Annotated in this window: 115 protein-coding genes, 1 tRNA gene and 1 pseudogene (1 of these 117 only partly in view); 64 read left to right on the top strand and 53 right to left on the bottom strand. The window is 67.7% G+C overall.

The window, feature by feature from the left end:
• The 5 genes from AC5Y7V_RS16695 to AC5Y7V_RS16675 form a co-directional block, all read right to left on the bottom strand.
• Window positions 1–702, bottom strand: the 5' portion of a protein-coding gene (locus AC5Y7V_RS16695) for an epoxide hydrolase family protein (protein ID WP_499881149.1). The gene continues 417 nt to the left of window position 1, outside the view; 702 of the gene's 1,119 nt are visible here — the first part of the coding sequence; it begins with the start codon at window positions 700–702; its stop codon lies beyond the left edge, outside the window.
• A gap of 48 nt (window positions 703–750) precedes the next feature.
• Entirely contained in the window at window positions 751–2,514 is a 1,764-nt protein-coding gene (locus AC5Y7V_RS16690) for an MOSC domain-containing protein (protein ID WP_499881148.1), read from the bottom strand.
• 133 nt (window positions 2,515–2,647) lie between these two features.
• Entirely contained in the window at window positions 2,648–3,211 is a 564-nt protein-coding gene (locus tag AC5Y7V_RS16685) for a hypothetical protein (RefSeq protein WP_499881147.1), read from the bottom strand.
• A gap of 13 nt (window positions 3,212–3,224) precedes the next feature.
• Entirely contained in the window at window positions 3,225–4,037 is an 813-nt protein-coding gene (locus tag AC5Y7V_RS16680) for a hypothetical protein (RefSeq protein ID WP_499881146.1), read from the bottom strand.
• Between the two features lie 192 nt (window positions 4,038–4,229).
• Entirely contained in the window at window positions 4,230–4,559 is a 330-nt protein-coding gene (locus AC5Y7V_RS16675) for a hypothetical protein (RefSeq protein WP_499881145.1), read from the bottom strand.
• 272 nt (window positions 4,560–4,831) lie between these two features.
• Between AC5Y7V_RS16675 and AC5Y7V_RS16670 the strand changes: the two genes are divergently transcribed.
• Window positions 4,832–7,633: an ATP-binding protein gene (locus AC5Y7V_RS16670; protein WP_499881144.1), complete on the top strand. Its 2,802-nt coding sequence runs from the start codon at window positions 4,832–4,834 to the stop codon at window positions 7,631–7,633.
• Window positions 7,634–7,645: 12 nt separating this feature from the next.
• Here the strand turns inward: AC5Y7V_RS16670 and AC5Y7V_RS16665 are convergent.
• The 4 genes from AC5Y7V_RS16665 to AC5Y7V_RS16650 all read right to left on the bottom strand — a co-directional run bounded on the left by AC5Y7V_RS16665 (window position 7,646) and on the right by AC5Y7V_RS16650 (window position 9,334).
• Window positions 7,646–7,720: transfer RNA gene (locus AC5Y7V_RS16665), tRNA-Val, on the bottom strand.
• 46 nt (window positions 7,721–7,766) lie between these two features.
• Window positions 7,767–8,228 (bottom strand): peroxiredoxin, encoded by a 462-nt coding sequence (locus AC5Y7V_RS16660; RefSeq protein ID WP_499881143.1) that lies wholly within the window; start codon window positions 8,226–8,228, stop codon window positions 7,767–7,769.
• Window positions 8,228–8,650, bottom strand: coding sequence for a DUF3052 domain-containing protein (locus AC5Y7V_RS16655; RefSeq protein ID WP_066932751.1), 423 nt, complete (start codon window positions 8,648–8,650; stop codon window positions 8,228–8,230). Before AC5Y7V_RS16655 ends, AC5Y7V_RS16660 begins: the two co-directional genes overlap by 1 nt.
• Window positions 8,651–8,743: 93 nt before the next feature.
• Window positions 8,744–9,334: an Rv2240c family protein gene (locus tag AC5Y7V_RS16650; protein ID WP_499881142.1), complete on the bottom strand. Its 591-nt coding sequence runs from the start codon at window positions 9,332–9,334 to the stop codon at window positions 8,744–8,746.
• A 116-nt stretch (window positions 9,335–9,450) separates the two neighbouring features.
• Here AC5Y7V_RS16650 and aceE point away from each other — a divergent pair, with 116 nt between their 5' ends.
• The 8 genes from aceE (at window position 9,451) to AC5Y7V_RS16610 (ending at window position 20,186) form a co-directional block, all read left to right on the top strand.
• Window positions 9,451–12,240: a pyruvate dehydrogenase (acetyl-transferring), homodimeric type gene (gene aceE / locus AC5Y7V_RS16645; protein ID WP_499881141.1), complete on the top strand. Its 2,790-nt coding sequence runs from the start codon at window positions 9,451–9,453 to the stop codon at window positions 12,238–12,240.
• A 130-nt stretch (window positions 12,241–12,370) separates the two neighbouring features.
• On the top strand, window positions 12,371–13,696 hold the full coding sequence (locus AC5Y7V_RS16640; protein ID WP_499881140.1) for a PucR family transcriptional regulator: 1,326 nt from the start codon (window positions 12,371–12,373) through the stop codon (window positions 13,694–13,696).
• A 140-nt stretch (window positions 13,697–13,836) separates the two neighbouring features.
• A complete protein-coding gene (locus AC5Y7V_RS16635; protein ID WP_499881139.1) occupies window positions 13,837–14,745 on the top strand; it encodes an ACP S-malonyltransferase in 909 nt (302 codons plus the stop codon).
• Between the two features lie 80 nt (window positions 14,746–14,825).
• On the top strand, window positions 14,826–15,173 hold the full coding sequence (gene acpM, locus AC5Y7V_RS16630; RefSeq protein WP_499881138.1) for a meromycolate extension acyl carrier protein AcpM: 348 nt from the start codon (window positions 14,826–14,828) through the stop codon (window positions 15,171–15,173).
• Entirely contained in the window at window positions 15,170–16,420 is a 1,251-nt protein-coding gene (kasA, locus tag AC5Y7V_RS16625; RefSeq protein WP_499881137.1) for a 3-oxoacyl-ACP synthase KasA, read from the top strand. Before acpM ends, kasA begins: the two co-directional genes overlap by 4 nt.
• 30 nt (window positions 16,421–16,450) lie before the next feature.
• On the top strand, window positions 16,451–17,704 hold the full coding sequence (gene kasB / locus AC5Y7V_RS16620; protein WP_499881136.1) for a 3-oxoacyl-ACP synthase KasB: 1,254 nt from the start codon (window positions 16,451–16,453) through the stop codon (window positions 17,702–17,704).
• Window positions 17,705–17,747: 43 nt separating this feature from the next.
• Window positions 17,748–19,169, top strand: coding sequence for an acyl-CoA carboxylase subunit beta (locus tag AC5Y7V_RS16615; RefSeq protein WP_499881135.1), 1,422 nt, complete (start codon window positions 17,748–17,750; stop codon window positions 19,167–19,169).
• Window positions 19,170–19,298: 129 nt separating this feature from the next.
• On the top strand, window positions 19,299–20,186 hold the full coding sequence (locus AC5Y7V_RS16610; RefSeq protein ID WP_499881134.1) for a type IV toxin-antitoxin system AbiEi family antitoxin: 888 nt from the start codon (window positions 19,299–19,301) through the stop codon (window positions 20,184–20,186).
• A gap of 74 nt (window positions 20,187–20,260) precedes the next feature.
• Here AC5Y7V_RS16610 and AC5Y7V_RS16605 read toward each other — a convergent pair whose 3' ends face one another.
• From AC5Y7V_RS16605 to AC5Y7V_RS16585, 5 genes are all read right to left on the bottom strand, one after another.
• A complete protein-coding gene (locus tag AC5Y7V_RS16605) occupies window positions 20,261–20,404 on the bottom strand; it encodes a hypothetical protein (protein ID WP_499881133.1) in 144 nt (47 codons plus the stop codon).
• Window positions 20,401–22,002 carry an FAD-dependent monooxygenase gene (locus tag AC5Y7V_RS16600; RefSeq protein WP_499881132.1) on the bottom strand — a complete coding sequence of 534 codons (1,602 nt, stop codon included), beginning with the start codon at window positions 22,000–22,002 and terminating at the stop codon, window positions 20,401–20,403. The genes AC5Y7V_RS16605 and AC5Y7V_RS16600 overlap by 4 nt, the downstream gene beginning before the upstream one ends.
• A 79-nt stretch (window positions 22,003–22,081) precedes the next feature.
• Window positions 22,082–22,702 carry a TetR/AcrR family transcriptional regulator gene (locus tag AC5Y7V_RS16595; RefSeq protein WP_499881131.1) on the bottom strand — a complete coding sequence of 207 codons (621 nt, stop codon included), beginning with the start codon at window positions 22,700–22,702 and terminating at the stop codon, window positions 22,082–22,084.
• A gap of 42 nt (window positions 22,703–22,744) precedes the next feature.
• A complete protein-coding gene (locus AC5Y7V_RS16590) occupies window positions 22,745–24,283 on the bottom strand; it encodes a glycerol-3-phosphate dehydrogenase/oxidase (RefSeq protein WP_499881393.1) in 1,539 nt (512 codons plus the stop codon).
• A complete protein-coding gene (locus AC5Y7V_RS16585; RefSeq protein WP_499881130.1) occupies window positions 24,271–24,840 on the bottom strand; it encodes a TetR/AcrR family transcriptional regulator in 570 nt (189 codons plus the stop codon). Before AC5Y7V_RS16585 ends, AC5Y7V_RS16590 begins: the two co-directional genes overlap by 13 nt.
• 47 nt (window positions 24,841–24,887) lie before the next feature.
• On the opposite strand from AC5Y7V_RS16585, the gene AC5Y7V_RS16580 reads away from it, so the two are divergent.
• Window positions 24,888–26,468, top strand: coding sequence for an FAD-binding oxidoreductase (locus AC5Y7V_RS16580; protein WP_499881392.1), 1,581 nt, complete (start codon window positions 24,888–24,890; stop codon window positions 26,466–26,468).
• On the top strand, window positions 26,465–27,376 hold the full coding sequence (locus AC5Y7V_RS16575) for a diacylglycerol kinase (protein ID WP_499881129.1): 912 nt from the start codon (window positions 26,465–26,467) through the stop codon (window positions 27,374–27,376). Before AC5Y7V_RS16580 ends, AC5Y7V_RS16575 begins: the two co-directional genes overlap by 4 nt.
• Window positions 27,377–27,397: 21 nt before the next feature.
• On the opposite strand, the gene AC5Y7V_RS16570 is transcribed toward AC5Y7V_RS16575, so the two are convergent.
• Both AC5Y7V_RS16570 and AC5Y7V_RS16565 read right to left on the bottom strand, forming a co-directional pair.
• Entirely contained in the window at window positions 27,398–27,688 is a 291-nt protein-coding gene (locus tag AC5Y7V_RS16570; protein ID WP_499881128.1) for a hypothetical protein, read from the bottom strand.
• A 21-nt stretch (window positions 27,689–27,709) separates the two neighbouring features.
• Window positions 27,710–29,506: a molybdopterin-dependent oxidoreductase gene (locus AC5Y7V_RS16565; protein ID WP_499881127.1), complete on the bottom strand. Its 1,797-nt coding sequence runs from the start codon at window positions 29,504–29,506 to the stop codon at window positions 27,710–27,712.
• A 211-nt stretch (window positions 29,507–29,717) separates the two neighbouring features.
• Here AC5Y7V_RS16565 and AC5Y7V_RS16560 point away from each other — a divergent pair, with 211 nt between their 5' ends.
• Window positions 29,718–30,236 carry an Rv2253 family sensor-like surface protein gene (locus tag AC5Y7V_RS16560; protein WP_499881126.1) on the top strand — a complete coding sequence of 173 codons (519 nt, stop codon included), beginning with the start codon at window positions 29,718–29,720 and terminating at the stop codon, window positions 30,234–30,236.
• Here AC5Y7V_RS16560 and AC5Y7V_RS16555 read toward each other — a convergent pair.
• From AC5Y7V_RS16555 to AC5Y7V_RS16545, 3 genes are all read right to left on the bottom strand, one after another.
• A complete protein-coding gene (locus AC5Y7V_RS16555) occupies window positions 30,233–30,745 on the bottom strand; it encodes a DUF3145 domain-containing protein (protein ID WP_499881125.1) in 513 nt (170 codons plus the stop codon). The two genes, AC5Y7V_RS16560 and AC5Y7V_RS16555, sit on opposite strands and share 4 nt — an antisense overlap.
• Before the next feature lie 123 nt (window positions 30,746–30,868).
• Window positions 30,869–31,693: a serine hydrolase domain-containing protein gene (locus tag AC5Y7V_RS16550; RefSeq protein WP_499881124.1), complete on the bottom strand. Its 825-nt coding sequence runs from the start codon at window positions 31,691–31,693 to the stop codon at window positions 30,869–30,871.
• Complete coding sequence (locus AC5Y7V_RS16545; protein WP_499881391.1) at window positions 31,693–32,712, bottom strand: class I SAM-dependent methyltransferase; 1,020 nt, start codon at window positions 32,710–32,712, stop codon at window positions 31,693–31,695. The genes AC5Y7V_RS16550 and AC5Y7V_RS16545 overlap by 1 nt, the downstream gene beginning before the upstream one ends.
• Window positions 32,713–32,880: 168 nt before the next feature.
• On the opposite strand from AC5Y7V_RS16545, the gene AC5Y7V_RS16540 reads away from it, so the two are divergent.
• The 8 genes from AC5Y7V_RS16540 (at window position 32,881) to AC5Y7V_RS16505 (ending at window position 38,553) form a co-directional block, all read left to right on the top strand.
• A complete protein-coding gene (locus tag AC5Y7V_RS16540) occupies window positions 32,881–33,966 on the top strand; it encodes an S-(hydroxymethyl)mycothiol dehydrogenase (protein WP_499881123.1) in 1,086 nt (361 codons plus the stop codon).
• On the top strand, window positions 33,966–34,589 hold the full coding sequence (locus tag AC5Y7V_RS16535; RefSeq protein WP_499881122.1) for an MBL fold metallo-hydrolase: 624 nt from the start codon (window positions 33,966–33,968) through the stop codon (window positions 34,587–34,589). Before AC5Y7V_RS16540 ends, AC5Y7V_RS16535 begins: the two co-directional genes overlap by 1 nt.
• Before the next feature lie 76 nt (window positions 34,590–34,665).
• The gene (locus AC5Y7V_RS16530) at window positions 34,666–35,304 is read left to right on the top strand and encodes an NAD(P)-dependent oxidoreductase (protein ID WP_499881121.1); all 639 of its coding nucleotides are present in this window, start codon (window positions 34,666–34,668) and stop codon (window positions 35,302–35,304) included.
• Between the two features lie 44 nt (window positions 35,305–35,348).
• The gene (locus AC5Y7V_RS16525) at window positions 35,349–35,822 is read left to right on the top strand and encodes a MarR family winged helix-turn-helix transcriptional regulator (protein WP_499881120.1); all 474 of its coding nucleotides are present in this window, start codon (window positions 35,349–35,351) and stop codon (window positions 35,820–35,822) included.
• Window positions 35,823–35,930: 108 nt separating this feature from the next.
• Window positions 35,931–36,299, top strand: coding sequence for a DoxX family protein (locus AC5Y7V_RS16520; protein ID WP_499881119.1), 369 nt, complete (start codon window positions 35,931–35,933; stop codon window positions 36,297–36,299).
• Between the two features lies 1 nt (window position 36,300).
• Window positions 36,301–36,705 carry a hypothetical protein gene (locus tag AC5Y7V_RS16515; RefSeq protein ID WP_499881118.1) on the top strand — a complete coding sequence of 135 codons (405 nt, stop codon included), beginning with the start codon at window positions 36,301–36,303 and terminating at the stop codon, window positions 36,703–36,705.
• Complete coding sequence (locus AC5Y7V_RS16510) at window positions 36,702–38,243, top strand: multicopper oxidase family protein (RefSeq protein ID WP_499881117.1); 1,542 nt, start codon at window positions 36,702–36,704, stop codon at window positions 38,241–38,243. The genes AC5Y7V_RS16515 and AC5Y7V_RS16510 overlap by 4 nt, the downstream gene beginning before the upstream one ends.
• A gap of 37 nt (window positions 38,244–38,280) precedes the next feature.
• Window positions 38,281–38,553: a hypothetical protein gene (locus AC5Y7V_RS16505; RefSeq protein WP_499881116.1), complete on the top strand. Its 273-nt coding sequence runs from the start codon at window positions 38,281–38,283 to the stop codon at window positions 38,551–38,553.
• 102 nt (window positions 38,554–38,655) lie between these two features.
• On the opposite strand, the gene AC5Y7V_RS16500 is transcribed toward AC5Y7V_RS16505, so the two are convergent.
• From AC5Y7V_RS16500 to lnt, 3 genes are all read right to left on the bottom strand, one after another.
• Window positions 38,656–39,813 (bottom strand): PE family protein, encoded by a 1,158-nt coding sequence (locus AC5Y7V_RS16500; protein WP_499881115.1) that lies wholly within the window; start codon window positions 39,811–39,813, stop codon window positions 38,656–38,658.
• A 69-nt stretch (window positions 39,814–39,882) separates the two neighbouring features.
• Complete coding sequence (locus tag AC5Y7V_RS16495) at window positions 39,883–40,602, bottom strand: SHOCT domain-containing protein (protein WP_499881114.1); 720 nt, start codon at window positions 40,600–40,602, stop codon at window positions 39,883–39,885.
• The gene (gene lnt / locus AC5Y7V_RS16490) at window positions 40,599–42,044 is read right to left on the bottom strand and encodes an apolipoprotein N-acyltransferase (protein WP_499881390.1); all 1,446 of its coding nucleotides are present in this window, start codon (window positions 42,042–42,044) and stop codon (window positions 40,599–40,601) included. The genes AC5Y7V_RS16495 and lnt overlap by 4 nt, the downstream gene beginning before the upstream one ends.
• A gap of 89 nt (window positions 42,045–42,133) precedes the next feature.
• Here lnt and AC5Y7V_RS16485 point away from each other — a divergent pair, with 89 nt between their 5' ends.
• From AC5Y7V_RS16485 to AC5Y7V_RS16475, 3 genes are all read left to right on the top strand, one after another.
• On the top strand, window positions 42,134–43,078 hold the full coding sequence (locus tag AC5Y7V_RS16485; protein ID WP_499881113.1) for an SDR family oxidoreductase: 945 nt from the start codon (window positions 42,134–42,136) through the stop codon (window positions 43,076–43,078).
• A gap of 25 nt (window positions 43,079–43,103) precedes the next feature.
• Window positions 43,104–44,210 (top strand): class I SAM-dependent methyltransferase, encoded by a 1,107-nt coding sequence (locus AC5Y7V_RS16480; RefSeq protein ID WP_499881112.1) that lies wholly within the window; start codon window positions 43,104–43,106, stop codon window positions 44,208–44,210.
• A 72-nt stretch (window positions 44,211–44,282) separates the two neighbouring features.
• Window positions 44,283–44,705 carry a hypothetical protein gene (locus AC5Y7V_RS16475; protein WP_499881111.1) on the top strand — a complete coding sequence of 141 codons (423 nt, stop codon included), beginning with the start codon at window positions 44,283–44,285 and terminating at the stop codon, window positions 44,703–44,705.
• Between the two features lies 1 nt (window position 44,706).
• Here AC5Y7V_RS16475 and AC5Y7V_RS16470 read toward each other — a convergent pair whose 3' ends face one another.
• Together AC5Y7V_RS16470 and AC5Y7V_RS16465 are read right to left on the bottom strand one after the other, a co-directional pair.
• On the bottom strand, window positions 44,707–46,395 hold the full coding sequence (locus AC5Y7V_RS16470; RefSeq protein WP_499881110.1) for an Hsp70 family protein: 1,689 nt from the start codon (window positions 46,393–46,395) through the stop codon (window positions 44,707–44,709).
• A gap of 115 nt (window positions 46,396–46,510) precedes the next feature.
• On the bottom strand, window positions 46,511–47,596 hold the full coding sequence (locus tag AC5Y7V_RS16465; protein ID WP_499881109.1) for an NAD(P)H-dependent amine dehydrogenase family protein: 1,086 nt from the start codon (window positions 47,594–47,596) through the stop codon (window positions 46,511–46,513).
• A 76-nt stretch (window positions 47,597–47,672) separates the two neighbouring features.
• On the opposite strand from AC5Y7V_RS16465, the gene AC5Y7V_RS16460 reads away from it, so the two are divergent.
• From AC5Y7V_RS16460 to AC5Y7V_RS16450, 3 genes are read left to right on the top strand one after another with little or no spacing between them, the layout of a single operon-like run.
• The gene (locus tag AC5Y7V_RS16460; RefSeq protein WP_499881108.1) at window positions 47,673–48,020 is read left to right on the top strand and encodes an MmpS family transport accessory protein; all 348 of its coding nucleotides are present in this window, start codon (window positions 47,673–47,675) and stop codon (window positions 48,018–48,020) included.
• Window positions 48,021–48,032: 12 nt separating this feature from the next.
• Window positions 48,033–49,328: a cytochrome P450 gene (locus AC5Y7V_RS16455; protein WP_499881107.1), complete on the top strand. Its 1,296-nt coding sequence runs from the start codon at window positions 48,033–48,035 to the stop codon at window positions 49,326–49,328.
• 36 nt (window positions 49,329–49,364) lie between these two features.
• Window positions 49,365–49,760, top strand: coding sequence for a hypothetical protein (locus AC5Y7V_RS16450; RefSeq protein ID WP_499881389.1), 396 nt, complete (start codon window positions 49,365–49,367; stop codon window positions 49,758–49,760).
• Window positions 49,761–49,889: 129 nt separating this feature from the next.
• Here AC5Y7V_RS16450 and AC5Y7V_RS16445 read toward each other — a convergent pair whose 3' ends face one another.
• Window positions 49,890–51,662: a PE family protein gene (locus tag AC5Y7V_RS16445; RefSeq protein ID WP_499881388.1), complete on the bottom strand. Its 1,773-nt coding sequence runs from the start codon at window positions 51,660–51,662 to the stop codon at window positions 49,890–49,892.
• 180 nt (window positions 51,663–51,842) lie between these two features.
• On the opposite strand from AC5Y7V_RS16445, the gene AC5Y7V_RS16440 reads away from it, so the two are divergent.
• A complete protein-coding gene (locus AC5Y7V_RS16440) occupies window positions 51,843–52,496 on the top strand; it encodes a TetR/AcrR family transcriptional regulator (protein ID WP_499881106.1) in 654 nt (217 codons plus the stop codon).
• Window positions 52,497–52,581: 85 nt separating this feature from the next.
• The gene (locus AC5Y7V_RS16435; RefSeq protein ID WP_499881105.1) at window positions 52,582–53,121 is read left to right on the top strand and encodes an ester cyclase; all 540 of its coding nucleotides are present in this window, start codon (window positions 52,582–52,584) and stop codon (window positions 53,119–53,121) included.
• Here the strand turns inward: AC5Y7V_RS16435 and AC5Y7V_RS16430 are convergent.
• The gene (locus AC5Y7V_RS16430) at window positions 53,118–53,825 is read right to left on the bottom strand and encodes a haloacid dehalogenase type II (RefSeq protein ID WP_499881104.1); all 708 of its coding nucleotides are present in this window, start codon (window positions 53,823–53,825) and stop codon (window positions 53,118–53,120) included. The two genes, AC5Y7V_RS16435 and AC5Y7V_RS16430, sit on opposite strands and share 4 nt — an antisense overlap.
• Window positions 53,826–53,884: 59 nt before the next feature.
• Here AC5Y7V_RS16430 and AC5Y7V_RS16425 point away from each other — a divergent pair, with 59 nt between their 5' ends.
• From AC5Y7V_RS16425 to AC5Y7V_RS16405, 5 genes are all read left to right on the top strand, one after another.
• Window positions 53,885–54,238 (top strand): YidH family protein, encoded by a 354-nt coding sequence (locus AC5Y7V_RS16425; RefSeq protein WP_499881103.1) that lies wholly within the window; start codon window positions 53,885–53,887, stop codon window positions 54,236–54,238.
• Window positions 54,235–54,564, top strand: coding sequence for a DUF202 domain-containing protein (locus AC5Y7V_RS16420; RefSeq protein WP_499881102.1), 330 nt, complete (start codon window positions 54,235–54,237; stop codon window positions 54,562–54,564). Before AC5Y7V_RS16425 ends, AC5Y7V_RS16420 begins: the two co-directional genes overlap by 4 nt.
• Window positions 54,565–54,575: 11 nt before the next feature.
• Window positions 54,576–55,070 carry a nitroreductase family deazaflavin-dependent oxidoreductase gene (locus tag AC5Y7V_RS16415; protein WP_499881101.1) on the top strand — a complete coding sequence of 165 codons (495 nt, stop codon included), beginning with the start codon at window positions 54,576–54,578 and terminating at the stop codon, window positions 55,068–55,070.
• Window positions 55,067–55,951: an alpha/beta fold hydrolase gene (locus tag AC5Y7V_RS16410; RefSeq protein ID WP_499881100.1), complete on the top strand. Its 885-nt coding sequence runs from the start codon at window positions 55,067–55,069 to the stop codon at window positions 55,949–55,951. Before AC5Y7V_RS16415 ends, AC5Y7V_RS16410 begins: the two co-directional genes overlap by 4 nt.
• 84 nt (window positions 55,952–56,035) lie before the next feature.
• A complete protein-coding gene (locus AC5Y7V_RS16405; protein WP_499881099.1) occupies window positions 56,036–56,752 on the top strand; it encodes a cutinase family protein in 717 nt (238 codons plus the stop codon).
• Window position 56,753: 1 nt separating this feature from the next.
• Here the strand turns inward: AC5Y7V_RS16405 and AC5Y7V_RS16400 are convergent, their stop codons facing one another.
• Together AC5Y7V_RS16400 and AC5Y7V_RS16395 are read right to left on the bottom strand one after the other, a co-directional pair.
• A complete protein-coding gene (locus AC5Y7V_RS16400) occupies window positions 56,754–57,512 on the bottom strand; it encodes an Rv3717 family N-acetylmuramoyl-L-alanine amidase (RefSeq protein ID WP_499881098.1) in 759 nt (252 codons plus the stop codon).
• A gap of 20 nt (window positions 57,513–57,532) precedes the next feature.
• Window positions 57,533–58,795, bottom strand: coding sequence for a condensation domain-containing protein (locus AC5Y7V_RS16395; protein ID WP_499881097.1), 1,263 nt, complete (start codon window positions 58,793–58,795; stop codon window positions 57,533–57,535).
• Between the two features lie 220 nt (window positions 58,796–59,015).
• Here AC5Y7V_RS16395 and AC5Y7V_RS16390 point away from each other — a divergent pair, with 220 nt between their 5' ends.
• Entirely contained in the window at window positions 59,016–59,384 is a 369-nt protein-coding gene (locus AC5Y7V_RS16390; RefSeq protein ID WP_499881096.1) for a ClpX C4-type zinc finger protein, read from the top strand.
• A 3-nt stretch (window positions 59,385–59,387) separates the two neighbouring features.
• Here the strand turns inward: AC5Y7V_RS16390 and AC5Y7V_RS16385 are convergent, their stop codons facing one another.
• The 4 genes from AC5Y7V_RS16385 to AC5Y7V_RS16370 form a co-directional block, all read right to left on the bottom strand.
• Window positions 59,388–60,044, bottom strand: a complete 657-nt coding sequence (locus AC5Y7V_RS16385) for an enoyl-CoA hydratase-related protein (protein ID WP_499881095.1) — start codon at window positions 60,042–60,044, stop codon at window positions 59,388–59,390.
• Complete coding sequence (locus AC5Y7V_RS16380) at window positions 60,041–60,673, bottom strand: TetR/AcrR family transcriptional regulator (protein ID WP_499881094.1); 633 nt, start codon at window positions 60,671–60,673, stop codon at window positions 60,041–60,043. The genes AC5Y7V_RS16385 and AC5Y7V_RS16380 overlap by 4 nt, the downstream gene beginning before the upstream one ends.
• Window positions 60,674–60,722: 49 nt before the next feature.
• Window positions 60,723–61,175 (bottom strand): DUF5994 family protein, encoded by a 453-nt coding sequence (locus tag AC5Y7V_RS16375; protein WP_499881387.1) that lies wholly within the window; start codon window positions 61,173–61,175, stop codon window positions 60,723–60,725.
• 206 nt (window positions 61,176–61,381) lie between these two features.
• Window positions 61,382–62,212, bottom strand: coding sequence for a DUF3060 domain-containing protein (locus AC5Y7V_RS16370; RefSeq protein WP_499881093.1), 831 nt, complete (start codon window positions 62,210–62,212; stop codon window positions 61,382–61,384).
• Window positions 62,213–62,527: 315 nt separating this feature from the next.
• Here AC5Y7V_RS16370 and AC5Y7V_RS16365 point away from each other — a divergent pair, with 315 nt between their 5' ends.
• The 3 genes from AC5Y7V_RS16365 to AC5Y7V_RS16355 are packed head-to-tail and all read left to right on the top strand — an operon-like array spanning window position 62,528 to window position 66,800.
• The gene (locus tag AC5Y7V_RS16365; protein WP_499881092.1) at window positions 62,528–64,741 is read left to right on the top strand and encodes an McrB family protein; all 2,214 of its coding nucleotides are present in this window, start codon (window positions 62,528–62,530) and stop codon (window positions 64,739–64,741) included.
• On the top strand, window positions 64,738–65,958 hold the full coding sequence (locus AC5Y7V_RS16360; protein ID WP_499881091.1) for an McrC family protein: 1,221 nt from the start codon (window positions 64,738–64,740) through the stop codon (window positions 65,956–65,958). Before AC5Y7V_RS16365 ends, AC5Y7V_RS16360 begins: the two co-directional genes overlap by 4 nt.
• Window positions 65,955–66,800 (top strand): SDR family NAD(P)-dependent oxidoreductase, encoded by an 846-nt coding sequence (locus tag AC5Y7V_RS16355; RefSeq protein WP_499881090.1) that lies wholly within the window; start codon window positions 65,955–65,957, stop codon window positions 66,798–66,800. The genes AC5Y7V_RS16360 and AC5Y7V_RS16355 overlap by 4 nt, the downstream gene beginning before the upstream one ends.
• On the opposite strand, the gene AC5Y7V_RS16350 is transcribed toward AC5Y7V_RS16355, so the two are convergent.
• From AC5Y7V_RS16350 to AC5Y7V_RS16340, 3 genes are all read right to left on the bottom strand, one after another.
• Window positions 66,797–67,627 carry an SMP-30/gluconolactonase/LRE family protein gene (locus tag AC5Y7V_RS16350; RefSeq protein WP_499881089.1) on the bottom strand — a complete coding sequence of 277 codons (831 nt, stop codon included), beginning with the start codon at window positions 67,625–67,627 and terminating at the stop codon, window positions 66,797–66,799. The genes AC5Y7V_RS16355 and AC5Y7V_RS16350 overlap by 4 nt on opposite strands.
• A 465-nt stretch (window positions 67,628–68,092) precedes the next feature.
• Window positions 68,093–71,377, bottom strand: coding sequence for a type ISP restriction/modification enzyme (locus tag AC5Y7V_RS16345; RefSeq protein ID WP_499881088.1), 3,285 nt, complete (start codon window positions 71,375–71,377; stop codon window positions 68,093–68,095).
• Window positions 71,378–71,810: 433 nt separating this feature from the next.
• Complete coding sequence (locus AC5Y7V_RS16340) at window positions 71,811–72,263, bottom strand: VOC family protein (RefSeq protein WP_499881087.1); 453 nt, start codon at window positions 72,261–72,263, stop codon at window positions 71,811–71,813.
• 85 nt (window positions 72,264–72,348) lie between these two features.
• On the opposite strand from AC5Y7V_RS16340, the gene AC5Y7V_RS16335 reads away from it, so the two are divergent.
• Both AC5Y7V_RS16335 and AC5Y7V_RS16330 read left to right on the top strand, forming a co-directional pair.
• On the top strand, window positions 72,349–73,617 hold the full coding sequence (locus tag AC5Y7V_RS16335) for a cytochrome P450 (protein ID WP_499881086.1): 1,269 nt from the start codon (window positions 72,349–72,351) through the stop codon (window positions 73,615–73,617).
• Between the two features lie 31 nt (window positions 73,618–73,648).
• On the top strand, window positions 73,649–74,182 hold the full coding sequence (locus AC5Y7V_RS16330) for an IS1096 element passenger TnpR family protein (protein ID WP_499881085.1): 534 nt from the start codon (window positions 73,649–73,651) through the stop codon (window positions 74,180–74,182).
• Here the strand turns inward: AC5Y7V_RS16330 and AC5Y7V_RS16325 are convergent.
• Both AC5Y7V_RS16325 and AC5Y7V_RS16320 read right to left on the bottom strand, forming a co-directional pair.
• A pseudogene (locus AC5Y7V_RS16325) lies at window positions 74,179–74,463 on the bottom strand (HipA domain-containing protein); the annotation flags it as partial. The gene AC5Y7V_RS16330 and the pseudogene AC5Y7V_RS16325 overlap by 4 nt on opposite strands.
• A gap of 153 nt (window positions 74,464–74,616) precedes the next feature.
• Entirely contained in the window at window positions 74,617–76,026 is a 1,410-nt protein-coding gene (locus AC5Y7V_RS16320) for a CehA/McbA family metallohydrolase (protein WP_499881083.1), read from the bottom strand.
• A 211-nt stretch (window positions 76,027–76,237) separates the two neighbouring features.
• On the opposite strand from AC5Y7V_RS16320, the gene AC5Y7V_RS16315 reads away from it, so the two are divergent.
• The 5 genes from AC5Y7V_RS16315 to AC5Y7V_RS16295 all read left to right on the top strand — a co-directional run bounded on the left by AC5Y7V_RS16315 (window position 76,238) and on the right by AC5Y7V_RS16295 (window position 80,296).
• Window positions 76,238–76,507: a type II toxin-antitoxin system TacA family antitoxin gene (locus AC5Y7V_RS16315; RefSeq protein WP_499881082.1), complete on the top strand. Its 270-nt coding sequence runs from the start codon at window positions 76,238–76,240 to the stop codon at window positions 76,505–76,507.
• 3 nt (window positions 76,508–76,510) lie between these two features.
• Window positions 76,511–77,023, top strand: a complete 513-nt coding sequence (locus AC5Y7V_RS16310; protein ID WP_499881081.1) for a GNAT family N-acetyltransferase — start codon at window positions 76,511–76,513, stop codon at window positions 77,021–77,023.
• 21 nt (window positions 77,024–77,044) lie between these two features.
• Complete coding sequence (locus tag AC5Y7V_RS16305; protein WP_499881080.1) at window positions 77,045–77,899, top strand: phytanoyl-CoA dioxygenase family protein; 855 nt, start codon at window positions 77,045–77,047, stop codon at window positions 77,897–77,899.
• Between the two features lie 569 nt (window positions 77,900–78,468).
• A complete protein-coding gene (locus tag AC5Y7V_RS16300; RefSeq protein WP_499881079.1) occupies window positions 78,469–78,705 on the top strand; it encodes a DUF6400 family protein in 237 nt (78 codons plus the stop codon).
• 211 nt (window positions 78,706–78,916) lie between these two features.
• A complete protein-coding gene (locus AC5Y7V_RS16295; protein WP_499881078.1) occupies window positions 78,917–80,296 on the top strand; it encodes an FAD-binding oxidoreductase in 1,380 nt (459 codons plus the stop codon).
• On the opposite strand, the gene AC5Y7V_RS16290 is transcribed toward AC5Y7V_RS16295, so the two are convergent.
• The 3 genes from AC5Y7V_RS16290 to AC5Y7V_RS16280 form a co-directional block, all read right to left on the bottom strand.
• Entirely contained in the window at window positions 80,293–81,729 is a 1,437-nt protein-coding gene (locus AC5Y7V_RS16290) for a serine/threonine-protein kinase (protein WP_499881077.1), read from the bottom strand. The two genes, AC5Y7V_RS16295 and AC5Y7V_RS16290, sit on opposite strands and share 4 nt — an antisense overlap.
• 128 nt (window positions 81,730–81,857) lie before the next feature.
• On the bottom strand, window positions 81,858–82,085 hold the full coding sequence (locus AC5Y7V_RS16285; RefSeq protein ID WP_499881076.1) for a FitA-like ribbon-helix-helix domain-containing protein: 228 nt from the start codon (window positions 82,083–82,085) through the stop codon (window positions 81,858–81,860).
• A 202-nt stretch (window positions 82,086–82,287) separates the two neighbouring features.
• Entirely contained in the window at window positions 82,288–82,932 is a 645-nt protein-coding gene (locus AC5Y7V_RS16280; RefSeq protein WP_499881075.1) for a TIGR03085 family metal-binding protein, read from the bottom strand.
• 34 nt (window positions 82,933–82,966) lie between these two features.
• On the opposite strand from AC5Y7V_RS16280, the gene AC5Y7V_RS16275 reads away from it, so the two are divergent.
• Window positions 82,967–84,262 (top strand): alpha/beta hydrolase fold domain-containing protein, encoded by a 1,296-nt coding sequence (locus AC5Y7V_RS16275; RefSeq protein WP_499881074.1) that lies wholly within the window; start codon window positions 82,967–82,969, stop codon window positions 84,260–84,262.
• Here AC5Y7V_RS16275 and AC5Y7V_RS16270 read toward each other — a convergent pair.
• On the bottom strand, window positions 84,208–84,795 hold the full coding sequence (locus AC5Y7V_RS16270; protein WP_499881073.1) for a TetR/AcrR family transcriptional regulator: 588 nt from the start codon (window positions 84,793–84,795) through the stop codon (window positions 84,208–84,210). The two genes, AC5Y7V_RS16275 and AC5Y7V_RS16270, sit on opposite strands and share 55 nt — an antisense overlap.
• A 64-nt stretch (window positions 84,796–84,859) precedes the next feature.
• On the opposite strand from AC5Y7V_RS16270, the gene AC5Y7V_RS16265 reads away from it, so the two are divergent.
• Complete coding sequence (locus AC5Y7V_RS16265) at window positions 84,860–85,270, top strand: DUF1707 domain-containing protein (protein WP_499881072.1); 411 nt, start codon at window positions 84,860–84,862, stop codon at window positions 85,268–85,270.
• Window positions 85,271–85,272: 2 nt separating this feature from the next.
• Window positions 85,273–86,037, top strand: coding sequence for an SDR family NAD(P)-dependent oxidoreductase (locus AC5Y7V_RS16260; protein ID WP_499881071.1), 765 nt, complete (start codon window positions 85,273–85,275; stop codon window positions 86,035–86,037).
• Here AC5Y7V_RS16260 and AC5Y7V_RS16255 read toward each other — a convergent pair.
• On the bottom strand, window positions 86,034–86,852 hold the full coding sequence (locus AC5Y7V_RS16255) for a lysophospholipid acyltransferase family protein (protein WP_499881070.1): 819 nt from the start codon (window positions 86,850–86,852) through the stop codon (window positions 86,034–86,036). The two genes, AC5Y7V_RS16260 and AC5Y7V_RS16255, sit on opposite strands and share 4 nt — an antisense overlap.
• 153 nt (window positions 86,853–87,005) lie before the next feature.
• Between AC5Y7V_RS16255 and AC5Y7V_RS16250 the strand changes: the two genes are divergently transcribed.
• Window positions 87,006–87,326, top strand: coding sequence for a hypothetical protein (locus tag AC5Y7V_RS16250; RefSeq protein ID WP_499881069.1), 321 nt, complete (start codon window positions 87,006–87,008; stop codon window positions 87,324–87,326).
• Between the two features lie 49 nt (window positions 87,327–87,375).
• Here the strand turns inward: AC5Y7V_RS16250 and AC5Y7V_RS16245 are convergent, their stop codons facing one another.
• Genes AC5Y7V_RS16245 through AC5Y7V_RS16230 form a run of 4 tightly spaced genes read right to left on the bottom strand, consistent with a single transcriptional unit; the run spans window position 87,376 to window position 90,095 of the window.
• Entirely contained in the window at window positions 87,376–87,855 is a 480-nt protein-coding gene (locus AC5Y7V_RS16245; protein ID WP_499881068.1) for a hypothetical protein, read from the bottom strand.
• Between the two features lie 43 nt (window positions 87,856–87,898).
• On the bottom strand, window positions 87,899–88,333 hold the full coding sequence (locus AC5Y7V_RS16240) for a protease inhibitor I42 family protein (protein WP_499881386.1): 435 nt from the start codon (window positions 88,331–88,333) through the stop codon (window positions 87,899–87,901).
• 45 nt (window positions 88,334–88,378) lie between these two features.
• Window positions 88,379–89,182: an SDR family oxidoreductase gene (locus tag AC5Y7V_RS16235; protein ID WP_499881067.1), complete on the bottom strand. Its 804-nt coding sequence runs from the start codon at window positions 89,180–89,182 to the stop codon at window positions 88,379–88,381.
• 4 nt (window positions 89,183–89,186) lie between these two features.
• Window positions 89,187–90,095 carry an RNA polymerase sigma-70 factor gene (locus AC5Y7V_RS16230; protein WP_499881066.1) on the bottom strand — a complete coding sequence of 303 codons (909 nt, stop codon included), beginning with the start codon at window positions 90,093–90,095 and terminating at the stop codon, window positions 89,187–89,189.
• An 84-nt stretch (window positions 90,096–90,179) separates the two neighbouring features.
• Between AC5Y7V_RS16230 and AC5Y7V_RS16225 the strand changes: the two genes are divergently transcribed.
• The 3 genes from AC5Y7V_RS16225 (at window position 90,180) to AC5Y7V_RS16215 (ending at window position 94,088) form a co-directional block, all read left to right on the top strand.
• Window positions 90,180–91,232: a DUF5685 family protein gene (locus AC5Y7V_RS16225; protein WP_499881065.1), complete on the top strand. Its 1,053-nt coding sequence runs from the start codon at window positions 90,180–90,182 to the stop codon at window positions 91,230–91,232.
• Window positions 91,233–91,334: 102 nt separating this feature from the next.
• A complete protein-coding gene (locus AC5Y7V_RS16220; RefSeq protein ID WP_499881064.1) occupies window positions 91,335–92,927 on the top strand; it encodes a Na+/H+ antiporter in 1,593 nt (530 codons plus the stop codon).
• 9 nt (window positions 92,928–92,936) lie between these two features.
• The gene (locus AC5Y7V_RS16215) at window positions 92,937–94,088 is read left to right on the top strand and encodes an AAA family ATPase (RefSeq protein WP_499881063.1); all 1,152 of its coding nucleotides are present in this window, start codon (window positions 92,937–92,939) and stop codon (window positions 94,086–94,088) included.
• A 36-nt stretch (window positions 94,089–94,124) separates the two neighbouring features.
• On the opposite strand, the gene AC5Y7V_RS16210 is transcribed toward AC5Y7V_RS16215, so the two are convergent.
• Window positions 94,125–94,538 carry a VOC family protein gene (locus tag AC5Y7V_RS16210; protein WP_499881062.1) on the bottom strand — a complete coding sequence of 138 codons (414 nt, stop codon included), beginning with the start codon at window positions 94,536–94,538 and terminating at the stop codon, window positions 94,125–94,127.
• A 272-nt stretch (window positions 94,539–94,810) separates the two neighbouring features.
• On the opposite strand from AC5Y7V_RS16210, the gene AC5Y7V_RS16205 reads away from it, so the two are divergent.
• Window positions 94,811–95,458 carry a TetR/AcrR family transcriptional regulator gene (locus AC5Y7V_RS16205; RefSeq protein WP_499881061.1) on the top strand — a complete coding sequence of 216 codons (648 nt, stop codon included), beginning with the start codon at window positions 94,811–94,813 and terminating at the stop codon, window positions 95,456–95,458.
• Complete coding sequence (locus tag AC5Y7V_RS16200; RefSeq protein WP_499881060.1) at window positions 95,451–96,989, top strand: FAD-dependent monooxygenase; 1,539 nt, start codon at window positions 95,451–95,453, stop codon at window positions 96,987–96,989. The genes AC5Y7V_RS16205 and AC5Y7V_RS16200 overlap by 8 nt, the downstream gene beginning before the upstream one ends.
• On the opposite strand, the gene AC5Y7V_RS16195 is transcribed toward AC5Y7V_RS16200, so the two are convergent.
• Window positions 96,960–97,625, bottom strand: a complete 666-nt coding sequence (locus AC5Y7V_RS16195; protein ID WP_499881059.1) for a maleylpyruvate isomerase family mycothiol-dependent enzyme — start codon at window positions 97,623–97,625, stop codon at window positions 96,960–96,962. The two genes, AC5Y7V_RS16200 and AC5Y7V_RS16195, sit on opposite strands and share 30 nt — an antisense overlap.
• Window positions 97,622–98,572 (bottom strand): LLM class flavin-dependent oxidoreductase, encoded by a 951-nt coding sequence (locus AC5Y7V_RS16190; protein WP_499881058.1) that lies wholly within the window; start codon window positions 98,570–98,572, stop codon window positions 97,622–97,624. Before AC5Y7V_RS16190 ends, AC5Y7V_RS16195 begins: the two co-directional genes overlap by 4 nt.
• 84 nt (window positions 98,573–98,656) lie before the next feature.
• On the opposite strand from AC5Y7V_RS16190, the gene AC5Y7V_RS16185 reads away from it, so the two are divergent.
• Together AC5Y7V_RS16185 and AC5Y7V_RS16180 are read left to right on the top strand one after the other, a co-directional pair.
• Window positions 98,657–99,439: a helix-turn-helix domain-containing protein gene (locus AC5Y7V_RS16185; RefSeq protein ID WP_499881057.1), complete on the top strand. Its 783-nt coding sequence runs from the start codon at window positions 98,657–98,659 to the stop codon at window positions 99,437–99,439.
• Window positions 99,440–99,519: 80 nt separating this feature from the next.
• The gene (locus AC5Y7V_RS16180) at window positions 99,520–100,644 is read left to right on the top strand and encodes a glycosyltransferase (protein ID WP_499881056.1); all 1,125 of its coding nucleotides are present in this window, start codon (window positions 99,520–99,522) and stop codon (window positions 100,642–100,644) included.
• 33 nt (window positions 100,645–100,677) lie between these two features.
• On the opposite strand, the gene AC5Y7V_RS16175 is transcribed toward AC5Y7V_RS16180, so the two are convergent.
• Entirely contained in the window at window positions 100,678–101,007 is a 330-nt protein-coding gene (locus tag AC5Y7V_RS16175) for a DUF732 domain-containing protein (RefSeq protein ID WP_499881055.1), read from the bottom strand.
• Window positions 101,008–101,255: 248 nt separating this feature from the next.
• Between AC5Y7V_RS16175 and AC5Y7V_RS16170 the strand changes: the two genes are divergently transcribed.
• Window positions 101,256–102,107, top strand: coding sequence for a sulfurtransferase (locus tag AC5Y7V_RS16170; protein WP_499881054.1), 852 nt, complete (start codon window positions 101,256–101,258; stop codon window positions 102,105–102,107).
• 1 nt (window position 102,108) lies between these two features.
• On the opposite strand, the gene AC5Y7V_RS16165 is transcribed toward AC5Y7V_RS16170, so the two are convergent.
• Complete coding sequence (locus tag AC5Y7V_RS16165; RefSeq protein ID WP_499881053.1) at window positions 102,109–103,119, bottom strand: 5'-methylthioadenosine/S-adenosylhomocysteine nucleosidase; 1,011 nt, start codon at window positions 103,117–103,119, stop codon at window positions 102,109–102,111.
• A gap of 164 nt (window positions 103,120–103,283) precedes the next feature.
• Between AC5Y7V_RS16165 and AC5Y7V_RS16160 the strand changes: the two genes are divergently transcribed.
• The 7 genes from AC5Y7V_RS16160 to AC5Y7V_RS16130 all read left to right on the top strand — a co-directional run bounded on the left by AC5Y7V_RS16160 (window position 103,284) and on the right by AC5Y7V_RS16130 (window position 108,560).
• Entirely contained in the window at window positions 103,284–104,090 is an 807-nt protein-coding gene (locus AC5Y7V_RS16160) for an alpha/beta hydrolase (protein WP_499881052.1), read from the top strand.
• Window positions 104,087–104,869, top strand: coding sequence for an SDR family NAD(P)-dependent oxidoreductase (locus AC5Y7V_RS16155; protein ID WP_499881051.1), 783 nt, complete (start codon window positions 104,087–104,089; stop codon window positions 104,867–104,869). The genes AC5Y7V_RS16160 and AC5Y7V_RS16155 overlap by 4 nt, the downstream gene beginning before the upstream one ends.
• The gene (locus AC5Y7V_RS16150) at window positions 104,866–105,729 is read left to right on the top strand and encodes an LLM class F420-dependent oxidoreductase (protein ID WP_499881050.1); all 864 of its coding nucleotides are present in this window, start codon (window positions 104,866–104,868) and stop codon (window positions 105,727–105,729) included. The genes AC5Y7V_RS16155 and AC5Y7V_RS16150 overlap by 4 nt, the downstream gene beginning before the upstream one ends.
• A 15-nt stretch (window positions 105,730–105,744) precedes the next feature.
• Complete coding sequence (locus tag AC5Y7V_RS16145) at window positions 105,745–106,158, top strand: hypothetical protein (protein ID WP_499881049.1); 414 nt, start codon at window positions 105,745–105,747, stop codon at window positions 106,156–106,158.
• A complete protein-coding gene (locus AC5Y7V_RS16140) occupies window positions 106,155–106,928 on the top strand; it encodes a hypothetical protein (protein WP_499881048.1) in 774 nt (257 codons plus the stop codon). Before AC5Y7V_RS16145 ends, AC5Y7V_RS16140 begins: the two co-directional genes overlap by 4 nt.
• A 57-nt stretch (window positions 106,929–106,985) precedes the next feature.
• A complete protein-coding gene (locus AC5Y7V_RS16135; RefSeq protein WP_499881047.1) occupies window positions 106,986–107,489 on the top strand; it encodes a lipoprotein LpqH in 504 nt (167 codons plus the stop codon).
• Window positions 107,490–107,576: 87 nt separating this feature from the next.
• Window positions 107,577–108,560 carry an alpha/beta fold hydrolase gene (locus AC5Y7V_RS16130; RefSeq protein WP_499881046.1) on the top strand — a complete coding sequence of 328 codons (984 nt, stop codon included), beginning with the start codon at window positions 107,577–107,579 and terminating at the stop codon, window positions 108,558–108,560.
• Between the two features lie 76 nt (window positions 108,561–108,636).
• Here AC5Y7V_RS16130 and AC5Y7V_RS16125 read toward each other — a convergent pair whose 3' ends face one another.
• Both AC5Y7V_RS16125 and AC5Y7V_RS16120 read right to left on the bottom strand, forming a co-directional pair.
• Complete coding sequence (locus AC5Y7V_RS16125) at window positions 108,637–109,833, bottom strand: cytochrome P450 (RefSeq protein ID WP_499881045.1); 1,197 nt, start codon at window positions 109,831–109,833, stop codon at window positions 108,637–108,639.
• 8 nt (window positions 109,834–109,841) lie between these two features.
• Window positions 109,842–110,480, bottom strand: a complete 639-nt coding sequence (locus AC5Y7V_RS16120) for a TetR/AcrR family transcriptional regulator (RefSeq protein ID WP_499881044.1) — start codon at window positions 110,478–110,480, stop codon at window positions 109,842–109,844.
• Between the two features lie 171 nt (window positions 110,481–110,651).
• On the opposite strand from AC5Y7V_RS16120, the gene AC5Y7V_RS16115 reads away from it, so the two are divergent.
• On the top strand, window positions 110,652–111,437 hold the full coding sequence (locus AC5Y7V_RS16115) for a spirocyclase AveC family protein (RefSeq protein WP_499881043.1): 786 nt from the start codon (window positions 110,652–110,654) through the stop codon (window positions 111,435–111,437).
• Window positions 111,438–111,477: the final 40 nt, after the last annotated feature.

Raw genomic sequence — 111,477 nt, 5'->3', positions numbered from 1 at the left:
CTGCTGCTTGGAGTAGCCGGTGCCCCACTGGCGGTGCTCGGCCATCGACGTCAGCGCGCGTTGCTCCTCCGGGGTCGGGTTGGCCAGCGATTCCTTGGTGGGCCGCCCGATCGGCATGTTCAGGTGAATGGCCGCGCAATGGCCTCGATTTCGGCCGATCTGCGTGGTGACGGCGGCGCCCCAGTCGCCGCCCTGGGCGCCGTAGCGGTCGTAGCCGAGGCGCAGCATGAGCGTCTCCCACGCCTCGGCGATCCTCTCGACGCCCCATCCGGTGCGGGTGGGCTTGCCCGAAAAGCCGTATCCCGGCAGCGACGGGCACACCACGTGAAAGGCGTCCGCGGCGCGCCCCGACGCCGGATTGGTCAGCGGTTCGATCACCTTGTGGAACTCCACGATTGAGCCCGGCCAGCCGTGGGTGATGAGCAGCGGGAAGGCGTCGTCGTGCGGCGAGCGTTGGTGGATGAAATGAATGTCCAGCCCGTCGATTTCGGTGACGAACTGGTCGAAGCGGTTGAGCGCTGCCTCGCGGGACCGCCAGTCATACTCGGTGGCCCAGTAGTCGGCGAGCTCGCGGGTGTAGGCCAGCGGAATGCCCTGGCTCCAGTCGTCGACGCATTCGGCCTCCGGCCACCGGGTGCGCGCCAGGCGCGAGCGCAGATCGTCGAGAACATCGTCGGCAACGTCGATCCGAAACGGCTTCACCCGTTCATAGTGTCGTGCGGGCAACCGGGAGTAAACCGGGGGTCGAAGTTATAGGTCGACGGTGACGGCCTCGGTGGGTTGCGCACAGCAAATGAGAATGTTTCCGGGCGCAGGGGGTTCAAGCGGCATCGGGTCGTACTGGACCTGCCCGGACAGAAGTGCCGTCTCGCAGTTGTGACAGACACCGGTACGGCATGACCATCGGGTGGGGACATCGCAGGCCTCGGCGAACTCGAGCAGGCTCCCGTAACCCGGTCCCCACGGCGCCGAGATGTCACTGCGCGCAAACTCGATCCTGGGGCCGGGCCCCGGCGGACCCGACGGGAGGTGGGGCGGCACCAGGGTCTGCGTAATTCCCGGGGTGAGCGCGGCCACCGCCCCGAATGTTTCCATGTGGATGCGCCCGGCGCCGAGACCGCACGCCACCAGCGCGGCGCTCAGTTCGGTCATGAAATCGGCCGGGCCGCAGAGATATGCGCTGGCGTCGGTTGGAAGGCCGAGCGAGCTGAGCGCCTCGACCGACAGCCTTCCGCGGACACCGTAGTCGATGCCCGCCCGGTCACCGGAGTTCGGCCGTGAGTAGAACACGTGGGTTCGGCTGTGCGGCAATTGGTTAAGCAGCGCAGCGCTTTCCTGCGCGAAGGGGTGTTCGTCGCCGTTGCGCGCGCCGTGCAACCACCAGATCTCACGATCCGAATTCGTCGACGCGAGCAGATGCAGCATCGAGAGCACCGGGGTTACGCCGACGCCGGCGGAAAGCAGGATGACCGGGGCGTCCTGATCCGTGAGGAAGAAGGTTCCCCGCGGCGCGGCGACGTCGATCACGTCGCCCGCCCGAACCGAGGCATGAATGTATTGGCTTGCCAGGCCGTGTGGTTCGCGCTTCACGCTGATCCGGTATCGATCGGAGCCGGGCCAGTTCGACAGCGAGTAGTTGCGGATCAGCGCCCCCCGGTCGGCCGTGGCCGGTAGCCGCAGCGTTATCGATTGACCCGGCAGCCACGTCGGCAAACTCGACCCGGCGGGATCGGCCAGGAAAACCGAGCGCACGTGCGCGCTCTCGTCGTGAGTCGCGGTCACCTCCAGCGGACGAAACCCCTGCCATGCCGGCGGTGGACTGCTCGCGGCCGCCGTCAGGCCGACGTTGCCCGCTGGTGTCGACGTGTCGTCGGCCTGCCGAACCAGGCTCTGCAGGGACGCCTTCCACCCGTCGCTGAGCGCGGGTATCCGAAGGGCCCGTTCCAGCGCGGCACGCGGATGTCCGGGCAGGTATAGCAGGGCGTCGATTTCGGCGACGGTGACCTGTTCGGGACCGGACGCGACCTTGACGATCTCCTGCCCGGCCTCCACTTCTCCCTCGGCGATCACCCTGAAGTAAAACCCCGGCCGTCGATGCGACACCAGCAGCGCCGCCATGCGCGGCTCGCCGATACGCAGCCCGGCGCGATAGCACGTCACGCGCGGCTGGGTGACCTCGAAGGTCGCCCGGCCGATCTGGTAACGGTCACCGATGCACACCTCGTCGTCGGCCAACCCTTCGACGGTGAAATTCTCACCGAAGCAGCCCGGGGAGAGGTCGTCCCGGCCAAATTCCTTCGCCCAGTGCCGATAAGAGTCGAGTTGGTACACCATGACAGCCCGGTTTTCGCCGCCATGGCCCTCGAGGTCGCCTTGCGCGTCCCCGTCGACGTTGAGCCGTCGGACCATCCGCGGGCCGGCGACCGGATCCTTGAAGGCGCCGGTGTAGACGGTGCGGTTGTTCCACGGAATATCCCGCGGTGGGCCGACATTTACCGAAACCAGCGTCGCCATGCGTTGCCTCCTGCCGAAGCCCGCTCAGTCAACCCGCACAACCGTCCGAATGCAACGGCGATAAGCCCTAAGGGCGGCACGCGCGTAACGCCATGGCGGGAAAATCGACAAACGGCACGTGACCCACTGAGGGTCACGGTTGGCGGGTGGGCGCCGTGGGTTTGGGACCGGCGGACGGGGCAGGTGGTGTGGTGGTGGGCGCGAGGATCGGGCCGTTGCTGGGGCCGGGTCGAGGCCCTGTCGGTGCGGGTGTCGCGCATCCAAGCGGCACCGTGGCGCCCCAGTTGGTGATCGGTCCGTGATTCGCCTCGTCCACGGTCGTACCGCGGGCAAAACCGTCGCCATTGATCTGGCCGGTGTAGTGACCGCGGGGTCCGCTGTCCCAGCGGATGGTGAAGTCGATGGTTGTGCGGTCGATGCCGCCGCTGACCGTGCCCTTCATTGCGGTTTTGCCCGACGAGTCCAACGCACTCGCGCCGCCGCTGGCGCTGGGGCCGGTCGACCTGAATTGCACGATAAAGCCGTTGGCTTGGCGCAAAGAGTAATCACCGATGAACTGATACCGGTCACACACCGGGTCGAGCGGCAGCGGCGGCCGCGCTCCTGCCAGCGACGGGACGGACAGGAGCCCTGCCGCGACGAGGGCCGTTGCAGCACAGAGCAATCCAGATTTATCGCCGATGCTGAGACGCGACATCGCAACTCCTTGCCTAGAACGCCACATTCGTCTCTTGGTGACCGATTTCCTGAGTCTGCTTTCCGCTGGCGTCGTGGCACGAGACCACCACGTGGTAGTTGGTATTCGTGTTCACACCGTTGAAGGTCAGATCCTTACTCCCGTTCGGATTGACCGTGAAGTCGCGGTGGGTATTGAACGGGGTCGAGTCGTAGGTGCACTTCGCGGTCAGGGCCGACGAGTTCGTAACCGTGGCCGTGATGCTGCCCAAATGCGGAGGACCGAACGACAACTGGATCGCGTTGGTCACCGGCGCGGCGGCGGGCGGAGCGGCCGGAACCGGCGCCGGGGCGGCGGGCGGGGGGGCAGCCGGGGGCGGTGCCGCAGTCACCGCACAGGTGAATTTGACATCGGTGTGCCAATCGGCCCGGTGGTTTTGGCTGTCCGTTGTGACACCTAACACCACCGCGCCGTCGTTATTGATGCTGGCTGTGTAATGCCCTAGCCCACGCGTCCAGTTGACAGTGAAATCAATGTTGTTTCCGTTCACTCCTCCTTCGGGGTCACCGCCCACGTCAAATTTCTGGTTGCCCTGAAACACGTTGGCTATGGCGCCGCCTACCCGAGTTCCTTGCCACGGGATGTCGGCTCGCTGACCGTTGCCCTGGCTGATCGGCATGTTCCCGCTGTATTGCCACTGCGAGCACGCGGGGCTCAGTGGCATCGGCGGGGCCGCCTGGGTGAGCGGGCTCGACGCCAACCCCCCCACTACGCTCAGCGTGGCCGCGCCGAGGAAGGCCGCGGCTAGGCTGCGGCTGCTCAATGTGGTCGACGATTGCTTGGTCATGCGATGTCTCCAATGCTGCCGAAACGGATGCGGCCTACTCATCTCCCCAAAACCGCAGCTCAGTGGCGGATTCGACGCTATGCCGTTTCGAGCGACGGAGAAATAAGGGATTTCCCTACTCTTTTCGACGTTGCCCCGCCCCTACCGGTGCGGCCGAGTGCGCCGGCGGTGGATAGCAGTCGAGCAGCGCGCTTAGTCGTTCACCGACGGGGCGCCGTCGTCCCGGTACCAGCTACCGCGAACGCGGTCTTCGACTGCGGGATTGAGCTGTTGCGGCTCCATGCCCGCGCGCCGGCAGACCTGCTCCACGGTGTCCGCGGAGTCGGCCTCGAAAATCCCGAACATCCATTCGCCGGCGGGAACCGCCATCGTCAGCACGCGTCGCACCGATGCGCCGCCGGCCGACACCGACTGCGACGATTCGTCGAGCGTGGCGGCGATCCGGTCGATCTCGTCTTGGTCGAGCTCGCCGCGGTACCACTCCGCGAGGAAGTACCGCGTGCCCTGCCCACGACCGCTCATCGCCGAGACGCTACGTGTCGATAACCGCGGCGACATCAGGGATTTCCCCTATTTCCATGACCATGCGACGGCTGGGTTGCTGGGCAGTCGCGTTGCAAAGTTCGTTGGATTGGCGTAGCCGACTACTCGTGTCAGCGGCCGGCCACGCCTGTCAGAGTCGGACAGCGAAAGGTGGTTCAGCGCATGGAGTCTTCAGGAACCTGGCCATTCGGCGCGTCGGCGCTTAGGCTGGGCATTTGCTGGAGCCCGCACGAGGAATTCGCGAATCCCCGATGTCATCGACAAGTCGCACCGACGGTGACGACACCGGCCCGCTCGTGATGGGCGGGCCGGGCCGCTCGGCTGAGGCTCGGGTCGTCGAGGACTTCCTCACCTCGGCGGCAACTGCACCGTCTGGGTTGGTGATCGAGGGTGATCCCGGCATCGGCAAGACGACGTTGTGGTTGTCGGCACTCGACCAGGCCCGCGAACGCGGTTTTGCGGTGCTGGCGGCGCGGGCTTCGGCCACCGATTCAGTCCTGGCTTACACCTCGTTGGCCGACCTTCTTGCCGACGCCGGGCTCGATGAGACGCCATTGCCCGATCCGCAACGTCTCGCCATCGATCGGATCCTGCTGCGCGCCAGTACCGAAGGGCAGCCTACCGATCAGCGCACGGTGGCCGCGGCGTTCGTCTCGGCGATCGAGATTCTTGCCGAGGCGTCGCCATTGCTGGTGGCCGTCGACGATCTACAGTGGCTGGATACCTCGAGCGCCCACGCGATCGGTTTCGCCGCACGGCGAGCCACTGGACACGTCGGCTTGCTGGCCACCTTCCGCACCAACAGGCACCGCGACCATCCTCCATCGTGGTTCGCGCCACCCCCACCCGCAGAATTGGCACGGATCCGACTGGGCCCCTTGAGCATTGGCGCCATTCACGGCGCGGTGTCGCGGCGTCTCGGCCGCTCGTTATCACGGCCCCAAATATCGCGCATCCACGAGGTTTCGGCCGGAAACCCTTTCTATGCCATCGAACTCGCCCGCACACTGCTCGACCAGCCTCCGGGCTCGCCGATGTCGATGCCGGCCACCCTGATGGATCTGGTGCACCACCGCGTCGGCACGCTCGACCCGGGGGTACGGGAAGCGCTGCTGGCCATGGCATGTGCGGGTGCGCCGACTATCGGTGACATCGCCTACGCAATCGACGACGACGCCCACCACGTCGTCGGATTGCTCGAAGTCGCCGAAACACAGGACATCGTCGAGATTGCAGGCAACCGTGTCCACTTCACCCATCCCCTGCTGGCCCGAGGCTGCTACGACGACGCCACCCCCGCCCAGCGCCGCGCGATGCACCGCCGCCTGGCCGAACTCGTGACCGAGCCCGAACTGCGCGCCCGCCACCTCGCCCTGTCCGATCCCACCGGCGAACCGCAAACTCTGGATGCCCTCGACACCGCCGCCCGCAGGGCCCGCCGGCGCGGCGCACCGCTGGCCGCCGCCGAGTTCCTCGACATGGCGATCCGACTTGGTGGCGACACTGCCAAACGGCGGATCCGTTCGGCGCGTAACCATTTGGATGCCGGGGATTCGGCACGCGCCCGGACGTTGCTGACGGAGACCTTCTCTGCCCTGCCGCCTGGCGGGTTGCGCGCCGAAGTGTTGCACATGCAAGCGGTCGTCAGTCTGTATGACGATAGCTTCGTAGAGGCCGCCGACCTGCTCCAGCGTGCCCTGGATGAGGTGGGCGATCATCTCCCACTGCGTGTGCAAGCGTTGGTCACGCTGGCATTCACGCTCCTCAATGTCGGCGACATGACCGCCGCACTCGCCGCCGTCGACCAGGCCGTCACCGCCGCAGAGCTACTGGGTCATCCACAGCTGTTGAGCCAGGCGCTCAGCATGAGCGTCCACCTGCACTTCCGCCGCGGTGACGGCCTCGACAAACACTGCCTGCAACGCGCACTCGAACTTGAAGACCGCGAGGCATTTATGCCGGCGGCGTTGCGGCCGGGTGTGCAGAACGCCTTGCTCCTGGGTTGGAGCGGAGACCTCGGCCACGCCTACGAGCAGATGACCTCCTGGTGGCGGCGCTGTCACGAGCGCGGCGAAGAGGGCGAGCTCATCCACGTGGCGTTCAACACCTTTCAGATCGAAGTGTGGCGGGGCAATTTCACCCAAGCGAACCACCTCGCCGACGATGCCGTGGAATCGGCCCGTCAGCTCGGCGGCGATCTCGCACTCGGAACGGCCCTGACGATGCGCGCCACCCTCGCCGCCTACGCCGGCGATGAGCAGCGGGCCCGCGAGGACGCCGCCGCGGCGCTGGCTGCCAGCCAACGCTGCGGCGCACACGTGCTGGCGGAGTGGCCGATCGTCAGTCTCGGCTTCCTCGAGGTATCACTGGGCAACCATGCCGACGCGCTGAAAACGCTTGCGCCCCTGCTATCCGGGTTCAACACCGGACCCGGCGGGACGGAGATTTCGGTCGCCAGTTTCCTGCCGGATGCCGTTGAGGCCTTGATCGCCCTGGGCCGCTTCGACGAGGCTGACCCGTTGGTCGCCGCGCTGGAACGAAACGGCCGTCGGCTGGACCGCGCCTGGATGCTGGCAGTCGGCGCCCGTTGCCGCGCGACGCTGTTGGCCGCACGGGGTGACCTGACCGCGGCGACCGCGGCCGCCCAGACCGCGATGACCGAACATGACCGGCTGCCAATGCCGTTCGAGCGGGCCCGCACTCAGCTCCTGCTCGGCCAGCTGCAGCGCCGCCAACGCCAGCGCGACGCCGCCCGCGCCAACGTCGTTGCCGCACTGTCGGTGTTCGACGAACTGGACACTCCATTGTGGTCGGCAAAAGCTCGTGCGTCGTTGGCCCGTTTCGAGGTCAGCGCGGGCCCGGCCAAGCTACTGACCTCTGGCGAGCGGCGGGTGGCCGAGCTCGCCGCGTCGGGCATGACCAACCGGGAGGTGGCCGCCGCGTTGTTCATCAGCCCCAAGACCGTCGAAGTGCACCTCACCCGCGCCTATCGCAAGCTCGACGTGCACACCCGCGCGGAACTGGTCCGGCGCATCGACCGACTCGACGTCTGAAGCCACTAACCCTGGTGGGCGCGGACGGTATCGAACCGCCGACCGCTGGTGTGTAAAACCAGAGCTCTACCACTGAGCTACGCGCCCTTATGCCCGCAGCAGGCTACACGCCGACGGGCCGAGCACCCAAAATTCAGGCCTGCAAAGCCGCCAGCGCGTCGAGCCAGAGCCGCTGGTCGCGGGACTCGCCCGGCTGCTTCATCTCGGCGTATCGGATTATCCCCGACCGGTCGACCACGAAGGTGCCGCGGTTGGGGTAGCCGGCGTCGGCATTGAACACGCCGTAGGCCTGGCTGACCGCGCCGTGCGGCCAGAAATCGGACAACACGGGGAACGTGAACCCGCTCTCCAGCGCCCAGATCTTGTGCGTCGGCGGCGGACCCACCGAGATCGCCAGCGCCACGCTGTCGTCGTTCTCGAATTCCGGCAGGTGATCGCGCAGCAGATCGAGCTCACCCTGGCAGATCCCGGTGAATGCCAGCGGGAAGAAGATCAGCAGCACGTTCTTGGCGTCGCGGTAGGAGCTCAGGGTGACGGGCTGCTGGTTCTGGTCGCGCAATGTGAAGTCGGGGGCGGCGGTGCCGACGGGCAGCATCAACGCTTCCCGGTCCGCGACTTCGGCTGCACCAGCTGGCTGGCGCTCCAGTCGCCCAGGTTCACCGACGAGGTCGGCATCAGGCCGGCCGTGGGGGCCGCCTCGGCGATCTCGGCGGGCAGCACGTGACCGGGCTTGCCGGTTTTGGGCGTCAGCACCCAGATCACGCCGTCCTCGGCCAGCGGGCTGATCGCGTCCATCAGGGTGTCCACCAGGTCACCGTCGCCGTCGCGCCACCACAGCAGCACGACGTCGATCACCTCGTCGCTGTCCTCGTCGAGCAGCTCGCTGCCGCAGGCCTCCTCGACCGCGGCGCGGATGTCGTCGTCGGTGTCTTCGTCCCAGCCCCACTCCTGGACGACTTGGTCTCGATGGATGCCGAGTTTGCGAGCGTAGCTCGGGGCGTCATCCGCCGCGACCACCGTGGAGCCTCCTTAAGCTATCTGCGCGCCGTGTGATGGGGATTATCGTCGCATAGCCGCGACGCGGTCCATACCCGTGCCTCACCAGGCGTCTCAGTAGGATGCCAGGCAGAGTTTCAGCGCCTTCGTCTTGGTGTCATTGAGCTGGTCGACCCGCCTGTTGAACTCGGCAATCGACGCGTGCGTGCCGATCGCATTGGCCACCCCGCGCGCCGCGTCGACGTAGGCGTTGAAGGCGTCCTTCAGCTGCTGCGACAGGGCATCGCTGAAGCTGTTGGACACCGTGGTGGCGCTGTCGTTGAGCGCCCCGATCGCCGGGCCCTCGTTCGGGCCGGTGTTGCGGCCCGCGTTGAACGACGCGACGTAGTCGTTCACCCGGTCGATCGCGTCCTTGGCGGAGGTGGCCAGCGTGTCGCAGGAGGTGCGCACCGCCCGGGTCGTCAGCGACGCCTGGCGCTGCGACTCGCGGACCCGCGAGGTGGCCGACGAGGCCGACACCGACGCGGACACCGATTGCCGGTAGGCCGGGGCGACATTCGTATCGGGCGTGGCGGTCCCCTTGGTGACGCTGGTACACCCCACGATCCCGAGGATCACCGCCGCGACACAGCCAAGTGCCAGCGCGCCTCGCTTGGGGATCTCCCCCAGGTGCATGCGAGGGACGGCACGCCATCCGATGAGCACGGTTGGAGACGTTACCGGGTCCGGATCCTCACCGCGGGTACCCGCCCGGAACGTCGGTGCGGCACGATAGGGGGATACGACGAAAGCCGTTGCCCCGCCGACTACAGGAGCGGAAGTTGACCACCGAGTTCGCGCGCCACGATCTGGCGAAAACCCCAAGTAGCGCAAGCGAACCCGACCGCGTTCGGGTGATCCGCGAGGGTGTGGCGTCCTATCTGCCCGACATCGACCCCGACGAGACGTCGGAATGGCTCGAGTCCTTCGACGAAATGCTGGAGCGCTCGGGGCCGGCGCGGGCGCGCTACCTGATGCTGCGGCTGCTCGAGCGCGCGGGCGACCAGCGGGTGGCCATCCCGTCGCTGACGTCGACCGACTACGTCAACACCATCCCGACCGAGCTGGAGCCGTGGTTCCCCGGCGACGAGGACGTCGAACGTCGCTACCGGGCGTGGATCCGGTGGAACGCCGCGATCATGGTGCACCGCGCCCAGCGCCCGGGAATCGGCGTGGGCGGCCACATTTCGACCTATGCCTCGTCGGCGGCACTGTATGAGGTTGGCTTCAACCACTTCTTCCGCGGCAAGTCACACCCCGGCGGCGGGGACCAGGTCTTCATCCAGGGCCACGCCTCCCCCGGCATCTATGCCCGCGCCTTCCTCGAGGGCCGGCTCAGCGAGGAGCGGCTGGACGGCTTCCGCCAGGAGCACAGCCACGCCGGCGGCGGACTGCCCTCCTACCCGCACCCGCGGCTGATGCCGGACTTCTGGGAGTTCCCGACCGTGTCGATGGGCCTGGGCCCGCTCAACGCCATCTATCAGGCGCGGTTCAACCACTACCTGCACGACCGCGGCATCAAGGACACCTCCGACCAGCACGTGTGGTGCTTTTTGGGCGACGGCGAGATGGACGAGCCCGAGAGCCGCGGCCTGGCGCACGTCGGGGCGCTCGAGGGCCTGGACAACCTGACCTTCGTGATCAACTGCAACCTGCAGCGCCTCGACGGCCCGGTGCGCGGCAACGGCAAGATCATCCAGGAGCTGGAGTCGTTCTTCCGCGGCGCCGGCTGGAACGTCATCAAGGTGGTCTGGGGCCGCGAGTGGGACGCCCTGCTGCACGCCGACAAGGACGGCGCGCTGGTCAACCTGATGAACACCACGCCCGACGGCGACTATCAGACCTACAAGGCCAACGACGGCGCCTACGTGCGTGATCACTTCTTCGGTCGCGACCCGCGCACCAAGGCGCTCGTCGAGCAGATGACCGATTCGGAGATCTGGAACCTCAAGCGCGGCGGCCACGACTACCGCAAGGTCTATGCCGCCTACCGCGCCGCCGTCGACCACAAGGGGCAGCCGACGGTGATCCTGGCCAAGACCATCAAGGGCTACTCGCTGGGCGCGCACTTCCAGGGCCGCAACGCCACCCACCAGATGAAAAAGCTTGCGCTGCAAGACCTCAAGGACTTTCGCGACGCCATTCGGATCCCGATCAGCGATGCCCAGCTCGAAGAGGATCCCTACCTGCCGCCGTACTACCACCCCGGCCCGGACGCCCCGGAGATTCGCTACCTGCTCGACCGGCGCCGCGCGCTGGGCGGCTTCCTCCCCGAGCGCCGGACGAAGGCCAAGGCGCTTTCGCTGCCCGGCCGCGACACCTACGCCGCGCTGAAAAAGGGGTCGGGCCACCAGGAGGTCGCCACCACCATGGCGACGGTGCGGACGTTCAAGGAAGTGTTGCGGCACAAGGAGGTTGGGCCGCGCATCGTGCCGATCATTCCCGACGAGGCGCGCACGTTCGGCATGGACTCGTGGTTCCCGTCGCTGAAGATCTACAACCGCCTCGGCCAGCTGTACACCGCCGTCGACGCCGATTTGATGCTGGCCTACAAGGAAAGCGAAGTCGGCCAGATCCTGCACGAGGGCATCAACGAGGCGGGCTCGGTGGGCTCGTTCATCGCGGCCGGCACGTCGTACGCGACGCACAACGAGCCGATGATCCCGATCTACATCTTCTATTCCATGTTCGGGTTCCAGCGCACCGGCGACGGGCTGTGGGCCGCGGCGGACCAGATGGCGCGCGGCTTCCTGCTGGGCGCCACGGCGGGGCGCACCACGCTGACCGGCGAGGGCCTGCAGCACGCCGACGGCCACTCGTTGCTGCTGGCCGCCACCAATCCGGCGGCGGTGTCCTACGACCCGGCGTTCGCGTTCGAGATCGCCTACATCGTGGAAAGCGGGCTGGCCCGCATGTTCGGGGAGAACCCGGAGAACGTGTTCTTCTACATCACCATCTACAACGAGCCGTATCCGCAGCCGCCGGAGCCGGACAACTTCGATCCCGAGGGCGTGCTGCGCGGCATCTACCGCTATCGCGTCGCCACCGAACAGCGGGCGAACAAGGCGCAGATCCTGGCCTCCGGGGTGGCCATGCCGTCGGCCCTGCAGGCGGCCGAAATGCTGGCCGCCGAGTGGGACGTCGCGGCCGACGTGTGGTCGGTGACCAGCTGGGGCGAGCTGAACCGCGACGGCGTGGCCGTCGAGCGGGCCCGGCTGCGCCACCCGGACCAGCCGGCCGGCACCCCCTACGTGACCCGCGCCCTCGCCGATGCCAGCGGGCCCGTGATCGCGGTGTCGGACTGGATGCGCGCCGTGCCCGAGCAGATCCGCCAATGGGTGCCGGGCACCTTCGTCACGCTGGGCACCGACGGGTTCGGCTTCTCCGACACCCGGCCCGCCGCGCGGCGCTTCTTCAACACCGACGCCGAGTCGCAGGTCGTCGCGGTGCTCGAGGCGCTGGCGCGCGACGGCGAGATCGACCCGTCCGTGCCGGTCGCGGCCGCTCGCCAGTACCGGATCGACGACGTCATGGCCGCGCCCGAGCAGACGTCGGACCCGGGCGTGGCCTGAGTCCGGCCGCCTCCCTGCCGAGCGTGCGGCCAGCCGCACCCTCGGCGTCGACGGTGCGGCCAGCCGCACGTTCGGCCGACGCGGGCACACCTTTGGCGAATACTTCCAAAAAATGGCGTAGGTTTTAGGCGTGAATGACAACCCCTTCGCCGGGCCGTTCGCCAAGCACCCGCGTTCCCCGCTGGAGCTGCTGGACACGGTGCCGGAATCCCTGCTGCGCCGGCTGAAGCAGTACTCCGGCCGGCTGGCCACCGAGGCGGTGTCGATCATGGGCGATCGGTTGCCGTTCTTCGCCGGCCTGGAGGCGTCGCAGCGGGCCAGCGTGGCGCTGGTGGTGCAGACGGCCATCAACAACTTCGTCGAGTGGATGAAGGACCCGCACAGCGATGTCAGCTACACCGCGCAGGCCTTCGAATTGGTGCCCCAGGACCTGGCCCGCCGCATCGCGTTGCGCGACACCGTGGATCTGGCCCGCGTCACCATGGAGTTCTTCGAAGAGGTCGTGCCTCTGGTGGCTCGCTCCGAGGAGCAGCTGACCGCGCTGACGGTGGGCATCCTGAAGTACAGCCGCGACCTGGCGTTCACGGCCGCCTCGTCCTATGCGAACGCGGCCGAGGCGCGCGGCACCTGGGACAGCCGGATGGAGGCCAGCGTCGTCGACGCGGTCGTTCGCGGCGACACCGGACCGGAACTGCTGTCCCGCGCCGCGGCGCTGAACTGGGACACCACGGCCCCGGCGACGGTCGTCGTCGGGATCCCGGCGCCCGTCCGGGACGGCGCGAACGGCGACGGCGGCAGCCAGCGGGCCAGCCAGGACGTCCGCGACGTCGCCGCGCAGCACGGTCGGGCGGCGCTCACCGACGTGCACGGCACGTGGCTGGTGGCGATCGTGTCCGGTCAACTATCACTAACCGACAAATTCCTGGGCGACCTGTTGAACGCCTTGTCGGACGGCCCGGTGGTCATCGGGCCGACGGCGCCCATGCTGACCGCGGCCTACCACAGCGCCAGCGAGGCGATCTCCGGGATGAACGCCGTGGCCGGCTGGCGGGGGGCGCCGCGGCCGGTGCTGGCCCGGGAACTGCTGCCCGAACGCGCCCTGATGGGCGACGCGTCGGCGATCGTGGCGCTGCACACCGACGTGATGGGGCCGCTGGCCGACGCCGGGCCGACGCTGATCGAAACCCTCGACGCGTACTTGGATTGTGGCGGCGCGATTGAGGCGTGTGCCAGAAAGTTGTTCGTTCATCCAAACACGGTGCGCTACCGGCTCAAGCGCATCACCGACTTCACCGGGCGCGATCCCACCCAGCCGCGCGACGCATACGTGCTGCGTGTGGCCTCGACGGTGGGCCAGCTGAACTATCCCGCGCAGCCGTCTGGCATCGACACCAGCACCCTGACGCCGGTCCCCCTACCGGCCAGGAGTGATGCTGCACGCGCGTCCGAGCGATAGTGATCCAGCCAACAGATCGCGGCGCGGTATCAAAACCGTAGCTTAGAGAGCGGTTTTGTAAGATGCATACAAAAACCTAAGACGAGGTTCATAATCTGTTACACCCGCCAAAACCGTTTCCACAGTGTTCTCTTAAACACGTGATTGCATTGCTTGCGCCCGGACAGGGTTCGCAGACGGAGGGGATGCTGTCGCCGTGGTTGGAGCTGCCAGGCGCCGCAGACCAGCTGGCCCTGTGGTCCAAGGCCAGCGGCCTGGACCTGGTTCGGCTCGGGACCACCGCATCGACCGAGGAGATCACCGACACCGCGGTCGCCCAGCCCCTGATCGTCGCGGCCACGCTGCTCGCGCACCAGGAGCTGACCCGGCGCGACCTGCTGACCGGTGAAGAATTCATCGTCGCCGGCCACTCCGTCGGGGAAATCGCGGCCTACGCCATTGCCGGCGTGCTGGCCGCCGACGACGCCGTCGCGCTGGCCGCCACCCGCGGCGCCGAAATGGCCAAGGCCTGCGCCATCGAGCCCACCGGCATGTCCGCGGTGCTCGGCGGTGACGAGGCCGAGGTGCTGAGCCGCCTCGAGGACCTCGAGCTGTTCCCGGCCAACCGCAACGCGCCCGGGCAGATCGTCGCCGCGGGCCCGCTCACCTCGCTGGAGAAGCTCGCCGGGGACCCGCCGGCCAAGGCGCGCGTGCGCGCGCTCGGCGTGGCCGGCGCCTTCCACACCAAGTACATGGCTCCGGCCCTGGACGGTTACGCCGCCGCGGCGGCCGCCGTCGCGACCGCCGAGCCGACCGCCACGCTGCTGTCCAATCGGGACGGAAAGCCCGTCGCCTCGGCGGCGGCCGCGATGGACACGCTCGTTGCCCAGCTGACCCAGCCGGTGCGCTGGGACCTGTGCACCGAGTATCTGCGTGCGCATGATGTTTCGGCGATCGTGGAGTTCCCCCCGGCGGGAACGCTCACCGGCATCGCCAAACGCGAACTTCGGGGGGTTACGGCCCGTGCCGTGAAGTCACCCGCAGATCTGGACGAGTTGGCAAGCCTCTAAACGCCGGCTTCTCGCCAGAAAAATAAATACTGCAAACGTCAATCCGATTTGCACACAACACATTACGAAGGGAATAGGCCGTGGCCGTCACTCAGGAAGAAATCATCGCCGGTATCGCCGAGATCATCGAAGAGGTGACCGGTATCGAGCCCTCCGAGGTCACCCCGGAGAAGTCGTTCGTCGACGACCTGGACATCGACTCGCTGTCGATGGTCGAGATCGCGGTGCAGACCGAGGACAAGTACGGCGTGAAGATCCCCGACGAGGACCTCGCCGGCCTGCGCACCGTCGGTGACGTCGTCGCCTACATCCAGAAGCTCGAGGAAGAGGACCCCGAGGCCGCCGCCGCGCTGCGCGCCAAGATCGAGTCCGAGAACCCCGACGCGGTTGCCAATGTCAAGGCGAGGATGGAAGCGGACAGCAAGTGAGTAAGCCTTCCACTGCTAATGGCGGTTACCCCAGCGTTGTGGTAACCGCCGTCACGGCGACGACATCTATCGCGCCGGACATCGAGAGCACGTGGAAGGGTTTGTTGGCCGGCGAGAGCGGCATCCACGTACTCGAGGACGAGTTCGTCACCAAGTGGGACCTGCCGGTGAAGATCGGTGGACACCTCAAGGAGCCCGTCGACATCCACATGGGCAGGCTCGACATGCGCCGCATGTCCTACGTCCAGCGGATGAGCAAGCTGCTGTCCGGTCAGCTCTGGGAGAGCGCCGGCAGCCCCGAGGTCGACCCCGACCGGTTCTCGGTCGTGGTCGGCACGGGCCTGGGTGGCGCCGAGCGGATCGTCGAGAGCTATGACCTGATGAACGAGGGCGGCCCCCGCAAGGTGTCGCCGCTCGCCGTTCAGATGATCATGCCCAACGGCGCCGCGGCCACCGTCGGCCTGCAGCTCGGGGCCCGCGCCGGCGTGATGACCCCGGTCTCGGCGTGTTCGTCGGGCTCGGAGGCCATCGCCCACGCGTGGCGCCAGATCGTCATGGGGGATGCCGACGTCGCCGTCGCCGGTGGCGTCGAGGGGCCCATCGAGGCGCTGCCCATCGCGGCGTTCTCGATGATGCGGGCCATGTCGACCCGCAACGACGAGCCCGAACGCGCCTCGCGCCCGTTCGACAAGGACCGTGACGGCTTCGTGTTCGGCGAGGCCGGTGCGCTCATGCTCATCGAGACGGAGGAGCACGCCAGGGCCCGCGGCGCCAAGCCGTTGGCCCGGCTGCTGGGTGCCGGTATCACCTCGGACGCCTTCCACATGGTGGCGCCCGCCGCGGACGGTGTTCGTGCCGGTCGTGCGATGACGCGGGCTCTGGAGCTGGCGGGCTTGTCCGCCAAGGACATTGACCACGTGAACGCGCACGGGACGGCGACACCGATCGGCGACGCCGCGGAGGCCAACGCGCTCCGTGTCGCCGGTTGCGAGCACGCCGCGGTGTATGCGCCAAAGTCGGCGCTGGGCCACTCGATCGGCGCGGTCGGCGCGCTGGAATCCGTATTGACGGTATTGAGCCTTCGGGACGGCGTCATACCGCCCACGTTGAATTACGAAACCCCGGATCCCGAGATCGACCTTGATGTGGTCGCGGGCGAACCTCGCTACGGCGAACTCCGTTACGCGATCAACAACTCGTTCGGCTTCGGTGGTCACAACGTGGCGCTTGCGTTTGGGCGCTACTGACGCAGCACGAAAGGAACGTTCGCTAAAGCCATGACGGAGCTGGTTACGGGGAAAGCACTCCCCAATGTAGTGGTTACCGGCGTTGCCATGACGACCGCAGTCGCAACCGACGCGGAGAACACGTGGAAGCTGTTGCTTGACGGCCAAAGTGGGATCCGCACCCTCGACGACCCGTTCGTCGAGGAGTTCGACCTGCCGGTCCGCATCGGCGGGCACCTCTTGGAGGATTTCGACAGTCAGCTCACCCGGGTCGAGCTGCGCCGGATGGGTTACCTGCAGAAGATGTCCACCGTATTGAGCCGGCGCCTGTGGGAGAACGCCGGTAATCCCGAGCTCGACACCAACCGGTTGGCGGTGTCCATCGGGACCGGGCTCGGCTCGGCTGAGGAGCTCGTCTTCAGCTACGACGAGATGCGCGCCCGCGGAATGAGGGCGGTCTCGCCGCTCGCGGTCCAGAAGTACATGCCCAACGGCGCCGCCGCGGCGGTGGGGCTGGAACGGCACGCCAAAGCCGGTGTGATGACGCCGATCTCGGCGTGCGCGTCAGGTTCGGAGGGCATCGCGCGGGCGTGGCAGCAGATCGTGCTCGGTGAGGCCGACGCCGCGATCTGCGGTGGTGTCGAAACGCGGATCGAGGCGGTGCCCATCGCCGGGTTCGCCCAGATGCGCATCGTGATGTCGACCAACAACGACGACCCGCCCGGTGCGTGCCGCCCGTTCGACAAGGACCGCGACGGCTTCGTGTTCGGCGAGGCCGGGGCGCTCATGTTGATCGAGACCGAGGAGACCGCCAAGGCTCGTGGCGCCAACATCCTGGGCCGGATCATGGGGGCCAGCATCACCTCGGACGGCTTTCACATGGTGGCGCCGGACCCCAACGGCGAGCGCGCCGGGCATGCGATAACGCGGGCAATCCAGCTCGCGGACCTCACCCCCGGCGACATCGACCACATCAACGCCCACGCCACCGGGACCCAGGTCGGCGACCTGGCCGAGGGCCGGGCGATCAACAACGCCCTGGGCAGCAACAAGCCCGCGGTGTACGCGCCCAAGTCCGCTCTCGGCCACTCGGTGGGTGCGGTCGGTGCCGTTGAGTCGATCCTGACCGTGCTCGCGTTGCGCGATCAGGTGGTCCCGCCGACACTTAACCTCGTAAACCTCGATCCGGAGATCGATTTGGACGTGGTGGCGGGCAAGCCGCGGACGGGCAACTACCAGTACGCGATCAACAACTCGTTCGGATTCGGCGGTCACAACGTGGCTATCGCCTTCGGGCGGTACTAATCCCGCCCTATAGGTCGGGCACACTCGGAACAGGAGACCTGCGATGACAATCATGGCCCCCGCGTCGGTTGGTGAGTCGCTCGACCCCCGGGACCCGTTGCTGCGTCTGAGCAATTTCTTTGACAACGGCAGCGTGGAGCTCCTGCACGAGCGTGACCGCTCGGGCGTGCTGGCCGCCTCGGGGACCGTGAATGGGCTGCGCACCATCGCGTTCTGCACCGACGGCACCGTGATGGGCGGCGCGATGGGCATCGAGGGATGCACGCACATCGTCAACGCCTACGACACCGCCATCGAGGAACAGAGCCCGATCGTGGGCATCTGGCACTCGGGTGGGGCGCGGTTGGCCGAGGGGGTCCGGGCGCTGCACGCGGTCGGGCTGGTGTTCGAGGCCATGATCCGCGCGTCGGGCTACATTCCGCAGGTTTCGGTCGTCGTCGGCTTCGCCGCCGGCGGCGCCGCCTACGGGCCGGCGCTGACGGACGTCGTCGTGATGGCGCCCGAGAGCCGGGTGTTCGTCACCGGGCCCGACGTGGTGCGCAGCGTCACCGGCGAGGACGTCGACATGGCGTCGCTCGGCGGCCCGGAGACGCACCACAAGAAGTCCGGGGTGTGCCACATCGTCGCCGACGACGAGCTCGACGCCTACGAGCGGGGCCGCCGGCTGGTCGGATTGTTCTGCCAGCAAGGGCATTTCGACCGCAGCAAGGCCGAGGCCGGGGACACCGACATCCACGCGCTGCTGCCCGAGTCGGCGCGGCGGGCCTACGACGTGCATCCGATCGTGACCGCGCTCCTCGACTCCGACACCGCGTTCGACGAGTTCCAGGGCCACTGGGCGCCGTCGATGGTGGTCGGGCTGGGCCGGCTGGCCGGCCGCACCGTCGGCGTGCTGGCCAACAACCCGCTGCGCCTGGGCGGGTGCCTGAACTCCGAAAGCGCCGAGAAGGCGGCACGTTTCGTGCGGCTGTGCGACGCCTTCGGGATCCCGCTGATCGTGGTGGTCGACGTGCCCGGTTACCTGCCGGGTGTCGACCAGGAGTGGGGTGGCGTCGTGCGCCGCGGAGCCAAGCTGCTGCACGCGTTCGGCGAGGCGACCGTCCCCCGGGTCACCCTGGTCACCCGAAAGACTTACGGCGGGGCCTACATTGCGATGAACTCTCGCTCGTTGAACGCGACCAAGGTGTTCGCGTGGCCGGACGCCGAGGTCGCCGTGATGGGCGCCAAGGCGGCCGTCGGCATCCTGCACAAGAAGAAGCTGGCCGCCGCGGCCGACCACGAACGCGAAGCGCTGCACGACGAGTTGGCCGCCGAGCACGAGCGGATCGCCGGTGGTGTCGACAGCGCCATCGAAATCGGCGTGGTCGACGAGAAGATCGACCCGGCGCACACCCGCAGCAAGATCACCGAGGCGCTGGCCCAGGCGCCGGCGCGCCGCGGACGCCACAAGAACATCCCGCTGTAGCTCACCTTCTTACCGCGAGCAGACGCAGAATCGCACGCGCGCGGCACGCGCAGTGCGATTCTGCGTCTGCTCGCCATCTATCCCCAGCGGTGACTCGCCAATACGGCGTGCTCCTCGCATGCTCTGGCGGTGCATGCTGGAGCGCTCGCAGTCCTACAGCAGGCCGGCGGGTTCGCCACTACCGCGCAGTTGCTGACGGTAATGACCCGGCAGCAGCTCGATGTCCAAGTGCGAAACGGTGGCCTCAAACGCGTCTGGTATGGGGTTTACGCCGCTAAGGAGCCAGACCTTTCAGGTCGCCTGACCGCGTTGGACATCTTCATGGGGCAGCACGCCGTTGTGTGCATGAGCACAGCCGCCGCCCTGTACGGCTTCGACACGGAAAACGCGACCGCAATCCACATACTCGATCCGGGCGTACGGATGCGTCCCACAGTCGGCCTGATGGTTCACCAACGCACTGGCGCCCCACTGCAACGGATAGCAGGGCGTCTCGCGACCGGACCTGCCTGGACGGCTGTCGAAGTCGCGAGGCAGTTGCCACGTCCCAGGGCAATCGCAACACTCGACGCCGCATTGCGTTCGATGCGTTGCAGCCGTGCAGAACTCGAACGGGCGGTCGCCGAGCAGCGGGGCCGCCGCGGGATTGTGGCCGTGCGGGGACTTCTTCCCTTCGCCGACGGACGTGCGGAATCCGCGATGGAAAGCGAAGCCCGGCTTGTGATGATCGACCACGGGCTCCCGCTCCCAGAACTTCAATACCCAATCCTTGGTCGCGACGGTCAATTGTGGCGAGTCGACTTTGCCTGGCCGGAGATGCGCCTAGCGGCTGAATACGAAAGTGTCGAGTGGCATGCGGGACGCAGCGAGATGCTCCGGGACAAAATAAGATCGGGCAGCATCCAGGAACTAGGATGGACGATCATTCCTATCGTCGTCCACGATGTAAGACGCGAACCCGAGCGACTTGCCATGCGCATCGCCACCCATTTGGACCGTGCACGCAAAGCCAGCTAACGATGGCGAGCAGACGCAGAATCGCACGCGCGCGGCACGCGCAGTGCGATTCTGCGTCTGCTCGCGGTGGTATCTCAGCCGACGCCGAAATTGACGAAGCGAAACCGGCTGTTGTGGGGCCGCTTTTGCAGCTCGTCGATCCATTTGTAGGTTCCCCGCGACGCGGTGGTGCTCGAGCCCAGGCAGGCCACCGTTTCACATCGCGGCGGGTCGGTCATGGCGCGCGGCCGAGGACCCGGCACAGCGCCCGGCCGAGCTCGTCCCTAGGCGAGCGCGGGAGTTCGTCGGCGCGCCAGGCGACGAAGTCGTCGGGGCGCACCAACAACGCCCCGTCGGGCGCGAGTCCGGTGGTAGCGGCCCACGAGCCGTCGGCGTCGAGCGCGGTTCCGATGCGCCGCACGGTGATTGGCACGCCGGCGGCCTTCGACGCGCAGGCCGCCGCGTCCGACCATGCGGAGTCGTCGTCTCCGGTGAGCAGCGTGAATCCGGGCCCGATCAGGTCGAGCGTCGACACGCCCTCGCCCACCCAGGCGTGCGGGACGCGGGTGCCGGGCTGCCCGCGCAATTCTTCGACCAGCGACACAGCATCGGACTCCGCCGGAACGGGATCGTCGGAAACCACTGCGGCCGAACGGTATTGGTAGCCGATCAGCAGCGCGAACATGGGCGCCTCCTCGTCTGGCGGCAATAGCGGCCGGTCGTCGTCCAACCGCAGGAAGGCCAGCGACGGCCCGGTGAGCGACTGGTGCGCGTTGAAGCGCCCGACCGGGTGCCGCTCGGCGTGGTAGGTGCCCAACAACGCCGGGTCGGCGGTCCCGTTCAAGACGCTAGCCAGCTTCCAGGCCAGGTTGTGTGCGCTTTGAATGGCGGTGTTGGCTCCGCCGGCCTTGAACGGCGGCATGGTGTGGGCCGAATCGCCGACGAGAAACACTCGGCCGCAGCGGAATTGGTCGGCGACCCGCTCGTACGGCTGCCACGGTGCGACGTCGATGACTTCCACGTCGATCGGCTCGCCGATCGCTTTCGTCAGCATCTCGCGGCACCGCTGCGCGGTGAACTGTTCGGCGTATTCACCGCGGGCGGGAAAGTAGGTGTTGATGAACATTCCGAAGTCGTCGCGCACCGGCAGAAAGATGCCCTCCACGTCCGGGTTTTTGACTTGGATGCCGTCGCCCGGGCCGAGGTCGCGGGCGAATTGTCGCCACGGCGCCCGGAAGTAGACGAAGACGACATAGATCGGCAGCGCCCCGTAGCCGGAGGTGGTCACGCGCAGCGCGTCGCGGATCGGGCTGTGCACGCCGTCGGCGGCGACGAGATAGTCGGCGCGTACCGCCTCGGTCGCGCCCGACTCGCGATCGCGGATGACCGCGGTGACGCCGCTTTCGTCCTGGTCGAACGAGCCCAACTCCGTGTTGTAGCGCGCCTCGCTACCGTGCCGGCGGATGTGGGTGAGCAGGATCGGTTCGAAGGCACTCTGCGGGCAGTACTGGCCGCCGGGTTCCGGGCTCAGATCCTCGAACGGCGCGAAGATCGCGTTGACGTCGAGCGCCTGACGCTCTTCGGAGCTGTTGAGCGTCGGCCTGCTGCGCATGTCGGAAACGCCGTGGGCGATCGCGTGGACCTCGTCGGCCAATCCGAGACCGCGCAGGATCTCCAGGCTGCGAAAGCTCAGGTTGCGCGCCTTGGGGTAGATGAAGACCTCACCGCGCTTTTCGACCACCAGCGAACGAACACCGTGTTTTGCGAGCAACGCGGAGGTGGCCAGGCCGGCGGCTCCCGCGCCGACGATCAGCACCGGGACATGCGTGACGTTCATCGCTAGTCTCCCCTCTAGACGGAACGGATTAGTTCCGTCTAGACCCCAATGTGCCACGGCGCGGCGGTATGCGCAACAACTACGGCGCCGGTCCCCCGGCCATCGGCAAGATCACGTCTTCGAGCATGCGCCGGACGTAGACCCGGTCGATCGGCCGTCCGGTGATCACCCGCAGCACGTTGAGGCCCAGCGCGACGTCGGGGATCAAGCTCAGGTCGCGGTCGGCCGGAATTTCCCCGCGGGCCACCGCGTGGTCGAGCACCGCGCGGACCACCTGCCGCGGCGTCGACAGCACCAGGTCGTCCAGGGCGGCCGCCAGGACGGGGTTGTGCATGGCCGCGGTCGCCACCCCGACCACCACCCGAATCATATGCGTGTCAGCGTCATTCAGGTCGGGAGTGGCCGCAGCCAGCGCGTCTATGTCACCGCGAAGGCTGCCGGTGTCGGGCGGTTCGATGGGTCCCAGTTGCCGCCTCCAATGCGCGATCGCATCGGCGACGACCACCTCCTTCGACGGCCAGCGACGATAGATCGCCGCCTTCCCGACGCCGGCGCGCGACGCGATGTCGTCCATGCTCAGCCGGTCATAGCCGACGTCGGCGACGCCGGCCAAGGTCGCGTCGAGGATGGCCGCGTCCAGCGATCGATCCAGGCGTCCCGGGCTTCGGGTCCGGCTCGACGCGCCACTTTCGGACTTCATGACGTTCCTAACGATACGGGCTAGTTCCGTTCGATGGTATCCTCAGCCGAAGTGCGCCACGAATTCTTCGGCCACATCAACCACCCGGTCGCGATCGCGCGCCACCAGCCCGATCCGGGTCCGCCGGTCCAGGATGTCGTCGGCGCCCAGCGCGCACTCGTGGGTGACCGCGTACTCGAACTCCGCCCGGGTGACGTCGATGCCCTCGGCGACGGGGTCGGTGGGTCGCTCGCAGCCCGCGCTCGCGATGACGTGGGGCGCCTCCGCGCCGTACCGCGCCACCAGCGACGCGGGCAAATCCGTGCAAAGCCGATCGCCCGACCCGGGATTGCCCGGCGCCCCGATCAGCGGCAGGTCGCGGGTCCGGCAGCCGCCCGCGCTCAGCCCCCGCCGGCCGACGGCGAAGTCCAGGACGTCCTCGGCCATGTGGCGGTATTCGGTCAGCTTGCCGCCGATGATGCTGATGACGCCGGACGGCGCCTCCATAACGGCGTGCTCGCGCGAGACGTCGGCGGTGCGCCCCTCGCCGGTGTCGATCAGCGGGCGCAGCCCGGCATATGCGCCGATCACGTCGCCCGTCCCGAGCGCAACACCCAGCGCCGTGTTCACCGTGTCCAGCAGGAACTTGATCTCGTCGCCGGACGGCTCCGGCACGTCGGGAATCGGGCCGGGCGCGTCTTCGTCGGTCAGGCCCAAATACACCCGGCCCAGCTGCTCGGGCATGGCGAACACGAACCGATTGAGCTCGCCGGGAATCGGAACCGTAAGGGCCGCAGTCGGATTCCCGAACGCCTCGGCGTCGAACACCAGGTGCGTCCCGCGGCTGGGCCGCAGCCGCAGCGACTCGTCGATCTCGGCCGCCCACACCCCGGCCGCGTTGATGACCGCGCGGGCCGACACGTCGAACGACTGTCCCGTGCGCTGATCGGTCAGCCGCACCGAGGTGCCGGACGCCTCCGAGGCCGCGACGTAGGTCAGGATGCGCGCGCCGTGCTGCGCCGCCGTGCGGGCGACCGCCGTGACCAGCCGGGCGTCGTCGATCAGCTGCCCGTCGTAGGCCAGCAAGCCGCCGTCGAGGCCCTCGCGCCGAACGGTGGGTGCCATCTCCACCGCGCGCCCCGCCGAAATCCGGCGCGAGCGCGGCAGCACCGACGACGACGTGCCCGCCAGCGCCCGCAGCCCGTCGCCGGCCAGGAACCCGGCGCGCACCAACGCGCGCTTGGTGTGACTGAGCGACGGCAACAACGGCACCAGCTGCGGCATCGCGTGGACGAGATGAGGGGCGTTGCGCGCCATCAGGATTCCGCGCTCGATGGCGCTGCGCCGGGCGATGCCGACGTTGCCGGTCGCCAGGTAGCGCAGACCGCCGTGGACCAGCTTGGAGCTCCAGCGGCTGGTGCCGAACGCCAGGTCGTGTTTTTCCACCAGCGCCACCCGCAGCCCCCGCGACGCGGCGTCCAGGGCGATCCCGGCCCCGGTGATGCCGCCGCCGATCACGACGACGTCCAGCGGCTCGCCGTCGGCCAGGGCGGTCAGATCGGCGGCGCGGTGCGCGGCGTTCAGGGCGGTCACGACAGGTATCCGTTCAGCGAGTAGGCGAGTTCGGCGGCCAGCGCGTCGGCGTCGAGGATCGGGCGGACGATCCGTTCGGACTGGATCGTCGACTGCGCGATGAGCAGCACCATCGTGGCCATCTGCAGCGGGTCTCCGGCGCGGACGCTGCCGTGGCGCTGGGCCGCGCGCAGCCGCTCGGCCAGGGCGTCGATCAGCATCTGCTGGCTGGCCCCGAGGCGCTCGGTGATGTAGATCGGCGCCAGCTCGGAGTGCATCACCGACATCACCAGCTCGTCGTGCCGAAGCAGGTCGGCGACCGTAACGATCTGTCGCACCAGCGATTCCCGGTCGTCGCCCAGCAGCGGGGCGTCGCGCATCACGCCGACGATGCGCTGGGTCAGCAGCGCCGCGACGATCGACTTGGTGTCCGGCCAGCGCCGGTACACGGTGGGCCTGCTGACCCCGGCCCGCCGGGCGATCTCGGCCAGCGTGACCCGGTCCACCCCGAAATCGACCACACAGCTGGCCGCCGCCGACAGGATCCGGTCCCGGGTGTCCGGCGCAGCGTTACTGATTGACAGCATGTGTAATACTGTAACGCATGACGCACGCTGAGCAACTCCTCCCGCCGATGAAATGGAACGCGTGGGGGGACCCCGCCGCGGCCAAGCCCCTCTCCGAGGGCATCCGCTCACTGCTCAAACAGGCTGTGGGACTGCAGGATTCGGCCCAAGCCGAGATCGACGCCGACCAGGTGAGGCTGTGCCCCTCGGCGTTGTCGCCCGCCGACAAAGACGCGCTGGCCGGCATCGTGGGCGCCGAGTACTGCCGCACCGACGACCGCGACCGGCTGCTGCGCGCGGGCGGCAAGTCCACGCTTGACCTGCTGCGCCGCAAGGACACCGGGGTACAAGACGCGCCCGACGCCGTCTTGCTGCCAGGAGATGACGACGCCGTCGGCGCGGTCCTGCGCTACTGCTCCGAGCACCGCATCGCCGTGATCCCGTTCGGCGGCGGCACCAGCGTGGTCGGCGGTCTCGACCCCAGCCGCGGCGAATTCGGCGCCGTGGTATCGCTCGACCTGCGCCGCCTCGACCGGCTCATCGAGCTCGACGAGGTGTCCGGCCAGGCCGTTTTCGGGGCCGGGGTCACCGGGCCGGACGCCGAACGCCTGCTCGGCGAACGCGGCTTTTCGCTCGGGCACTTCCCGCAGAGCTTCGAGTACGCCACCATCGGCGGCTTCGCCGCGACACGGTCCTCCGGTCAGGACTCGGCGGGCTACGGCCGGTTCAACGACATGGTTCGCGGCCTGCGGATGGTCACGCCCGTGGGCACGATGGACCTGGGCCGCGCGCCGGAATCGGCCGCGGGCCCCGACCTGCGCCAGCTGCTGCTCGGCTCGGAGGGAACGCTCGGCGTCATCACGCAGGTGCGCCTGCGCGTGCACCGAATCCCCGAGGCCGTGCGCTACGAGGCGTGGTCGTTCCCCGATTTCGAAACCGGGGCCGCGGCCCTGCGCGCCGTCACCCAAAATGCCACCGGCCCCACCGTCATTCGGCTCTCCGACGAGGTGGAGACCGGGGTCAACCTCGCCACCACCGAGGCGATCGGCGAAAGCCAGATCACCGGCGGCTGCCTGGGCATCACCGTGTTCGAGGGCACCAAGGAGCACGTCGAGAGCCGGCACGCCGAAACCAGCGCACTCTTGGCGGCGACGGGCGGCACGTCGCTGGGCGAGGCGCCGGCACAGGCCTGGGAGCGGGGGCGGTTCGCCGCGCCGTACCTGCGCGACTCGCTGCTGTCCGCCGGCGCGCTCTGCGAGACCCTCGAGACCGCCACCGACTGGTCGAACGTTCCGAGACTGAAAGCCGCTGTCACCGACGCGCTTACGAGCGCGTTGGCCGAATCCGGCACACCCGCGCTGGTGATGTGCCACATCTCGCACGTCTACCCCACCGGCGCCTCGCTCTACTTCACCATCGTCGCCGGGCAGCGCGGCAACCCGATCGAGCAGTGGTGGGCCGCCAAGACGGCCGCCTCGGACGCGATCGTCGCCGCCGGCGGAACCATCACCCACCATCATTCGGTCGGCGCCGACCACCGGCCCTGGATGCGCGACGAGGTCGGCGAGCTGGGCGTGCAGGTCCTGCGCGCGGTCAAGGCGACGCTGGACCCGGCGGGAATCCTCAACCCCGGCAAGCTGATTCCGTGAACGCCAAGCGCGAGATCGGCAAGGTGACCGCGCTGACCAATCCCGTCTCCGGTCACGGCGCCGCGATCCGCGCCGCGCAGGTCGCGATCGCCCGGCTGCACGAACGAGGCGTGCAGGTCACCGAGATCATCGGCGACGACGCCGAGGACGCGCGCCACCTCGTCGCCACCGAAATCGAACGGGGCACCGACGCGGTGATGGTCACCGGCGGCGACGGCGTCGTCTCCAACGCGCTGCAGGTGCTGGCCGGCACCGACGTTCCGCTGGGCATCATCCCGGCCGGCACCGGTAACGACCACGCCCGCGAATTCGGCATTCCCACAAAGGATCCCGAGGCCGCCGCGGACGTCGTTGTCGACGGCTGCACGGAGACCATCGACCTGGGCCGGATCCGATGGGGCGACACCGAGAAGTGGTTCGGCACCGTCGCGGCCACCGGGTTCGACTCCCTGGTGACCGACCGCGCCAACCGGATGACCTGGCCGCACGGGCGGCTGCGCTACTACATCGCGATGCTGGCCGAGCTGTCGCAGCTGCGGCTCCTACCGTTTCGCATGGTGCTCGACGGCACGCGGGAGATCGACGCGGACATCACGCTGGCGGCCTTCGGCAACACCCGCAGCTACGGCGGCGGCCTGCTGATCTGTCCCAACGCCGACCCCACCGACGGGCTGCTCGACATCACCATGGCGCATTCGGCGTCGCGCACGAAGCTGGTCCGCCTGTTCCCCACCGTCATGAAGGGCACACACGTCGACCTCGACGAGGTGACCACCGCGCGCGCCAAGACGATCCACGTCGAGTGCCCGGGCATCAACGTCTACGCCGACGGCGACTTCGCCTGCGCGCTGCCCGCCGAGATTTCCGCGGTTCCCGCCGCGGCGCGGATCCTGCGAACCGGGCGATGAGTGCCGTCTGGCTGCCGTTCATCACGGGCTGCCGATCCGGTTGTGGAGGTCATCAAGGTAACCGTCGTACGCGGCGATGACGTCGTCGAGGTCGAGTTGCTCGGGTAGGTCATCGGGGCGCTGCCGCGCAATCAGGTAGGCGATGGTAGCGCCGACAACGCGGGTTTCGTCGGCGTCGGGTCCGGCGATGCGTGCCACGACCTCTGGCGTGGCTCGCATCCGGATGGTGACGAGCTCGTCGCCCTGGCCGACCCGCACCAGGTAATCGTGGTCTCCGAGTGCTTCGATTCGGGGGGTTTCAACGCCTTTCATTGTCATGACACACCTCCAGTACTAAATGGTCTGATGTCGCCCGAAGAATTCGTGGTCTTCGTTGTAACCGCCGTAACCGCTACCCACCTCGGAGTAGTGCGCGATGAACTCAATGCCCTTGAGCCACTTCACATGCCGGAATCCGTGCTGCAATTCATTGCGCAGCCGCAGTGGCGCCCCGTGACCGTAGCTAACCGGTTCGCCGTTCATGTCGTAGGCCAGCATCGTCAGATGATGGCGCATCTGGGCGATCGGGTGCGCGACGTAGTAGATCCCCCCGTCCGCGCCGGGGCCCAGCGAGTAGAACACCACCCATTTCGCAGTGGGCAGCGGTTTGACGATGTCCATGATCGTCTGCATCGACACGCCGCCCCATTTGGCCACACCCGACCAGCCCTGGATACAGAAGTGTTGGGTGATCTGTTCGTGGTAGGGCAAGTCACGCAGGTCGGCCAGCGAGAACTCGGTGGGGTTCTCGACCAGGCCGTAGACCCGCAGCCGCCAATCCACGAAGTTGTGCTTTTCCAACTCCTTGTACTCGACGGTTTCCGGGTAAGTGCCGTTGTGCCAGAAGTATGGCGAGATGTCCCTTTCGGTGAACGCACCCGGCCGCGGGTTGGTGTGCTCGAACAGCCGCTGCAGCGGCCCGATGAGCGCGTCGCCGACGCGCTGCACCACTCGCGGGTGGCGATAGGTGAACGGGGTGGCGGCCACCCAGCCGACGGTCACGATCACCATGGCCGCCACGAAGACCCAGAAACCCGCCCAGCTGTTGTCATCGCGGGCGGCGAACATGTGGTTGAGGTTGCGGACGGCAGCGGTGGCGAAGACCATCGTGACGTGCATGACGATGAACATCACGAAATACACCAAGACGAGGAAGTGCAGTGAGCGTGCGTGCTGAATGCTCAACCGTTTGCTGATCACGGTGAGGCGCATCGAAAGTGCCGGGGACATGCCAAGCGCGGTGATGACCGCGAGCGGTGCCGCGATGAAGACGGTCGTGAAGTACGTCAACAACTGCAGCGCGTTGTAGGCCACCCACGTGTTGTCGGTGGGCCAATCCAGCGACAGGTATTGGAACGCAACCGATACGGCATTGGGAAAGACGTCCCAGCTGGTCGGCACGATGTGTCGCCATTGACCGGTAGCGAACAGCAGCGCATAGAAGACCGCGCCGTTGAGGAGCCACAGAACGTCAACCCCGAGATGCCACCATCGCGCCAGCCCGATGGAATGGCGGATCCCGGGCAATCCCAACTGGCCGGGCAGGCCAACCGAGTCGTCCTTGGCCGTCCACAGCGGGTCATCCGGCACCGGCTTGGCTACTCGCAGCCACTCGTCCTTGCCCGGCGTGGCGTTGCGACTTAAGTACAGCCGCGGATGATCGCAGAGGATCTGAATACCGGAACGGATGATGAACGTCATCAGGAACAGGTTGAAAAAGTGGCTCCACCCGACCCACGCCGGTATGCCGGGGCTCACGCCGGAAGGCACATGGGTTCCGGGATAACGCTGGATGAACGCCCGCACTGCCGGGATGTCGTGCAGGCCTTTGGCCGCGGCCACCGCCACGACGAGTACGGCGACACCCATGGGGATCAGCCACAGCACGTTTAACCACTTATCGCGGCCCACCCGCAGTCGCGGCACGATGGCCCGCTTGTCCTCGATGCCGCCGGCCCATGTCTCCGGATTGACGACGTTCTCCGCTGGCCGCAGCTCTGTGCGGTACCCCGCGGCGACTCTGGACGAATCGGCGTCCCCGCCAGCACTACCACTTTGGACCTGGGATACGCGGAGTTCGTTGTCGGACATGCCGTCTCGTGCCTAACGTAATTTTCACAAACATGTATGTATAAACTCTAACGCCTGACGTGGCCGATCGCGACGGTCGGTCCGAGTGATTCCACTCACCAATCGGTGCCGTTCCTCAATCCTGCCGACCTCTGATCGCGGGATCACGGCGTTGTAACAACTCGGACACCGAAAGCGACATCTTGATATACCTGCTCATCGGGGAGAAAAGATGTTGGGACACCGCAAGACCGCGCTGCTCGCGTTGGGGGCTGCGTCGCTGGGCTTTTCTCTGGCTGTTGCACCTACGGCTTTCGCCGGCGCGGCCTCGTCCTGGGACGGGCCCTATCTGATGACCTTCTCAGCCAACCAAAAAGTCGGCACCAGTCTGGCGGCCCGCCAGCCCGAATACGCCCAACGGGCCAGCTACTCCTTCACTTCGAGCTGCTCAACGGGCGTGTGTGTCGCCGCGGTCAGCAACCCGCCGGCACCCAAGAACCCCTACATGCAGCAATCGGTCCAGTACGCCTGGAACGGGTCCCAGTGGGTGCAGCAGATCAACCGGCAATGGGATTGCCCACTGTTCGGCGGCATGGTCGAACACGACGCGGCGAGGTCCATAACGGCTCTGACGCCGAGCCCCGACGGCAGCCTGACCGGCGTGCTTCACATGGACATCTTGAACGGCGCGTGCAAGGGCAGTGTCGAAATGCCCGTGACCGCCACCCCGTTTAGCCCGCCGGTCGTCTAACCGACGCCCCGGCTGAGCCAGGTCACCTCGCCGGCGTCGCCGCCATCGCGATACACCTCGAGCGCCTCGTCCCACGCCGTCCCCAGCACCGAATCCAGCTCGGCGGCCAGATAGTCGGCGCCCTGCGCCATCATCGACCGCAGCCGCATCTCGCCGACCATGACGTCGCCGTTGGCGCTCATCGACCCGCTCCACAGGCCGAGCTGCGGGGTGTGGCTGAACCGCTGCCCGTCGACCCCCGGGCTCGCGTCCTCGGTGACCTCGAACCGCAGCACCGACCAGGAGCGCAGGGCGTTGGCCAACCGGGCGCCGGTACCCACCGGCCCCACCCAGTTGGTGACCGCGCGCAGCTGCCCGGGCATCGCCGGCTGCGGCGTCCAGACCAGGTTGGCCCTGGACTGCAGGGTCGACGACAACGCCCACTCGACATGCGGGCACACCGCCGCGGGCGAGGCGTGGACGTACACCACGCCGGTCGTCACGTCGGCAAATTGATTCGACGCACGCATCTCCTGCTCCTTCGGTTCCACGAGGGACGTCTTCCCCAACGACCTGGTGGACCCGTGTAAGCGGGATGCATCTAATTTTTTGTGTCCTGCGTGTCTATTGTGCCCTCTGATGCCCCTGTTGCGCTAGTGTGCGGAGTGGTCAAATATCACTGCATCTGAAAGCGCAGGCCACGGCTCGAGCGCCCACTCGCCGAAATCGCGGTCCGTGAGCACCACCAGCGCCAGCTCCGCCTCCGGATCCGCCCAGATAAACCCGCCTGACTGGCCGAAATGCCCGAACGTCCGCGCCGAGTTGCGCGACCCCGTCCAGTGCGGCGACTTGGCGTCCCGGATCTCGAAACCCAGGCCCCAATCGTTGGGCCGCTGCACCCCGTAGCCGGGCAGCACCCCGTCCAGGCCGGGAAATTGCACGGTCGTGGCCTCGGCGTGCAGCTGCGGCGACACCGTGGCCGGGCGCAACAGCTCACGAGCGAAGACCGCCAGGTCGGCAACCGTGGACGTCACGCCGAACCCGGCGGCCGCCGCGCCGCCGTTCAGCCGGGTCGTGGCCATGCCGAGCGGTTCGCACACCGCCTCGGCGAGGTAGCGGCCGAATTCGATCCCCGACCCCGCCTCCAGCGTCTCGGCCAGCACGGTGAAGCCCTGATTTGAATACATCCGGCGGGTGCCCGGCTTGGCAAGCACCCGATCGTTGTGCATCGCCAGGCCCGACGCGTGCGCCAGCAGGTGCCGGACCGTGGCGCCGGGCGGGCCCGCCGGGGTGTCCAGCTCGACGACCCCCTCCTCGACGGCGACCTGCGCGGCCCGGGCCACCAGCGGCTTCGTGACCGAGGCCAGCTCGAAGACGCGCCCGGTGTCGCCGTAACTGGCCAACACCCCGCCGGGCCCGACGACCGCGGCGGCCGCGGCCGTCACCGGCCAGTCGGCAATGCGCTCGAGAGCCGCCATCACTTCCGGGCGATGTAGTAGTTGTTGATCGGGTCGCCCTCGACCTCGGTCACCCGGACGTCGTCGAACCCGGCGTCGGCGAGCATCGAGGTGGCCAGCTGCGTCCCCCACGCGGTGCCCAGCCCGACGCCGTCTAGCGCCAGCGACACCGTCATGCAGTGCATCAACGACACGGTGTAGAGGTAGGTGCTCATCGGGACGTCGACGTTCTCCTCGAGCCGGCTCGACGCCTTGATGTCGGCCATCAGGAAGACGCCGCCGGGTCGCAGCGCGCGGTAGATGTTCGCCAGCACCCGCGCGGGCTGCGCCTGATCGTGGATGGCGTCGAACGTGGTGATGACGTCATAGGCGTCCTGTTTGTCCAGGTCGGTCAGATTGTGCGCCTCGAACGAGGCGTTGGTCAGGCCGAGGCGGGCCGCCTCGGCGACGCCGCTCGCGATCGCCTCGTCGGAGAAGTCGATGCCGGTGAAACGGCTCGCCGGGAACGCCTGCGCCATCACGTTGATCGCGTGTCCGCTGCCGCAGCCGAAGTCGGCCACGTCGGCCCCGGCGCGCAGGCGGTCCGGCAGGCCGTCGACCAACGGCAGCACGACGTCGACGAGCGCGATGTCGAAAACCGCGGCGCTCTGCTCGGCCATCAGCGCGTGGAAGCGCGGGAACTCGCTGTACGGCAGCCCGCCGCCCGCGCGGAAGCAGTCGACGATCTTCTGCTCCACCTCGCCGAGGTGCGGGATGAACAGCGCCACCAGGGCAAGGTTGTGCGGGCCGGCGGCACGCGTCAGCGCGGCCGCCCGATGCGCGGGCAACGTGTAGGTGGCGGTGGCCGGGTCGTACTCGACGACGTGCCCGGTGACCATGCCGCCGAGCCACTCCCGCACATAGCGTTCGTTGAGGCCGGCGGCCTCGGCGATCTGCGCGCTGGTGGCGGGCGGCAGCCCGGCCAGCGTGTCCAGCAGGCCGGTCTGGTGCCCGATGCTCAGCAGAAGGGTCAGGCTCGCGCCGTCGATGGCGGCGACCATTCGCCCGGCGAATTCCTCGGTGGTTTCGCTAGCCGTCACGCTGAGCGACGCTACACCCGCGCAATCGGGCGCCGAGTCTGCGCTCAGCGCGTGCATTTCGGCGGGACGGGCGATCTCAGCGCAGACTCGACGACACCGCGCGGCGGGCCCAACAGTAGGTTGGTGCCCATGAGTCAGACAGTGCGCGGCGTGATTTCACGCAAGAAGGGCGAACCCGTCGAGCTGGTCGACATCGTCGTCCCCGACCCCGGACCCGGTGAGGCGGTGGTCGACGTCATCGCCTGCGGGGTCTGCCACACCGACCTGACCTACCGCGAGGGCGGCATCAACGACGAGTATCCGTTCCTGCTGGGCCACGAGGCCGCCGGCCGCGTCGAAGCGGTCGGGCCGGGCGTGACGGCCGTCGAGCCCGGCGACTTCGTGATCCTGAACTGGCGCGCCGTGTGCGGGCAGTGCCGGGCCTGCAAGCGCGGCCGCCCGCACCTGTGTTTCGACACGTTCAACGCCGAACAGAAGATGACGCTGACCGACGGCACCGAACTGACGCCGGCGCTGGGCATCGGGGCGTTCGCCGACAAGACGCTGGTGCATTCCGGCCAATGCACCAAGGTCGACCCGCAGGCCGACCCCGCCGTCGCCGGCCTGCTGGGCTGCGGCGTGATGGCCGGCATCGGCGCCGCCATCAACACCGGGGCCGTGACCCGCGACGACACCGTCGCCGTGATCGGTTGCGGCGGTGTGGGCGACGCCGCAATCGCGGGGGCCGCGCTGGTCGGGGCCCGGCAGATCATCGCCGTCGACACCGACAACACGAAGCTGGACCTGGCCCGCAAGTTCGGCGCCACCCACACGATCAACGCCCGCGAATTCGACGTGGTGAAGACGATCCAGGACCTCACCGACGGCTTCGGCGTCAACGTGGCGATCGACGCCGTGGGCCGGCCCGAAACCTGGCAACAGGCCTTCTACGCCCGCGACCTTGCGGGAACCGTTGTGCTGGTTGGTGTCCCGACGCCCGACATGCGCCTGGAGATGCCGCTGGTGGACTTCTTCAGCCACGGCGGGTCGCTGAAGTCGTCGTGGTACGGCGACTGCCTGCCCGAGCGCGACTTCCCCACCCTGATCGACCTGTACCTGCAGGGCCGGCTGCCGTTGGACAAGTTCGTCTCCGAGCGCATCGGGCTCGACGACGTCGAGGAGGCGTTCCACAAGATGCATGGCGGCACGGTGTTGCGTTCGGTGGTGTTGCTCTGATGGTGAGTATCGATCGGGTGGTGACCCACGGCACGTTCGAATTAGACGGCGGCAGTTGGGAAGTCGACAACAACATCTGGCTGATCGGCGACAATTCCAATGTCGTGGTGTTCGACGCCGCCCACGACGCGGCGCCGATCGTCGAGGCCGTGGACGGCCGCCACGTTGTCGCGGTGGTGTGCACGCACGGGCACAATGACCACGTGACGGTCGCGCCGGAACTCGGCGAGACGCTCGACGCGCCCGTGCTGCTGCATCCAGCCGACGAGGTGCTCTGGCGAATGACGCACCCGGACAAGGGCTTCCGCTCGATTTCCGACGGCCTGACGCTGAGCGTGGGAGGGACGGAACTGCGGGCGCTGCACACCCCGGGCCACTCCCCCGGATCGGTGTGCTGGTATTCGCATGACCTGGGCGTCGTGTTCAGCGGTGACACCCTGTTCTCCGGCGGTCCCGGCGCGACCGGCCGCTCGTACTCCGACTTCCCGACGATCCTGCAGTCCATCTCCGAACGCCTCGGCACGCTGCCCGGCGACACCGTCGTGCACACCGGCCACGGCGACAGCACCACCATCGGCGACGAGATCGTGCACTACGAGGAGTGGGTGGCCCGGGGCCACTAGGTCACGATCAATTCCGTCATATTCGTGTATTGTCACGATTGGTGATAATCTTGCGTCGGCAACGAGGAGGCGGAGCATGAAGATCACCGTGTTCGGGGCGACCGGCGGCGTCGGCCGCGAGCTCGTAAAGCAAGGGCTGCGACGCGGTTACGGCGTGACCGCCGTCGTCCGCGATGCCGGCCGGCTCGGCGTGACAGACCCAGCGCTGGACGTCGTCACCGTCACCGCGCTGGACGATCCAGGTACCCTCATCCCCGCGATCCGCGGCAGCGACGCCGTGCTGTCGGCGCTCGGCCCGCGTGGACGAAAAGACGGCCCCGTCGTGAGCAGCAGCACCCGCGCGATCCTGGCGGCGATGAATGCCTGCTCGACAAAGCGATTCGTCGCCGTCAGCGCGCTCCCCGTGGGCCCGACGGCCGACGGCGAGCGCCTGATGACGCGCTGGGTGTTGCTTCCGGTGCTGAAAACCGTGCTGGGAAACGTCTATGCCGACCTCGCCGAGATGGAATCCCTCTTGCAGCACAGCGAGATCGACTGGACCGTCGTGCGTCCGCCGCGGCTCGTGGACCAACCCCTCACCGGCAATTACCGCACGGTGGTGGGCGCCAACGTGGCCCGCGGCTCGGCCATCTCCAGGGCGGACGTCGCGCACTCCATGCTCGACGCTCTGGGATCGGCGCGGACATTCCGGCAGCCGCTCGGCGTGGCGTACTGATTATCCTGACGCTTGACAATCCCGGCCGGTGTTAGCCTTGGCCGATGACTGAACAGGGCTCCGGCATCACCGAACTCGACGAACGGATCCCGTTTCTGCTTTCGCAGCTGGGCGCGCATGTGAGCAGCGATTTCCAGCGCCGGCTGGCGCCGATCGGAGCCGACCCGCGCACGTATGCGGTGCTGCTGGCATTGGCCAGTTCCGACGGGCAGTCGCAGCGCGAGCTTTCCGAGCGCCTCGGCATTCACCGCAACGCCATGGTCATGGTCATCGACGGCCTCGAGCAACGCGGACTGGCCAAACGGCTGACCCATCCCGACGACAGACGGGCGGTGGCCGTGACGCTCACCGCCAAGGCCCGCCGCCTGCTGCCGGCCCTGGACGACCAGGGCCGCGAGCTCGAAGACGAGATCGCCGCGCCGCTGTCCGCCAAGGAGCGGGCCACGCTGCGGGGACTCCTACAGCGAGTCGCCGCCGGGGCGGGGCTCATCCCGGGAGTTCACCCGCGGTTGGGTTGACCACCGAGCGCCCCACCATTCGGATGGCCAGGGGTCTGGCGTCGCGCATTATTGTCACATATTATGATGATCATAATTAGTGATTAATTACTCCGATAGGAGAGCGACGTGCACACCGCATATCTCGTGGTAACGCTCACCGCGATCGCCTTCGATGGATTCTCCGGCGTCGCGGCGCTGGTTCACTTCGCGCCGATTCTTCCGGGGATGGCAAGCGCGGGGGTGGCGGTCTCGTGGCTGAGGTTTCCCATCGGCACGCTGAAGACGCTGGGCACCGTGGGACTCGTTGTCGGCCTGTGGGTTCCGGCGATCGGCATCGCGGCCGCGGCGGGACTGGTCATCTTCTTCGTCTGCGCCGTCTACACCCACGTGCTCGCCCACGACATCACCGGCCAGATGATGTTCGGCGCGTTCCTGCTCGCGCTCAACTGCGCCGCCCTGACGGCCGCGATCGCCGCCCACCCGGGGGTCTTGTGACATGGCCGCGCGTGCACCATTGCTGCTGGCGCGGTTCAGCACCGCGTTGATGGTCGCCTGGGCGCTCACGCAGGCGATCTTGGCGGGCAACTTCCTCGGCGGCCAATACGACGCGCTGCGGCTGCACGCGCTCGGCGCCCGAGCGATCACCATCACCTCGGCGGCGCAGATCCTGATCCTGGCCTGGGTCTGGCGCGGCACCCGCCGACGGGGCCCGTTCTTCGCGGGCGTCGTCCAGACCCTGCTGCTCGTCGCCGAGTTCGCGACCGGCGAGCTGCGCCTCACCGCCCTGCACATCCCGCTCGGTGTGCTGTTGGTCGCCGGGATCGTCCAACTGGTGACGATGATCTGGCGCATCCCCCTGCCCTCGCGACGCGCCGTCGCCGGCGTCGAGGCGACGCGATGAACCGCCGCGCCGTGCTGCGCGCGGGCCTGCTCACCGCGGGTGTGGGCGTCGTCGGCGCCGCGCTGCCGGCGGCGCAATCGGCGCTGGGGCCCGCCGAGCCGGGCACGCTGCTGGCGAGCCGGGCGCCGCTGCCGCCGCGCTATCAGATGCCGCTGCCCATACCGGCCCGGCTGGCCCCCCACGAAACCGACGGCACGATGGACTATTACACCATCACCCAGCGGGTCGCCGACTTGGCGATCCTGCCCGGCCTGACCACGCAAGCGTGGACGTACGGGGGCACGTTTCCCGGACCGACCATCGAGTCGCGGTCGGGCCGGCGGACCGCGATCCGCCATCACAATGCGCTGCCGGTTCCCGTCGCGGTGCACCTGCATGGCGGTCACACCCCACCGGACAGCGATGGGTACCCGCTCGACCTGATCGAGCCGCATGGGACGCACGCCGCCGCCGGCCACCCCGGCATGCCCAACATGTCGCGCGATTCCGTTGTCGGGCAGCGTGAATACGTCTACCCGACGCAGCAACGCGCGGCCACCCTCTGGTACCACGACCATCGCATGGGCTACACCGGTCAGGCCGTCTGGCGCGGACTCGCCGGTTTCCACATCGTCCGCGACGACGAAGAGGACGCGCTGCCACTGCCGAGGGGCCGCCGCGACATACCGCTGATGATCACCGACCGGTCCTTCGGCGCCGACGGCTCGTTCCAGTACCCGACCACACAGGACGGCGACGTCGCCCTCCCCTACATGAACGGCGTGCTCGGCGACGTCGTCTTGGTTAATGGGGCGCCCTGGCCGGTGCTGGAAACCGACCCCGCGCGGTACCGATTCCGGGTGCTCAACGCCTCCAACGCGCGCCGGTACCGGCTGCAGCTCGACCCGCCGCCGCCCGGCAGGTCCGCGTTCACCCAAATAGGAAGTGACGGCGGCCTGCTGCGCGCACCGATCAACCACGACGCGGTCGACATCGCCCCAGCCGAACGGTTCGACCTCGTCGTCGACTTCTCCCGCTACCCGGCGGGAACCCGGGTGCGGCTCACCAATGCGCTTGGGACACAGTCCGCCTCGGAGATCATGCGCTTCGACATCGTCGGCTCCGACCGATCCGACGACACGACCATTCCCGAGAAACTCAGCGAAAGCTACGCGCCGCTGGAGCCCGCTCGCGCGGTGGCCACCCGCACCTTCCTGTTCGGACAGGGCCGCGCCGGCATCTGGACGATCAACAACAAGCCGTATAAGCCGGGCGTTCCGCTGGCCACGCCGCGCCTGGGCGATGTCGAAATCTGGCGCTTCATCACCGACATCCGCCACCCGATCCATGTGCATCTCAACCACTTCCAGGTGCTGTCGCGCAACAACAGGGCGCCGGGCCGCTACGATCGCGGATGGAAAGACACCGTCGATGTCGCGCCGTCCGGGGCGGTGGAGGTCGTCGTCCAATTCACCGACTACCGCGGCACGTACCTTGTGCATTGCCACAACCTCGAGCACGAGGACATGGCCATGATGGCCGACTTTGTCACGCTCTGAGTCGCCGAAACGGCTCGGGCCGACGAAGATTGAGGGCGTGGACGATAGGGCCGAATCAGACCTGGCGTGGGAACTCGCTGATGCGGTCAGCTCGCTACTCACCGACCGCGACCGCAACCGGATTTACGCCGCAATCGGTTCGGGCGAGTGCTACGCCGCGATCGACACGGCGCTGCAGACCATGGCACAGCGGCGTGCGTCGATGCCTGCCGAGCTCACGGCCAAGCTCACTGACTGGCTCGGCGCCTACGCGTACAGCGCCGACGCTCCCCGGCTGCACGGACTGCTGCGTGCCACCGCGGTGCGCTGATGCCTTCCCGACCCCGCGAGCCTAACCTCAGTGCGAAATTTCGCGCCGGATTTCGCACTGAGGTTAGGCTCGCGACAAAGACAGTCGCCCTTCAGCGAGTCATTAATTCCCGGGCGGGCGAAGGCCGAGGGCGCCCAGGAGTTCCTCGCGCCCCCACGGCTTGCTAATCGCGGCCTCGCGAAGTTCGTTGCGCCACTCTTCCCTGTCCCGCAACCCCAACCGCAGCTTTCCGCGCAACCCCCGCAGGCGCGGTATCCGCAACGGCGGTATGGGAATGGGCAGTGCCGGTTTGTCGCGGTCCGCGTCGCTCGGGTGGTCGCCGGGCTGCGCCGGGCCGCCCTGGTGTAGCGCCTTGGGGGCCGTCGGGATGGGCGGGGCGGCCGGCGCCGGCGCCGCGGCGGAGGCGGCCGGTGCCACCGGTTCACCCAGGCCGCCGACGGCCGCGGCGTGGCCGCCGGCGCCCTCCGCGCCCAGCCCCGCGAACATCGGCGAAACCGGGTAGCCGGCCGCCATGGCGGCGGGCGCCGCCGGCGCCGTCGCAGCGCCCGGCACGAATGGCGCGGCCGGTCCCGCCGGTGCCCAAGCGGCCGGGGCGGCCGCCGCGGCACTGGCTCCGCCGGCGCTCACGACGCCAACGCCACCCTGGTCGGCGGGCGCGGCGGACCCGGCGGACCCGCCCCCGCCGCCGCCACCGGCGCCGCCGTCACCCGCGGTGGCGCCGTTAGGGCCGCCCCCCGCATTGCCGGCTTGCGGGCCAGCGGCCGCGGCACCGTGGCCGTCGCCGCCGGCTGCGCCGACCCCGGCGCCCGCGTGGTTGCCGGCGACGGGCGCGGGTGCGGCGCCACTGGTGAGGGGCGCGTTCGTGCCGCCGTGTTGCGCGGCATCCACCGCCCCGTGGGCGCCGTTGCCGATCAGGTGCCCGGCGGGAGTCTGGCTGGCCGCGCCGATCATTTCCTGCACCTTCTGCAGCGGTGAGGCGTTGACGGTTTCGGTACCGGCATACGCTCCCGCGCTTTCGCGCAGGGCCTGCACGAACTGGTTGTGGTAGTACGCGGCTTGGGCGCCGGCGGCCTGATAGGCCTTGGAGTGCGCGGAGAACAGCGCCGACACGAACGCCGACACCGCATCGCCGCCGGGAGCTTCAACTCCCGCGGTCCCCGCGGCTGCGCTCGAATTGGCCGCGCTTATCGTCGACCCGACCGAGGCCAAGTCCCCGGCCGCGGCGGCCAACATGTGCGGCGTGGCGGTCACGTGCGACATGAGCTACCTCCCAGCCCAGCTGCCAGGATCGTAGCGCGGCCGGAACGAACATCCTAGGGTTCGCACGAATCAATGCCCCTCGAGGATGCGGCGCTTCTCGGCCTCGAACTCCTCGGGCGTCAACGCGCCGGAATCCCGCAGCGCCGCCAACGTTTTGAGCCGCTCGAGGCGGATGCCCTCGTCGCCGGGTTCTATCGGCGCGGACACGGGCGCCGGCGGTTGGTAGAACGGGTTGGCCGCCACCACCGCCTTGCGCCGGGTGCGGGACAGCCACATGCCCGACAGGATCGAATCGACCAGTCCCACCACGAACAGGCCGACGAACAGCCACACCAGAAAGCCGTAGGAACTCTTGTGGCCGAAGGCCAGTCGCGGGTTGATGTATCCGTTGACCTGACCGTCGGTCGTGATGTTGTAGGTGCCGGCGACGGGGATCTGGGCCACCCACACCCGCACGTGCGCGTCGTTGTTGACCGTCGTTGTGCTGCCGATGTTTTCACTGACCGCCGGCTGCGCGACCCCCTCGGGCGGCGCGATCGTGACCCCGAGCGGCGGCACCGGCAGGCCGCCGTTGGAGCTGCCGACGACCAGGGCGTGCAGGCTGACGGTGACCTCGCCGGCGGGTAGGTACAGGCTGTTCGACCCCGGGATCGGCACCTCGCCGTAGGCGTTGTATTTGTCCAGAAAGAACGCGTTGAGCACCAGCGCGACGATGAAGCCGCCCACCGACACGACCATCAGCACGACGGCGGCGGACAGCGAAGCCTTCGCGAGCCCTCTGCTGGTCATCCACGCAGTGTGGCATCGCGGGCCAGGCGATGCCAGCGAAAAAGCCCAAAGCCAACGAGGATCACCAACGCCAGCACCGGCACCCAGTCGCCGAGCCGTTGGTAGGGCGTGACGGTCGATCCCAACGGCACCGCGACGACGGTCACGCCCCGGAATCCCGACGGGCACCAGGCCAGGCGGTGGCCCCGCGCGTCGAAGGCAGAGCTGTCGCCGGACAATCCGACGTGCACCGCGGGCCGGCCCGCCTCGACGGCGCGCACCGCGGGCTGGGCAGCCAGCTGCGGCTGCGCCCAACTGCCCTGGAACGACGACGTGGAGCTCTGATACACCAGGAACCCGGCGCCCAGCTGCGCCTCCCGCCGGGCCAGGTCGGAGAACAGGGTCTCGTAGCTGACGAGCGGCCCGATGGGCAGGTCGCCCGCGCGCAGCACCGCCGGGCCGGTCCCGCGTTGCCGATCCTCGGCGGCGGCCCGGCTGTGCCGGGTGATCCAGCCGAAAAGCGGTCGCAGCGGGACGTATTCGCCGAATGGCACCAGCCGGGTCTTGCGGTAGCTGCCCAACACTCCGCGCTCGCCAACGAGGACGGCCGACTTGTAGATCCCGCCGCCCGGCGCGGGCGCGTCGACGTTGACCAGCAGGTCGGCGCCCACCCGCCGCGACAGGTCGGCGAGCCGGGCCAACACCTCCGGATGGCCGCCAAGGTCGGATCCCACGCTGCTTTCCCCCCAGACGACCAGATCGACCCGCTGGCCGGCGAGCCGCGCGGTAAGCGCCTCGCCCGCCGCCTCGCGAGAGCCGGAGTCGGCGATGTCACCGGGCTGCACCAGCGCCACGCGTGCCGTCGCGCCGCCGGCCGGCGCGGGGCCCAGCACATACCACAAAGGGCCGAGCGAGACGCACGCCACCGCACAGCCCAACGCCAGCGCACGGCCCAACCCGCGATGCACCAGCACGCCCACGACAGCCGTATTGCACGCGGCCACAAGGAAACTCGTCAACCACACCCCGCCCAGCGATGCCGACGCCAGCGTCACGGGCTGCGCGGCCTGCGACGCGCCGAGCGGCGCCCACGAACCGCCCAGCGGCGGCCAGGACCGCACGACCTCGGCCAACACCCACGCGCTCGGCAACACCACCACGGCCCCGACCGTTCGCCGAAAGCCGACGGGCCCGGACAACAACCGCTGCGCCAGCCACCCCCAGGGCAGCCACAGCGCACCCACCCCGATTGCCAACAGCACCAGCAGTGGGCCGACGCTGGTCACCAGCCAGTACTGGGTGGCCAGCACAAACCCGGCGACACCGCACCACGCCCGCACCGCCCCCGCCCACGCGGACGGCGCCGCGCGCACCAGCAGTAGCAGCGGAACCAGGCCGACCCAGGCCAGCCACCACCACGTCGGCGCCGGGAAGGCGAGCGCGGGCAGCGCGCCGAGCACCAACGCGGCGATCAGATTGCCGCAGGGGTTCGCTGACCGCGACACAAAGAGCAGACTAGGACGGGGCTGACACCGACCAAGGAGTGATACGCATGGCCAACGATCTCGTCGCCACGGTGCCCGACCTGTCGGGCAAGCTGGCAATCGTCACCGGGGCCAACAGCGGCCTGGGCTTCGGACTCGCCCGGCGCCTGTCGGCTGCCGGCGCCGACGTCGTGATGGCGATCCGCAACCGCGCCAAAGGGGAAAAGGCGATCGAAGAAATCCACGCCACAGTTCCCGACGCCAAGCTGACCATCAAGGCGCTCGACCTGTCGTCGCTGGCCTCGGTCGCCGCGCTGGGCGAACAGCTCAACGCCGAGGGCCGCCCCATCGACATCCTGATCAACAACGCCGGCGTCATGACGCCTCCCGAACGCGACACCACCGCCGACGGCTTCGAATTGCAGTTCGGCAGCAACCATCTCGGGCATTTCGCGCTGACCGGTCACGTGCTGCCGCTGTTGCGCGCCGCCGACAAAGCCCGCGTCGTCTCGCTGAGCAGCCTCGCGGCCCGCCAGAGTGGCAAGATCCACTTCGACGACCCGCAGTTCGAGAAGTCCTACGCCGCCATGTCGGCCTACGGACAGTCGAAGCTGGCCGTGCTGATGTTCGCGCTCGAGCTGGACCGGCGCAGCCGCGCGGGCGGCTGGGGCATCGTGTCCAACGCCGCGCACCCCGGCCTGACCAAGACCAACCTGCAGATCGCCGGGCCCTCGCACGGCCGCGAACAGCCCGCGCTGATGGAGCGGCTGTACAAGGCGTCCTGGCGCTTCACGCCGTTCTTGTGGCAGGAGATCGACGCGGGCATCCTGCCGGCGCTGTACGCGGCCGCCGCACCGCACGCCGAGGGCGGCGCGTTCTACGGGCCCCGCGGGTTCCAGGAGCTGGCCGGCGGCGGGGTCGCCCTGGCCCGGGTGCCCAAGCTCGCCCGCAACGAGGACGACTGCCGGCGCCTGTGGGAGTTGTCCGAGCAGCTCACCGGAGTCAGCTACTAGAAGGCCGACTGACTATCGTTGGTGCATGAGGCCGGAACGGCGACTGCCCGAGTCGAGCATCGTGGTCCGGCCAGAGCCGACGGACAGCGCGACATACACCCAGTCATCCCGGCTGCAGGCCGCCGGCCTGGCCCAGGGCATCGCGCTGTTCGAGCGCGCCGCCGAGCAGGTGCCGATCCCCGCGGCGCCCCAGCCGATCGTCATCGCCGACTACGGCGCCGCCAACGGGCACAATTCGCTGAAGCCGATGTCGGCCGGCATCGCGGTGCTGCGCCGGCGGACCCGGCACGACCACGCGATCCTGGTGGCGCACACCGATGTGCCCGACAACGACTTCACCGCGCTGTTTCGGACCCTGTCCGACGACCCGGACAGCTATTTGCACACGGACACAACGAGTTTCGCCTCGGCGATCGGCCGGTCCTTCTACGGCCAGATCCTGCCGTCGAACGCGGTCAACCTCGGCTGGACGTCGTGGGCGACCCAGTGGGTCAGCCGGATCCCCTGCGAGCTACACGATCACGTGCACGTGGGCTACAGCAGCGACGAGGCGGCCCGCGCCGCCTACGCGAATCAGGCCGCGGTCGACTGGAACGACTTCGTCGCGTTCCGGGGCCGCGAGTTGGTTCCCGAGGGGCGGCTGGTGGTGATGACGTCGGGCGTCGACGAGGACGGCACGTCCGGGTTCCGGCCGCTGCTCGACGCGATCGTCGCGGCGCTGGCCGATCAGGCGCGCGACGGCCTGCTCGACGAGGACGAGCGGCGCCGCATGGCCATCCCCACGTTCGCCCGCGGCGAGAAGGACTTTCGCGCGCCGTTCGCGCCGAGCGGGCGGTTCGAGGGCCTGACGATCGAGCATCTCGAGATGTTCAACGCCGAGGACCGATTCTGGGCCCGCCTCCAAATTGACGACGACGCAAATGCTTTCGGCGCGCAATGGGCGGCCTTCGCGCGGGCCGCGCTCTTCCCGGCCCTGGTGGGCGGCCTAAACGGCGGCGCCGGCGACCCGCGCGCGGCCGCGTTCGTCGAGCAGCTGGAGAGCGCCGTTGCTGGACGTCTGTCAAGCGCGCCGCAGGCCATGCGGATTCCGATCGCCACGGTGGTGCTGGTCAAGCGCGGCCGATCGCAGTGACGAGAGTTTCGACACGACACCAGAGCGGGTAACCCCCGGGGATAGTCGCTGCGACTCCGAGGGGGTACGTCCATGAGCGTGCAGAACGACAAAGAGACTGGCCAGGAAGAAGACCAGCGGGCAACCGACCAGGAGTCGGGCGAAAAAGACGACCGGCAGCCGCTAACCGAAAAGCCGGAGCCGAACGAGGAACACAAGGAAAAGGCCGCCGAGATGATGACGGCCTACGAGGACCGCCCCACCCTGGTGCTGCCGGGTTCCGCCGCGATGGTGACGGGCACCGCGGTCAACGATTGGCTGGACGACGACGGCAACCCGAAAAGCGAGACGCCCGACGACGGCGGCTCACAAGCCGGCTCGGAACAGCAGGACGACGAAGGCAGGGACCGCGAGGCCTACAAGGAGCAAGTCGAAAAGGACAAGGCCCTCAACGAGGAGCTGAAGAAGGCCGCGGCCGAGGAGAACAAGGGCGAAAAGCGCCCAACCGGAAGCTGATTCAGTGCAGCCGCGGAGCGAGCTCGCCCAATAGCGTCGGGATTTCCGGGAAGCCCGGGATCGGCTCGTTGATCCCGGGGATCGGTGGCAGGGCGGGAATGGCGGGTAGTCGCGGGATCCGCGGTATGGGCGGCGCGGCCGCCGCGGGCGGCGGCTCCGGCGGCGCGGGCGGGGCGGCCGGCGCCGGAACCGGCTCCTGAGCCGCGGGCGGTGCGGGCGCATCCGTCGGGGGCGGCGGCGCGGGTTCGACGCTAGGCGGGGGCGGCGCCTGGGTCGTCGGCGCGGGCGGCGGCGGCGACGGCGCGGGGGATGCCGGGGTCGTGTTGCCCGGCGTCGGGGCGGGCTTGCTGCTGGACCCCAGGCCGATGGCCATCGCGGCGCCCACCAGCGCGATCGTCAACAAGGCGCCGATGATCACCACCAACGCCAGCCGGCGCCACAGACGGCCAGAGCTCTTGGGTTCCGCGGGCGAGGGCTCGGACTGCGCGGGCGCCGGGCTCCCCGACGTGGGGCCCGCGCCGGTGGCGTCCGACCAGGCCATCGCCGGCGACGTTTTCAACGCGGGCGCCTCGGCCGTCGCCGTCGCGGTCCCACCCATGCGACGACCCGGCCAGGCTCGCGCGGTCGCCGGTGCCGGCGCCGTCGCCGGGGCAGCCTGCGCGGCGGCTGGGATCAGCACGGTCGCGGTGTTGTCCGAAGAATCCGACGCGGCCCGCAACGCGCCCCCGATGGCGGCGGTCAGCTGGGGCCGCGGCGTCGTGATGACCGGGACCCGGAAATGCCCCGACAGGGTCGTGGTGACCGCCGGGATACTCGCCCCACCGCCCACCGAGACAACCGCGGCAAGATCGCGAATCCCGTTGCGCCGCAACGCGTCATCCAGCACCGCCACGAAGTTGGTCAGCGGCTCGCGGATCGCGTCCTCGAGTTCGGTTCTGGTGAGCCGGATGTCGCTGACGTTCAGGGCGGTCTCCGTGCTCGACGAGAGCTGCTCCTTGGCGCCGCGGCAGCCGCTGCGCAGCGGGCTCAGCGAGCCGACGCTCGGCGCGTCGGCCAGGACGGCGGTGAGCAGCGCCTGGTCGATCATGTCGCCGGAGAAATCGGGATACCGGACCGTCGGTGCGAGGGCCCGGTAGTTGCCGGCGGCGTCCATCAGCGTGACGCTGGTGCCGCTGCCGCCGAAATCGCACACGGCCACGGTGCCGCGCGCGGGAATGCCCGGATTGGCGCGCACCGCGAACAGCGTCGCGGCGGCATCGGGGATCAGCACCAGCGGCTTCGCGGGATCCGACCATTCGGACACGCCGCCCAGCGCCACGCCGAGGGCGTGCACGGCGTGGTCGGACCAGTGGGCGGGATAGGTCACCGCGACGCCGTCGGGCAGCGGGCGGCCGGCGGTGGCCGCGTACGCGAGGGCACGCATCGCGTCGGCGATCAAGGCGTCGCTGCGGTGCACCGAGCCGTCGGCGGCCACGATTCCCGCCGGGTCCCCGATCCGGCCCACGAAGCCGGTGACGACCACGCCCGGCTCGTCGAGCCTGGGGTTTTCCGAGGGCACGCCCACCTCGGGCGCGCGCTGGCGATAGAGCGTGAGGACCGGCTTGCGCGTGATCGCGAGGTTGGCGGTCGCGGCCGCGAGGTTGGTGGAACCGATCGACAAGCCCAGCCCGGGCCTAGCACTATCCACCATGTATCAATCCCCACGTTCAAGCGGCATCTAGATCGTGCCGCCAGAACCTATAGCCAGTCTCTGCGCATGCTATGCGTGAGCTGTATAACGGCGCAGCCGTCGCTATGTCGCCCCGTCAGCGAATGGAGCCGGCCCCCGCGATCAGCGGGAGGTCGAGCGGGGTGACCCAGCCGGGGCGCAGGTCGTTGACCGCCGGCACGGCGTTGAGCGCCCGCATCCCGGTGGCCAGGCACCCGGCCGTCGCCGGGTCGCGGCCCGAGCCGTCGGTGAACCGGAACGCGGTCTCCTGGAAGATGCTCGGGGTGCCCTCGATGTCCACCCGGTAGACGTCGTTGTCGTGGCCCGACGGCCAGTCGGGGGCGGCGTCGTTGCCGATCCGGTTGACGTGCTCGAGCTGGATGCGCGTCTCGCCCTTGTAGATCCCGTTGATGGTGAACCGGACGGCCGCGACGTGCCCGGGCTTGATGATGCCCTTGACCGTGGTGCGCTCGGTGGGCGTCACCCACTTGTCCCAGGTGGTGGTGATCTCGTCGAGCATGATGCCCGCCGCGTGCGCGATCATCGGCACGGTGGCGCCCCACGCGAAGATCAGCACGCTGGGATTTTCCAGCATCGGGCTGTATTCGGGCTCGCGGCCGATGCCCATCTCGACCTCGTAGTCACCCTCGTAGTTGGTGTAGTCCAGCAGCTCCGACGCGCGCACCCGGCGCACCTCCGAGCAGACGCCCATCAGCGTCATGGGGAACAGGTCGTTGGCGAAACCCGGGTCGATGCCGGTGGTGAAGCACGACGATCCGCCCAGCTCACACGCCTCGGTGATGGGCTCGATCCAGTTGGGCGGGTTGAGGTGCATGGTCGGCCACACCCACGGCGTCATCGCGGTCGAGCAGACGTCGATGCCGGCCCGCAGGAACCGGGTGATCAGCGCGATGTTGGCGTCGGCGTGCATCGCCGTCGGGCCGTAGTGCACCAGCGCGTCGGGCCGCAGCGCGATCAGCGCGTCGACGTCGTCGGTCGCGATGATGCCCACCGGTTCGGGCAGCCCGCAGATGTCGCCGACGTCGCGGCCGATCTTGTTGGGGTTGCTGACGCCGACGCCCACCAACTCGAACAGTGGGTGCTTGACGATCTCGGCGATCACCATGCTGCCGACGAATCCGGTGCCCCAGACCACCACGCGCTTTGGGTCGTGTCCCGACATACACACCTTCCTGAGCCTCAAGCCCCCGGTTCACCCTATAGACCAGGCGATGTTTGTGGTGACACGATGTGAAACCATGACCAGTCATCTGCGCGGGCCCTCGATCCTGTTGGCGATCGGCGTCGGGCTCGCTAACGCGGGCGGCGTGGCCGGCGCCGTGCCCGACAACCCCCGCGTCGTCTACGAGGTGAGCGGCCCCGGCGTCGCCGAATACATCTCCTACCAGTCCGACAACGGCCAGCAGCACGCGGTGAACGTCAAGCTGCCCTGGTCGACCCAGTTCACCGGATTCGGCGGCGAGGTGTTCGCGCTCAGCGCCCAGGGGCCGGGTCCCATCTCGTGCAAGATCAAGCTCGACGGCAACGTGGTCAGCGACGCGACGGCGACGACGGGGGCGCCGGCCAGAACCGTGTGTACGCACTGATAGCGGCCGACCGTGTCACTTAAGACAGGTATCGCGACTCGCGCGAATGGGGCGCCGCCGCCCGAGATCCCGCTGGCCGACATTCATCTCGAGTCGCTCGAGTTCTGGGGGTACGACGACGACTATCGCGACGGTGCGTTCGCCACCCTGCGCCGCGAGGCGCCGCTCTCGTTCTGGCCGGCGGTCGAGTACGAGGGGTTCGAGGCCGGCAACGGGTATTGGGCGCTGACCAAGCACGACGACGTGCATTACGCCAGCCGCCATCCGGACGTCTTCAGCTCCGCCGGCGGCATCACGATCGGCGACCAGATGCCGGAGCTGGCCGAGTATTTCGGCTCGATGATCGTGACGGACGACCCGCGACACCAGCGGCTGCGTTCGATCGTCAGCCGGGCGTTCACGCCGAAGGTGGTGGCGCGCATCGAGGCGTCGGTGCGCGAGCGGGCGCACCGGCTGGTGGCGGGGCTGATCGCCAATCATCCCGACGGCGAGGCCGATCTGGTCAGCGAGCTCGCCGGTCCCCTGCCGTTGCAGATCATCTGCGACATGATGGGCATCCCCGAGGACGACCATCAGCGCGTATTCCATTGGACCAACGTGATTCTCGGGTTCGGCGACCCCGACCTGTCGACCGATTTCGAGGAGTTCACCCAGGTTTCGATGGACATCGGCGCCTACGCGACCGCGCTGGCCGAGGATCGCCGCGTCAACCATCACGACGACCTGACCACGAGCCTGGTCGAGGCCGAGGTCGACGGCGAGCGGCTGACGTCGCAGGAGATCGCGTCGTTCTTCATCCTGCTGGTGGTCGCGGGCAACGAGACGACGCGCAACGCGATCAGCCACGGGGTGCTGGCGCTGTCGCGCTACCCCGAACAGCGGAACAAGTGGTGGGCCGACTACGACGGCCTGGCGCCCACCGCGGTCGAGGAGATCGTGCGGTGGGCCTCGCCGGTGGTCTACATGCGCCGCACCGTGACCCGCGACGTCGAGCTGAGCGGCGTCCAATTGAGGGCCGGCGACAAGGCCGCGCTGTGGTACAACTCGGCCAACCGCGACGAGTCAAAGTTCGCCAACCCGTGGATGTTCGACGTGGCGCGCAACCCCAACCCGCATCTCGGTTTCGGCGGCGGCGGCGCGCATTTCTGCCTGGGCGCCAACCTGGCCCGCCGCGAGATCAGGGTCGTCTTCGACGAATTGCGCCGCGAGATCCCCGACATCGTCGCCGTCGAGGAACCCTCGATGCTGTTGTCGCAATTCATCCACGGCATCAAGAGGTTGCCGGTCGCGTGGACGCCGAGGAGCTGAACGGTGAAGAGACTCACGGCAAGCGCCGCGTTCGCCATCGCCGCGGTGGCGCTGGCGCCGAGCGCTCACGCGGGCATGACGCTGGGCAACTACAAGGTCGACACCAACCGCGATCCCGGCCACATCTGGATGTGGTCGGTCCGGCAGTGCGTGGACGGCCAAGCGGGATGCGTTCACGTTTCGGCGGTTCCGCAGCCCAACGGGCAGGCGGCGCCCTACGACGGCAACGCCTTTCTGGTCGACGGCCGCTACACGTTGACCGTCGACGTCCCCGACGGCGTGCGCTGCGTGGTGCAGTTTCTTCCCTCGCATGACGTGTACTCCTGGGATGCGGTGACGTTGCAGGGCCAGGTGGAGTCGACGTTCGCCACCGGTTGCGGCGGCTCGCCAGGCGGGGTGAACATCTACCCCTTCTCGCTGGTGCGCTGGTAGCCCCTCGCCTTCTCCTCGCGAGCAGTCGCAGAATCGCACGATTTCGCGTCGTGGAGTGCGATTCTGCGTCTGCTCGCGGGTTTATCTAAAGCCGTCGGCGCCGCGCTGGTGGACTCCCACCAGTCGGTGTTAGCCCGACTGGCCGCCGCTGCCGTTGGCGCCACTAATGCCGACGCCGCCGGCGCCACCGGTGCCGCCGACGCCGACGGCGCCACCGCCGCCTCCGTTGTTGAGGCGAGCGCCCGGCCCGCCCGCTCCGCCGGAGGCGACACCGCCGGCGTCGCCGGGGCCACCGTCGCCGCCGCCGTTGGTGGCGCCGCCTCCGCCGCCCCCACCGCCGGTGCCGGTGTTGCCGCCTGCCCCGCCGGCGCCACCGGAGAACGTGCCGCCGCCGCCACTGGCACCGCCTCCTTGTCCGCCGGCGCCGCCTATTCCGGCGGCGCCGCCTCCGCCTCCTCCTCCGCCGCCGCCGGCAGCGACACTATTGAAGGCCGTGCCGCCACCGCCGCCGGCACCGCCCGTGCCGCCCGTGCCGTCGGAGACAGCGCCGCCTTGGCCGCCGGCGCCGCCTGATCCGGTGGCAACGACAACGCCGACGGAATCCGTGGTGGTGGCGGTGCCGCCAGTGCCGCCTGATCCGCCCGCGGCGCCGCCGCCGCCGGCACCGCCGCCCCCTCCGCCGCCGCCGGAGATCACGTTGCTCGAGGCCGCGGTTGCGGTGTTGTTGCCACCGTCACCGCCTGTCCCGCCGGCGCCACCCTGGCCGACCGCGCCGCCCGCCCCGCTGCTGCCGCCGGCGCCGCCGTGGCCGCCGATGCCGCCCTGGCCGCCGACGCTGAATGCGCTGCCGTTACCGGTGTCGCCCTGGCCGCCGGCCCCGCCCTGGCCACCTTGACCGCCGTTGCCGTAGTGGCCGACGCTGCCGTGCGGGCCCACAAAGCCGCCGGCCCCGCCCGCGCCGCCGGCCCCGGCCGCCCCGCCGGCCCCGCCCTGGCCGCCGGCACCCCCAGCGGCCCCGCTGCCAGTGCCGGCGTAGCTGTAGCCGAGCCCGCCTTCCCCGCCGGCTCCACCCGCACCACCTGGGCCGCCGGCCCCGCCACCGCCGTACAACAATCCGGCGTTACCGCCGGGCCCACCGTTACCGCCGGCGCCGCCGCTACCGGCCTGACCGCCATCGGGCATGCCCAGCGTGCCCGGGGCCCCGAGCTCGCCGGCCGCGCCGTCCCCGCCCCCACCCCCTGAGCCTCCATTACCGAGCAACAGCGCACTACCGCCCGCCCCGCCGCTACCCCCGACCCCGCCCGCACCCCCGGACCCGCCGTTGCCCCACAACCATCCCCCGCTACCCCCGCGACCACCGGAGGCGCCGAACCCGCCCGTCCCGCCAGTGCCCCCGGTACCGATCAACCCCGCCGCTCCGCCAGCCCCGCCGGCCTGCCCGGGCGCACCCGACCCACCGCTACCGCCATTGCCCCACAAAATCCCGCCCGCCCCGCCGCGTGCCCCAGTGCCCGGTGCCCCGTCGGCGCCGGGGCCGATCAGCGGGCGCCCCAACACCAGCTGGGTGGGCGCATTGATCACGCCCAGCACGCCGTCTTCGAGGGTCTGCAACGGCGACGCATTAGCCGCTTCGGCGGCAGCATACGAGGCGCCCGCACCGCTCAGTGCCTGCACAAACTGGGTATAGGACGCCCCCGCCTGCGCGCTCAGCGCCTGAAATGCCTGCGCGTGGCTAGAAAACAGCGACGCAATGGCCGCCGACACCTCATCACCCGCGGCAGCCACCACCGCGGTGGTCGGGGCCGCCGCCGCCGCATTGGCCGCGCCGATCGTCGACCCGAGACTCTCCAAATCCGTCGCCGCCGAAGCCAACATCTCCGGGACCGCCACCAGATACGACATCGCGATTCGCCTACCCCGACTCAGCGGACCCTGGGCGCCAACACTGCTCATCGCGTTGCCGCCCAGCCGATGGCTCCGCGCCATGGGCGACGATTTTTTCAATATCTGTTGAAATCATGGCAGCAGAGTAATTTATGCAGGGAGTTATTTCAATGACTATTGAAATGTTATCGTCGTAACATGCCGTCACGTGCCGCGATGGAGAAGCGCCGCGGTAGGCGTCAAGGCGAACCGGTGTCGCGCGACGCAGTCCTGCGCGCGGCCAAGCGTCAGTTCGCCAAGCACGGCTACGAGAAGACGACGTTGCGTGCGATCGCTCAGGACGCTCGTGTCGATCCGGCGATGCTGATCTACCTGTTCGGCTCGAAGGCGGAGCTGTTTCGCGAGTCGCTGAAGCTGGTGCTCGATCCCAATGTCATCACTGAACAGCTTGCCGGGACCGATGGCGACTTAGGGTGCCGCATTGTCCGGGCTTACCTGGGCATCTGGGAGCAGCCCGATACGGCCGCCGGCATGGTCTCCATGCTGCAGTCGGCGACGTCGAACAGCGATGCCCACGAGGCCTTTCGAGAATTTCTACAAAGCTATGTGATGGCCACGGTGACCGCAGCGCTGGGCGGAGGTGACGAGGCGCAGTTACGCGCGATGCTCGCGGCGACGAACCTCGTCGGCATGGCGATGCTCCGGTATGTCATGCGCGTGCCGCCGCTGTCGTCGTTGAGCTCCGAAGAGGTCGTCGCGCTGGTCGGGCCCGCAGTGCAGCGCTATCTGACCGCACCCACCGATGAATTGGCGCTGAACGTGGCGTCATGCGCCGCCGACAGAGGACCTTGACCTCCTTAACGGGCGGCGCTGCTTCGCCGTGCACTCATTCGTCGATGCAGTCTGAATTACGAAGCGCCCGTTTATCCTAAACATCGTGACCATTCCCGCGTTTCCCCCTGCAGAGGTGCTCGCCGCCCGCGAGAAGCTCGTGCTCGACCACTTCCACGACGAGGTCCGCCAGGCCTGGGACGACGTGCTGGCGACGTTCCCGCACCCGCGCTACGAGCTGATCCCGCAGATGATCGTTCACGACGGCGACGAGGCGGTGCGCGGCTACTACGTCTACACCCGGACCGCGTTCCCCGACCAGGACCACGAAATCATCGCGCTGCGGCACAGCGCCGACGCGGTGATCGTGGAGTTCTGGTTGATGGGCACCCACCGCGGGTATCTCGGCAAGGTCCCGCCCACCGGCAGCCGGTTCCGGGTCCGCATGAACGCCTACTTCGTGTTCGACGACACCGAAACGCTTGTCTGCGAACGTATTTACTTCGACACGCTGACCATGATCAAGCAGTTGCTGGGCGGGCTGGACATGAAGAAGCCGGCGAACTGGTGGCTGGCCGCACGCTGCGTGCGCGGCTTCCTGTCGATGTCGTCGGAAAAGCCCGACCCCTCACTAACTTCCGCCTAGCAGCCGAGTTGTGCTGCCAGGTCCAGGAAGTCGGCCGCGTTGACGTCGAACTCGTCGGAGTAGGCCACGTCGACGTCGCCGCCGGCCCCGAACTCCAGCGGCCGCGCAACGAAGGCCGTCGCGAAACCCAGCGCGCCCGCCGCGCGGATGTCGTACTTGTGGCTGGCCACCATCATGATCTCGGCGGGCTGCAAGCCGAGGTAGGTCGCGGCCATGCGATAGATCGCCGGGTCGGGCTTGAACACCCCGGCCATCTCGGCGGCGAATATCGCATCCCACGGCAGGCCGGCGCGCTTGGAGATGTTGACCACCGCTGACACGTCGGCATTCGACAGTGTGGCCAGCGTGTAGGCGCGCTTCAACCGCGTCAGCCCGGGCACGACGTCCGGCCACGGCCGCAACCGCTGCCAGGCCAGGGTCAGCTCCTCGCGCTCGGCGTCCGAAAAGCCCGTGATGCCGCCGTCGGACAGGACGGCGTCCAGCGCGCGGCGGTACACCGAGTGCACGGACACCCAGTCACTCCCCTGCGACCCCTCCAGCGCCGCGAAGTAGCCTGCGCGCCAACGCCGCACCACGTCGGGCCAGTCGACGCCCGGGTGGCGCCCCGCGCTAATCCGCGCCGCCTCGTCGCACACGGTCGAATGGAAATCCGTCGCCGTCCCCTGCACGTCGAACAACAGCGCCTTGACCACAAGCCCCATCATGCAGGCTAAGATCTGCGGCGTCGAAACGCTTGACCTTCCATGCCGAGGCGGGGTAGTTCGTGGCCGAACCTGACGAGCGCGAGCCCGATTACCGCTACACCTTCGCCAACGAGCGGACCTTCCTGGCCTGGCAGCGCACGGCGCTGGGGCTGCTCGCCGCGGCGGTCGCCCTGGTGCAGCTGGTTCCCGAGCTGACCGTCCCCGGGGCGCGCCGCGCGCTCGGCATCGGGCTAGCCGTGCTGGCGACCCTCACCAGCGGCATGGGGCTGATCCGCTGGCGGCAGGCCGACCACGCGATGCGCCACGGTGATCCGTTGCCCCGCCATCCCACACCGGCCTACCTGGCGGTGGGGCTGAGCGTGGTGGGGCTGGTCGCGATCGGGCTGGTGATCGCCAAGGCGGTCATGGGTTGAGCGACCCCACGGCGACAGCGCCGCCCAACGAGCCGGCCGATCGGACGGTGCTGGCCTGGACCCGAACGTCCTTCGCGTTCCTGGCCAACGGCGCGCTGCTGATGGTCAAGAACCTGCACGGCCCGGTCGGGCCGTGGCAGTTGGTCCCGGCCTTTCTGGCCGCCGTGGTCGCGTTGGGCACCTACCTGATCGCGTTGCAACGCCAACACGCGCTGCAGCGGAACCCGTTGCCGGAGCGGGTCACCCCGCGCCGGCAGGTGTACGGCATCGGGGCGGCCGTGCTGGTGCTCATCGTCGTCACGATGATCGCCCAGCTGGTCTATTGAAGGGGATGCCCATGACCAATCGTCCACGAATCCTTGCTCTCGCCGTCGGCGGTCTGGTCCTGACCTGGCTTGTGCTGATGCCACGGATCATCCGGCGCAACCGCGAGGTGCTGTTCGACCGTGGCTGGTTCAAGAAGTTCCTCACCACCTACAACGGCCAGACCCGCAAGATCGCGGGAACCGAGCGAACCTCATGGGGGCTGCTGACCCACCAGGGGCGCAGCAGCGGGCGCGTCTATCAGACGCCGCTCGGCGCGAATCCCTTCGGCGACGGATTCCTGCTGCCGCTGGGGTACGGCCCGCAGACCGACTGGTATAGGAATCTGATGGCCGCCGGGACGGGCAGGCTCGCGTGGCGGGGCCGCACCTATCGGCTCGAGCGGCCCGAGCTCATTTCCGGGCGGGAGGCGATGCGGTCGTGGCCGATCGGTTCCCGGATCATGCTGCGGTTGACGGGAATCCACGAATTTGTGTGGCTGCACCAGAGCACGGACGAGGCCCAGTGAAGACCTCGCCTGCACCCCCCGGCGTGGACGCCCGCGACATCGTCGTTCAAGGCATCCGCACCCGGGTGTTCGAGGTCGACCCCCGCAATCGCGTCACCCCATTGATATTGCTGCACGGTGGGGGCCTCGACTCGGCCCTGGTGTCGTTCGGTTCGGCGCTGGCCGAGCTCGGCCAACGCCGGCGGGTCATCGCTCCAGACCTGCCCGGGTACGGCGAAACCGAGTTCCCGGACTCGTCGTTTTCCATCCCTTGGTATGCCGACTGGGTCAAAGACCTGATTCGAAGTTATGGCTTCGATCGAGTCGATCTCGGGGGGCTGTCGCTCGGGGGTTGGATCACCCTCGAAGTGGCCATCACGAACCCCGATGTGGTGCGCCGGATCATCGCGATCAATCCCGGCGGCATCACCGAGAAGTACAAGTTCATGCGCACCGCCCAGTGGGTCGCCAACCATCCGCGGCTGGGAAACCGAATGAACAGGGTGTCGGTGAGCCTGGGCCGCAGGCTTCTTCGCGCGCAGCTGCGCGCCAGCCTCGGTATGCAGAACGCCTCGGCTCTGTCCGCCGACTTGATCGACGCGGTCATCATCAGCGGCAAGCGACCGCATGCGGGCGAAGCGTTCGCCGCCACCCAACGATGGGCGTTCGGCGCCGGACCGGAGGGCTTGTCGCTGGTGTCCAGGCTGCCCCGGATCACGGCGAGGACGCTGGTGCTGGCGGGGCGCGATGACCGGCTCGTGCCGGTCGCGGATTCGATTCGCGCTGCGCGGCTCGTGCAGGATGGGCAGGTGCGAGTCTTAGACCCTTGCGGGCACTGGCTCGTGCGCGACTGCCCCACGGAATTCGTCCAGGCGGTGAATCAATTCCTCGACGCCGATTGACGCGTTGCGATGCCAGAGAAAATTTATGAAAGTTCAAGGAAACTCCCAGGTTTGGGCGCTGCCTATACTGGCTAATAACTTGGCATGATTGCACGTCACATCACTCGCTTCGCTGTTTCCGTGGCAGCCGCGACGTCGGCGGTCAGCGCCGCCGTCGTCGGGCCCGCCCTCCCCGTCGCCTCCGCCCAATGTCCGGACGCCCAGGTGGTATTCGCCCGCGGCACCGGCGAGGACCCCGGCCTCGGCCCGACCGGGCAGGCATTCGTCGACAACCTCCGCTCGCGCATCGGCGGAAAGTCGCTCGACGTCTATGCCGTCAACTACCCCGCCAGCAACGACTGGGGCACCGGCCTCGACGGCATCAGAGATGCGGGCTTCCACGTCGAGGACATGGCGAAGACCTGCCCCAACACCAAGATGGTGCTCGGCGGCTACTCGCAGGGCGCGGCCGTGATGGGCTTCGTCACCTCGTCCGCCGTGCCGGACGGGGTCGACCCCGCGACCGTGCCCAAGCCGATGGATCCCGCCGTGGCCGACCACGTCTCGTCGGTGGTGCTGTTCGGCATGCCCAACGTCCGCGCGATGAACTTCCTCAACGAGCCCCCGGTCGCCATCGGCCCGCTGTATCAGGGCAAGACCATCAAGGTGTGCGCGCCCGAGGACCCGGTGTGCTCGGACGGCATGAACTTCGCCGCGCACGACACCTACGCCTCCGACGGGGCGATGATCGACAAGGGCGCGGCCTTCGCGGCCAGCCATCTCGGCGGCGACGCCAGGACGCCCGGCGGGTTCGGCGCCTGAGCTACGACGGGCCCTTGGCGTTCAGGAACGCGACGATCCCCTGCGTGACGGCGGCCGCGTACTTCGCCTGACCGTCCGCGCTCTGCATCCGGGCGGCCTCGTCGGCGTTCTTCATGTTGCCCAGCTCGATCAGGACGGCCGGGTACTGGGCCAGGTTGAGCCCGGCCAGGTCGGCGCGGCCGTACAGGCCGTCCGAGCCGGCGTACGTCGACGGGTGAAAGCCCGCCTGCACCAGGGCATCCCGCATCGTGCGCGCGAGTTGGACGGCCGGGCCGGCCTGGACGTCGTTCAGCGGCGGGCTGGAGTAGTTCACGTGGAATCCCGAGCCGGAGGCGGGGCCGCCGTCGGCGTGGACGCTGACGATCGCGTCGGGGTGCATCGCGTTGGCCGCGGCCGCACGCGCGTCGACGCAGGGGCCGACGGAGCTGTCGTTGTCGCGCGACAGCTGGGTGCGCACGCCGAGTTGGTTGAGCGAGCCGCTGATCAGGCCGACGACGGCCCAGGTGAACGCGTGCTCGGGGTAGCCGTCGTCCGCGGCGGCGCCCGACGTCTGGCACTCCTTGGTGCCGCCGCGGCCGTTCGGGACCTGCTGGCTGATCGAGGCGTCGTTGACGGCGTTGTGGCCCGGGTCGAGGAAGACGCCCATGCCGGAGATGCCGGCGCCCGCGCGGGGCGCGGAGGCCAAGGCGGCGCCGAGCAGCGCCGGGGCGACGCCGGCGTACCTCAGGGCATCGCGCCGTGAAACGGGCCGTTGGCTCACCCGCGCGATGGTAACAACTTCTAGATTTCGTCGACGGCGGCCAGCAGGGCGGCGCAGACGCTCTTCAGGAAGGTGGTCGGCACGCTGTAGCCACAGGTCACCATCCGCAGCGCGCCTTCGTAGGTGGTGATCCCGGTGACGTACTCGCCGTCGGTCTGGCTTTGGACGACTGGTCCCCACACCGCCGTGGGCCGCAGGGGGCCGGCCCCGTCCAGGTTCTGCACACCCAGATTGGAGACGAGCATTTCCCACGGGAACATCTGGGTGAAAAGCTCCTCGGCGTCGTGAACTTCGGCGTCGAGAGGCACCCCCTGCTCGATGCCCAGCGAGGACGTGCGGATCCCGCGCGCCGACCTGGCCATCTCGAGGTGGGCGGTCGTCGCGCGCGCCTGCTCCCAGAACGCAACCCCGTCCCACGGGGACAATCCCGTCCACGTCGCCTGGATGTAGAGCCCGCAATCCCGCTCGACTCCGATCAGCGCCCGGATGTTGATTGGATTCAGCACGCGCACAAAGTCTTCGCTGCACAGCGCGGCGCGCACCCGGCACATCGCCACCACCAACGCCGCGTGCACCGTGGTGCGCTCCGCGCGGCAGCGCCCAACCAACCTCGCGGTTTCCAGGGGTCCGATCGCCATCGTGTGCACATTGGTCAAGGCGCCATCGAAGTAGCGGATGGCACTGGGCGTTCGCATCCTCGGATCGTCGGGCAGCTCGTCGGGATCGAACGGATCGGTGTCCCCCAGCGTGCCCGCGATGATCTGCTCCAGAGCTTGCGGCACAGGCAAATTCGGCAGCGCCTCGCCGTTGAGCGCGGCGATCACGTCCTCGAGGACCAGTACGGACGAGATCCCGTCGGCGATGGCATGGTCAAACGTCAGCAACAGCGCACTGCTCGCCGATCCCTGCACCAACGACGCCCGCATCAGCGGCGCGCGCGACCGATCGAACGGCCGGCTGAGCTCCTCGGCGGCGGCGGCGTGCCACGACCACCCGACCCCGCGGCGGATGGTCAGCTCGATCGGTGCGACGGTCGCCGCGCGATAAAAACCCAGGCGTGTGCCCGGGCGATCCTCAACATGTACTGACAACAGGGGATGTCGCCGCTGAACGGCGGCCAGCGCGCGTTTCAGCCGGTCCGCGGTGAGCACTTCGCCGAACTCCGCGACCACCAGGAAATGGTCGGGGTTGCGTTCGCCGTAGCGGTAGAAAAGCCGTTCTAGCGCGCCGATTTGCCGAATAAGGGTCGTTGCTGACTCGCCGTGCGGGCCGTCTTTGGTCACCAAACCTCCAAGCGTTGATGGACACCATGCAGACGGATCCCAAGTGGGTCCGGTTCATTGGCGCGAGCGAAATCACAAGGCGCTCGGCGACATAACTCGGCCCCATTGCGCGAGCAGACGCAGAATCGCACTGCGCGGGCCGCGCGCGTGCGATTCTGCGTCTGCTCACCAGCGCCCGAGGGACCCTTTTCAGGCACAGCCTGACAACCGGGAAGTCCTAATGAGCCCTACCAGCAAGCAGACCGCAAAGATCTGGTGTTCGTTCTGCGGCAAGTCCAACGCCGAGGTCGACAAGCTCGTGGCCGGGCCGGGCGTGCAGATCTGCAACGAATGCATCGACCTGTCCCAGGCCATCATCGACAAGTATCGCGACAAACCGAACGAGCCGCGGATGCCGATCTGGGAGTCGTGGAGCGATCAGCAGATGCTCGACCACATCCCCCGCATGGCGGTGGTGGCCCAGCAGGTCGAGGCCGACCTGCGCGCCTGGGTGCGCGAGCTGCGCCGCCGCGGAACCACCTGGGCGAAAATCGGTCAGACGCTGGGCATTACGCGGCAGTCCGCGTGGGAGCGGTTCTCCGGCGAATAGATTTCAGACGTTCGTCAGCGCCTGCGCCGCGGTGCGGAACATGGTCTGCTTGATCGCGCCGAGCGTGCCGGGGTCCTTGCCGGACAACGGGCGCAACAGGTCGATGGCGGCGGCGGCCACCTCGCCCTCGCCCGCGGTGGCGTCGACGATGCCGAACTCGACGGCCTCGGGCCCGCCGAAGCGCCGCCCGGTGGTCATCGACGCGATCGCGGCCCGCGGGGTGAGCTTGGCCTGGATCAACGCGGCCATGCCGTCGGTGAACGGGATCCGGATGTCGACCTCCGGAAAGCAGAAGTAGCCGCGCTCGGCGCGCATCACGCGCACGTCGTGGGCCATCGCGAGCATGGCGCCGGCGCCGAAGGCGTGCCCGGTGACCGCGGCGGCCGTCGGCGTCGGGAAGGTCAGCACGCGGGCCAGCAGGGCCTGCACCCGCCCGACGTAGGACTGCGTCTGGTCGCCGTGGGCGCCAAGCCAATCCAGGTCCAGCCCATTGGTGTAGAACTTGCCGCGCCCGGTGGTGACCAGGCCCTGGGCGCCGGCCCGTTCGATCTCGTCCAGGTGGGCGCTGATGGCGTCGAGAAACTCCGGCGAGAACCGGTTTTCGTCCTCGCCGAGGTCGACGACGGCGATCTTGTCGTCCCAGGCCAGTGTGGGTGTCATTTCTTGTTCCTTTCGGTGCTTCTGCGTCGCAACGGCGGTGGCCCGACGGCCAGCGCGGCGCGGACCGCGGCGCGCAGTCGTTCTCGCGCGTCGGGATCGTGGATCCGGTTGCGGTTTAACAGGATTGCGGTCGGCAGGTCGACGATGCACATGGTGATGGCGTCGACGGCCGTGGCGTCCTTGCGGTCCCACAGGGCGCGGGCCAAGCGGATCATCGCCTGCACCAGCAGCCGATCCAGATCGCGCAACTGGGCGGCGATCTCGGTCGGCGTCTCGGGACCCAACAGCTCGTCGCGGCGCACCGTCAGGATCAGCTGCGAGGAGTGCGGATGCTGTTCGGCGAACACCGCCGGCGCCTCGGCCGCGGCGACCACCGCTTCGGCGGCGTCGCCGTCGAGCGCGGCGTCAATTAATTCGCTTTGCGTACTGAGGAATCGGTGCCCGGCCCGCAGCCAGGCGCGGCCCACCAGGCCCGCGCGCGAGCCGAACGAGTGGTAGAGCGCGCCGTTGGACACGCCGGTCGCGTCGCTGATCGCGCGGATCGTGACGGCGGTAGGCCCGGACTGCGCCGCCAACAGCTCGACGGCATCAAGGATCTGATCCTGGTCGTGGACGCGTGGGCGGGGCACTTCAGCAGAATAACAGAGCGGCCGCTCTGTTATCTACGGGTTGTCTCAATCAGGCCTGTGTCGGCGCTGCCAGGTCGCACTGCCGCTGGGCCGCGCACAGAATCGACCCGGCGTTCACGAAGGCACGCTTGTTGCGGTCCGCGGTGTCGATGGGCAGATCGGCGGCCAGGCGCAGCACCATCAGCGCGAGCGCGGTGTTGGTGGCGTAGGGGACGATCAGCAGGTTGGCGCACGCATCCCAGCCGTTGAAGGTGATCACATGCTGGCGCTTCTGCTCCCATCCCGGCCAGTTCAGGTCCGGCGGTCGCTGCAGCGGCGACCAGTTGACGTTGATGGATTTGATGTCGCCGAGCAGCGGGGTCAGCACCGTGACCAGCGAAGGCAGTTCATTGGCGATGCGGTCCACGCGCGGCCACCACGCGCCGTCGATGTCGTGGCCCAATTCGCGCGCCACGCACACCCGGATCGGGTTGGTTCCGTGCCGGCCCCGGAGGTGGGGCATTGATACTGCGGTGTCCACGGGCAGTTCCTTCACGGTCGGCATCGACCGCCCCGGGGTGCTGGGGCGACGGAGGAATCGCATTGCCTGTGGATGCCATCCGTGGATGAGCAGCGCTGACAACGAAAAGCTCGTTCTCAACGGTACGCCAGCGCTGCGCCGAGACCTAGCGTGGGTCCCGTTTCAGCGGCCGACGGACCGCCGGCGATTCAGCCCCGCTGAATGTTGTTGTCGTAGCCCGAGTTTGTGACCTTCGGCGTGCCGGTGTGGTAGGTGATGTTGTTGCCGTACCCGGAGACGGTGATTGCGTCGACGCTGTCGAGGTTGACCTTGTTGTTGTAGCTGGAGATCGCGAGGCCGGCGCAGTGGCCGGTGACGTTGAACTCGTTGCCGTAGCTGGAGATCTTCAGGTTGCCGTCGTTGCAGGTGTCGACGCGGACCACGTTGCTGTATCCGGTCGACTCGATGGCGTCGGCGTTGTCGACGGTGACGTTGTTGTCATAGCCGCCCACGATGAGGCTGGCGCAGTGCCCGGTGATCACGTACTTGCTGTCGTACGCGGCGAGGGTGAGCTTGCCGTTGTTGCAGGAGATGGTCCTGGCCTGCGAGTTGTCGCTGACGCGCAGCTCGCCGCCCCACGGCACCGCGGTGGGACCGCTGGACGTCGTCCGGCCCGCGCCGCCCCTCGAGATCGAACTCCCCATGGACGACCTGGTGAACATCATCACCAGGCTGATGATGATCGGCACCACGACCGCCAGCAGCACGAGGACGAGGTACCAGGGGTAGGACCTGCGCCGCGGCTGCGGGGCGCCCCAGGGGTACGACGCGCCGCCGCCGTAGGTCGGGCCGCTGGTGTAGGTCGGAGGGGCTGTGTAGGTCGGAGGGGCTGTGTAGGTCGCGCCGCCTGTGTAGGGCGGAGGGTTCTCCGTGTAGGCCTCGCCGCCGGTGTACGGGGGCGGGGTCTGCGGGGGCCGCGTGACGTCGGCAAGCTCACGTTCTAACTCGCGGATCCGCTTTTCGGGATCGTCGTCCTTCATTTGCCAAATGGTTCCACATCCGCAGCTGGGCGGACAGCCCTCAATTTGCCGCGGCGTGGACGCTACCGCCCGCGATAAGCAGATTCGCCCGCTAGATGCACCTCGCAGCAACTCGCCACAGTTCAGGTGCTACGGCGCACTGCGGCGAACCGCGCCCGCTGATTACCGAGAAGATCGACGGCCAGCGCCTGCTTGGGTGGAAATCAATAGTTACAAAACCGTGCTATTGCGGGCCACAATGAGGTTTCCTACGCCGGCGCGACGGGCAAGACGCAACTGTCACAGACATTGGCCATGGAACTTGGGAGGCACGACGTGAGAGCCGACGTGATAAACCCCAAAACGAGTGGCATCTATCTTGCTCTAGACCAGTACCGTCACACGTGTCTCGCGGGGCTCCGATCGGCTTTCCTCTCGCCCGATGATCCGCACGTTACGGACGTGTGGACCGCTCGTTCGGCAGCGGAACTGGTTGATCGTTTCATCGATCAGCCCGACACCAGCAAGCGGACATTCATCGAAAAGCTCCGCGACCAGCTGGCTCAGTCATCGCAAGAGGCGGTCCAGCTATTGGTCGAGTTGGCGTGGTTATACGTCGTGGTGTCTTGGCCGGAGGGTTATGGTTATGCGTCGAAGCGCCAACTGCTGGATGACATTGCCGCAATCAAAGGCGCAACCGGGCCGTCGGGCGTGTTCGACGAGGCATTGCATCAGGGCCTCGTAGCACCTGGCACCTCGTTCTTCACCCGCCGTCCAAACCAGTTGTGGTTGCTGATCCGCTTCGCGGAGCGGTGGACTAGTGCATCCGGCGAGTCCCGCTGCGTCTGGCTCGCCGATCCATGGGCATTCCGCGAGATGGTCTTTGCCCTGGATGGAGTCGCCGATCAAACACAACGCCACGCCTTGCTTCACCTGATACACCCGGACGCGTTTGAAGACACCGTCAGCCAATACCACAAGCGCGAGATGGCCCAACTCGCCGAGGACAGCGAGGTAGCCGAAAACGACGATCGAACCATCGCCAACGTCCGGCAGCGGCTAAGCCAAGAATTCGGGCGCGATTTCAGCTTCTACTCCCCTGAGGTCCGCAAGTTGTGGCAACCGGACGAGGAACTGGTCGAGACGCTCGCAGACATCCAAATAGAGGCGACGGCGCCGGACCGCGGCGCCTGGCTCATCCGCGGATGGGGCGGCGACGCGGTTCCAGACTGGCTAGAGCGCGGCATCTGCGCGGTCGGCTTCACCGACTCTTTCCCGTTCGCCATCGAGAAGGGGGCACCGCGAGAGGAGCTGCGGCGACAAGCTGAAGAGGCCGGAGTCGACATCACTGCCGGTGGGTTCAACCACTACCTCAGCCAGCTGTGGCGGTTCGTCAATCAGGTGGAAGTTGGCGACTACTTGGTCACGGTCAATGGTCAGCACGTCTACCTAGGCACAGTGGAATCCGACGCCCGCGATGTGATGGGAAAGGTCCGGAAAGAAACCTCCCGCTCCGTCGAGTGGTTAAACGCCGATCAACCGATGCCGCGGCGGGAGATCTCCGACAGCCTTCGATCGAAGATGAAAACACTGCTGACCCTTTCCCGCATCACTGAAGACATCGACGAACTCGAACGGTGGGTCAGCGAGCGCGGCAAGGTCATCGTCCCACCGGTTGCCCCGCCCTCAGCTTCGCTTCCGCGTGCTACACCGCAGCTTGAACAAGAGCTAAACCTCCGGGTTCCGTGGCTCGACCACGTAATCGGTCTCCTTCAAGAGAAGCGCCAGATTGTTCTATACGGACCGCCGGGCACCGGCAAAACCTTTCTGGCCCAAGCGTTGGCGGAGCACTTGAACAGCCACGGCGGGACTGCAGAGCTCGTGCAATTCCATCCGTCATACACCTACGAAGACTTTTTCGAGGGCTACCGACCGGTTCCTTCGATAGGCGGTGGCGTCCAGTTTGAGATCAAGCCAGGACCGCTGCGCCGGATCGCCGACGCGGCGCGGAAGGACAGCGCATCACCGTTCGTACTCATCATCGATGAAATCAACCGAGCGAACCTCGCAAAGGTTTTTGGTGAGCTCTACTTCCTTCTCGAATACAGGGAGCGCGCGATTGCACTTCAGTACTCCGATGAAGAATTCACGCTCCCACAGAACCTATTCGTAATCGGGACGATGAACACTGCGGATCGCTCAATCGCACTCGTGGACGCCGCTATGCGCCGACGCTTTTACTTCGTCAAGTTGGTCCCCGGCGAAGAGCCAATCGACAAGCTTCTTTCCCGTTGGCTAAAGGACCGATGCATGGACGACACCCCAAGCCGACTGCTCGCCGAACTGAACAGGCGACTCGATGAGCCAGAGGCCGCAATCGGCCCCTCCTATCTCATGACTGACGATATCGGGAAGCCAGGGCGCCTCGAAATGATTTGGCAGCACGCGATACTCCCCCTGCTTGAGGAACGCTTCTACGGGACCGGACAGAGCTTGGAGCGTTTCTCACTAGATGCGATCCGGGCAGCACTACAGCAAGAAAACCCATGATCACTCTCCACGAGTGGTCATTTAGGGACGACCTGGAATTGACTGCGGCCCAAGTTGAGACGCTAGCCAACAGCAATCGGTTCGAGCTCCGGCCCCAGCCGCGCCCCGGCGCCAGCCAGCGTTGGCGGCTGAGTGCGACGAGCTATGTCGGTGTCGCGCGCGTCGGCGAGCTTCAATTGAAAGTAGTGCCGAAAGTAGGGGTGCACCGGCTGCTCGAGCTGCTCTGCACATCGCTTGATCGAATCTCCTGGGATGAGCAAGAAGTCGCTCTCGGCGAATCCGATGACCTACTTCGCATTGTCGCAGCGTCATTTGCTCGCCGAGCCGAGCAGGTCGTACGGCGCGGTGTTCTGCAGGGTTACCGCAGCGTTGAGGAGTCGATGTTTGGCTTACGAGGACGCATTGACATGGGCAGGCAGCTGTCTCGTCGATGTGGTCTTCCACTACCTGTCGAGGTCACATATGACGACTACACCATCGACATCCTAGAGAACCAGTTGCTGCTCGGGGCCGGGATAGTGCTCCTCCGTTTGGGTGGCCTTCCCCCCGGGCTCGTCAGTCGCCTTCGGCGCCTTGAGGTTCAGCTTGACGGAGTTCACCGGACACCTCCATCACCGTCGCCGCCGCGAGTGGCGTGGACGCGCTTAAATGAACGCTACAGACCCGTAATTACCCTAGCCCGCTTGATCCTGGAGAGCTCCTCGCTGGACATCGACGGCAATCCGACATCTTCCAGCGACGCCTTTCTCGTCGATATGAACAAAGTATTCGAAGACGTTGTCGGCCTTGGGCTACAAAGAATCCTCGAGGGAACTGGCTTGCGGGTCCTCCTTCAGCACATCGACCACCTCGACTACAACCGCTTTGTTGGCATCCAGCCGGACATCGTTGTGCGTGACGCGTCCGGCTCGGTCGCGGCCGTCGCAGACATCAAGTACAAACGACCATCAACAAACAAGCTGTTGCCCGACGATGTTTACCAAGCAGTCGCTTACGCAACTCGGTACGGGCTCGATCGAGTCGCCCTTATCTTCGCGGAGCCTCCGCCAGTGTCCGAGCTGCACGTTGCCGGAATTACGGTTCAGCTCCAATCTGTCGACCTATCAGCCACCCTCAATGAGCGGCAACAGGCAATGACCACAATTGCGCAACAATGCCTTCTTCCAACGGGTATGGCCGACGCTGACTGGTGGGGGCGAAACGGAGGTCGGCCATGATCGATTTGGGGCTGTCCGGCAAGCGCGCCGTGGTGTCGGGTGCGGGCTACATCCCGGAGCGTGCGGGCCATGGCTGGTTCACGTCGTTGGCCCTCGCCGAGGCGGGCGCCTCGGTGGCGTGTATCGATATCGACGAGCAGCGCGCGCATCGCATCGCCGACGAGATCGCCGGCCGGGGAGGCAAGGCCGTGCCGATCGTCGCCGACATGACCGACGCTATGCAGGTCGGTCGGGCGGTCGACGATGCGGTCGCGGTGTTGGGCGGGGTCGATGTGTGCGTCGACATCATCGGCGGCGCCACCTGGTCGAAGGTCGAGGAGACCAGCACCCAGTTGTGGGACGCGGCGATCCACTACAACCTGACGCAGGTGTTCTACCTCTTCCAAGCCGTTGGGAGGTACATGATCGCCCAACGCAGCGGGGGGTCGTTGGTGGCGATCGCCTCGGTCGACGGCATCGCGGCGGCGACCTACCACGCCGCTTACGGTGCCGCGAAGGCCGGCGTCATCTCGCTGGTCAAGACCTTCGCCGACGAACTGGGGCGGTACGGCATTCGCGCCAACGCGGTCGCGCCCGGCAATGTGGGCACCGGCAACGAGGACCAGCCGCCAAACGAGTACGCCGTCAACGGAATTAACCCGCTGGCCGCGCCCCGCGCGCACGACATCGCCAACGCCGCGTTGTTCCTGTCATCGGAACTGGCCGCCCGCATTACCGGTCAGACGCTCGTCGTCGACGGCGGGGCGACCATTCGGCAGCTGTGGGGGCTGCCGGAATCGATGATCCCTTCGGAGCCGGACGAGGCGCTGCCGGACTTCATGCGGCCCGGGCCGTCGGTCTAGCGCTGGTGGATTAGCGGGAGGCCCGGAACCGAGCTTCTGCCCTTGAGGACGTAGGGGGTGGCGATCGATCCGATGTAGATGTCGCGCATGTCCGGTCCGCCCCAGGCGACGCTGGTGGGGCCGCTTAACAGGGTGCCGTCGGGGTCTTCGATCACGGTTGTGGCCCGGCCGTCCGGGCTGATCACCACGAGCCTGTTGGCGAGAACGAGTGTGACCCAGAGGTTTCCGTCGGCGTCGAACGCGCATCCGTCGGCCATCCCCCACCGGCGACTGACCTCCGGGTCGGCCAGGAACCGACCCGCGTCCGGGCCGAACTCGTCTAGGCGCCGGCCGCCCAGCGGCGGGCCGAATCGCTCTGGCGGCCCGAGTGTTTCGCCTTGGATCGGAAACCGCACCACGTCGGCGGCGACCGTGCGGACCGCATACACGTAGTCCTCGTCGGGATCGAGCGCCATGCAGTTCGGGAAGTTCACTGCATCGGCGACCACTTGCGCCGATTGGCGATCTGGTGCGACCCGAAAGATGAACCCATCCGCGGTGTCGCGCGCGATGGTTTCCATGAGGTCGTCTGCGATCGTGCTCACCGAACACCAGAGCGCTCCAACGGAATCCACCAGAACGAAGTTCAACCACCGCAGCGGGCTTCCGTCGAGTTGTCCGCCAAGCACTATCGTGATCGCGCTGGTCACCGGGTCGAGGTCCTGCAGAACACCCGAGCCAAAATTCGCGATCAAAAAGTGGCCGTCTCCGTCGATCGCGATCCCGTTCGGCTCGCCGCCCGCGTGGCCCATGCGCCGAACAGTGTTCTCATCGACGAGCTCTGCCACAGCCGAGGCCTTATCGGAGGCGAACACACGACCATCGCCAGCCACCACAACGTGTTCCGGGCGTTCCACGCCGCACCCGACGGGATGCAAACAGGTCACCTCGATGGCGGTTTCGCCCGTTGCGCTCATCGATTCCCCTGGTGGACTTGTCGCGAACCAACGTCAGGCTAGCGGAGGCGGCGCATCATGGAAGGGTGCGGATCAGAGTCGGGGTTTCCGCCGCGCTCGAGGCGCGCCCAACCGCGGTGGAGCCCACAATGGACGCGTACGGCGGGCCGCGAGTGAGGCGCCGTGTTTGGCCGCGCTTAGCCCTACCGCCATCACCCATGGCTGCGGTACGAACCTGATGCTGTTCAATCGCGGCCGGACTACGGAACGAACCCCTAGGCATGACAATGCACCGATGAGCGGTTTGCCCTAAGCTCCGTGATGACCCGATCGACCCGACAACGAGATTGATCGGATCTAAAAAAGGCCGCCAGTGTCGTATCTTGGCTTTCGGTCCTTGTCTTGGGTAGGCCATGCGACCCCAGCGTTTGATAGGTCGGATGCGGTGAAGAGTGGTCCAGCCAGTATTGACCGCAATATGTCATCCTGTTGCGACTCGAGACCGACTAAGCGGGTCAGCAACGTAAGTAACTCGTTGAGCTCTTGAGTCCAGGAATGTTCCCAACTCGCAGGGTTGATGTCGTCTAGCGGAGAGGTCCGTTTCCCTGCAGGCTTTTCGCCGCGGTAGTCAACCCATGACTTAAGAACGTTTCTACCCCCCACTTCGTAGTCGACCGCGTCACGTGTTACTGGACCGAACGTGCCCCCGCCAATCTCGAGTTCTTTCGTTACCTCATTGTAGGTATATCCCGTCGGAAGTTCCTTGACCGCTTTGTGGTTACCGATGCGGCGTGGGTCTTCTTTAGAAAAAGCAATGTTTCCACGGGGCCTCTTGCTGGTATCGAAGAACACACCGCCGTACGTCTGTGTCCAGATGACACTCTTGCCGAGTTCGACCGCCTGTGCCCAGAGGGATGGATCTTTCGTGATGGGTATGCGAATCCCCGGAGTTTCAAGCTCGTCGGCGAACGTCTGCGTGAAGCCTGGGTGTCCTGTCACTGAGGCCATGTAGGCGAGGACATCCTCGGCTGTGACTTCCTCACCGAATTCGGCCGTCAGCACCGCGACAAGCTCCTGTGCAAGATTGGCACTTCCGTCGGGATGAAGGAACGGCAGTGTCCTGCCCCCACGATTGTTGAAATGATGGAAGTCGGGGATAAAGCGTGAGAACAGCAATCCAGGACCATCCGAAACCGAATCACTGTGTTGCTCAACCACATACACCTGGTTGGCTAACCCCCACGCCGCCCAAAGCCCCGCACGCGCACGATGGATGACACGCGGGTCAGCAATCAATTTCTGTCGGTCGAACGCACGGAAACCGACTGTCACAATGGGTTCCATGGCGGCGTTGGCTTCGAGTGTCGCGATCGGCGGAAGCCTATTCTCATGCTCGTAGCCAGGCAAGTCCTTGAATTGTGTTTGCATGGCTCCCGTTGTGTCTTTCATAAGGACACGCCGAACGTCGAGATCTGACTCACCCACAAGTCGGTTCCAGCGCTCCTTAAGGATTGCGTCCGAGGGTGAGTAGACCCATGTCCGGGTAGGAAAAATCCCCGGAGAATACCAGGGCATAAGTTGATCCACAGTGGGCCATTCGTCCCACGCCGTGTCGGCTGCAGCGGTAAACGGTGCGGTCCAGGTTGTCCGAACTGGACGCCACCCTGGCGCATCGAGCGAAAGTTCTTGCAGCGCCTTGAACTTGTCGCCGCGTTTGCCGTGCAACGCAATGTAGCTCAGGTCGGCGGGAATTTCTGATGAGGCGTGTGGGCCCCGCAGATATATGCCGATTGCGAGCGGTTGGCGCACACCAGGAAAGATTCGCGTTGGTACGTCAGGGGTCTGACCCTCCGGAGTGAGATCGATGATCCAGCCGGTCTCGGCGCGTTCTCGTATGTATTTGCGCATGCCGGTGAATGCTGAACCCGTCAGGTAACCCGATGTCGTGATGAAGCAAACAACGCCAGTTTCGTCTGCGGGTATGGATTCCCAAACCTTCCAGGTCGCCCACCGCCAGAAGAAGACATAGAGGTTTTTTAGCTTTGCTGCAATACGTCCAGGTACCCCCACAAGCCAATCATCGAGGATCGCATCAGCATGGCCGGCTGCACCGCTACCCCGCTCGACCCAACCTCCTTGACCTGCGGCCAATTCGCGATACGGCGGGTTTCCAATGACGACGTTGACTTTTTGGCTGCGCTTTAGCGCATTGGCATTCTTACGGGACTTCGCGATTGTCATCAAGCTATAGGCAATCTGTGTGACGTCGGCGGTCGGGTCATCGAGGGTATCAGTCACATATAGCTTTAGACCTTCGGCAGGGATGGTGGCGTTCGCGTCAGCCAAGAGTTCGGAAATGCGTAGCTCCGCCACAGCGAACGGACCCATCTGTATCTCGAAGCCCGCTAGGCGTCCGGCCAATTCGGACAATGCACCAGCCACTGCACCTGCGCCTTGTTCTTCTTTAACGTACTGGCTGACGGTTTCGACGACCGACTGGAGAAACGTGCCGGTCCCCATCGCGGGATCGACGGTGAATACTTGAGGCGAGGCGAATCCAGCTTGCACACCGAGGTGTGAAACCACGGCATCTTGCGTGAGCCTCACCATTTCTTTTACCAGTTCGTGTGGCGTGTAGTAGGTGCCCGATGCCTGGCGAAGTTCGTCGTCGTACTCAGCGAGGAACTCCTCGTATAGGTAGAGGTATAAGTCGCGACGGGTTTTGCGGATCTTGTCCCACTGTACGGCGCCGACCACGGTCGTCAAAATGTCCAAGGCGACTTTGAAGTCCGCGGCAACGTCCTCCGTAAGGAGTTGCAATGCACGTCCCATCAAGGAGTGCTGAACAAGCAATTCCTTGCCAACATCGTGCAGGCTGCGTCCTTGAACATCAATTCCGGTCGTGCGAGCAAGTAATAGTGCGAACGTGACGGCTTGCGCATAACCGTCGGCGAATGTCTTGTCGCCCGCTTGGGGGAAAAGCAGACGCTTCCAGTCGCGTGCGAGCCCCATAAATGGCTGATCGTCTTCCGAGGCTCCAGACTTCACTTTCCGATGCTCGGCCGTGAGTTGATCGAGCACGTCACCGCGGAGAAGCCGCGTTAGTGGTGCGATCGCACGGACGAGGGATTGCACGGAAGTAATGTCCGCAGCCTTCCAATCAAGGAACTTGCGGATGACCGTTTCGAACTTCGCGTTGGACCGCAGCTTCGGACCCGCATCGGCAAGGGCAGCTTCGGAAAGGGTGGCTTGCTCGATCAGATTGCCGTCGGTATAGAGCCGCCACTGAGTCCCGTTGGTGTAGATGAGGTTTGGGAGATCCTTTTGTCGGTTCCACTGCTCAAGGTCGTGACCCGTCATTTGCTGGGGATCTATCGACCGCCCCGGTGCTTTGACCTCGATGTACCCCATCATCGTCTTTTTGATCGACACCCCGTAGTCCGGACGTACACGCCGCTCCTCGTCCCGGACCTCGTCATGGAGGACTGCGGGACGTCCGCACAGTTGTCCCATCTGTGAAACCATGTTGGCGAGAGGCGTACGGATGGCCGCTTCAGGATCGCCAGGGCCAGCCAGTTTCTCGGCACATGCTTTACCGAACGTACCGACCGCTGCATCCCACGGATCAAGTTTCGAACCCACTCGCCCAGATTAGAAGGGCGCCACGACAAAATGCCGCAGACGCACTCAAACCCCGCCGGAAGGACTGCTGTGCGCCAAGGAGAGGCCGTACAGCACTAGGGACCCTGCATTCAACCCGCACGGAAGGTGGGCGTCGCCGGTCAGGCTAGAGGTGCCGTTACTCGCCAAGACCGTGTGCCGTACCGGCGTGTTTCTGGCGCATTTCCGGACATGCGCTGCAGCTTATCCACCAGCTCGACGTCGCTGATTCCAGGCCAAAGCGTCTCGGCCAGGTCAAGCACTCGAGGGCAGTCGCTGCGTCCTAGAGCACCGTCGGGCGCCTCGGACAGGTCGAAGATCTTCCTCGTCCTGGCCAAAGCGTCTTCCCCGCGACCAACGGATCATGAATCCTTAGGCACGGCCTACCTGCTCACCGCCGTGAAGGAAACGCGCTCTAAGGCCGGGGCGGCAGCGCCGACAACCACCCATCGGAAAGCAATTCCAACAATTGCCCATCCGGATCGCGGATCATCGCCATCGCCTCGTTGACCGTCCCCTCGACCACCGCTCCCCCGAACTCCTCGACTTTCTTCAACGCGCCTGCAAGGTCGGACACCGAAAACGAAATATGCGTCAGCCCAATCTGATCCATGACGCGCTCCGGCCCAGCGTGAACCTGACGCATCGAGTAGTCCATGAGTTCGAGCACAAACCCATCGCGCACCAGGTAGGTCGCATGCACCCCGAGCGGCTCGGGAAGCTGCACGAGCTTGGCGGTGGGGCCGTCGGGCGGATCAAGCTCCCACCAGAACTGAAACCCGAGCACGTTCTCGTAGAAGCGACGCGACCGCTCGCGATCGGAGACACACAATCCGACATGGTTGAAGGTCGTCCGGTGACTACTCATCGCGGCCTTTCTTGGCGGAACCCCAGCGCGTAATAATGCAAAGATAGTGCAAAAAGCCGAGCTCGCCGCGGTGGAGGACTTTCCGATGACAACCCGTCCCGACGTCAGCCCCGACGCAGTCGTCGAGTTCGACCATCACTCCGACGAATACAACCTCAACGAACTGGCCATCAACGCCGACCTGAGAAACAAGTGCCCGGTCGCCTGGAACGAGAACTACGACGGATTCTGGTTTCTGAGCAGCTACGCCGCGGTGAGCCAAGCGGCAAGAGACGGCGACACCTTCTCCCACAAGTACGAGCCCGACGCCGAAGACGGCGTCGACTACCAGGGAGAGATGGGCGTCCCGCGCCCCGAAGGCCAGCCGGCGCTCGGCATCGGCGAGATCGACGGCCCCTACCACCTCGCCCTACGGCACGCCCTGGCCCCATTCCTGTCGCCGGGAGCCGTCCAGAAACTAAAGCCGTTCATGGAGCAATCGGCGCACTGGTTTCTGGACCAAAAAATCGCCGACGGCCAGATGGACCTCGTGCTCGACTACGCCAGCCCGGTCCCGGCCATCCTCACCATGAAGCTGATGGGCCTGCCCTACGACAACTGGCACCTCTACGCCAACCTCTTCCACTCGATGATGGCCATCCCCCAGGGCAGCCCCGAGTACATCGACGCCATCTCCCAAGTCCCGGCCATGATGCAAGAAGTCATCGAGTTCGCGGCCGCCCGGCGCGGCAACCCGAAAGACGACCTGACCAGCTTCCTCATCCAGTTCGAATTCGACGGCCAGCGCCTCACCGATGAACAGCTGCTCAACATTCTCTGGAACCTCATCGCCGGCGGCGTCGACACCACCACCTCGCAGACCGCGCTGACCCTGCTGCACCTGGGCACCCACCCGGAGCTGCGTCAACAACTGATCGACCACCCGGAGCTCTACCGCACCGCCACCGACGAGTTCCTGCGCTACTTCTCGGTCAACCAAACCCTGAGCCGCACCGTCACCAGAGACGTTGAGCTCAACGGCCAACACCTGCGAAAAAACGACCGCGTCGTCATCAGCTGGCTTTCCGCCAACCACGACGAGCAGGAGTTCGATCGACCCGACGAGATCATCCTGGACCGAACACCCAACCGCCACTTGGCCTTTGGGCTCGGGCCGCACCGCTGCATCGGCTCGCACCTGGCGCGCCTCATGTCCGAGGTGATGGTCAAGGCGGTGCTCGACCGCATCCCCGACTACCAGGTCGACGTCGAAAACGTCCATCAATACCTGGGCAACCCCAGCATGACCGGGCTGGGCAAGCTGCCGGTCACCTTCACCCCGGGGGCGGGCAGGAGCACCTCACACCCCTGGTGATCACCCGCGTTGCAAGGCAGGATCGCTAGTCATGGCGCGGACGTGGTTGTCCATTCGGGTGGACTTGGTCAGCGGCCGCGGCGAGGATTACTGGCCACGCCCGGGCCGGTTGTTCGCCGCGGCCCGGTCTCATCGTTTCAGCCAGCTCGCCGAGGCGATTGACACCGCGTTCGCTCGCTGGGACCGCGCGCACCTCTACAAATTCGACCTGGCCGACGGTCGGGTGATCGGCCGGCCCGAGTTCGACGACTTCGACCTGGGCATCCTCGACGGTGACGCGACGAAGCTGTCGACGTTGTCACTGGGCGACAAATTCGCCTATGAATTCGATCTTGGCGACGGCTGGACGCACCTGTGCGAGGTGGCACCCGAGCGGATCGACCCGGAATCCGAGCTCGGAATTGTGCCGCGGTCCCCCCTTCCGTATTGGGGCTGGGGCGCAATCCCCGACCAGTACGCTCGGCGCTGGATCGACGACGACGGCGAAAGCACCGAGCCGCCCAATCCCGGGCTGAGCGACCTGCCGCCGCTACAACCGGGATGGGGCCTGCGGTCACGCCATTAGGCCCGCAGGCTCTCGATTCGCCTGCGCAACATCTGCGCAAGCAGCTTGGTTTGGCGCCCGTCGAAGCCGATTTCCCCGCACTTGTCCGGCCAATCCCGGGCGGCATCGACGATCGCGTCGATCATCCTTGTGGTGGCGCGTGGACGTAGGCCGAGGCGTTCGGCGGCCTCAACGAAGTCCGCGCGAGTGAGGCGATTTGCGCGCCCATAGAGGTTGAGCGCCATGGGGTCTCGCCAGCGGGTGTAGGGCTGGGTGCAAAGCAGGTCATAGGCGGGCGTGGGCCGCCAAACACCGTCGAGGTCTCGGACCCACCATTTGACTCCTTATGCTTGAAATTGAACGCACAACAAGCTTGCAGCGTCAGCATCGAGGATTTCAAAGCGTCTATGCTTCAAATTCCACGCTTAAGCCCCTCGGGGGCTTTGAGAACTACCTCAGCGCGAGCTCGTAGCCAGCCACACCGGATTCGTCAACGTGACCATCGCGCCGAGCGGGCGCCGCTGAGTCTCACGTATCTCCAACCTCGCGAAGCGTGCCGACGCGGCGCCGAGCTCCCAACGCAGCATGGTCCGCGCCGGCCCGGGCACCGCGGCCCGGCCGAAGCAACCCTCCGCGGTGATCAGCGAAGCGGTCGTCCCGGCGGCCCCGGTGACCATGGCGGTGACGGTGACCGGAGCATCGGGCGGCACCGGCAACGTTTCGCCAAGACCGGCCCCCCGGCCCGCGCACGCCGCGGTGAGTTCCACTGTGACAGCGCGTGATCGGGCTATGTACGAGCGGCCGCGGCGCAACCCATCCAAAAGCGCCGGCGTCGACAGCCCACGCGCATGCACGACCGTCTGCGGCGAACCGACCGGCTGCCGATGGGCGTGCGAGTCGCTACCGCCGACCGCCACGACGCGCCGACCCTCGCACAGCAGCCGCTGCCAAATGCGCAGCGACACTTCGTCGTCGAGGTTCCAGCGGCCGTTCCACACCTCGAGCCCGTCGACGTGGTCAAAGCCGAACTCCCACAACGACCCCGGCACCGGCGCGGCGGGATGCGCGGCGATCACCAAGCCACCGCCCGAACGGACTTCAGACGCGAAGCGCGGGAACACCCCGTCGCGCGGCGCGTATCGCCAGTCGACCCACCCACCCGGCGGCAGGCCGACGGCCAGCCAGTGCCCGTGGCGGGTGGTGACCTCCTCGCCGGGAATCACCAGCAACCCGCCGGTGCGGCACGCGGGCCACACCCGGTTCGCGGAGTTCGTGTTGTGGTCGGTGGAGACGATGAAGTCCAGTCCGCTCTCGCGCGCGGCCGCCACCAGCTCGCCAGGATGGCGCTCGCCGTCGGAGTGCACGGTGTGCAGGTGCAGGTCCCCGCGGTACCAGCCCGCTCGGCCGACCACCGGGGCCGGATACGCGACCATCGGGACGCTTTCCGGACCGGATTGCCCGCGCTCGAGCGTGACGCGCGCCTCCCAGGCCATTCCCCACGGGCTCAGCACCACCGGACCGAGCGCGACCGCCCACAGGCCCGGCTCGATGCGGCCCGCCAGGTAGCCGGGCGTGGCGTGGCCGGCGGAAATCACAAAGCCGTCGCGGGCCCCGCCGGACCATCCCCGGAATCCGGCCGCATTGCCCAGCTCGTGCCCCGCCGGCCCAAACATGCCAAGATCCAACACGTTTCGGATCGGCCCGCCCACCGCGAAGCGGTCATGCGACGTGCTCACCCGAATCCGCTGGACCCCCAACGGAACCTCGAACGGCAGGTAGGCCCACTGGTCGATCCCAAACCCGAACCGGCCCGAAAACGACAGCTGGATCGCCTGGCCCTCGCGCTGTTCGGTCGCGATGCTCACGGCCGTCCTCCCCTTTTCGGTACCCGCCCAGCATCCCGCACCGATGAGTAACCAGCCGTTACTTCGACGCGAACGCCCGTCGTCGGGGCACTGTCATTTAAGAGCTGACTTACTCGGGCTGTCCCCAGCCCCTTGCTGCACGTCACTAGCTATGTACGTACATTCGCCGTACAATCACATGACGAGCGAGTTACCTAGAGGAGGCGGCGCTGTGGCAGTCAAGACGAAGCGCATCGAGCTTCGCGCGGAGCAAGCGACCTTGGACCGGATCCAGCATGCCGCCAACCTTGTTCATGAGCAGACGTCGGAATTCGTGCGGAAAGCGGCGATGCAACGGGCCGAAGACGTCCTGCGTCAGGAGTTGGTGACGGTGATGGAGGCCGAGCAGTTCGACAAACTGATGTCCTCGCTCGATGCCGCTGACGACGCCCCGCGACTGGCGGCAGCCGCACGCAAACCGGCGGTCTTCACAAGGCGTTGACCAATGTTCGAGTCCGCGCGACTCACTGACGCCCACGCGTTGGAAGGATTCGACTGCGGTAAGGAATCGCTGAATAACTGGCTCATCGCGCATGCCCGTCGCGCGAACAGCAGCGGAGTTGCACACGTCTACGTGTGGACCCCGGTGGGCGAGCAGCAAGTCCGCGCCTATTTCGCCATCTGTCCCACCGAGGTTGTACGCAACGACGACGGGCTTTCGGGATCCATGGCCGGCGGCTTTTCCCGCATACCCGGATATTTGATTGCTCGCCTGGCGGTCGACTCATCGCTTCGAGGTCAGGGATATGGCGAGCAGCTGCTTCTCGACGCACTAGGCAAAGTCGTCGCCGCATCGGAAATCGGCGGCGGCCGGCTCATCGTCGTTGACGCGATAGACGACGAGGCGCAATCCTTCGACGAGCATTACCACTTTGTTCCGGTCAGGAATCGCGAGCGTCGTTTGGTCATGAAAGTGTCCACGGCGGCGAAAGCACTCGGGCACCTTGACCCTCAGTGAAGTTGGGTTCAGGGTCGGGATATGAGCATCGACGACGAACCCGTCAGGACGCTGGACGACCTCAAAAGCGATCTGGCGGGCCGGCACAAGTGGACAGCTAGCGGCGGCGCGTCCGTCGACCCCGCGATCGTCGACGCCGACATGGCTGCCCTCGACCGAGACGGCTTCGTCATCTGGGAGAACCTGCTCGGCGCCGACGAGTGTCAGCAGATCCGCGACACCGTCACGCCCTGGCTCGGCCACACCGGACGCAACTCCTTCGAAGGACGGCGCACCCAGCGCATCTACAGCGTGCTGAGCAGGACCCGCGTATGTGACCGGCTCGTCGACCATCCGCGCGTGCTGGCGGTCCTCGATCGACTGCTGATGCCCAACTACCTGCTTTCGGCGTTGCAGGCCATCAACATTCAGCCGGGCGAGTCACCCCAGCTGCCTCACCACGACGACGGGTTCTACCCGATCCCACGTCCCCGGGATCCCTTGGCAGCCGCGACAATCTGGGCGATCGACGACTTCACCGCCGACAACGGCGCCACGGTGCTGCTGCCCGGCAGCCATCGCTGGGGCAGGCGCCCGCCCGGGCCGGACGATCCCGCGCTACCCGTCGTCATGCCCGCCGGCTCCTGCGTCTTTTTCGTGGGAACCTTGTGGCACGGCGGCGGCGCCAACACGACCGACCACGCGCGGCTCGCCGTCACCGCCCAATACTGCCAACCGTGGCTGCGCCCGATGGAGGCCTTCACTCTGTCGATCCCCCGCGAAATGGCGCGAACGCTCTCGCCCGACCTGCAACGCATGATCGGTTACAGCGTCCACCCGCCGTTCGTCGGCGCGGTCGACGGCCTGCACCCCATCCGGTTGCTAGACCAGCCGTGAGACGTCAGTACGCCAGTGTCGGAGTACGGCGGATCCACTCCGGTGTCTCCAATTGGTCGAGAACGAAAGCGGCGAGGTCGGTGCGGGACAGCGTTTAGCCTCCCCACGGATTGCATCCGTCTCCGATGCGGTAGTCGCCGCGCGCACGGCCGTCGGTCAAGTGGGCCACGCGGATGACCGGCTCGTGGCCAGCCGGCCCCAGGCAGGCCCACTGGTCAATCCCGAAGCCGAACCGCCCCGAAAACGACAGCTGGATCGCCTGGCACTCTCGCCGCTCAGTCGCGACGCTCAGGCTGCCCTCCCCTTTCGGTACACCGCTTACGACGGCACTAACAACACTCGTCGGGCCACTGTCGCGTTCATTAGCCGTCGCGACTGTGATGTTGTGCACAGCGACGCCGGGAACGCCCAGCTGCGACCGCATAGGCGACGCGAACGCGTGTGATCTGGGCCGCGTTCAAGTTTCCGGACCCGCCGCGCCCGGTTAGTCTCTGCGGAATCTCTCGGCCGCGATCGGCCGGTGCCCCGGCGCCAGCGCCGGAATCACAATTCCAATCCGTGGGAGACCCATGTCCAAAAATCCAGGCGATTTCGCATACGACCTGACGCTCGACGAAGCGCGCCGGCGCGCGGCGGTCCTCGAGGCAATCGGGGGCGACTGGGATCCCGTTCATGTGCTCGCCGAGGAGGAGCGCGCCTGGGACCTGCTGTACAGCGGGCTCGACGACGACCAGCAGCGGATCTACGACGAGCTGGTCGCTGCGGGAGTACTCCCGGATCGGACGGCGAACCGTGTTACCGATTGATCCCCACGCCGACCGCGGCCGACGCGCCTGGCTGCTCTGCCCGCAGTGCGATCACGCCAGGCACTGCGACGACTGCCGCGGCCCACGCAACTGCACGAACCACTGGCAGTACCTGCTGAGCAACCGGGCCTGGGTGGTGCACCTGCAGTGCCCGGCCTGCGGTCATCTCTGGAGCGCCGACACCCGGTAACCGCCTATTAGAGTAATCGCGATGAGCGATATCACGGCGCGGTTTTCCGAAATCGTCGGCGAGCACAACCTGCTCACTGGCGACGCGATCCCCGAGGACTACTGGCACGACGAGGTGTTGACCTCGGCGCCGCAAAAACCCGCGTACGTCGCCAAACCGGCCACCGCGGAAGAGGTCGCCGAGCTGCTGAAAACCGCCACCGCACACCAGATCCCGGTGACCGCCCGCGGCTCCGGCAGCGGCCTGTCCGGCGCGGCGATCCCGCGCGCAGACGGGCTGCTGATCTCCTTCGAGCGGATGAACGCAATCCTCGAGGTCGACACCACCAACCAGGTCGCCGTCGTCCAACCCGGCGTGACACTCACCGAGCTGGACGCCGCGACCGTCGACTCCGGGCTGAGCTACATGGTGCAGCCGGGCGAGCTGTCCTCGAGCGTCGGCGGCAACGTCGGCACCAACGCCGGCGGCATGCGCGCGGTCAAGTACGGCATCGCCCGCCACAACGTGCTCGGGTTACAGGCGGTGCTGCCCACCGGCGAGATCATCCGCACCGGCGGCAAGATCGCCAAGGTCTCCACCGGCTACGACCTGACCCAGCTCATCGTCGGCTCGGAGGGCACCCTGGCCCTGGCCACCGAGGTGATCGTCAAGCTGCACCCGCGCCTCGACCACGCCGCCACCGTGCTCGCCCCGTTCGCCGACTTCGACCAGGTCATGGAGGCGGTGCCGCAGGTTCTCGCCAGCGGCCTGGCGCCCTACATCCTCGAATACATCGACAACATGACGATGGCCGCGCTCGTCCACACCCAGAACCTGGAGCTCGGCGTTCCGGATAACGTCCGCGACAGCTGCCAGGCGTATCTCGTTGTGGCGCTTGAGAACCGCACGGCGGAGCGGCTCGACGAGGACGTCGAGCGGGCCGGCGAACTGGTGGTCGAGCTGGGCGCCGTCGACGCCTATGTGCTCGAAGGGGTTTCGGCGCGCAAGCTGATCGAGGCGCGGGAAAAGGCGTTCTGGACGGCCAAGGCGATCGGCGCCGACGACATCATCGACACCGTCGTGCCGCGCTCGGCGATGCCGAAGTTCCTCGCCGCCGCGCGCGAACTGGCGGCGACGGCCGGCGGCGCGGCGGCCGGCTGCGGACACGCCGGCGACGGCAACGTGCACCTGGCCATCATCTGCAAGGACCCGGTCAAAAAGAAGCAGCTGATGACCGACATCCTGGCGCTGGCAATGGAATTGGGCGGTGCGATCTCCGGGGAACACGGCCTGGGCCGCGCCAAGACCCCGTACTTCCTACAACTCGAAGACCCCGTCAAGGTCGACCTCATGCGTCGCATCAAGCAGAGCTTCGACCCAGCGGGCATCCTCAACCCCGACGTCTTGTTCGGGGAAACCTAAGTGGCGCTTGCGTATTGGAGCACCGGCTCCGACGAGTCGACGTGGCCGTTGCTGATGATCCGAAGCCGTTCCGGGCGCACCTCATAGCGAACCCCATTTTCCGGATTGGTGACGTCGAACCCGTCGGAAGACCGCACCGCGTCGGTCAGCTCGATGTGGGCGCCGTCGCGGATGCGCTCACCCCGGTAGTAGAAACTGCCATTCGCGGTTTGGCACACCACCGCGAGCGACTGGGCGGTTCGCACCACCGCCGCCGGAGGGTTGCCCGGGTCGCACCGCGCCGTCTCACCGACGAAGCCCAGGCCGTCGGCGCCCTGCACGGGCTGTGAGAGCGACGGCGTCTTCGTCGTCGACGAGGTCGGGGGCGCCGCCGTTTGAGGCGACGCACTGTTGCGCGTGCCGCCGAAAAGCACAAGCGTCACCGCGATGACCGCCGCGACAACCAAGAGGGCCACCGCCGCCCCGGCCACGAGGGCGGGCGCCCGGTTGCCCGGCCGCTGGGGCTGCGGCGCGGGCGGCGGATACGGGCTGTAACCGGTGTCGTCCGGGTTCGGGTAGACCGTCGAGAACGCCCGGGTGCGCGACGGCTCCGGGATCGACGGCGCCATCCCGAAAGCCGCCCTGGCGAGTTCACCCGCCGACGAGAATCGCGCGCCCGGATCCTTGGCCATCCCGCGGGCGATGACGTCGTCGAGCGCCTTGTCGATCCCCCGGCGCATGATGCTCGGCCGGGGCGGCGGCATCTGCAGGTGCGCGGCGATCAGCTGCGGGATTTCCGCGCCCTCGAACGGCGCGTGACCGGTGAGGCACTCGTAGAGCACGCACGCCAGCGAGTAGACGTCGGTTTGCGGTCCCACCGGGGCGCCGTCGAAGCGTTCGGGCGCCATGTAGGCGCACGACCCGATCAACGGTCCGCCCGCCGTCAGGCTGGGATCGCCGTGGGCCTGGGCGAGGCCGAAGTCGACCAGGTACGCGAAGTTGTCGCGGGTGAGCAGCACGTTCTCCGGCTTCACGTCCCGATGCACCAGGCCCTCGGCATGGGCCGCGTCCAGCGCCGACGCCACCTGTGCCGTGATCGCCGCCGCCTGACCGGGGTCGAGCGCACCCCGCTCGCGCAGCAGATCCTTGAGGCTGCCGCCGTCGACCAGGCGCATGTCGATGAAGAGCACCCCATCGATTTCGCCGAAGTCATGAACCGGGATGACGTGCGGTTCCTGCAACCGCGCCGCCAGCTGGGACTCTCGCCGAAAGCGCTGCTGGAAACCCGGGTCCGCCGCCATCTCGGGGCGCAAGAGCTTGAGCGCGACCATCCGACCCTTGCTCGTGTCGTAGGCCCGGTACACCTCGCCCATTCCGCCCGCGCCGACCAGTGATCGCAGCTCGTAGGGCCCGAACCGGGTGCCAACCCGCGTGCGGCGATACGGCGTAAACATTGGACCAGGATTCCCGAATCGAGGGCGCAGATAACGCGCGTCAGCGGACGATCTCGATCCCACAATGCAGGCCCGAGGCACGTGAAAGGCGCGTATCGGCGGTGAGGAGTACGACCCCCAGCCTCGCGCTACAACCCACGTTCCGTCCGAATGTGCTCAACAGCGCCCTTGAAGGAAACCCGGCCGCCACGGTGACCGGCGACACGATCCAAAACTTCATCCAGCGTGGGCTGGCCCGCCTCTGCGATCAGACGGCTTCGAAGGTATTCCTGCAGGGACTGGTGCGCGCGGGCGGCCCGCTCACGCAGAACTCGGTAAGTGTCCTCCGGAACGTCTTTAATCTGCACCCTAGGCATGGCGCCATTATGGTGCGCCAACCAGCAAAAGAGCGGATCTGATTCCAAATCCCATGCGTCACAAGAAGTCAGGGATATGCCACCGTGCCCGCCTCTCAGCGACAACCGACGGCGTCGCCGGGATTTGTCGCTACGAGGCGGGCACAAAGGGTGCCGCCTCTTTTTCAGGGACGCCTGTGGCTGATGTGACTCAGCGCGCCCCTCACATACCAAAGTGCGTGCGACGCACCGCCGCAACCGCCTCGGGTGGCCCGCCCAACTCGACCTGTGCCGCCGCTTGCCGCCCAAAGAGATACAACAGCATCTCCCCCGGCGGCCCACTGAGCAAAGCCGACGGCGAGCCGGGCCGAACCGTCACCCGCTCATCACCACCCACCCACTCCACCTCGAGCCCACACCCCCGCAGCCGACGGCTCAAAAAGCGCCCCCCGCGGCGCACGTTTCGCCACAGCCCGACATCCAGGGCGGGCGCCAACGCACGAACCCCCAGCCCGTTGGCCCGCCGCACGTCCTCCTGGTGCACGAAGCATTCGTTGAGGTTCGCCATCTCGCGCACCCACTTCACGCGAAAGAACCCAATCGGCGGCCCGGACCGGATCCGCGCGACCAGCCCCGCAAAGTCCGAACGCGCCGCCAACGCGGCGCGACGCCGCTCGGCGAACCGCTCGAACGGGCCCGGCAGCACCATGCACGGGCCGGCGACGACATCGTGCTCCCGCAACACCAGGTGAGCCGCTAGATCGTGAGAAGTCCACCCGTCGAGCAGGGTGGGGACCGACGGCCCGAGCTCGTCGAAAAGATCGCACAGCTCACGGCGCTCTTGCGCATCCAGCGGGACGTCACCCACGAAGCCAAAGTTTACGAGCGGTTATGGTGACGAAATGCAGAAGGCTCGACTCGCCGACAACCTCCGGCAAGCAGCGTCCCTCGTGGTCACCGCGGTAACGGCCACGTCCACCCTCAATGCCTACCGCCCGCTGGCGCGCAAGGGTTTCCTGTCGCTGTACTCGTGGTTGTTCGGCATGATCGTCACCGAGCTGCCGCTGCAGACGATGGCCAGCCAGCTCGGCGGGCTGGCGCTCACGGCCCGCCGCCTGAACCGGCCGGTCCGAATCCTTGCCTGGCTCACGGCGGCCGTCTCGGCCCTCGGCCTCCTGAACTTCAGCCGCGCCGGCCACCAGGCCAACATCCCGCTGTCCAAGGCACTCGACGCCGGCCTGGGACCCAACAGGCGCACCGACTCGGCCGACCTGTGGCGCCGGCCGAAAGGCCCCGGCATCGCCAAGGCGCCCGGGCTGCTGCGCATGATGCGGGTCTACCGCGACTACGCCCACGACTCCAACATCAGCTACGGCGAATTCGGCAGCGCCAACCACCTGGACATCTGGCGACGCCCCGACCTCGACCCGAACGGCAAGGCGCCGGTCCTCTTCCAGATCCCCGGCGGCGCCTGGACGACGGGAAACAAACGCGGGCAAGCGCATCCGCTGATGAGCCACCTCGCCGAGCTCGGCTGGATCTGCGTGGCCATCAACTACCGGCATAGCCCGCGCAACACCTGGCCCGCCCACATCGTCGACGTCAAGCGCGCCCTCGCGTGGGTCAAGCAGCACATCGCCGAATACGGCGGCGACCCCGATTTCATTGCCATCACCGGCGGTTCGGCCGGCGGCCACCTGTCGTCCCTGGCGGCGCTGACACCCAACTACCCCGAGTTCCAACCGGGATTCGAGGACGCCGACACCCGAGTGCAGGCGGCCGTGCCGTTCTACGGGATCTACGACTTCACCCGCCTCGACGACTCGCTGCACGCGATGATGCCCGGGCTGCTCATCAAATCGATCATCAAGCAAAAGCCCTCGACGCATCTCGAGACATACAAGGCCGCATCGCCGATCCACCACGTAAACCCCGATGCTCCACCGTTTTTCGTGCTGCACGGCACGAACGACTCGCTGGCCCTCGTCGAGCAGGCCCGCGACTTCACCAGCAAGCTGCGCGAAGTCAGCAACCAGCCCGTCGTGTACGCCGAATTGCCTTACACCCAGCACGCTTTCGACATCTTCGGCTCGGCCCGCGCGGTGCACGCCGCGGTCGCCGTCGAGCAGTTCCTGGCCGAGGTCTACGTGAGCACCCGGGCCACCACTCCTGCGACCATGGCCGCCGGATCTTCCTGAATCCCGACCGCGCTCAGCTCGCCGCCGATGGCGAGCGACGCGACGCCGTGCACCAGTGACCACAGCGGCGCGGCAACCGCACGCGCATCGGCACCGTCGACGACCCCCGTGAGCGCGTCCACCAGGTCGCCGAACGCCTGCTCGCCCGCGATCGCCAAACCGGGGTGGTCCGCCTTGCCGATGTCGGCGCCGAACATCACCCGGTAGTGGTCCGGATGGGCGACGGCCCAGCGCACATACGTCCGGCCGAGCTCGACCACGCGGGCCTTCGGCTCCGTTTCGGGCACCGCGACCAGCGCGGCGTGCAATTCGCGAAAGCCCTGCTCGGCGACGGTGGCCAGCAGCGCGGCCTTGTCGGCGAAGTGCCGGTACGGGGCCGCGGCGCTGACGCCGGCGCGCCGCGCCGCCTCGGTCAGCGTGAAGCCCTTCGGCCCCTTCTCGGCCACCAGTGACAGCGCGGCGCTGGTCAGCGCCCTTTTCAGGTCGCCATGGTGGTAGCTGTCGCGCCGCGCAGAAGTGCTCGAACGTGCCATGTTGACGACATTAACATTCCGTACTATGTTAATGCTATTCACATCCCCACGAAGGACCGGAACCATGACAACCACCACCATCGCCCGGGCCGGCGACCGCGACCGGCAGAGGACCGCCACGAACCTGGGCCAGGCGCTCGCGCAGGGCTACCTGGAGCTCGACGAGTACGACCGGCGGCTGCAAACCGCGTATCAGACCCGGACCGCCGGGGAGCTCAGGCAGCTCGTCGCCGACCTGCCGCTGCATCGCATCCGGCGCGCCGACCCGCGCCGCCGCGCCGCCGCCGCGCGAATGGCCCGCGCGAGCGTGCGCATCCACCTCGCCGCGTTCGTCGCGATGACTACGGTCGTTCTCACCATCTGGGCGGCGACGGGCGTGACATACTTCTGGCCGATCTGGCCGATCCTCGGGACCGCGGTCGGCTTCGTCAGCCACGCCCTGGCCGTCCGCCCGATCACGAAAAAAGGTGTCTAGCAATGTCTATCGCCGTCATCACCGGCGCCAGCTCCGGGCTGGGCGCGATCTTCGCCGACCAACTCGCCCAACGCGGCCACAGCCTCGTGCTCGCCGGCCGCGACGAGAACCGCCTCAAGGCGGTGGCGCAACGCATCAACGGGGACGCCGAACTCGTCGTCGGCGACCTCGGGACCGACGAAGGCACCGACGACCTCATCGCCCGCCTGGCGGGCAAGGACGTCGACATCCTGGTCAACAACGCCGGATTCGGCACCTACGGCCCGTTCGCGGAGGTCGACGCGCACCGCGAGCACGAGCTGGTCGCCGTCAACGTCGACGCCCTGGTGCGGCTGACCCACGCCGTGCTGCCGGGCATGCTGGCCCGCGGGCGCGGCGGCATCCTGAATGTGGCCTCCACCATCGCCTTTCAGCCCGGTCCGTATCAGGCCACCTACGGCGCCTCCAAGGCGTTCGTGCTGTCGCTCAGCCAGGCTCTGTGGGCCGAGACCCGGAAATCCGGTGTCACCGTGACGGCGCTGTGCCCCGGCGCCACCCGCACCGGGTTCGTCGATGCGCTCGGCGAGGACGTCTCGCACACCGCGGTCTATCGGCGCCTCGCGGCGCCCGAACCCGTCGTCGCCGCCGGGCTGAAAGCCTTGGACAAGGGGCGCGCCGTCGTCGTGCCCGGGTGGCGCAACCGGTTCACGTCCACCTTCGCGCGACTGGGACCGAGCTCGATCTCGGCGCGCGTGGCCGGCCGGATGCTGCAGCCCACGAAGGCCTAGCCGAAGATCGGGAAGCGGCGCTTGGCCGCCAGCGCGTCGAGGCCCTTCTGCATCAGCCCGCGCACCAGCGCGTCGAGGTGCTCGACGTCGGCGGCCCCGCCGAATTCGGTGGCGACGTCGATCGGCTCCAAGACCTCGGTGACGATCTTGGTGGGCAGGGGAACGTTGACCGGGGCGAGGACGCTCAGCCCGAACGGCCACCCGAAAGTTATTGGCAGGATGTCGGTTCGGAAGTGCTTTTGCTCGAACTTGGCGAGCCGCAGCAGCCGCGACAGCCAGGTGCCGCGGCTCAGGTACAGCTGGCCTTCCTGCCCGCCGATCGATACCGCCGGGACGATCGGCACCCCCGCCTCCACGGCCGTGCTGACATAACCGGTCCGGCCACCGAAGTTGATGACGTTCTCGCGCATGCTCGGCCGGTACACGTCGAAATCGCCGCCCGGGAACACCAATACGACGGCGCCGGACGCCAATGCGTTGGCGGCGTTTTCGCGCGTCGCCCGAATCACCCCGGTGCGGTTGAGGAATTCGCCGGCGACCCCGCCGAATAACGTGTCGAACCCCAGCGCATACAGCGGACGCTCGTAACCGTATTTGTCGTAATAGTCGACGGCGAACACCGAGAGGTCGAACGAGGTCAGGCCGCCGGAATGGTTCGACACCACCAGCGACGGGCCGGCCGGGATATTGTCCAGGCCGCGCACCTCGGATCGGAAATAGTGCTTGACGATCGGGCGGGTCAGCGCGACGACGTGTTCGGTCAGGCCGCGATCCCATTTGTCGATGTCGGTCGAATCGGCATGGCTGACGCTCATACCCCGATCCTCAGCCGACCGCAAGCCGGCGAATAGGGCATTTGGTCTGTTCCGCGAAACTCGCGACCAAAAAAGTGTCCGACCCGAGGTGGGTTCGCGCTCCTACCTATGACAGCGGCTCATCCGGAGCGGCTTCAACCACCAGGGGAGAACATGACCAGCATCAGCACCGCACGACCCGCGGCACTCACCACGCTCGCCCTCGCGGCCGGCGCCCTAGCCATCACCGCGATCGGATTTTCACCCGCCGCCCAGGCGGAGACGATCGAGCACTCCTGCACAACCAATCCGGGGGCGTACGCCGCCGGCGGGGTGCGCGGCGTCTACAGCACGAAAAGAGTCGGCAACGACCGGGAAGAAATTTGTTCGGTGTACGACGCACACGGCAAGCTGCTCACCCAGTACACCAAGCCCGACTACGGTTTCTACGACCGACGGGCCAACGTGCCGCCTGGTGCGACCTCGGTGCAGTAACCACTGCTGATCCCGGTCGACCCGTCACCTTCCGTGGGTGGCGGGCCGGCTAAGGCTTGGGACGCACCCCGGCGGCGCGGTACACGAATATCGGGTCGACCCGAAAACGCAGCGACGTGGTGGGCAGCTTTTCCAGCACATCGGCGGGGATCTTTTTCCGATAGTTCAGCTTCATCGAGCCGGAAAAGGCGGGATCGACTCCGTGCAAGTCGATTTCGATCCGCAGCCCTTTCTCGGTGATGGTCGCCCGCGCCGGTCCCTTGTCGCTGTCCCATGAGCAATCGATGGAACGCAGGTTGGGGTCCGCGCGAACCGGGAACGTGGCGACCACCCGCGCGTTGCTGAAGCCGAAGCCGCCCGTGTAGCGGGCCACGCCGGTGGCCGAAAAGACGCCCGGCACGTGGCCGCTGAAGTGCCGGCTTACCCCGACCTTGCCGGCGGTGAAGATGACGCCCTCGGCGTCGAGTTCTTCGCGCAGTGGCGCGGGCAGCTTGCCGATCTCGGACCAATTGCGAAGAAAGCCAAACACAGTCAAGACCGTAGCGGGACGCGCACTTGTTTGCCAGCGACGTTTACTGCACCGTCACATTGGCCGTGTAAGTGCACGCCGTTTTGGAGTCCTTGCCGACGATGCTCGAGTACGCGGTGGTGATCGTGGTCTTCCCGGGCTTCAGCGCCGTGAACGTCCACACCTCCGTGCCCGCCGCCCCCAGCGCGTCGGACGTCGGTTGCACGTACGCGTGACTGGTTTGCTTCACGATCGTCGGATCGCCGATCTTGGTGTTGATCGCCCACCGGTACGGGGTGGTGTAGTTCGAGCCCAACCGCACGGTCAGCGTGTTGCCGACCCCCAGCGTGACGTCCTGCGTGATGGCGTTCTGCTTCAGCACGTCGCCCATCGCGACCTCGAGGGTGTGGCTGGTCGGAGGGTTGCGGGACGCGAAATGGCAGCCCATCAACGTCGATGAAACGAGTATCGCGACGGTCACCAAAAGCCTGATCTTCACGACGGTCATCGCCCCCCATTATGACCCGCCGCCGAGCGAACGTTATTAGACGAACGTTAGCCCGCGCGGCAAGTACGCGCGGATGGCGTCGCGGTACGGCAGGTCGCCGGCGGCGATGTGTTCACGCAGGTACTTCTCGAAGGTGATCGTGCCGTCGGCGTGCTCCGGAGCCAGCAGCCCGCCATCGCGGATCCCGCCGAACACCTTGCCGGGCAACCGAATCGGGGCGATGGGCCGGCGCTTGCCGGCGATCGTCAGGTAGCCGCGGGCGAGGTCGTCGAGCGTGCGCGGCTGCGGGCCGCCGAAATCCGGCGCCCGCCCGATCGGCTCGCCGAGCGCCAGGTCCGCCAACCGGGCACCCACGTCGCGCACGTCGACGGGTTGGAACCTCAGGCCCGACGGCAGCGCCAGCACCGGCGGTTTCGACAGCATGCGCAACAGGAACGCGATCAGGTCGTGAAACTGGGTGGCCCGCAGCACCGTCCACGGCACGCCCGACTCGGCGATGGTGCGCTCGTTGGCCAGCATCGTGCGATAGAGGGCAAAGGGAATGCGGTCGATTCCGACGATCGAGACGTAAACCAGATGCGGCGTGCCCGCCCGCTTCGCCGCCGCCACCAGCTCCTCGGCGGGATAGACGCAATGCACGATCGCGTCGACGCCGTCCACCGCCGCGTCCAGCCCCGCGCCGGATTGCACATCCCCGACGACATGCTCGACGTCGGACCGCTGGTGCCGCCGTCGGCCGCGGCTCACCACGCGGACCTCCTTGCCCGCCGCCGTCAGACGGTCGACGACGACGCGCCCCACGGTCCCGGTCCCGCCGGTTACCAGAATTCGATTCGCCATGCCCCTATGAACCGGGCAGGCCCGCCGGATGTGACAACTGCTCGGCGAGGAATCGCAATTTGTCGGGATTGGCCATCACCCGCAGGGCCGCTATCCGCTCCCCCGCGATCTCGAAGCACAGGACACCGGCCAGGCCGTCGCCGTCGAACGCCAGCATCGCCGGCTCGCCGTTGACCTCGGCGACCTCGAGGCGCATCGACGTCGGCCCCATGTTCTTGCTGAACACGCGCGCCACGTAGTAGGCCATCCGGTCGCGGCCCGAAATGACGCGCCGGGCCGCCCCGACCTTGCCGCCGCCGTCGGCCGTCGACGTCACGTCGTCGGTCAGGATCTCGACGAGCCCGTCGACGTCGCCGGCGCGGGCGGCGGTGAAGAAGCGGTCGACGAGGCGACGCCACTGCCCCCGGTCCGGGTGGAACCGCCGCCGGGGCTCGCCCAGCCGCTCCTTCGCCCGCCGGTAGAGCTGGCGGGCGTTGGCCTCCGACGTCTGCAGGATCTCGGCGATCTCGAAATGGCTGTAGCCGAACGCTTCTCGCAGGACGAACGCCGCGCGCTCGGTCGGGCCGAGCCGCTCCATCAGGCTCAGCAGCGCGATCGACACCGACTCGCGCTGTTCGGCGGTCTCGAGCGGGCCGAGCGCCCGCTCGTCGGTAAGCACCGGCTCGGGCAGCCACGGGCCCGGATAGACCTCGCGGCGGGCACGCGCCGACGTGAGCCGGTTGAGGCACAGGTTCGTGGTCACCGTGGTGAGCCAGGCCGGCAGCGATTCGATTGCCTCCGCGTCGGCGGCGTGCAGTCGCAGGTACGCGTCCTGCACCGCGTCTTCCGCCTCGCTCGCCGACCCCAGCAGCCGGTACGCCAGCCAGAACAGGCGGGGCCGCTGGGACTCGAAGTCCTGCGCGACGTCGGTCACCCTGCCAGACTGCCACGCGGCGGTGGAACCCGTGGCACGGCGTTTTGCGGCGCGCGTTTGCTGAACCTCGGGTAGCTTCTGTGCATGTTTGGCATCATCCGGCCCTGCCGTCACCGACTTGGCGGCGAGCTCGCGGACGCCTGGCGAGCCCAGTTGTGTGGATTGTGTCTGGCGCTGCGCGACGACTACGGCCAGGTCGCGCGGATCGCCACCAACTACGACGGGCTGGTGGTCTCCTTGCTGGTCGAGGCGCAGTCGGCCGCCGAGCCGACGCGCCGCAAGGCCGGCCGATGCCCGCTGCGCGGCATGAAGCGCGCCGACGTCGCCACCGGTGATTGCGTGCGGCTGGCCGCGGTGGTCTCGCTGGCCCTGGCCGCCGCGAAGGTGCGCGACCACGTCGACGACCGCGACGGCATGGTCGGCGCGGCCGGGGTTCGCCCGGCGGCGCGGCGCATCGCCGAACGCTGGGTGCGCCAGGGCGCCGACGCCGGGCACACCCTGGGCTTCGACACCGGCGTGCTCGTCGCGGCGATCGACCGCCAGACCGCGCTCGAAGCGTCCGCCGGCCCGGGCAGCCCGCTGCTGGCGGTGACCGAGCCCACCGAGACCGCCGTCGCCGAAGCCTTCGCGCACACCGCCGTGCTGGCCGGGCGCCCCGGCAACGCCGCCCCGCTGCGCGAGATCGGGCAGCTGTTCGGCCGGGTGGCGCACCTGCTCGACGCCGTCGAGGACTACCGCGACGACGTCGCGCACGGCAAGTGGAACCCGTTGGCCGCCAGCGCAACCCCCATCGAAGCGGCCCGCGCCCTGTGCGACGACGCGGCCCTGGGGATCGAGCTCGCGCTGGCCGACGTCGAATTCACCGACGGGCGCCTGCCCCATCGGCTGCTGACCGGCGAGGTGCGCCGCGCCATCAAGCGCACCTTCAGCCACGCCGGCTACACCGCGCAGAGCGGGACGCCGCGCGGCCAGCAGGAACCCATCAACTTCGGCAACCAGCCCGGTTCCTTCGAGCCGACGGACGAGGGCGAAACCCCTAACCCCGGGAAACGCAAGAAGGGCGGCGGCGACTCGGGCTGCTGGTGCTGCTGCGAAGGCTGCGACTGCTGCTGCGACGACTGCTGCTGCGATTGTTAGGTGGGCCCGGCCACGTTCGCCTTCCGCTGAAGGTGGCCGTGGGACGGGTGTGACCCAAACCCCAACCGGCGCAAGTCGTACCCGTCCGGCAGGATTGGGCAGGTGTTTGGCCTCGTCCTGATCGTCGCGCTCGTCTCCACCGTCATCGTGGGGACGGTCATCGGCCGGCGCTACCGCGTGGGTCCCCCCGTGCTGCTCATCTCGCTCGGCGCGCTGCTGGGCCTCATCCCCAGCTTCGGCCACGTGCACGTCGACGGCGAGGTCGTGCTGCTGCTGTTCCTGCCCGCGATCCTCTACTGGGAGGGCATGAACACCAGCTTCCGCGAGATCCGCGCCAACGCGCGTGTCATCGTCTTGCTCAGCATCGCCCTGGTGATCGCCACCGCGGCGGCGGTGTCGTGGACGGCGCGATCGCTGGGCATGGACCCCCACGCGGCCGGCGTCCTGGGCGCCGTGCTGTCCCCCACCGACGCCGCCGCTGTGGCCGGCCTGGCGAAAAAGCTGCCGCGCCGGCAGCTGACTGTCCTGAAGGCCGAGAGCCTCATCAACGACGGCACCGCGCTGGTGCTGTTCGCCGGCAGCGTCACCGTGGCGGTCGGCGGGTCCGCCATCACCCCGCTCGAAGTGAGCAGCCGATTCGTCCTTTCCTACCTCGGCGGCATCGTCGCCGGGCTGTTGGTCGGTGGGCTGGTGGTGCTGGCGCGCAAGCGAATCGACGCGCCGCAGGAGGAAGGGGCCATGAGCCTGCTGACGCCGTTCGCGGCGTTCCTGCTGGCCCAGGCGTTCGACTGCAGCGGCGTGGTCGCGGTCATGGTGTCGGCCCTGGTCCTCGCCTACGCCGGGCCGGTGGTGATCCGGGCCCGTTCCCGCCTGGCGGCGTTCGGGTTCTGGGACATCGCGACGTTCCTGCTCAACGGCTCGCTGTGGGTGTTCGTCGGCGTGCAGATTCCGGGCGCGCTGCACGGCATCTCCCATGTCGACGGGGGCCTTCGCCACGCCGCCTACATCGCCCTGGCCGTCACCGGTGTGGTGATCGCCTCCCGCATCGTGTGGGGTGAAATCACCACCGGCCTGATTCGCCTCATCGACCGCCGCGAGGCCCAGCGCCAGCGCCGCGCCCCCTGGCGCCAGCGTTTCGTGATCGCCTGGGCGGGCTTCCGCGGGGCCGTGTCGCTCGCCGCGGCGCTGGCCGTCCCGGCCACCACACTGAACGGCAAACCCTTCCCGGACCGCAGCCTGCTCATCTTTATCGTGACCTTCGTAATCCTGGTCACCGTCCTAGTCCAGGGCAGCACACTGCCCGCGGTGGTTCGCTGGGCCAAGATGCCCGACGACCTCACGTACGTCCAGGAATTGGAACTGGCCCGATGCCGGGGCAGTCAAGCCGCCCTCGCCGCGCTGCCGACGGTCGCCGACGAGGTCGGCATCAGCGATGAGCTGCGGCGACGGCTGGAGAAGGAATACGAAGAGAAGGCCGCGCTCACGCTGGCCACCGAGGGTGATTCGGCCGACAGTCATCTCATCAATAAGAAGGAAAAGGTGCGGCAGGTGCGCCTGGGCGTGCTCGAACACAAGCGGCGCGAAATCACCGGCATGCGCAACCAGAACCTCATCGACGACATCGTGCTGCGCGAGTTGCAGAACGAGATGGACCTCGAGGAAGTCCAACTTCTCGACGCCGCCGACGACGAGTAGAGGCGCCTCGTGTTGCAGACCGTCGCCATCCGCGGATACCGGTCGCTCCGCGAGGTGATCGTGCCGCTGGGGCGGTTGTCCATCGTCACCGGGGCCAACGGCGCCGGGAAGTCGTCGCTGTACCGCGCGCTGCGGCTGCTGGCCGATTGCGGCCGCGGCGAGGTGATCGGCTCGCTCGCCCGTGAGGGCGGGCTGCAATCGGTGCTGTGGGCCGGTCCCGAGCAACTCGGGGGCGCCCGCCGCACCGGCAAGGCGCAGGGCACGGTGCGCACCCGGCCAATTTCGCTCGAAATGGGCTTCGCGGCAGACGATTTCGGCTACCTCGTGGACCTCGGCATCCCGCAGATGGCGGGAATTCAGTCGGCCTTCGGCCGTGATCCCGAGATCAAGCGCGAAGCGGTGTTCGCCGGGCCTGTGCCGAGGGCCGCGACCACCCTGGTGCGCCGCACCCGGAATCTCGCGGAGGTCAGCGCGGGCCGCGGGTTCGACGAGCTCAGCCGCTCGCTGCCGTCGTATCGCAGCGTGCTGGCCGAGTACGCCAACCCGCACGCGCTGCCCGAACTCGCGGCCGTGCGCGAGCGGCTGCGCGGCTGGCGCTTCTACGACGGCTTCCGCGTCGACGCGGGAGCGCCCGCGCGGCAGCCACAGGTCGGCACCCGCACCCCGGTGCTGTCCGACGACGGCCACGACCTGGCCGCCGCGATCCAGACCATCATCGAGGCGGGATTCGACGACCTGGCCCGCACCGTCGCCGACGCATTCGACGGCGCCACCGTCTCGGTCGCCGCCCACGACGGGGTGTTCGACCTCCAGCTTCGGCAGCGCGGCATGCTGCGCCCGCTGCGGGCGGCCGAATTGTCCGACGGCACATTGCGATTCCTGCTCTGGGCCGCCGCGCTGCTCAGCCCGCAGGCGCCCTCGCTGATGGTGCTGAACGAACCCGAGACCTCCCTGCACCCGGACCTGGTGCGACCGCTCGGCTCGCTGATCCGCGCGGCCGCCGCGCAGACGCAGGTTGTGGTGGTCACCCATTCGCGCGCGCTGCTCGAGGCCACCGGCGACGACACCGTCGAAATCGAGCTCTACAAGGAGTGGGGCGAGACCCGCATCGTCGGCCAGGGCCTGCTGACGACCCCGCCCTGGGAATGGGGCAAGCGCTGACGACAAAGGCTACGACCTGCGGAAGCGCTTTCTCGTTTACGAATGCATCATTGGCACATAAGAGATGCCGATGATCGTGCCCTCGATGGACTGCAGTCGAGCGACGGTTTGTCCCCACGGCTCGGTGCGTGCGTCGTGCAGCAGCGTGAAGCCCTTCTGCTTCAACTCGTCCGCTGCGACCTGGACGGTGTCGGCCGCCGCGACCTCGAACTCGACGCTGGCCTGCGGCACCGGTCGCTCAACTGGCCAGTCGGGCGTGCCAAAACACGCTTGCGCAGCCTGGGTCAGGGGCCAAACGCCGAAGGACTTGCAACCGCCGATGTCTTCGCTGTGGAGGTAGCCGTCTCCTTCCGCGGTCAGCGGCAGGCCAAGCGCGTCCACGTACAACTTGCGGCTGTCGGCCGGCTCAGGGGTGATCACTGCAACGCTCGCGATGAATTGCACCTCCATGGCGTCGTCCCCTTCCAACGCGAATCCGACTGATGCCGATCATGGCATCCGGCCGCGACATCTCAGGCTACGAACTCCGAAGCGGTCTCGCGAGCCGAGCCGCCTCACTATCCCGGGAGCGGGTGATGACATCCGAATTGCGTGACGGCACAATCAGATTCTGGCTTTAGGGCTGCGGCGTTGAGTCCGCGGGCGAGAGCCTGGGGAAGGCGTTAGAAATTGCCCGCCAGGCAATCTTGCCCACTGGGCAATTTTCCCGTACGTTGGTCCCCATGACCGCCCCGTCCCCCGGGCTGCGCGAGCGCAAAAAGGCCGACACCCGGCGCGCGCTCAGCGACGCCGCGTTGAACCTGGCGTTCGAACGCGGGCTGGAAAACGTCACGCGCGACGAGATCGCCGGCCTGGCCGGGGTATCGCTGCGCACGTTCAACAACTACTTCAGCGGCAAGTACGAGGCGCTGGCCTACCGGCAGACCGAACGGATGCGCCGCGGCATCGAGACGCTTCGCCAGCGCCCCGCCGACGAACCGCTGTGGACGGCGCTCACCCACGCGGTGCTCACACCGCTGGAAGAGGACTTCGACGATTTCTACGGCGCCGAAAGTCAAGCGCCGAACCGCAGCGGTCTCGTCGAGGTCCGCAAGCTGCTGATGAACCCGCAGGTACGTAATGCGTTGCCGCAGGACCTCTTTGACGAGTGGCTCGCCGCCGTGGCCGAACGCACCGGCACCGACCCCGAACGCGACCTGTACCCCCGGCTGGTGGTGGCCGTCGTGCGCGCCGTCGGCGACGCAGCGGCCGAGGCCTACGTGCGGGCGGACCCGCCCGTCGCCATCACGAAGTTGATCCGCGACGGCCTGGCTGCCGTCGCCGCGGGATTGCCCGAGCCCGCCAAGCGCAAGGAGGCCCGCCGTGGCTGACGAGAACGCCGACATCGTCATCGCGGGCGCCGGCCCCAACGGCCTGATGCTGGCCTGCGAGCTGGCGCTGGCCGGCGTCCGGCCCGTCGTGCTGGACGGCTTGCCCGGGCCCAGCGCCGAGCCGAAGGCCAACGGCCTTGTCGGGCAGGTGGTTCGGATGCTCGACATGCGTGCGCTGTATCGGGAGTTCACCGGCGACGAGAACCCCCCGCAACCCGCCTACGGCTGGATCTTCGCGGCCATGACTTTGAACTTCCTCGGCATGCCAGACAACCCGATGTATGCGCTGCCCATGCAACAGCCCCGACTGGTGCGGATGCTGGAGAAGCGGGCGCGCGACCTTGGGGTGGACCTGCGCTGGGGGCACGAGCTCACCGGTCTGCGCCAGGAGCCCGAATCCGTTGAGGCGGGGGTGAGTTCACCCGAGCGCGAGTACCGCATCGCATCGCGGTATCTGGTCGGTGCCGACGGTGGACGGAGCCTGGTGCGCAAGACCGTGGGCATCGACTTTCCCGGCCACACGTCGGAGACCGTCGGCCGGCTCGCGCACGTGCAGATCCCCGACGAGCTGCGCCGCGCCGACGGCAGCATCGACATCCCGGGCTTCGGCATGCTCCGGTTCGGCCACACACGGCTGGACACCGGCGGGGTGATCTACGCCGAGTTCGAACCGGGCCGCTCGCTGTTCGGCACCATCGAATTCTCGCCGCCGGTCGAGGACGAACCGATGAGCCTGGCCGAGCTCCGCGAAAGCGCGCGCCGGGTCCTCGGTGTTGACGTCCCATTCGGCGAACCCAAAGGCCCTGGGCCACATGCCCTGCGCCGGATCAACGGGCAGAACACGCGCCTGGCGGAGCACTACCGCGACGGGCGGGTCCTGCTGCTCGGCGACGCCGCCCATGTGCACAGCGCCATGGGCGGGCCGGGCCTGAACCTCGGGCTGCAGGACGCCCTCAACCTCGGCTGGAAGCTCGCCGCGCAGCTCAACGGGTGGGCTCCCCCCGCACTGCTCGATACCTACGAGTCCGAGCGCCACCCGGTGGGCGAGCGCGTGATGATGCAGTCAATGGCCCAGACCGCCCTCATGGCGCCAGGGCCCGAAGTCGCCGCGCTGCGAACGCTTTTGGGCGAACTGTTCGCCATCCCCGACGCCGCCCGGCACATGGCGAAACTGCTGGCCGGCAACGACGTCCGCTACGACGTGGGCGACGGCCACCCGCTCTCTGGCTGGCCCGTGCCCGAACTCACCCTCGACGACGGCCGGCGCGTGGCCGAGCTGCTGCACGACGCCCGCCCGGTCCTAATCGACCTCGACGGCGGCGTCGGCGGCGCGGCGCGCGGTTGGCGGGATCGGGTCGACGTCATCGAGGCGACCGCCTCCGATCGGCCCGCCGCGGCGCTGCTGCTCCGCCCCGATGGATACGTTGCGTGGGCGGCGGACGATTTCGGGTCAGACGAGCAAGCAAGCCTGCGCGCCGCGCTCGAAAGGTGGTTCGGGCCCTCAGCGAAAGATGTTGACGCTGCCGGGTAGCCGCAGGCGAGCGGGATCGCACCTCCCGGTGGCGGCGAGCAGAAAGTCGTGCGCCGCCATGCCGGTCTCCTCGGCGAACCGCTCGGCCGAGGCACCTAACACCCGGGCAATCGCCGGTTCCGCGGCGGCGGCGTCATCGCGCAGCAGGGCGCCGAGCACGAAGTCGAGGCCGGCGCGCAGGCCCGGCCCGTCGTCGTGCGGCAGACCGAGCGCATAACGGATGTCGTCGCCGTGCACGTACGCGTCGTTCAGCAGCGCGTGCACGCCCTGGCCGAGCGTGAGCCCCGCCACCGGGCTGGGCGCCGACCAGGCCGCGTCGTCGAACGCCGCGGCAAGGCTCGCAACCGAATCCGCCGCGGCACGCAGCCGCGCCGCCAGCGCGGCCGGGGATTCGACACGCAGCGCCGCCGCCTGATCGTCGGGCGTGCGGGTGCCGATCGCGCCGCTGACCGTGTCGACCACCTGGCCCACCACGTGGCCGGCGACGTCGCGCACCTCCCAGCCGACGCAGCGGGTTTCACGCGCCCACTCCGATGCACCCAGGGCGCCAATGAGTTCGGCGAAGCATCGGTATTCGTCGACAAGGCCCGCAAAGGTCGCGGCTCGATCGGGCCCCGGCCGCTCGATCGTGGTCATCGCAACGACTCCGCCACGGTCCGCAGCTGGCGCAACTGCTCGACGAACCCGCCAGGGCCGAGGACGGCTATCCGGCAGACCAGATGCCGCGCGCCGGCATCGATATAGCTCGCCAGCCGGGCGGCGACGGCGTCGGGCGTCCCCGCCGCGAAAGTCTGGATCTGCTCGACGGCGTCGATGCCAAAACCGTAGGTCTGGGAACAGAAATGATCCAGAGTAGCCCGGCCACCGTCGGCGTCATCGGTGATCAGCACGGTGACGAACAGCGCCGGCGTCACGACGTCGGCGGAGCGACCCGCACCCTCGGCCGCGGCCCGCACCTCGGCCAGGCCGGACGAATAGCCCTGCGGCGTCGGAGGATACGGCAGCCACCCGTCGTAGAGGCGGCCGGCGCGGGCCCGCGCGCCCGGCGTGTCGGCGGCCAGCCACACCGGCGGGTCGGACGCGGAGAACGGCGTGATGCCGGCCGGGACATTGTCGAGATGCAACACGGCCCCGTGAAACGAACTGGGCTCCTTGGTGTTCCACAGTTGACGCCACAGCGCGACGGTGTCGTCGAGGCGCGCGAAGCGTCGGCGCCAGGGAACCTCGGAGGCGGCGTACTCCACCTCGGACAGGCCGGGGAAGCCGGCGCCGACGGCCACCGCCAACCGGCCGCCCGACAGCCGGTCGATGGAGGCGAGGACCTGCGCCGTCTGCACCGGTCGCCGCAGCACCGGCTGCAGGGCGGCGGTGCCCAGCGTGATCCGATCGGTCACTGCGGCCGCCGCCGAGAGAAACGTCAGCGCTTCGATGCGCGGGCGCACCAACGAGTCGTTCGCCCACAGCGAGTCGAACCCCAGATCCTCGACGGCGCGGGCGAAGTCGAGGAGCCGGCGCAGGTCAGCACCGGCCCAGGGTTCGGCGGCCAGAGGCGGCATCACACCGAAGCGAAGTGGCTGATTCATACGGTGATCGTGTCGCCGGAGCTGACGCTGGGCAATTCCCGCCAGGGAATAGCGCCCAGCGCCGCGAATGGGTTGACTGTTCTCATGTCCACGGCAATACAGGGCGACTTCGGCACGGCGTTACGCGAATGGCGCAACCGGCGACGGCTGAGCCAGATCGACCTGGCCAACGACGCAGGCACCACCCAACGGCACCTGAGCTTCTTAGAGCAGGGCCGATCCGCGCCGGGGCGCGACATCGTCAGCCGGCTGGCCGACTCGCTGCAGCTGTCGCTGCGGCAACGCAACTCGCTGCTCTCGGCGGCGGGCTTCGCGCCGGCGCATCCGGAGTCGGCGCCGGACGCGCCGCTGCTGCAACCCGTGCGGGAGGCGCTGCAGCACGTCCTCGACGGGCACCTGCCCTATCCGGCGATGGTCATGGACGGCTTTGGCGAACTGGTCGCCGCTAACGGCGCCTTCGGGCTGCTGACCGACGGGGTCGCGGGGTGGCTGCTGGAGGCGCCGGTCAACGTGCTGCGCGTCGCGCTGCATCCCGAGGGCATGGCGGCGCGAATCGTGAACGTCGACGACTGGCGGCGCCACATCCTGCACGGCCTGCGCGACCGCGGTCCCCACCCACGAATCGACGCGCTGATCGAGGAACTCGAGGGCTACGGCAAGCCGGCGCCGGGCGGGCGACCGATCGAATCGCTCGGCTTCGCGGTGCCGCTGCACCTGCGCTCCCCCGACGGCGACGTGCGGCTGGTGGCGACGATCTCGACGTTCGTCACCGCGCTGGATGTCACCGTGTCGGAGCTGCGCCTGGAGGCGTTTCTGCCCGCCGACCGGGAGACGGCCGCGATCCTCGCCCGCCGTCACGCACCGTGAGGCGATTTCTTCACGGACTGTTCAGGCACGCGTCGGTTCCCCATCGGTGACTGCACATGCGCGCCGCGTGTCCTCACGTTATGCGCGTTGTACAGGTCGCCAACTTCTACGGCCCTCGCTCGGGCGGCCTGCGCACCGCGGTGGACCGGCTGGGCGCCGAATACTGCGCCACCGGGCACGAGGTGTTCCTGATCGTGCCCGGCCGAAGCCCCGAACGCACGGAGCTGCCCACGGGCGTGGTGCGAATCACCATGCCCGCCCGGCTGATTCCCTTCACCGGCGGCTACCGCGCGGTGATGCCAGGGCCCGTCAAGGCGCTCCTGGCGGCGCTGAAACCCGACGCGCTCGAGGTGTCCGACCGGCTCACCCTGCGGTCGCTGGGGCCGTGGGGCCGCGACTACGGCGCCAAGACCGTGATGATCTCGCATGAGCGCCTGGATCGCCTTGTGGGACAGGTACTTCCGCGGCGCAGCGCGGAAAGGTTCGCGGACTTCGCCAATCGGCGCACGGCCGCCAACTACGACACCGTGGTGTGCACCACCGCATTCGCGCGCGAAGAGTTCGACCGGATCGGCGCGACCAACACCGTGACCGTGCCACTGGGCGTGGACTTGCAGACGTTTCACCCGCGCCGGCACTCGTACCTGGTGCGGCGGCGCTGGGCCACCCCCCAGCAGATCCTGCTGGTGCACTGCGGCCGGCTGTCTGTGGAGAAACGGGTCGACCGCAGCATCGACGCCCTGGGCGCGCTGTGCCACGCCGGCGTCGACGCCCGGCTCGTCGTCGTCGGCGAGGGACCGATGCGGGCCAGGCTGGAAAGGCAGGCCGCGCGGCTGCCGATCGACTTCACCGGCTTCGTCAACGACCGGCGCACCGTCGCGGAGCTGCTGGCCACGGCCGACGTGACGCTGGCGCCCGGCCCACATGAGACGTTCGGGCTGGCCGCGCTGGAATCGCTGGCGTGCGGGACACCGGCCGTCGTGTCGCGCACGTCGGCGCTGACCGAGATCATCACCCCCGACAGCGGCGCCCTGGCCGACAACGACCCCTTCGCCATGGCCTGGGCGGTCGGCTCGATCGTCGGGCGACCCGAATACCACCGCCGCAGCTCCGCGCGGCGCCGCGCCGAGAACTTCACCTGGGAGCGGGCCGCGGCCGGCATGCTGGCGTCGTTGGGTACCGGCGAAGCCAAAGAAAGCGCCTAGCTGCTAATAACCGCAGCTCGGGCGCGTTGAGGACTATCCGCCGCTGGGCTTGCTGGGAGCGTGCTTGCCCGGGCAGTAGTCCGCGGTGGCCGCGCCGATGAACGTCTCGGCCTGCGCCTGGGTCAGCTTGTGCGTGCCCGTCAGCTGGTCGATCTCGTCCTTCTGGGTGTAGCCCGCCTCGAGGTCGGAGCACATGGTGCGCGCCATGTTCACGACCTGCGCCGGCGAACCCAAGTTGATGCCGTGCCCCGCCAGGTATTCCGCGAAGTCCTGGTCCGTCTGGTCGGCGTGCGCGACGGCCGCGGGCACCCACGTGAACGCCAGGAATGCGCCAAAGGCGATCGCAGAAATCTTCTTCTTCATTTCCCCATCACTTTCGCAGCCGTAAGGGCTCGACGACCAATCTAAATGATCCTCGCGTGCGAGCGGTTCCGCGGTCAATAGTCCTCGCGCGGGACCGCCCGCCGAAACCCAAACTTCAATCCGCCGTTCAGTTTTAGTTCTGGTCGAGTTTAATTCTGAACGCGCAGCTCACCCCGCCCGGGCCGGCAAGAGTTCACCGTCAGTTCCCACCGCGTTTACTTCCCGGCGGCGGGACTAGGCTCGCGGGGGTGGAGGCGCGCGACCGGGTACTGATCACGGCGACCGAGCTGGCCGCCCACATCGAGGCCGGCGACCCGCCGGTGCTACTCGACGTGCGGTGGCGCCTCGACGAACCCGACGGCAGTCCGGCCTACCTGGCGGGCCACCTGCCGGGCGCGGTGTACGTGTCGCTCGAGGACGAGCTGAGCGATCACGGCGTCGCCGGCCGCGGACGCCACCCGCTACCGTCGGGACGCAGCCTGGAGGCGGCCGCACGCCGATGGGGCATCCACCAAAACGATTCGGTCGTCGTCTACGACGACTGGAACCGCGCCGGCTCCGCGCGGGCGTGGTGGGTGCTGACGGCCGCCGGGCTCGAAAACGTGCGCATCCTCGACGGCGGCCTGTCCGCGTGGCGCGCGTCCGGGCGCAACCTCGAGACCGGCACGGTCAGCCCGCCGCCCGGGAACGTGACTGTGCCGCACGATGATCTGTACGCCGGCGCGCGACCCACGTTGACGGCCGCCCAAACCGGCGAGGGTATGACGCTGCTCGACGCCCGTGCGCCGGAACGCTTCCGGGGCGACATTGAACCCCTCGACCCCGTCGCCGGGCACATCCCCGGCGCGAAAAACCTTCCCAGCGGCGCGGTCCTGGCGGGCGACGGGACCTTCGTCGGCGACTACGCGCTCGCCCAACTGCTCTCCGACCACGGCATCGATCGCGACGCCCCGGTGGGCGTCTATTGCGGCTCGGGCGTCACCGCGGCCATCACGATCGCCGCGCTCGCCGCGGCCGGCCGGGAAGCGGCGCTGTATCCGGGGTCCTGGTCGGAATGGTGTTCGGATCCCAGCCGCCCCGTCGGCTGCGGGCCCGAATGACTCAGACGCCGGCCCAGCTCTGCAGGAACGACGCGGTCACCCGGGCCGCGTTTTCCGCCGCGATCTGCTTGTAGAAGAAGAACTCGAACGGGAAGCCCGGCAGGCGCAACGGGTCGCCCGCTCCGTCCGAGACCCCGCGGATCCCCAGGAACGGGGTCCCATGCGCGTCGGCGACCGCCTGCACCGCCGCCGTCTCGTTGTCCGTCGCATCGAAGGCCGGGTTCGCCGTCGACGCAATGTTGAGGTTGCTGATCAAGGAGTTTCGCAGCCAAGGCCCCGCCGCCTGAAAGAAGTTGCCGGTGTAGAAGAGCGAGCGATCCGGTGCGCTGCAGGGCTGGCATCCGAAGACGTCGCCGCCGTTCGGCACGCACGGAAACGCCCGGCCGTTGTTGTTGTCGGAGCTGGACCCGTCACCGCCGACCAGCAGCCGCGGCCGGCGCTTCAGGTCGATCAGCTTCACGCGGGGCGCGTTCTTGCACAGGCAGATCGGATTCCCAAGGTAATTAACGCTTTCCAGGTCGACGCTCAGCGCCTGCGCCGCGGCCAGCATGCCGGGGTCGACCGGGTGAAAAGTCGCGCCCTGGTCCAGGCTCCACCGCGCAGGCACTGCCACGTCCCCGATGTTGACGCGCGCGCCGCTCCCGGCGACACCCGAGAACACCACGGCGCCAACGGAAACCGACGTCGCGCAGGTGAACCGCTCGAACGCGGTCTGCGCCGTCTCGGCCGCGTTCACCAGACCGATGCCCGTCATCGCCACGATGACCTTCTTGCCGCCGATCGTGCCCAGGTAAAAGCGCCTACGGTCGGCCCGCACCACCGGGTGGCTGTCGAGCGCGGTCAGGGACAGCACGGCATCGGCTTCGGCCGGGAAGGCGGACAGCACCAGGATGCGCTGTTCGCAGGCATCCGTCGTCACGTCCGGCGCGCCCGCGGGCTCGGCGGCGGCCCCGCCGGCGCCCACCGACATGGCGAGCGCCACCATGGCGGCGACGCGAAAAGGCTTGAGCACGATCCCCCTGGTCTTTTGTCGGTCATGAATGCCGAGACTCGCTGCCTTATCGACGTGGCTAATGTGATGGCTTGATTTTCGCGCATCGGGGACGCGACTGAATATTCGTTATCGTTCTTTTTGTTTAGCGATTTCGTGTCGTTATTGCCGCTAGTCTCAACGGCGTGCTCGAAGTGATCGACAAGGGACCCAGCGCCGGCCCGCACAAAACGCCCTTGTTATTCGTCCACGGCGCCTGGCACGGCGCCTGGTGCTGGGACGAGCATTTCCTGGACTTCTTCGCGGCGAAGGGCTATCGGTCGGTCGCGGTGAGCCTGCGCGGCCACGGAAAGAGCCCCGCGCCCAAACGCATGCAGTTCTGTTCGATGGCGGACTTCGTCGACGACGTCGCCACGGTCGCCGACGGCCTGCCCGAACGACCCGTCGTGATCGGGCACTCCATGGGCGGGTTCGTGGTGCAGAAGTATCTGGAGTCGCACGACGCGCCGGCCGCCGTCCTGCTCGCCTCCGTACCGCCGAGTGGGATCGCCAAATTCCTGCTGCGCAGGTTCCGGCTGCACCCGTGGCTCACCGCGCGGCACCTGGCCATCACAAAATCGAGGGGAAGCATGGGCCGCACACCCGAATTGGCCCGGGAAAGCTTCTTTTCCGACTCGGCCCCCGACACCGACGTGGCGCGCTACGCGGCCGGCCTCGACGAGGAGTACGTGGGCGGGCATGTGCTCGGCATGCTGTTGCTCGATTTGCCGAAACCCGCCCTCGTCAACACCCCGATGTTGGTCCTGGGAGCCGAGAACGACATCCTTTTCTCCCCGCGGGAAGTGCGGGCGACCGCGAGCGCGTATCGCACCGAGGCGGAGTTCATTCCCGGGATGGCGCACGACATGATGCTGGAGCCAGGCTGGGCCGAGGTGGCCGAGCGGATTCACGCCTGGCTCGAAACCCGTTGTCCGACGGCGTCGCCGCAATGACCGGGCGGCTGGACGGCAAGGTCGCGATCATCACCGGAGCCAGCAGCGGCCTGGGACCGGTGATGGGCTCGCTGTTCGTCGCGGAGGGCGCCCGCGTGCTGCTGGCCGCGCGGCGCGAGGAGCTGGTCCGCGAGGCCGCCGACGCTGCCGGCCCGGGCGCGATCGCGATGCGCGCCGACGTCACCAACGAGGACGACGTCGCGGCCATGGTGGCGCGGGCCGTCGACGAGTTCGGCCAGGTGGACATCCTGTGCAACAACGCGGCTGCGCCCGGCCAGGACCGCTGGATCTGGGAACAGACGCTGGACAACTGGAACTCCACCATCGCCATCGACGTCACCGCGGCCATGCTGTGCACCCGCGAGGTGCTCAACCGGTCGATGCTGCAGCGCCGCCGCGGGGTCATCCTGAACTTCTCCTCGACGGCCAGTTACGCCGGGATGGTCCGCAAGACCCACTACGTCGCCGCCAAGGCGTCGCTGCGGGCGTTCACCAAAGCCGTTGCGCTAGAGGTCGGTCCGTACGGCATCCGGTGCAACTGCATCGTGCCCGGCGCCATCGACACCGACCTGTTTCGCAAGTGGGTGCAGCGCACCGCCGACGAGCAGGGCATCGACTTCGAAACCCAACGGGCCAGGTCGCTCAAAGGCGTCGCGCTGCAAGATATTTCCTCACCCGAGGACGTCGCCAACCTGGCGCTGTTCCTGGCCGGCGACGAAAGCCGAACCATCACCGGGCAATCCATCCCCGTCGACGCCGGGGGGTACATGCAGGGATGAGCGCCGCCGCAGTCAAATTATCGGTCGCGACACCCATCGTGACCATGCTGCCGGGTAGCAGCGAGTGGACCAGGGACGCCTCCATCGAGGACCTCACCCAGATCGCCGAAGCCGCGGACCGACTCGGCTATCACCACCTGACCTGCAGCGAGCACGTCGCGCTGCCCGCCGCCGAACGCGACCGCCGCGGCGCCCGCTACTGGGATCCGCTGGCCACCTTTGGGTATCTCGCGGCGCGGACGCGGCGGATCCGGTTGGCCACCCACGTGCTGGTGCTCGGCTACCACCATCCACTCGAGATCGCCAAGCGCTACGGCACCCTGGACAAGGTCAGCAACGGCAGGCTCATCCTCGGGGTCGGGGTGGGCAGCCTGAGGGAGGAGTTCGAGCTCCTCGATGTCCCCTTCGACAACCGCGGGGTGCGCGGTGACGACGCGCTGCGCGCGCTGCGCGCCTCGCTGTCGGACCCCGAGCCCGCCTACCACGGCGAGTTCTATTCGTTCGGCGGGATGGTCGTCGACCCCTGCGCCGTCCAGGACCGCGTGCCCATCTGGATCGGTGGGCGCACGCTGCGCTCGTTGCGCCGCGCCGCGACCCTCGCCGACGGCTGGGCCCCCTTCGACATCAGCCTGGACCAGGTCCGGGAATGGTTGGGCCGCTTCGACCTTCCCCCCGGGTTCGAGGTCGTGCTGCCCCCGCCGCGCGCGCTGGATCCGATCAACGAGCCGGAACGCACCCGCGATGCGCTCGGCGAACTCGCCGCCCACGGCGCCACCATCGTCAGCGCCATCTTCAGACACACCTCGCTGCAGCAATACCTGGACAATCTGGCCGCACTCGCGGAACTGCAACGGGCTTAGTCAGAAAGGACTTTCATGTCGAAGGCGATCCGAATGCTGGCCATCCTCGTGTTGAGTTGTGCGGGTGTCGTGATCGTTTCCCCGCCGACGGCCACCGCTGAGCCGTCGTGCGTCGGGCTATCCATCTGCCCGCCACCGCCGCCGGACGCCGAGGGCAACCCGGGGTGTTACTACTCGGACGGCTGGCAGGGCTCGGGCGCCGGCATCGAGGTGTGGTATTTCCATGAGCCGCAGAACCTTTCGAAGCCGGACAAGGTCACGGCCCTGGTCCGCAAGAAGGACGGCACCACCGAGTCCCAGGACGCCAACATCGACGCCGGCCAGCAGGTGCATCGCTTCGAATTCGCGACCATCGACAAGTCCGCGGTTCAGGAGGTATTGCTCACCGGCAGCACCGGTCGCTGTTACGTGATCGGTCCGGGCACGTGAACCGGGTCAAGGCAGGCTTTTTCAGCCTCACCGCCGCCGCGCCGCCCGATGATGACGGCAGCTATCTGCGTTGGCACCTGCTGGATCACATGCCCGAGCAATACCAACTGCCGGGCATCGTCCACGGGCTGCGCTGGATCGCCGACGGCACCTACCCCGAGCACCGCCTGGCGGCCGAAGGGCCGCTGGCGCAGCTCGGCAACGTGGTGCACTACCTGATCGGTGATCCCGTCGAACAGACCTTCGACGACTTCGTCGCGCTCGGGCGCTCGCTGCGGGAAAACGGCCGCTTCCCGGTCACGCGGCCGTCGCTGCAAGTGGCCGGCCTGCGCCTGCTGCAGTGGCAGGCCTCGCCGCAGGCGCTCGTCTCCCCCGAGGTGGTGCCGTTTCGGCCGCACCGCGGAATCGTGCTGATCGTGGAGGAACCCACCGACGGCCGGCCCGACGCGTGGCTGCAATGGCTGCACGCCGAACACCATCCGGCGCTGCTCGCCAAGCCCGGCACCGCCGGGGCGTGGACCTTCGGTTCCAGCACCGGGTGGAGTCACCTGCCCGCGGGATGGCTGACGGACCACCAATACATCACGGTCGTTTACCTCGACGCCGACCCGCTCACCACCGTCGACGCCCTGGCGCCGCTGATCGAGGAGCGGTGGCGATCGGGCGCGGTCCGGCCCGTCTTCGCGGGACCGTTACGAACGATGGTCAGCTGGGAAGCCTGGCCCGTGAACTGCGTGGATCCGTCGTTTGGCTGGTCGCCAGAGGCATGAGACCTCGCAGCAACGAACGGCCTCTATAGTCTTCTGAGCTCTAGCAAAGGACGTGAGATGACCAGTTCGCGACTCGTTCTCGCCGCCACGCTCGGCGCGATCGCCGTGGCGGCCACCCTGCCGGCCTGCTCGAGCAAGAGCGGCCAGCCATCCTCTGCCACCACGACGACCGCGGCGCCGCCGAGCACGACCGTCATGATCGGCGGCAACAAGCACACGATCATGAACAAGGTCGAATGCACCGCCACGGCGGCGCAACCCAGTGCCACGCCGGCGGAGTCCGGGGACCTGACCACCCGCATCACCGTTCACGACGATTCGGCATCGGTGTCGCTGGCGCTGTCGGACGAAAAACCGCCCAGCGTCGACGGCTTCTCGCTGTCGCTCAAGGCCGGCTCCGGTGAGTATCAGCTGCCCTATCAGGCGCCGCAGTCCGCGACCCAGGTGCAGGCAACGAAGGACGGCAAGAGTTACACGGTGACCGGCACCGGCCAGGGCGTCTCGCCGAATCAAGGCGACGTGCACCAGGTGACGTTCGGCATCCACGTGACCTGTCCCTGAGCGACGTCACATCCGAAACTTCCTGTGACGCCTCGGAATTATTGAACCTGGTTGTCCAACCGCGATCACCTCTGCGATGCTGGCAGCTTGGACATCTTCGCGGAGTGGCAAAAAGGCGGGACCGAGCTGCGGTGGCGGTCGACAACGGCCGCCAACGACGGGCAGGAAATCACGGTGTTCAGCCGCCGTTGCGGCACACCCGGGGCGCCCGCGCTGGTGCTGGTGCACGGCTTTCCGACGTCGAGCATCGACTATTTCGGGCTGGCCGGTGAACTGGCTTCGGAGTTCGACATGTTCACGCTGGACTTTCCCGGCTACGGACTGTCCGACAAGCCGCCGGCGCCGCACGTCTATTCGCTGTTCGACGACGCGCGCCTGCTCGTCTACGCGATCACCCAGGTGTGGAAGCTGACCGAATTCCGGATGCTCACGCACGATCGCGGCAGCAGCGTCGGCATGATCGCGCTGGAGATGCTGGCGGCCCAGGACCCGCCCGCCGTGCCCGTCGACCTCATCATGACCAACGCCAACATCTACCTCCCGCTGTCGAACCTCACGGTGTTCCAGACCGCCCTGCTCGACCCCGCGACCGGGCGAGACACCGCGGCGGCGACCACCCCGGAGATGCTCGCCGCGGGCCTGGGCGTCAGCACCTTCATCCCGCGGCGGACGCTGGAAGACCCGGAGATCGCCGCGCTGGCGAGGTGCTTCGCCCACAACGACGGGATCCGCGTGCTGCCGGACACGATTCAATACCTCAACGAGCGCTCGGCGGGTGAAACCGGTTGGCTGGAGGCGCTTTCCAAGAGCCCCGTCAACACCACCGTGGTGTGGGGCATCCACGACAACGTCTCACCCGTACGGGTTCCCAACTACGTCTGGCAGACGTATCTGAAGAGCAAGCCCGGCCGCAACCGCTACTGGGTGGTGCCCAGCGCCGACCACTACCTGCAGTGCGACGCCCCCGGCGAGCTGGCCCAGATCGTTCGCCTCACGGCCCAGGGCGGGGACATCCCGCTGCAGACGCTCGGGAACCAGCCCGGCGGCGCCGTGCTGGTCGACGAAAGCTAGCTTTCTCCCTGCTGAGCGTGCGGCTGGCCGCACACTCGAGCCCCAACGTGCGGCTGGCCGCACGCTTGGGCGAGCGCTACCCAGTAACGACCGGCAGGCGCGCCCACCCGCGCACGCTGGCGGTGTGCGCCCGTTCGGCGTTGGCGTAGTCGACCTCCCAATCGGGCCAGCGCTTGAGGACCTCCTCCAGCGCAACCCTGGCCTCCATTCGGGCCAGCGCCGAGCCGAGGCAGAAGTGCAGGCCCTGGCCGAAGCTGAGGTGCCCGCCCTGGCGGTGGATGTCGAAGCGGTCCGGATCGGCGAAACGGCGTTCGTCGCGGTTGGCGGAAGCGTTGAGCAGCAACATGAACGACCCCTCGGGAACGACCTGGCCGTAGTGCTCGGCGTCGCGCGCGACGTAACGGGCCTGCACCGGCGACGGCGGTTCATAGCGCAGGGTCTCCTCGACCGCACCGGGGATCAGCGACGGGTCGGCGACGAGCTCGCGCCGCTGATCCGGGTGATCCGACAGCAGTTGCCCCATGAAGCCGATCAGCCGGGCCGTGGTTTCGTTCCCGGCGCCGGCGATCATGGCGGTGTAGGACAGCACCTCGGTACGCGACAGGGGGCGCCGGGTCCCGTCGGCTTCTTCGATCTCGGCCCGCAGCAGATCGGTCATCAGGTCATCGGACGGATGCCCGGCGCGCCACTCGATGTACTCGGCGAACATCGCGATGGTGTCCGCGAACAGGTTCGGGTTGACCTCGCCGGGCTTGCGCCCCTCGGCCATTTCGATGAAGGCTCCGTTGCGATCTCGGATGTTCGCCTGGTCCGCCTCGGGGATGCCCAACAGGTAGCCGATGGTCCGCATCGGCATCATCGCCCCGAGGTCCGCGATGAAGTCGAACCCGCCGGCACCGATCAGCGGGTCGAGTTCGCGGACGCAGAATCCGCGCACCATGGATTCGACGGCCAGCATGCGCCGCGGCGTGAACACGCGGGACAGCAGGCGGCGATGCAGGTCGTGCAGCGGCGGATCCTCGAACAGCAAGATGCCCGGCGGCACCTCGATGTTGTTGAACAGGATGTCGGCGGTGGTCCCCCGGCCGGAGCGATAGGTCTCCCAGTTCGGCAGTTCGCGTGCCACGTCCTCGTACCGGCTGAGCGCGTAGAAGTTGTACTTCTCGTTGTAATACAGCGGCGCCTCGTCGCGCATCCGCTTCCACACCGGGTACGGGTCGTCGTCGATGGCGACGTCGTATGGGTCGTAATACAGCTCGGCTGAACGTAACATCTTGCCCCTCAATCGTTCCGGTGCAGGAAGCCGTGCAGGATCGCCTGGACGAGCTCCTCGACGATCACCTCCCGCGACGGCGGCTTCTTCCCGAAGTAGGTCGACCGCAATGCGGCCATGCCGGCGATCATGGCCACCGTCGAATGCGCGGGCAGGTCGGGGTGATCCGACCGCAACCCCCGAAGGTGCATGCCCTCGGCGCTGATCTGGCCAAGCACCGTGATGGCCCGCCGAACGTCGTCGATGCCGGCGTCGGCCTTCTCCTCGTCGCTGAGGGCATCCGATGCCATCAGCGTCAAGAGCAGCCCCTGGTGTTCGACGAACACGTCGTAGAGCTGACCCACGAAATGGCCCGCCAGGTCCTCCTCCTTGGTCTCCTCGGGCACCACGGACTGCCACGTGCGCCCGAATTCATCGACGAAGCTGGTGAAGGGTGAGACGAGGGCCTCGCGGAACAGCGCGGCCTTCGACCCGAAGTGGCGGAACAGCAGGTGTTCGGTTACGCCTGCGGCCTGGGCGATTTCGCGCGTGGTGGTGCCGCGGTAGTCCTGACGCGCGAAGAGATCCCGGGCGGCGTCGAGCAGCAGTTTGCGCGGCGCACCGCGCGGCCGCCGCGTCGCCGCGGTCGTTGCCGTTCGCTGAGCCATCCCATTAAGATAGCATTCACTATCTCTAGCTTCGAATCGTATCGAGAGGGGCGCGGACGTGGGTGCAGTCATCATGCTCGGCACGCTGTTCGGCCTGATCGTCCTGATCTTCGGCCTGGTGCTGCGCTTCGACCCCGAAGCGCGCCGCGCACGCGACCAAGCAGGCGACCGATGAGCGCCGAGCTGACGCCCTTGCTGAAGGCGTCCATGGGCTTTGCCTATGTCACGGGCATCGCGTTTTTCGTCGTCGGCGTCTACCTGAGCATCCGCCAGCGGCGCACCCACCCGCTCCTACTCTTGTGCGTCTCGGCGATCTCCTTCTCCTGGATCGAGGCGCCGTACGACTGGGCGATGTACGCGCAGTTCCCGCCCGCCCTGCCGCGGATGCCGTCGTGGTGGCCGTTGAACATGACCTGGGGCGGCCTCCCCTCGTCCGTGCCCATCGGTTACATGTCGTACTTCGTGCTGCCCGCGATCGTGGGCGCGGGGCTGGGGAGATGGTTGAGCGCACAGTTTCAGTGGCGCAGGCCGATAACGCTGCTGATTGTGGGCCTCGTCGTCGGCTTCTGCTGGGCGCTGCTGTTCAACGGGTTCCTCGGGGCCAAGCTCGGCGTCTTCTATTACGGCCGCGTGATCCCCGGGCTCGCGATCCGCGAAGGGACCGTTCACCAGTACCCGCTCTACGACTCCCTCGCGATGGGCATCCAGATGATGGTCTTCACCTACCTGCTCGGGCGGACCGACGCCCAGGGACGCAACGTCATCGAGATGTGGGCCGACGAGAGAACGAAGACCCGCCTGCAATCGTCGGCGCTGTCGATCGCCGCCGTCGTCGTCATCGGAAACCTGCTCTACGGGGCCGTTTTCGCGCCGCACCTCGTGACGAAGCTGGGCGGCTGGGTGACCGCGGGGCCGACGGGCCAGCTGTTCCCGGGCGTCCCGAACCAACCCAAGTAGCTTCCTCCGTCCAGCGTCGAGTTGTTGCGCCAAAACGGCC

The sequence above is a fragment of the Mycobacterium sp. NGS34 genome (genome assembly GCF_059812845.1).
Note: the sequence above shows the minus strand (reverse complement) of the source record. Positions and strands in the feature narration are given on the sequence as shown.

Coding starts and splice junctions, on each gene's coding strand:
- AC5Y7V_RS16405 (WP_499881099.1), top strand. CDS start 56,036: ATGATTGCACGTCACATCACTCGCTTCGCTGTTTCCGTGGCAGCCGCG.
- AC5Y7V_RS16335 (WP_499881086.1), top strand. CDS start 72,349: ATGACAACCCGTCCCGACGTCAGCCCCGACGCAGTCGTCGAGTTCGAC.
- AC5Y7V_RS16675 (WP_499881145.1), bottom strand. CDS start 4,559: ATGAGCGGTCGTGGGCAGGGCACGCGGTACTTCCTCGCGGAGTGGTAC.
- AC5Y7V_RS16660 (WP_499881143.1), bottom strand. CDS start 8,228: ATGCTGCCCGTCGGCACCGCCGCCCCCGACTTCACATTGCGCGACCAG.
- AC5Y7V_RS16670 (WP_499881144.1), top strand. CDS start 4,832: ATGTCATCGACAAGTCGCACCGACGGTGACGACACCGGCCCGCTCGTG.
- AC5Y7V_RS16295 (WP_499881078.1), top strand. CDS start 78,917: ATGAGCGATATCACGGCGCGGTTTTCCGAAATCGTCGGCGAGCACAAC.
- AC5Y7V_RS16475 (WP_499881111.1), top strand. CDS start 44,283: ATGAGCGTGCAGAACGACAAAGAGACTGGCCAGGAAGAAGACCAGCGG.
- AC5Y7V_RS16515 (WP_499881118.1), top strand. CDS start 36,301: ATGGCCGCGCGTGCACCATTGCTGCTGGCGCGGTTCAGCACCGCGTTG.
- AC5Y7V_RS16565 (WP_499881127.1), bottom strand. CDS start 29,506: ATGTCCGACAACGAACTCCGCGTATCCCAGGTCCAAAGTGGTAGTGCT.
- AC5Y7V_RS16300 (WP_499881079.1), top strand. CDS start 78,469: ATGTCCAAAAATCCAGGCGATTTCGCATACGACCTGACGCTCGACGAA.
- AC5Y7V_RS16685 (WP_499881147.1), bottom strand. CDS start 3,211: ATGTCGCGTCTCAGCATCGGCGATAAATCTGGATTGCTCTGTGCTGCA.
- AC5Y7V_RS16530 (WP_499881121.1), top strand. CDS start 34,666: ATGAAGATCACCGTGTTCGGGGCGACCGGCGGCGTCGGCCGCGAGCTC.
- AC5Y7V_RS16225 (WP_499881065.1), top strand. CDS start 90,180: ATGTTTGGCATCATCCGGCCCTGCCGTCACCGACTTGGCGGCGAGCTC.
- AC5Y7V_RS16270 (WP_499881073.1), bottom strand. CDS start 84,795: ATGGCACGTTCGAGCACTTCTGCGCGGCGCGACAGCTACCACCATGGC.
- AC5Y7V_RS16385 (WP_499881095.1), bottom strand. CDS start 60,044: ATGACACCCACACTGGCCTGGGACGACAAGATCGCCGTCGTCGACCTC.
- AC5Y7V_RS16255 (WP_499881070.1), bottom strand. CDS start 86,852: ATGAGCGTCAGCCATGCCGATTCGACCGACATCGACAAATGGGATCGC.
- AC5Y7V_RS16125 (WP_499881045.1), bottom strand. CDS start 109,833: ATGTTACGTTCAGCCGAGCTGTATTACGACCCATACGACGTCGCCATC.
- AC5Y7V_RS16180 (WP_499881056.1), top strand. CDS start 99,520: ATGCGCGTTGTACAGGTCGCCAACTTCTACGGCCCTCGCTCGGGCGGC.
- AC5Y7V_RS16310 (WP_499881081.1), top strand. CDS start 76,511: ATGTTCGAGTCCGCGCGACTCACTGACGCCCACGCGTTGGAAGGATTC.
- AC5Y7V_RS16585 (WP_499881130.1), bottom strand. CDS start 24,840: ATGCTGTCAATCAGTAACGCTGCGCCGGACACCCGGGACCGGATCCTG.
- AC5Y7V_RS16360 (WP_499881091.1), top strand. CDS start 64,738: ATGATCACTCTCCACGAGTGGTCATTTAGGGACGACCTGGAATTGACT.
- AC5Y7V_RS16330 (WP_499881085.1), top strand. CDS start 73,649: ATGGCGCGGACGTGGTTGTCCATTCGGGTGGACTTGGTCAGCGGCCGC.
- AC5Y7V_RS16305 (WP_499881080.1), top strand. CDS start 77,045: ATGAGCATCGACGACGAACCCGTCAGGACGCTGGACGACCTCAAAAGC.
- AC5Y7V_RS16265 (WP_499881072.1), top strand. CDS start 84,860: ATGACAACCACCACCATCGCCCGGGCCGGCGACCGCGACCGGCAGAGG.
- AC5Y7V_RS16155 (WP_499881051.1), top strand. CDS start 104,087: ATGACCGGGCGGCTGGACGGCAAGGTCGCGATCATCACCGGAGCCAGC.
- AC5Y7V_RS16250 (WP_499881069.1), top strand. CDS start 87,006: ATGACCAGCATCAGCACCGCACGACCCGCGGCACTCACCACGCTCGCC.
- AC5Y7V_RS16390 (WP_499881096.1), top strand. CDS start 59,016: ATGAGCCCTACCAGCAAGCAGACCGCAAAGATCTGGTGTTCGTTCTGC.
- AC5Y7V_RS16205 (WP_499881061.1), top strand. CDS start 94,811: ATGACCGCCCCGTCCCCCGGGCTGCGCGAGCGCAAAAAGGCCGACACC.
- AC5Y7V_RS16145 (WP_499881049.1), top strand. CDS start 105,745: ATGTCGAAGGCGATCCGAATGCTGGCCATCCTCGTGTTGAGTTGTGCG.
- AC5Y7V_RS16445 (WP_499881388.1), bottom strand. CDS start 51,662: ATGTCGTATCTGGTGGCGGTCCCGGAGATGTTGGCTTCGGCGGCGACG.
- AC5Y7V_RS16120 (WP_499881044.1), bottom strand. CDS start 110,480: ATGGCTCAGCGAACGGCAACGACCGCGGCGACGCGGCGGCCGCGCGGT.
- AC5Y7V_RS16485 (WP_499881113.1), top strand. CDS start 42,134: ATGGCCAACGATCTCGTCGCCACGGTGCCCGACCTGTCGGGCAAGCTG.
- AC5Y7V_RS16580 (WP_499881392.1), top strand. CDS start 24,888: ATGAAATGGAACGCGTGGGGGGACCCCGCCGCGGCCAAGCCCCTCTCC.
- AC5Y7V_RS16290 (WP_499881077.1), bottom strand. CDS start 81,729: ATGTTTACGCCGTATCGCCGCACGCGGGTTGGCACCCGGTTCGGGCCC.
- AC5Y7V_RS16415 (WP_499881101.1), top strand. CDS start 54,576: ATGACCAATCGTCCACGAATCCTTGCTCTCGCCGTCGGCGGTCTGGTC.
- AC5Y7V_RS16570 (WP_499881128.1), bottom strand. CDS start 27,688: ATGAAAGGCGTTGAAACCCCCCGAATCGAAGCACTCGGAGACCACGAT.
- AC5Y7V_RS16600 (WP_499881132.1), bottom strand. CDS start 22,002: ATGAACGTCACGCATGTCCCGGTGCTGATCGTCGGCGCGGGAGCCGCC.
- AC5Y7V_RS16190 (WP_499881058.1), bottom strand. CDS start 98,572: ATGAATCAGCCACTTCGCTTCGGTGTGATGCCGCCTCTGGCCGCCGAA.
- AC5Y7V_RS16525 (WP_499881120.1), top strand. CDS start 35,349: ATGACTGAACAGGGCTCCGGCATCACCGAACTCGACGAACGGATCCCG.
- AC5Y7V_RS16340 (WP_499881087.1), bottom strand. CDS start 72,263: ATGAGTAGTCACCGGACGACCTTCAACCATGTCGGATTGTGTGTCTCC.
- AC5Y7V_RS16540 (WP_499881123.1), top strand. CDS start 32,881: ATGAGTCAGACAGTGCGCGGCGTGATTTCACGCAAGAAGGGCGAACCC.
- AC5Y7V_RS16430 (WP_499881104.1), bottom strand. CDS start 53,825: ATGATGGGGCTTGTGGTCAAGGCGCTGTTGTTCGACGTGCAGGGGACG.
- AC5Y7V_RS16560 (WP_499881126.1), top strand. CDS start 29,718: ATGTTGGGACACCGCAAGACCGCGCTGCTCGCGTTGGGGGCTGCGTCG.
- AC5Y7V_RS16275 (WP_499881074.1), top strand. CDS start 82,967: ATGCAGAAGGCTCGACTCGCCGACAACCTCCGGCAAGCAGCGTCCCTC.
- AC5Y7V_RS16495 (WP_499881114.1), bottom strand. CDS start 40,602: ATGACCAGCAGAGGGCTCGCGAAGGCTTCGCTGTCCGCCGCCGTCGTG.
- AC5Y7V_RS16210 (WP_499881062.1), bottom strand. CDS start 94,538: ATGGAGGTGCAATTCATCGCGAGCGTTGCAGTGATCACCCCTGAGCCG.
- AC5Y7V_RS16440 (WP_499881106.1), top strand. CDS start 51,843: ATGCCGTCACGTGCCGCGATGGAGAAGCGCCGCGGTAGGCGTCAAGGC.
- AC5Y7V_RS16260 (WP_499881071.1), top strand. CDS start 85,273: ATGTCTATCGCCGTCATCACCGGCGCCAGCTCCGGGCTGGGCGCGATC.
- AC5Y7V_RS16680 (WP_499881146.1), bottom strand. CDS start 4,037: ATGACCAAGCAATCGTCGACCACATTGAGCAGCCGCAGCCTAGCCGCG.
- AC5Y7V_RS16355 (WP_499881090.1), top strand. CDS start 65,955: ATGATCGATTTGGGGCTGTCCGGCAAGCGCGCCGTGGTGTCGGGTGCG.
- AC5Y7V_RS16690 (WP_499881148.1), bottom strand. CDS start 2,514: ATGGCGACGCTGGTTTCGGTAAATGTCGGCCCACCGCGGGATATTCCG.
- AC5Y7V_RS16235 (WP_499881067.1), bottom strand. CDS start 89,182: ATGGCGAATCGAATTCTGGTAACCGGCGGGACCGGGACCGTGGGGCGC.
- AC5Y7V_RS16555 (WP_499881125.1), bottom strand. CDS start 30,745: ATGCGTGCGTCGAATCAATTTGCCGACGTGACGACCGGCGTGGTGTAC.
- AC5Y7V_RS16135 (WP_499881047.1), top strand. CDS start 106,986: ATGACCAGTTCGCGACTCGTTCTCGCCGCCACGCTCGGCGCGATCGCC.
- AC5Y7V_RS16535 (WP_499881122.1), top strand. CDS start 33,966: ATGGTGAGTATCGATCGGGTGGTGACCCACGGCACGTTCGAATTAGAC.
- AC5Y7V_RS16115 (WP_499881043.1), top strand. CDS start 110,652: ATGAGCGCCGAGCTGACGCCCTTGCTGAAGGCGTCCATGGGCTTTGCC.
- AC5Y7V_RS16285 (WP_499881076.1), bottom strand. CDS start 82,085: ATGCCTAGGGTGCAGATTAAAGACGTTCCGGAGGACACTTACCGAGTT.
- AC5Y7V_RS16605 (WP_499881133.1), bottom strand. CDS start 20,404: ATGACCGACCCGCCGCGATGTGAAACGGTGGCCTGCCTGGGCTCGAGC.
- AC5Y7V_RS16370 (WP_499881093.1), bottom strand. CDS start 62,212: ATGAAGGACGACGATCCCGAAAAGCGGATCCGCGAGTTAGAACGTGAG.
- AC5Y7V_RS16465 (WP_499881109.1), bottom strand. CDS start 47,596: ATGTCGGGACACGACCCAAAGCGCGTGGTGGTCTGGGGCACCGGATTC.
- AC5Y7V_RS16500 (WP_499881115.1), bottom strand. CDS start 39,813: ATGTCGCACGTGACCGCCACGCCGCACATGTTGGCCGCCGCGGCCGGG.
- AC5Y7V_RS16150 (WP_499881050.1), top strand. CDS start 104,866: ATGAGCGCCGCCGCAGTCAAATTATCGGTCGCGACACCCATCGTGACC.
- kasB (WP_499881136.1), top strand. CDS start 16,451: ATGACGGAGCTGGTTACGGGGAAAGCACTCCCCAATGTAGTGGTTACC.
- AC5Y7V_RS16175 (WP_499881055.1), bottom strand. CDS start 101,007: ATGAAGAAGAAGATTTCTGCGATCGCCTTTGGCGCATTCCTGGCGTTC.
- AC5Y7V_RS16460 (WP_499881108.1), top strand. CDS start 47,673: ATGACCAGTCATCTGCGCGGGCCCTCGATCCTGTTGGCGATCGGCGTC.
- AC5Y7V_RS16545 (WP_499881391.1), bottom strand. CDS start 32,712: ATGGTCGCCGCCATCGACGGCGCGAGCCTGACCCTTCTGCTGAGCATC.
- AC5Y7V_RS16470 (WP_499881110.1), bottom strand. CDS start 46,395: ATGGTGGATAGTGCTAGGCCCGGGCTGGGCTTGTCGATCGGTTCCACC.
- AC5Y7V_RS16550 (WP_499881124.1), bottom strand. CDS start 31,693: ATGGCGGCTCTCGAGCGCATTGCCGACTGGCCGGTGACGGCCGCGGCC.
- AC5Y7V_RS16195 (WP_499881059.1), bottom strand. CDS start 97,625: ATGACCACGATCGAGCGGCCGGGGCCCGATCGAGCCGCGACCTTTGCG.
- AC5Y7V_RS16185 (WP_499881057.1), top strand. CDS start 98,657: ATGTCCACGGCAATACAGGGCGACTTCGGCACGGCGTTACGCGAATGG.
- AC5Y7V_RS16595 (WP_499881131.1), bottom strand. CDS start 22,702: ATGAAGTCCGAAAGTGGCGCGTCGAGCCGGACCCGAAGCCCGGGACGC.
- AC5Y7V_RS16375 (WP_499881387.1), bottom strand. CDS start 61,175: ATGCCCCACCTCCGGGGCCGGCACGGAACCAACCCGATCCGGGTGTGC.
- AC5Y7V_RS16615 (WP_499881135.1), top strand. CDS start 17,748: ATGACAATCATGGCCCCCGCGTCGGTTGGTGAGTCGCTCGACCCCCGG.
- AC5Y7V_RS16510 (WP_499881117.1), top strand. CDS start 36,702: ATGAACCGCCGCGCCGTGCTGCGCGCGGGCCTGCTCACCGCGGGTGTG.
- AC5Y7V_RS16480 (WP_499881112.1), top strand. CDS start 43,104: ATGAGGCCGGAACGGCGACTGCCCGAGTCGAGCATCGTGGTCCGGCCA.